The organism is Prevotella aff. ruminicola Tc2-24 (assembly GCF_900110895.1).
Classification (GTDB): Bacteria; Bacteroidota; Bacteroidia; order Bacteroidales; family Bacteroidaceae; genus Prevotella.
This window is the reverse complement of record NZ_FOIQ01000003.1, coordinates 1-115,343: the sequence shown is the minus strand read 5'-3', so window position 1 is coordinate 115,343 and position 115,343 is coordinate 1. Positions and strand designations below refer to the sequence as shown.

The 115,343-nt window shown below is 49.6% G+C and carries 102 protein-coding genes, 1 rRNA gene and 1 pseudogene (1 of these 104 running past the window's edge); 59 read left to right on the top strand and 45 right to left on the bottom strand.

Annotation, left to right across the window (positions count from 1 at the left end; translation table 11 throughout):
- Positions 1-849 carry the 5' portion of a glycoside hydrolase family 5 protein gene (locus BMY63_RS06765; RefSeq protein ID WP_091915577.1) on the bottom strand. The gene continues 291 nt to the left of window position 1, outside the view, so 849 of the gene's 1,140 nt are visible here — the first part of the coding sequence; its start codon is at positions 847-849; its stop codon lies off the left edge, out of view.
- Positions 850-1,072: 223 nt separating this feature from the next.
- Between BMY63_RS06765 and BMY63_RS06760 the strand changes: the two genes are divergently transcribed.
- The 8 genes from BMY63_RS06760 (at position 1,073) to BMY63_RS06725 (ending at position 13,951) form a co-directional block, all read left to right on the top strand.
- Positions 1,073-2,509 carry a CCA tRNA nucleotidyltransferase gene (locus tag BMY63_RS06760; RefSeq protein ID WP_091901407.1) on the top strand — a complete coding sequence of 479 codons (1,437 nt, stop codon included), beginning with the start codon at positions 1,073-1,075 and terminating at the stop codon, positions 2,507-2,509.
- 14 nt (positions 2,510-2,523) lie between these two features.
- Positions 2,524-4,767, top strand: coding sequence for an alpha-N-acetylglucosaminidase (locus tag BMY63_RS06755; protein ID WP_091915575.1), 2,244 nt, complete (start codon positions 2,524-2,526; stop codon positions 4,765-4,767).
- Positions 4,768-4,814: 47 nt separating this feature from the next.
- Complete coding sequence (locus BMY63_RS06750) at positions 4,815-5,915, top strand: acyltransferase family protein (protein ID WP_091901412.1); 1,101 nt, start codon at positions 4,815-4,817, stop codon at positions 5,913-5,915.
- A 147-nt stretch (positions 5,916-6,062) separates the two neighbouring features.
- Positions 6,063-7,238, top strand: coding sequence for an efflux RND transporter periplasmic adaptor subunit (locus BMY63_RS06745; protein WP_091901414.1), 1,176 nt, complete (start codon positions 6,063-6,065; stop codon positions 7,236-7,238).
- A gap of 58 nt (positions 7,239-7,296) precedes the next feature.
- Positions 7,297-10,551 carry an efflux RND transporter permease subunit gene (locus BMY63_RS06740; RefSeq protein WP_091901416.1) on the top strand — a complete coding sequence of 1,085 codons (3,255 nt, stop codon included), beginning with the start codon at positions 7,297-7,299 and terminating at the stop codon, positions 10,549-10,551.
- A gap of 1 nt (position 10,552) precedes the next feature.
- Complete coding sequence (locus tag BMY63_RS06735) at positions 10,553-11,932, top strand: efflux transporter outer membrane subunit (protein ID WP_091915863.1); 1,380 nt, start codon at positions 10,553-10,555, stop codon at positions 11,930-11,932.
- A gap of 23 nt (positions 11,933-11,955) precedes the next feature.
- Entirely contained in the window at positions 11,956-12,735 is a 780-nt protein-coding gene (gene lpxA / locus BMY63_RS06730; RefSeq protein ID WP_091915573.1) for an acyl-ACP--UDP-N-acetylglucosamine O-acyltransferase, read from the top strand.
- 181 nt (positions 12,736-12,916) lie between these two features.
- Positions 12,917-13,951 carry a hypothetical protein gene (locus BMY63_RS06725; protein WP_143065743.1) on the top strand — a complete coding sequence of 345 codons (1,035 nt, stop codon included), beginning with the start codon at positions 12,917-12,919 and terminating at the stop codon, positions 13,949-13,951.
- 24 nt (positions 13,952-13,975) lie between these two features.
- Here the strand turns inward: BMY63_RS06725 and BMY63_RS06720 are convergent, their stop codons facing one another.
- Complete coding sequence (locus tag BMY63_RS06720; RefSeq protein ID WP_091915569.1) at positions 13,976-14,761, bottom strand: radical SAM protein; 786 nt, start codon at positions 14,759-14,761, stop codon at positions 13,976-13,978.
- Positions 14,762-14,922: 161 nt separating this feature from the next.
- Between BMY63_RS06720 and BMY63_RS06715 the strand changes: the two genes are divergently transcribed.
- The 6 genes from BMY63_RS06715 to folK are packed head-to-tail and all read left to right on the top strand — an operon-like array spanning position 14,923 to position 19,217.
- Positions 14,923-15,801: a cell division protein FtsX gene (locus BMY63_RS06715; RefSeq protein WP_091915567.1), complete on the top strand. Its 879-nt coding sequence runs from the start codon at positions 14,923-14,925 to the stop codon at positions 15,799-15,801.
- A gap of 15 nt (positions 15,802-15,816) precedes the next feature.
- Positions 15,817-16,044: a DUF3098 domain-containing protein gene (locus BMY63_RS06710; protein WP_177178408.1), complete on the top strand. Its 228-nt coding sequence runs from the start codon at positions 15,817-15,819 to the stop codon at positions 16,042-16,044.
- Positions 16,045-16,061: 17 nt separating this feature from the next.
- Positions 16,062-16,919, top strand: a complete 858-nt coding sequence (locus BMY63_RS06705) for an undecaprenyl-diphosphate phosphatase (protein ID WP_091915564.1) — start codon at positions 16,062-16,064, stop codon at positions 16,917-16,919.
- Positions 16,919-17,632: a tRNA pseudouridine(55) synthase TruB gene (gene truB / locus BMY63_RS06700; protein WP_091915562.1), complete on the top strand. Its 714-nt coding sequence runs from the start codon at positions 16,919-16,921 to the stop codon at positions 17,630-17,632. Before BMY63_RS06705 ends, truB begins: the two co-directional genes overlap by 1 nt.
- Before the next feature lie 15 nt (positions 17,633-17,647).
- Positions 17,648-18,766 (top strand): tRNA preQ1(34) S-adenosylmethionine ribosyltransferase-isomerase QueA, encoded by a 1,119-nt coding sequence (gene queA / locus BMY63_RS06695; protein WP_091915560.1) that lies wholly within the window; start codon positions 17,648-17,650, stop codon positions 18,764-18,766.
- Positions 18,767-18,791: 25 nt separating this feature from the next.
- Positions 18,792-19,217, top strand: coding sequence for a 2-amino-4-hydroxy-6-hydroxymethyldihydropteridine diphosphokinase (gene folK / locus BMY63_RS06690; protein ID WP_091915861.1), 426 nt, complete (start codon positions 18,792-18,794; stop codon positions 19,215-19,217).
- An 84-nt stretch (positions 19,218-19,301) separates the two neighbouring features.
- On the opposite strand, the gene rpsO is transcribed toward folK, so the two are convergent.
- Positions 19,302-19,571 (bottom strand): 30S ribosomal protein S15, encoded by a 270-nt coding sequence (gene rpsO / locus BMY63_RS06685; protein ID WP_091901434.1) that lies wholly within the window; start codon positions 19,569-19,571, stop codon positions 19,302-19,304.
- A 257-nt stretch (positions 19,572-19,828) separates the two neighbouring features.
- On the opposite strand from rpsO, the gene typA reads away from it, so the two are divergent.
- Complete coding sequence (gene typA, locus BMY63_RS06680; protein ID WP_091901436.1) at positions 19,829-21,637, top strand: translational GTPase TypA; 1,809 nt, start codon at positions 19,829-19,831, stop codon at positions 21,635-21,637.
- A gap of 614 nt (positions 21,638-22,251) precedes the next feature.
- On the opposite strand, the gene BMY63_RS06675 is transcribed toward typA, so the two are convergent.
- From BMY63_RS06675 to BMY63_RS06665, 3 genes are read right to left on the bottom strand one after another with little or no spacing between them, the layout of a single operon-like run.
- Positions 22,252-22,746: an S-ribosylhomocysteine lyase gene (locus BMY63_RS06675; protein WP_091901438.1), complete on the bottom strand. Its 495-nt coding sequence runs from the start codon at positions 22,744-22,746 to the stop codon at positions 22,252-22,254.
- Between the two features lie 13 nt (positions 22,747-22,759).
- Positions 22,760-23,410, bottom strand: coding sequence for a 5'-methylthioadenosine/S-adenosylhomocysteine nucleosidase (gene mtnN / locus BMY63_RS06670; RefSeq protein WP_091901440.1), 651 nt, complete (start codon positions 23,408-23,410; stop codon positions 22,760-22,762).
- A 2-nt stretch (positions 23,411-23,412) separates the two neighbouring features.
- Positions 23,413-24,219 carry a TrmH family RNA methyltransferase gene (locus tag BMY63_RS06665; protein WP_091915558.1) on the bottom strand — a complete coding sequence of 269 codons (807 nt, stop codon included), beginning with the start codon at positions 24,217-24,219 and terminating at the stop codon, positions 23,413-23,415.
- A 93-nt stretch (positions 24,220-24,312) separates the two neighbouring features.
- Between BMY63_RS06665 and BMY63_RS06660 the strand changes: the two genes are divergently transcribed.
- The 8 genes from BMY63_RS06660 (at position 24,313) to BMY63_RS06625 (ending at position 37,004) form a co-directional block, all read left to right on the top strand.
- Positions 24,313-26,802, top strand: a complete 2,490-nt coding sequence (locus tag BMY63_RS06660; RefSeq protein WP_091915556.1) for a YfhO family protein — start codon at positions 24,313-24,315, stop codon at positions 26,800-26,802.
- 12 nt (positions 26,803-26,814) lie between these two features.
- Entirely contained in the window at positions 26,815-27,636 is an 822-nt protein-coding gene (locus tag BMY63_RS06655) for a GSCFA domain-containing protein (RefSeq protein ID WP_091915554.1), read from the top strand.
- Positions 27,637-27,664: 28 nt separating this feature from the next.
- Positions 27,665-30,187, top strand: coding sequence for a bifunctional UDP-N-acetylmuramoyl-tripeptide:D-alanyl-D-alanine ligase/alanine racemase (locus BMY63_RS06650; protein ID WP_091915552.1), 2,523 nt, complete (start codon positions 27,665-27,667; stop codon positions 30,185-30,187).
- Between the two features lie 114 nt (positions 30,188-30,301).
- The gene (locus BMY63_RS06645) at positions 30,302-31,720 is read left to right on the top strand and encodes a PTS galactitol transporter subunit IIC (RefSeq protein WP_091915550.1); all 1,419 of its coding nucleotides are present in this window, start codon (positions 30,302-30,304) and stop codon (positions 31,718-31,720) included.
- A 31-nt stretch (positions 31,721-31,751) separates the two neighbouring features.
- Entirely contained in the window at positions 31,752-32,726 is a 975-nt protein-coding gene (gene kduI, locus BMY63_RS06640; RefSeq protein ID WP_091915859.1) for a 5-dehydro-4-deoxy-D-glucuronate isomerase, read from the top strand.
- Positions 32,727-32,756: 30 nt separating this feature from the next.
- Complete coding sequence (locus BMY63_RS06635) at positions 32,757-34,172, top strand: MFS transporter (protein ID WP_091915548.1); 1,416 nt, start codon at positions 32,757-32,759, stop codon at positions 34,170-34,172.
- A 247-nt stretch (positions 34,173-34,419) separates the two neighbouring features.
- The gene (locus tag BMY63_RS06630; protein WP_091915546.1) at positions 34,420-35,337 is read left to right on the top strand and encodes a leucine-rich repeat domain-containing protein; all 918 of its coding nucleotides are present in this window, start codon (positions 34,420-34,422) and stop codon (positions 35,335-35,337) included.
- An 11-nt stretch (positions 35,338-35,348) separates the two neighbouring features.
- On the top strand, positions 35,349-37,004 hold the full coding sequence (locus BMY63_RS06625; protein ID WP_091915544.1) for a hypothetical protein: 1,656 nt from the start codon (positions 35,349-35,351) through the stop codon (positions 37,002-37,004).
- Positions 37,005-37,044: 40 nt separating this feature from the next.
- Here BMY63_RS06625 and BMY63_RS06620 read toward each other — a convergent pair whose 3' ends face one another.
- The gene (locus tag BMY63_RS06620) at positions 37,045-37,785 is read right to left on the bottom strand and encodes a nitroreductase family protein (RefSeq protein ID WP_091915542.1); all 741 of its coding nucleotides are present in this window, start codon (positions 37,783-37,785) and stop codon (positions 37,045-37,047) included.
- Between the two features lie 349 nt (positions 37,786-38,134).
- On the opposite strand from BMY63_RS06620, the pseudogene BMY63_RS06615 reads away from it, so the two are divergent.
- From BMY63_RS06615 to BMY63_RS06590, 6 genes and pseudogenes are all read left to right on the top strand, one after another.
- A pseudogene (locus BMY63_RS06615) lies at positions 38,135-38,575 on the top strand (adenosylcobalamin-dependent ribonucleoside-diphosphate reductase); the annotation flags it as partial.
- 67 nt (positions 38,576-38,642) lie between these two features.
- On the top strand, positions 38,643-39,026 hold the full coding sequence (gene folB / locus BMY63_RS06610; protein WP_091901625.1) for a dihydroneopterin aldolase: 384 nt from the start codon (positions 38,643-38,645) through the stop codon (positions 39,024-39,026).
- A 50-nt stretch (positions 39,027-39,076) separates the two neighbouring features.
- Complete coding sequence (locus BMY63_RS06605) at positions 39,077-40,375, top strand: N-acetylmuramoyl-L-alanine amidase family protein (protein ID WP_091915540.1); 1,299 nt, start codon at positions 39,077-39,079, stop codon at positions 40,373-40,375.
- Positions 40,376-40,382: 7 nt separating this feature from the next.
- The gene (locus BMY63_RS06600; protein ID WP_091915538.1) at positions 40,383-41,282 is read left to right on the top strand and encodes an MlaD family protein; all 900 of its coding nucleotides are present in this window, start codon (positions 40,383-40,385) and stop codon (positions 41,280-41,282) included.
- A gap of 355 nt (positions 41,283-41,637) precedes the next feature.
- Positions 41,638-43,041 (top strand): chromosomal replication initiator protein DnaA, encoded by a 1,404-nt coding sequence (dnaA, locus tag BMY63_RS06595; RefSeq protein WP_091915536.1) that lies wholly within the window; start codon positions 41,638-41,640, stop codon positions 43,039-43,041.
- A gap of 55 nt (positions 43,042-43,096) precedes the next feature.
- On the top strand, positions 43,097-43,660 hold the full coding sequence (locus BMY63_RS06590) for a YiiX/YebB-like N1pC/P60 family cysteine hydrolase (RefSeq protein ID WP_255397534.1): 564 nt from the start codon (positions 43,097-43,099) through the stop codon (positions 43,658-43,660).
- Here the strand turns inward: BMY63_RS06590 and BMY63_RS06585 are convergent.
- From BMY63_RS06585 to BMY63_RS06570, 4 genes are all read right to left on the bottom strand, one after another.
- Positions 43,657-45,726, bottom strand: a complete 2,070-nt coding sequence (locus tag BMY63_RS06585; RefSeq protein ID WP_091901472.1) for a TonB-dependent receptor plug domain-containing protein — start codon at positions 45,724-45,726, stop codon at positions 43,657-43,659. The genes BMY63_RS06590 and BMY63_RS06585 overlap by 4 nt on opposite strands.
- Before the next feature lie 112 nt (positions 45,727-45,838).
- Entirely contained in the window at positions 45,839-47,185 is a 1,347-nt protein-coding gene (gene hemG, locus BMY63_RS06580) for a protoporphyrinogen oxidase (RefSeq protein ID WP_091901474.1), read from the bottom strand.
- A 13-nt stretch (positions 47,186-47,198) separates the two neighbouring features.
- Positions 47,199-48,563 carry an oxygen-independent coproporphyrinogen III oxidase gene (gene hemN / locus BMY63_RS06575; protein ID WP_091901476.1) on the bottom strand — a complete coding sequence of 455 codons (1,365 nt, stop codon included), beginning with the start codon at positions 48,561-48,563 and terminating at the stop codon, positions 47,199-47,201.
- An 82-nt stretch (positions 48,564-48,645) separates the two neighbouring features.
- A complete protein-coding gene (locus BMY63_RS06570; protein WP_176771108.1) occupies positions 48,646-49,350 on the bottom strand; it encodes a SprT-like domain-containing protein in 705 nt (234 codons plus the stop codon).
- Positions 49,351-49,416: 66 nt separating this feature from the next.
- Between BMY63_RS06570 and BMY63_RS06565 the strand changes: the two genes are divergently transcribed.
- Both BMY63_RS06565 and ccsA read left to right on the top strand, forming a co-directional pair.
- Positions 49,417-50,349, top strand: coding sequence for a cytochrome c biogenesis ResB family protein (locus BMY63_RS06565; protein ID WP_256218962.1), 933 nt, complete (start codon positions 49,417-49,419; stop codon positions 50,347-50,349).
- Between the two features lie 15 nt (positions 50,350-50,364).
- Positions 50,365-51,150 carry a cytochrome c biogenesis protein CcsA gene (gene ccsA, locus BMY63_RS06560; protein WP_091915530.1) on the top strand — a complete coding sequence of 262 codons (786 nt, stop codon included), beginning with the start codon at positions 50,365-50,367 and terminating at the stop codon, positions 51,148-51,150.
- Positions 51,151-51,158: 8 nt separating this feature from the next.
- On the opposite strand, the gene BMY63_RS06555 is transcribed toward ccsA, so the two are convergent.
- The gene (locus BMY63_RS06555) at positions 51,159-53,291 is read right to left on the bottom strand and encodes an outer membrane beta-barrel protein (protein ID WP_091915528.1); all 2,133 of its coding nucleotides are present in this window, start codon (positions 53,289-53,291) and stop codon (positions 51,159-51,161) included.
- Positions 53,292-53,532: 241 nt separating this feature from the next.
- On the opposite strand from BMY63_RS06555, the gene BMY63_RS06550 reads away from it, so the two are divergent.
- Entirely contained in the window at positions 53,533-53,916 is a 384-nt protein-coding gene (locus tag BMY63_RS06550; RefSeq protein ID WP_091901487.1) for a LytTR family DNA-binding domain-containing protein, read from the top strand.
- The gene (locus BMY63_RS06545) at positions 53,913-54,419 is read left to right on the top strand and encodes a TonB family protein (RefSeq protein ID WP_091915526.1); all 507 of its coding nucleotides are present in this window, start codon (positions 53,913-53,915) and stop codon (positions 54,417-54,419) included. The genes BMY63_RS06550 and BMY63_RS06545 overlap by 4 nt, the downstream gene beginning before the upstream one ends.
- A 63-nt stretch (positions 54,420-54,482) precedes the next feature.
- Here the strand turns inward: BMY63_RS06545 and BMY63_RS06540 are convergent, their stop codons facing one another.
- Genes BMY63_RS06540 through BMY63_RS06530 form a run of 3 tightly spaced genes read right to left on the bottom strand, consistent with a single transcriptional unit; the run spans position 54,483 to position 57,053 of the window.
- Positions 54,483-54,980, bottom strand: coding sequence for a dihydrofolate reductase (locus tag BMY63_RS06540; protein WP_091915524.1), 498 nt, complete (start codon positions 54,978-54,980; stop codon positions 54,483-54,485).
- Between the two features lie 23 nt (positions 54,981-55,003).
- Positions 55,004-55,825 (bottom strand): thymidylate synthase, encoded by an 822-nt coding sequence (locus BMY63_RS06535; protein ID WP_091915522.1) that lies wholly within the window; start codon positions 55,823-55,825, stop codon positions 55,004-55,006.
- Positions 55,826-55,844: 19 nt separating this feature from the next.
- Positions 55,845-57,053: a methyltransferase RsmF C-terminal domain-like protein gene (locus tag BMY63_RS06530; protein WP_091915520.1), complete on the bottom strand. Its 1,209-nt coding sequence runs from the start codon at positions 57,051-57,053 to the stop codon at positions 55,845-55,847.
- Between the two features lie 109 nt (positions 57,054-57,162).
- On the opposite strand from BMY63_RS06530, the gene BMY63_RS06525 reads away from it, so the two are divergent.
- From BMY63_RS06525 to BMY63_RS06510, 4 genes are read left to right on the top strand one after another with little or no spacing between them, the layout of a single operon-like run.
- Positions 57,163-57,849 carry a DUF6249 domain-containing protein gene (locus tag BMY63_RS06525; RefSeq protein WP_091915518.1) on the top strand — a complete coding sequence of 229 codons (687 nt, stop codon included), beginning with the start codon at positions 57,163-57,165 and terminating at the stop codon, positions 57,847-57,849.
- Entirely contained in the window at positions 57,824-58,018 is a 195-nt protein-coding gene (locus tag BMY63_RS06520; protein WP_091901502.1) for a PspC domain-containing protein, read from the top strand. Before BMY63_RS06525 ends, BMY63_RS06520 begins: the two co-directional genes overlap by 26 nt.
- A gap of 13 nt (positions 58,019-58,031) precedes the next feature.
- Complete coding sequence (locus BMY63_RS06515; RefSeq protein WP_091901504.1) at positions 58,032-58,571, top strand: RNA polymerase sigma factor; 540 nt, start codon at positions 58,032-58,034, stop codon at positions 58,569-58,571.
- Positions 58,561-58,944 (top strand): DUF5056 domain-containing protein, encoded by a 384-nt coding sequence (locus BMY63_RS06510; protein WP_177178400.1) that lies wholly within the window; start codon positions 58,561-58,563, stop codon positions 58,942-58,944. Before BMY63_RS06515 ends, BMY63_RS06510 begins: the two co-directional genes overlap by 11 nt.
- Here BMY63_RS06510 and porE read toward each other — a convergent pair.
- Complete coding sequence (gene porE / locus BMY63_RS06505) at positions 58,856-60,928, bottom strand: PorE family type IX secretion system protein (protein WP_091915515.1); 2,073 nt, start codon at positions 60,926-60,928, stop codon at positions 58,856-58,858. The two genes, BMY63_RS06510 and porE, sit on opposite strands and share 89 nt — an antisense overlap.
- Before the next feature lie 29 nt (positions 60,929-60,957).
- A complete protein-coding gene (locus tag BMY63_RS06500; protein WP_091901510.1) occupies positions 60,958-63,030 on the bottom strand; it encodes a DNA topoisomerase 3 in 2,073 nt (690 codons plus the stop codon).
- Positions 63,031-63,187: 157 nt separating this feature from the next.
- Here BMY63_RS06500 and BMY63_RS06495 point away from each other — a divergent pair, with 157 nt between their 5' ends.
- Positions 63,188-63,988, top strand: a complete 801-nt coding sequence (locus BMY63_RS06495) for a CPBP family intramembrane glutamic endopeptidase (RefSeq protein WP_091915514.1) — start codon at positions 63,188-63,190, stop codon at positions 63,986-63,988.
- A gap of 23 nt (positions 63,989-64,011) precedes the next feature.
- Entirely contained in the window at positions 64,012-65,061 is a 1,050-nt protein-coding gene (locus BMY63_RS06490) for a serine hydrolase domain-containing protein (protein ID WP_091915512.1), read from the top strand.
- Between the two features lie 20 nt (positions 65,062-65,081).
- Here BMY63_RS06490 and BMY63_RS06485 read toward each other — a convergent pair whose 3' ends face one another.
- Genes BMY63_RS06485 through BMY63_RS06475 form a run of 3 tightly spaced genes read right to left on the bottom strand, consistent with a single transcriptional unit; the run spans position 65,082 to position 68,301 of the window.
- Positions 65,082-66,110: an SDR family oxidoreductase gene (locus BMY63_RS06485; protein ID WP_091901516.1), complete on the bottom strand. Its 1,029-nt coding sequence runs from the start codon at positions 66,108-66,110 to the stop codon at positions 65,082-65,084.
- Positions 66,107-67,291, bottom strand: a complete 1,185-nt coding sequence (locus BMY63_RS06480) for an iron-containing alcohol dehydrogenase (protein WP_091901518.1) — start codon at positions 67,289-67,291, stop codon at positions 66,107-66,109. Before BMY63_RS06480 ends, BMY63_RS06485 begins: the two co-directional genes overlap by 4 nt.
- Positions 67,292-67,302: 11 nt before the next feature.
- Positions 67,303-68,301, bottom strand: coding sequence for a Gfo/Idh/MocA family protein (locus BMY63_RS06475; protein WP_091901520.1), 999 nt, complete (start codon positions 68,299-68,301; stop codon positions 67,303-67,305).
- 189 nt (positions 68,302-68,490) lie between these two features.
- Here BMY63_RS06475 and BMY63_RS06470 point away from each other — a divergent pair, with 189 nt between their 5' ends.
- The 3 genes from BMY63_RS06470 to BMY63_RS06460 all read left to right on the top strand — a co-directional run bounded on the left by BMY63_RS06470 (position 68,491) and on the right by BMY63_RS06460 (position 71,737).
- Positions 68,491-69,561 (top strand): hypothetical protein, encoded by a 1,071-nt coding sequence (locus tag BMY63_RS06470; protein WP_091915510.1) that lies wholly within the window; start codon positions 68,491-68,493, stop codon positions 69,559-69,561.
- 109 nt (positions 69,562-69,670) lie between these two features.
- On the top strand, positions 69,671-71,191 hold the full coding sequence (locus BMY63_RS06465; protein ID WP_091901522.1) for a sodium:solute symporter family transporter: 1,521 nt from the start codon (positions 69,671-69,673) through the stop codon (positions 71,189-71,191).
- 9 nt (positions 71,192-71,200) lie between these two features.
- A complete protein-coding gene (locus tag BMY63_RS06460; protein WP_091901524.1) occupies positions 71,201-71,737 on the top strand; it encodes a TlpA family protein disulfide reductase in 537 nt (178 codons plus the stop codon).
- Between the two features lie 72 nt (positions 71,738-71,809).
- On the opposite strand, the gene BMY63_RS06455 is transcribed toward BMY63_RS06460, so the two are convergent.
- The 3 genes from BMY63_RS06455 to BMY63_RS06445 all read right to left on the bottom strand — a co-directional run bounded on the left by BMY63_RS06455 (position 71,810) and on the right by BMY63_RS06445 (position 74,864).
- Entirely contained in the window at positions 71,810-72,955 is a 1,146-nt protein-coding gene (locus BMY63_RS06455) for a cytochrome d ubiquinol oxidase subunit II (RefSeq protein ID WP_091901526.1), read from the bottom strand.
- A gap of 18 nt (positions 72,956-72,973) precedes the next feature.
- Positions 72,974-74,575 (bottom strand): cytochrome ubiquinol oxidase subunit I, encoded by a 1,602-nt coding sequence (locus BMY63_RS06450; RefSeq protein ID WP_091901629.1) that lies wholly within the window; start codon positions 74,573-74,575, stop codon positions 72,974-72,976.
- A gap of 67 nt (positions 74,576-74,642) precedes the next feature.
- Positions 74,643-74,864, bottom strand: coding sequence for a DUF4492 domain-containing protein (locus BMY63_RS06445; protein WP_091901527.1), 222 nt, complete (start codon positions 74,862-74,864; stop codon positions 74,643-74,645).
- 200 nt (positions 74,865-75,064) lie between these two features.
- Between BMY63_RS06445 and BMY63_RS06440 the strand changes: the two genes are divergently transcribed.
- From BMY63_RS06440 to BMY63_RS06420, 5 genes are read left to right on the top strand one after another with little or no spacing between them, the layout of a single operon-like run.
- The gene (locus BMY63_RS06440) at positions 75,065-75,937 is read left to right on the top strand and encodes a hypothetical protein (protein WP_091901529.1); all 873 of its coding nucleotides are present in this window, start codon (positions 75,065-75,067) and stop codon (positions 75,935-75,937) included.
- 4 nt (positions 75,938-75,941) lie between these two features.
- Entirely contained in the window at positions 75,942-77,465 is a 1,524-nt protein-coding gene (locus BMY63_RS06435; protein WP_091901532.1) for a TolC family protein, read from the top strand.
- Positions 77,466-77,518: 53 nt separating this feature from the next.
- Positions 77,519-78,505, top strand: coding sequence for an HlyD family secretion protein (locus BMY63_RS06430; protein ID WP_091901534.1), 987 nt, complete (start codon positions 77,519-77,521; stop codon positions 78,503-78,505).
- Positions 78,506-79,675, top strand: coding sequence for an ABC transporter permease (locus BMY63_RS06425; protein ID WP_091901536.1), 1,170 nt, complete (start codon positions 78,506-78,508; stop codon positions 79,673-79,675).
- Complete coding sequence (locus BMY63_RS06420; RefSeq protein ID WP_091901538.1) at positions 79,659-80,936, top strand: ABC transporter permease; 1,278 nt, start codon at positions 79,659-79,661, stop codon at positions 80,934-80,936. Before BMY63_RS06425 ends, BMY63_RS06420 begins: the two co-directional genes overlap by 17 nt.
- Positions 80,937-80,951: 15 nt before the next feature.
- On the opposite strand, the gene BMY63_RS06415 is transcribed toward BMY63_RS06420, so the two are convergent.
- The 18 genes from BMY63_RS06415 to trmB form a co-directional block, all read right to left on the bottom strand.
- Positions 80,952-82,388 carry an exopolysaccharide biosynthesis polyprenyl glycosylphosphotransferase gene (locus BMY63_RS06415; protein WP_091901540.1) on the bottom strand — a complete coding sequence of 479 codons (1,437 nt, stop codon included), beginning with the start codon at positions 82,386-82,388 and terminating at the stop codon, positions 80,952-80,954.
- Entirely contained in the window at positions 82,385-83,131 is a 747-nt protein-coding gene (locus BMY63_RS06410) for a WecB/TagA/CpsF family glycosyltransferase (protein WP_091901542.1), read from the bottom strand. Before BMY63_RS06410 ends, BMY63_RS06415 begins: the two co-directional genes overlap by 4 nt.
- Positions 83,132-83,150: 19 nt before the next feature.
- Positions 83,151-84,257, bottom strand: a complete 1,107-nt coding sequence (locus BMY63_RS06405) for a glycosyltransferase family 4 protein (RefSeq protein WP_255397538.1) — start codon at positions 84,255-84,257, stop codon at positions 83,151-83,153.
- Positions 84,254-85,384, bottom strand: a complete 1,131-nt coding sequence (locus BMY63_RS06400) for a glycosyltransferase (RefSeq protein WP_091901544.1) — start codon at positions 85,382-85,384, stop codon at positions 84,254-84,256. Before BMY63_RS06400 ends, BMY63_RS06405 begins: the two co-directional genes overlap by 4 nt.
- A 30-nt stretch (positions 85,385-85,414) precedes the next feature.
- Positions 85,415-86,368: a glycosyltransferase family 8 protein gene (locus BMY63_RS06395; RefSeq protein ID WP_091901546.1), complete on the bottom strand. Its 954-nt coding sequence runs from the start codon at positions 86,366-86,368 to the stop codon at positions 85,415-85,417.
- Between the two features lie 95 nt (positions 86,369-86,463).
- A complete protein-coding gene (locus tag BMY63_RS06390; RefSeq protein ID WP_256218961.1) occupies positions 86,464-87,339 on the bottom strand; it encodes a GT-D fold domain-containing protein in 876 nt (291 codons plus the stop codon).
- Positions 87,329-88,615, bottom strand: a complete 1,287-nt coding sequence (locus BMY63_RS06385; RefSeq protein WP_091915508.1) for a hypothetical protein — start codon at positions 88,613-88,615, stop codon at positions 87,329-87,331. The genes BMY63_RS06390 and BMY63_RS06385 overlap by 11 nt, the downstream gene beginning before the upstream one ends.
- A 26-nt stretch (positions 88,616-88,641) precedes the next feature.
- Positions 88,642-89,601 carry a WaaS/CpsH family glycosyltransferase gene (locus tag BMY63_RS06380; RefSeq protein WP_091915506.1) on the bottom strand — a complete coding sequence of 320 codons (960 nt, stop codon included), beginning with the start codon at positions 89,599-89,601 and terminating at the stop codon, positions 88,642-88,644.
- Positions 89,598-90,569 carry a glycosyltransferase family 2 protein gene (locus BMY63_RS06375; protein ID WP_218141886.1) on the bottom strand — a complete coding sequence of 324 codons (972 nt, stop codon included), beginning with the start codon at positions 90,567-90,569 and terminating at the stop codon, positions 89,598-89,600. The genes BMY63_RS06380 and BMY63_RS06375 overlap by 4 nt, the downstream gene beginning before the upstream one ends.
- A gap of 4 nt (positions 90,570-90,573) precedes the next feature.
- Positions 90,574-91,431: a glycosyltransferase domain-containing protein gene (locus BMY63_RS06370; RefSeq protein ID WP_091915502.1), complete on the bottom strand. Its 858-nt coding sequence runs from the start codon at positions 91,429-91,431 to the stop codon at positions 90,574-90,576.
- 30 nt (positions 91,432-91,461) lie between these two features.
- Positions 91,462-92,460 carry a stealth family protein gene (locus tag BMY63_RS06365; protein ID WP_177178399.1) on the bottom strand — a complete coding sequence of 333 codons (999 nt, stop codon included), beginning with the start codon at positions 92,458-92,460 and terminating at the stop codon, positions 91,462-91,464.
- A 92-nt stretch (positions 92,461-92,552) separates the two neighbouring features.
- A complete protein-coding gene (locus BMY63_RS06360) occupies positions 92,553-93,728 on the bottom strand; it encodes a glycosyltransferase (protein ID WP_091915498.1) in 1,176 nt (391 codons plus the stop codon).
- The gene (locus BMY63_RS06355; RefSeq protein ID WP_177178398.1) at positions 93,715-94,632 is read right to left on the bottom strand and encodes a glycosyltransferase family 2 protein; all 918 of its coding nucleotides are present in this window, start codon (positions 94,630-94,632) and stop codon (positions 93,715-93,717) included. Before BMY63_RS06355 ends, BMY63_RS06360 begins: the two co-directional genes overlap by 14 nt.
- A 54-nt stretch (positions 94,633-94,686) precedes the next feature.
- On the bottom strand, positions 94,687-95,703 hold the full coding sequence (locus BMY63_RS06350; protein WP_091915494.1) for a glycosyltransferase: 1,017 nt from the start codon (positions 95,701-95,703) through the stop codon (positions 94,687-94,689).
- A gap of 1 nt (position 95,704) precedes the next feature.
- Positions 95,705-97,261: a lipopolysaccharide biosynthesis protein gene (locus BMY63_RS06345; protein WP_091915492.1), complete on the bottom strand. Its 1,557-nt coding sequence runs from the start codon at positions 97,259-97,261 to the stop codon at positions 95,705-95,707.
- A 119-nt stretch (positions 97,262-97,380) separates the two neighbouring features.
- A complete protein-coding gene (locus tag BMY63_RS06340) occupies positions 97,381-98,529 on the bottom strand; it encodes an Mrp/NBP35 family ATP-binding protein (protein ID WP_091915490.1) in 1,149 nt (382 codons plus the stop codon).
- Between the two features lie 18 nt (positions 98,530-98,547).
- Positions 98,548-100,212, bottom strand: coding sequence for a leucine-rich repeat domain-containing protein (locus BMY63_RS06335; protein WP_091915488.1), 1,665 nt, complete (start codon positions 100,210-100,212; stop codon positions 98,548-98,550).
- Positions 100,213-100,224: 12 nt separating this feature from the next.
- The gene (gene trmB / locus BMY63_RS06330) at positions 100,225-100,995 is read right to left on the bottom strand and encodes a tRNA (guanosine(46)-N7)-methyltransferase TrmB (protein ID WP_091901568.1); all 771 of its coding nucleotides are present in this window, start codon (positions 100,993-100,995) and stop codon (positions 100,225-100,227) included.
- 142 nt (positions 100,996-101,137) lie between these two features.
- Here trmB and BMY63_RS06325 point away from each other — a divergent pair, with 142 nt between their 5' ends.
- A complete protein-coding gene (locus BMY63_RS06325) occupies positions 101,138-101,671 on the top strand; it encodes a DUF805 domain-containing protein (RefSeq protein WP_091915486.1) in 534 nt (177 codons plus the stop codon).
- 108 nt (positions 101,672-101,779) lie between these two features.
- Here the strand turns inward: BMY63_RS06325 and BMY63_RS06320 are convergent, their stop codons facing one another.
- The 4 genes from BMY63_RS06320 to BMY63_RS06305 all read right to left on the bottom strand — a co-directional run bounded on the left by BMY63_RS06320 (position 101,780) and on the right by BMY63_RS06305 (position 105,811).
- Positions 101,780-102,796: a branched-chain amino acid aminotransferase gene (locus BMY63_RS06320; protein WP_091901572.1), complete on the bottom strand. Its 1,017-nt coding sequence runs from the start codon at positions 102,794-102,796 to the stop codon at positions 101,780-101,782.
- Positions 102,797-102,906: 110 nt separating this feature from the next.
- A complete protein-coding gene (xseB, locus tag BMY63_RS06315) occupies positions 102,907-103,101 on the bottom strand; it encodes an exodeoxyribonuclease VII small subunit (RefSeq protein ID WP_091901574.1) in 195 nt (64 codons plus the stop codon).
- Positions 103,098-104,444 carry an exodeoxyribonuclease VII large subunit gene (gene xseA / locus BMY63_RS06310; RefSeq protein WP_091915485.1) on the bottom strand — a complete coding sequence of 449 codons (1,347 nt, stop codon included), beginning with the start codon at positions 104,442-104,444 and terminating at the stop codon, positions 103,098-103,100. The genes xseB and xseA overlap by 4 nt, the downstream gene beginning before the upstream one ends.
- Complete coding sequence (locus BMY63_RS06305) at positions 104,441-105,811, bottom strand: S8 family peptidase (protein ID WP_091915483.1); 1,371 nt, start codon at positions 105,809-105,811, stop codon at positions 104,441-104,443. Before BMY63_RS06305 ends, xseA begins: the two co-directional genes overlap by 4 nt.
- 211 nt (positions 105,812-106,022) lie before the next feature.
- On the opposite strand from BMY63_RS06305, the gene BMY63_RS06300 reads away from it, so the two are divergent.
- The 11 genes from BMY63_RS06300 to BMY63_RS06250 form a co-directional block, all read left to right on the top strand.
- On the top strand, positions 106,023-107,405 hold the full coding sequence (locus BMY63_RS06300; RefSeq protein ID WP_091915481.1) for an MATE family efflux transporter: 1,383 nt from the start codon (positions 106,023-106,025) through the stop codon (positions 107,403-107,405).
- On the top strand, positions 107,386-108,003 hold the full coding sequence (locus BMY63_RS06295; protein WP_091901583.1) for a cytidylate kinase-like family protein: 618 nt from the start codon (positions 107,386-107,388) through the stop codon (positions 108,001-108,003). Before BMY63_RS06300 ends, BMY63_RS06295 begins: the two co-directional genes overlap by 20 nt.
- Before the next feature lie 24 nt (positions 108,004-108,027).
- On the top strand, positions 108,028-108,522 hold the full coding sequence (locus BMY63_RS06290) for a metallophosphoesterase family protein (protein WP_091915479.1): 495 nt from the start codon (positions 108,028-108,030) through the stop codon (positions 108,520-108,522).
- 22 nt (positions 108,523-108,544) lie between these two features.
- Positions 108,545-109,678, top strand: coding sequence for a dTDP-glucose 4,6-dehydratase (locus BMY63_RS06285; RefSeq protein ID WP_091915477.1), 1,134 nt, complete (start codon positions 108,545-108,547; stop codon positions 109,676-109,678).
- A gap of 68 nt (positions 109,679-109,746) precedes the next feature.
- The gene (locus BMY63_RS06280; RefSeq protein ID WP_091915475.1) at positions 109,747-110,046 is read left to right on the top strand and encodes a sigma factor-like helix-turn-helix DNA-binding protein; all 300 of its coding nucleotides are present in this window, start codon (positions 109,747-109,749) and stop codon (positions 110,044-110,046) included.
- On the top strand, positions 110,043-111,248 hold the full coding sequence (gene purT, locus BMY63_RS06275) for a formate-dependent phosphoribosylglycinamide formyltransferase (RefSeq protein WP_091915473.1): 1,206 nt from the start codon (positions 110,043-110,045) through the stop codon (positions 111,246-111,248). Before BMY63_RS06280 ends, purT begins: the two co-directional genes overlap by 4 nt.
- Positions 111,229-111,642, top strand: coding sequence for a sugar 3,4-ketoisomerase (locus tag BMY63_RS06270; RefSeq protein ID WP_177178396.1), 414 nt, complete (start codon positions 111,229-111,231; stop codon positions 111,640-111,642). Before purT ends, BMY63_RS06270 begins: the two co-directional genes overlap by 20 nt.
- Complete coding sequence (locus BMY63_RS06265) at positions 111,630-112,568, top strand: GNAT family N-acetyltransferase (protein WP_091915469.1); 939 nt, start codon at positions 111,630-111,632, stop codon at positions 112,566-112,568. Before BMY63_RS06270 ends, BMY63_RS06265 begins: the two co-directional genes overlap by 13 nt.
- Positions 112,565-113,665 (top strand): DegT/DnrJ/EryC1/StrS family aminotransferase, encoded by a 1,101-nt coding sequence (locus BMY63_RS06260; protein WP_091915857.1) that lies wholly within the window; start codon positions 112,565-112,567, stop codon positions 113,663-113,665. The genes BMY63_RS06265 and BMY63_RS06260 overlap by 4 nt, the downstream gene beginning before the upstream one ends.
- Before the next feature lie 396 nt (positions 113,666-114,061).
- Positions 114,062-114,781, top strand: a complete 720-nt coding sequence (locus BMY63_RS06255; protein ID WP_091915855.1) for a Bax inhibitor-1/YccA family protein — start codon at positions 114,062-114,064, stop codon at positions 114,779-114,781.
- A gap of 388 nt (positions 114,782-115,169) precedes the next feature.
- Positions 115,170-115,343, top strand: a 16S ribosomal RNA gene (locus tag BMY63_RS06250); the annotation flags it as partial.

Here is a 115,343-nt window from a genome sequence, read left to right as displayed (position 1 = left end):
CTCCGTGTATTGCTTTAATTCGGGCTTGAGGGCATCGGGGGCAGACTCATAGTCCTCTTTCGATACCAACACACCGGGGTAGTTCACTTTGCCGGTGTACTTGCCTACTGGGTGCCACCAGGCGCCATAGTGGGTTAGAATCATCGGATTGTAGTAGTGGAAAGAGAGGATAATGTTCTTGTCTCCCTGGGGTACTTTCAGGTATTTCATCGTCTCGTGACCCTGCCAGCGGTTGGAGCCGATGACTAGTGTGCGCTGAGGCTCTACCTTGCGGAGGGCCTTGTGCACCTTGGCTACCAACTGGTTCCATTGCTCATGCTCGTCGGCCACAGGCTCGTTCATGAACTCATAGGCTACCCAGTCGCAGCTGCGGTCTTTCAGAAAGTCGGAAAGCTGATACCAAAGATTGATGAGGTCCTGCTGGGATTTCTCTGAGGTAAAGAGAGTGTTGGCTGCCTGAGCGCCTTCGTTTACGGCGTTGAAGTAGTGCGAACGAATGATGTGCAGGTCGACGATGGCGCGGAGATTGTGTTTTCGTGCCTGGTCAAGGGCCTTGGACAGCAGTTCCCAGGCCTCAGGCAACTTGTTGCCCTGCTCGTCCCAGAACTGTACCTCGTCGATGGGGATACGTACGAAATCGAACCCCAGTGCCTCAAGGCGCTCGAAGTCGTCCTCTTGGATATGGAGCCTACGGGCCTCGCCGCGCTGTTCCGACTGTGAGAGCCAGTGGCTCACATTCGTACCACGCTTGATGCGGAAGTTATTGACCTTGTCTGTCTGAGCGAAACCAGACAGTGATACAAACAGTGCTGCAATGATGGCAGCTGTCATGAAAATGTTTTTCTTCATTTCTGTTATTTAATAGTTTTAGTGGTGTGATGGATAATCTGCCTGCAAAAATACAACAAATCATTCGTATTACCAAGAAATCCTGATAAATTGTTGATGGGTAGGGGTGAGTTGCGTCGGGATGAGGGATGGTTTATTCTTTGATATAACAAAGAAAAAGACGGGAAAAGGCGGAAATGTGGGGATTTTGTTGTATCTTTGCACTCTCAAAGACGAATAAGCGATGAAATTATATTCCGACGAAGAACTGGCGGAGATATTAGATCAGGAGATATTCCATCAGATTAGTGAGGCAGCAGACCGATTGGGTCTGGAGTGCTATGTGGTGGGTGGTTATGTCCGTGATATTTTCCTGGAACGACCCTCAAACGATATCGACGTGGTGGTCGTGGGCAGTGGTATCTCCGTGGCCGAGGAGTTGAAGAAGATGGTGGGACGGAAGGCGCACCTCTCTGTGTTCCGAAACTTCGGAACGGCTCAGGTGAAGTTCCGTCAGAAAGGCAAGGAGTACGAGGTGGAGTTCGTAGGTGCCCGTAAGGAGAGCTATCGTCATGACTCGCGGAAGCCCATCGTTGAGGATGGAACCCTGGAGGATGACCAGAACCGTCGCGACTTCACCATCAATGCCATGGCCATCTGCCTGAATAAAGAACGTTTCGGTGAGTTGGTCGATCCGTTCAACGGTCTGGCCGACCTCGAGGATGGCATCATCGCTACGCCACTCGAACCGGATGTTACCTTCTCGGACGATCCGTTGAGGATGATGCGGTGCATCCGCTTTGCCACCCAACTGAACTTCCAGATCGAGGAGGAGACTTTCGTGGCATTGGAACGGATGGCAGAACGAATTAAGATTGTCAGTGGTGAGCGTATCAAGGATGAGCTTAACAAAATCATGCTGTCGTCTTTCCCTTCGAAGGGTTTCGTCGACCTGCAACGCTGTGGACTGCTGAACATCATCCTGCCTGAACTCGCTGCTCTTGATATCGTGGAACAGAAGAACGGCAGGGCGCATAAGAATAATTTCTATCACACGCTGGAGGTACTGGATAACGTGGCCTCTAAGTCTGACAATCTGTGGTTGCGCTGGGCGGCTTTGATGCACGACATCGGCAAGACGAAGTCGAAACGCTGGGATCCTGCCATCGGTTGGACCTTCCACAATCATAACACAATCGGAGCGAAGATGGTTCCGCTGATCTTCCGTCGCCTGATGTTGCCGATGGATATGAAGATGAAGTATGTACAGAAGCTCGTCGACCTGCACATGCGTCCTATAGCCATTGCCGACGATGAGGTGACCGACTCTGCCGTCCGACGCCTGATGAACGATGCCGGCGAGGATATTGACGACTTGATGACACTCTGCGAGGCGGATATCACTTCGAAGAACGAGGTGCGCAAGAAGATGTTTCGCGAGAACTTCCGTATGGTGCGCGAAAAGTTGGCCGACTTGAAGGAGAAAGACTATGTTCGACTGCTGCAGCCTGTCATCGATGGCAACGAGATTATGGAGATCTTCCATCTCAAGCCGAGTCGCGAGGTGGGCGTTCTGAAGCAATACTTGAAGGATGCCGTCCTTGACAACCGTGTGGAGAACGAGCGTGAGCCGTTGATGCAGTTGCTGATGGACAAGGCGAAGAAGATGAAACTGATATAGCGAAGAACTGATATATGAGAAAACTGCTAACCATTGTGGCCATCCTGCTGTCGATGCAGGTGTGGTCCAATCCTGTGGATGACCTGCTGGAGCGTATCGATAAGGGCGCCTCGGCTAAGTTTAAGATTGAACGGGTCAAGAGTCAGAAAGACTTTTTCGAGCTGGATCAGCAGGGTCGACGGGTCGTGGTGCGTGGTAACACGTGGGTGAACATTGCATCGGGCGTTAACTGGTACCTGAAATACTATGCAAGCATCCATCTTTCATGGAACCAGATGCAGGCAAAACTGCCTGTCGTATTGCCGGCAGTGAAACAGAGAGAGCGCCATGAAACGGACTTGTCGCAACGTTATGCCTTCAACTACTGCACCTTTTCTTATTCGATGGCCTTCTGGGACTGGAAACGATGGGAGCAGGAGATCGACTGGCTAGCTCTCCATGGCGTTAATCTGCCGCTGGCCATCGTCGGTGAGGAGTGTGTATGGCGTCATATGCTGTTGAGGCTCGGATATACGGAGCAGGAGGTGGGGGCGTTCATCGCGGGTCCTGCCTTCCTGGCATGGTGGGAGATGAACAACCTCGAAGGATGGGGTGGTCCGCTGCCGCTTTCGTGGTATACCCGTCAGGAGCAGCTCCAGAAGCAGATATTGACTCGTATGAAACAGCTCGATATGCATCCTGTACTGCCGGGCTATTGTGGGATGGTACCTCATGATGCCAAGGAGAAGTTGGGACTGAACGTAGCTGATGCCGGACTATGGAATGGCTTCCAGCGACCAGCCAATCTGCTTCCCACTGATCCGCGCTTTGCAGAGATTGCCAAGATATATTATGAGGAACTGACACGACTGTTCGGGAAGGCCGACTATTACTCCATGGATCCCTTCCATGAGAGTAGCGACGATGCCTCCATCAACTATGCCAAGGCGGGTGAGGCGATGATGACGGCCATGAAACGTGTAAACCCCAAGGCGGTGTGGGTGATACAGGGATGGACGGAGAACCCGCGCCCAGCGATGGTCGATGGTATGAAGGCTGGCGACCTGCTGGTGCTCGACCTCTTCTCGGAGTGTCGGCCGATGTTTGGCATTCCCAGCATTTGGAGGCGCGAGCAGGGATACAAACAGCATCACTGGCTCTTTTGTATGCTCGAGAACTTCGGGGCGAATGTCGGTCTGCATGGACGTATGGATCAGCTCCTTGACAACTTCTATTCTACGGAACATACTCAAAGTTCAAAGTTCAAAGTCCAAAGCCCAAAGGGTATAGGTTTCACTATGGAGGGCTCGGAGAACAACCCCGTGATGTTTGAACTGATGAGTGAACTGCCCTGGCGACCAGAGAAGTTCGCGAAGGAGACATGGGTGAAGAATTACGTGAAGGCACGCTATGGGGTAGACGATCCCGTCATCGAACAGGCATGGATGATTCTTGCAAAGAGTATCTATAACTGTCCTGCGGGTAACAACCAACAGGGTCCTCACGAGAGTATCTTCTGCGGTCGTCCGTCGCTCAATAACTTCCAGGCTTCCTCATGGTCGAAGATGAAGAATTATTACGATCCTTCTGATACTCGTGAGGCGGCACGACTCATGAACAGCGTGGCGGAGAAGTATCGTGGAAACAATAATTTCGAATACGATCTGGTTGATATTACGCGTCAGGCACTGGCCGATCAGGCTCGTTTGCAATATCAACATACCATAGCCGACTATAAGGCCTTTGCACGTCAGGGGTTTGACAAGGATGCGCAGCGCTTTCTCAAGATGTTGCTGATGCAGGATAAGCTCTTGGGTACACGCTCGGAGTTCCGTCTGGGCCACTGGACCGAGGCGGCTCGTCGCTGTGGCACGACGTCCGAAGAGAAAGAGCTCTATGAGTGGAATGCTCGCGTGCAGATCACGACGTGGGGAAATCGTTACTGTGCTGATACGGGTGGCTTGCGCGACTATGCCCATAAGGAGTGGCAGGGACTGTTGAAGGATTTCTACTATGTCCGGTGGAAGACCTATTTCGATGCGCTGATGGCTCAGATGCAGGCGCAGACGGCTCCTCAGCCAGAACTGTTGGGTGGTGGTCCTCATGCCAACAAGACGGCCGCGGAACTCTTCCAGATGGCGCTGCCACAGGAGGTGAGGCTCGATTACTATGCGATGGAGGAGCCGTGGACCCTCCAGCATAATCCCTATTCCGCTGTAGCGGAAGGCTCGCCTGTCGATATCGCCCGCGAAGTCATGCAGCTGCTCCTCCCGCAATAGTCACTGATTTCTTCTTTCTCAGGTATTCATCATTATTCATTCTCAAAATGGCAGTACAAAGTCAGCGTTTATTAAGTCTTGATATATTACGCGGTTTGACCGTAGCAGGAATGATCTTGGTCAACAATGGCTGGGACGAGTCGTTCGAGATGCTTCAGCACTCGAAGTGGAATGGTCTGACGCCTTGTGATCTGGTGTTCCCCTTCTTCCTGTTCATCATGGGTGTATCGTGCTATCTCTCCCTGTCGAAGTCGGCCTTTCAGCCCTCGGCTCCTGTGGTACGACGTATTGTGAAACGTACGGTGCTGCTTTTTGCCATCGGTCTTTTCATCAACTGGTTCGATCATGCTGTTGAAGGCGATCTTCTGTGTTTCGGTCATCTGCGTGTCTGGGCCGTTATGCAGCGTATAGCCCTTTGCTATGGCATCGTATCGTTGTTCGCCCTTTTCGGGAATCATCGTCATATCCTCTCTGTCGCCGCCCTCCTGTTGGTCGTCTACTCGCTGATCCTTATCCTGGGCAACGGCTATGCCTACGATGCCGACGTCAATATTCTGGCGCAGGCCGACCTGAAGGTGTTCGGCTATCAACATATCTATCATAAGAGCCCGGTCGATCCGGAAGGTCTTCTGGGTACGATATCGGCCGTGGCACATGTCTTGATCGGCTTCTATTGTGGCCGACTTATCAAGACTCGTGAGACGGTCGCCCAGAAGGTTATCGCTCTCTTTGTGGTTGGAACCGTCTTGGTGATAGGTGGTTACCTGCTGTCGTATGGTCTTCCGCTGAACAAACGGATATGGAGTCCCAGCTATGTGATGGTGACCTGTGGTCTGGCTGCTCTGCTTCAGGCTCTATTGATGAATATTATTGACATGAATGATGATGGAAAACGACCTGTAATTCCTTCCTCATGGCTCATGCCTTTTCATGTTTTTGGTGTGAATGCACTGGCCCTTTATATATCGGCAGAGCTGTTGGCCATTGTCCTGAAACAGATAGGCTTATTGGGAATGGTTTATGGGGCTATTCATGCCATCATCCCTCCCTTGAAGTGGGCTTCGCTGACTTACGCGGTCTGTTTCGTTCTGTTGAACTTCTTGCTTGGCTATGTGCTGTATCGGAAGAAGATTTATATAAAACTATAACAGCCAATAAACTTTGTTAAAATTCTAGTACGGAGATATATCTAAAGATATATTTTTCGTATCTTTGCAACTCGAAAACTGAAAGCATATATTTTAGTTTTCGTTATTTGAACCGTTTTGGAAAAGATAAACTAGTTTAAAATAAGTATGAAAAAGAACAAATTCTGTTTGTTTGCAGCCGTAGCACTGCTGGCTTCTTCGTGTGGTGGTGGCGGTCGTGCAAGCTTTGGCGACAATGAGTATCCTGTGGTGACTGTCGGAACGTCGAACACGACGATGCAGTCTACTTACCCTGCAACCATCAAGGGAGTGCAGGATGTGGAGATCCATCCGAAGGTACAGGGCTTTATTACTCAGATTCATGTGAAGGAAGGTCAGACGGTCAGTGCTGGTCAGATTCTGTTTGTACTCGACAATGTGACCTATCAGGCTCAGGTGCGTCAGGCCCAGGCTGCGGTGAATACGGCTCAGGCTTCATGTAATACGGCTAAGTTGAGCTATGAGAACTCCAAGAACTTGTATGAGAATAAGGTCATCGGTGATTTTGAACTCCAGTCGGCAACCAACCAATACGAAAGTGCGAAGGCCGGTCTGGCACAGGCTCAGGCAGCCCTTGCCTCTGCCAAGGAAATGCTGAGCTATTGTTATGTAAAGAGTCCTGCAGCAGGTGTCGTCGGTATGCTTCCCTTCAAGGTGGGTACCTTGGTGAGTGCAGCTAACACGTTGACCACCGTCTCAAATATTAGTTCCATGGAGGTCTACTTCTCCATGAACGAGAAGGATGTGTTGGCGATGGGTAAATCGGAAGGCGGTCTGAATGGTGCCGTACAGGCTATGCCTGAGGTACAGCTTCAGTTGGCCGACGGGACCATCTATGGACATACAGGTAAGGTAACCAAAATGAGTGGCGTGATCGATCCAGGAACGGGTACGATCCAGATGATTGCCGTGTTCACCAACCCCGAGAGACTGCTGAAGAGTGGTGCCTCTGGTTCTATCGTTATCCCGCGCTTGAACAACGACGCTATCGTCATCCCGCAGAGTTGTGTCTCCGAGGTACAGAACAAGAAGTTCGTCTACACCCTTGGCAAGGACAACAAGGTGAAGTACACCGAGATTATGGTCGATCCGCAGAACGATGGTAATAACTACATCGTCATCGACGGTTTGAAGACTGGCGATAAGTATGTCTCCAACGGTATCACGAAGTTGACCGATGGTATGGAGATTGTGCCCATCACGCCGGAGCGTTATCAGCAGAAGATCGACGAGCAGGCTAAGGCTATGTCTGCCGGTGATATTGTTTCTGCCATGAAAAAATAACAAAAGGTATCGGGGCGTCTCTTGACTCCCGACTCCTTGACCCCAAAAACAAGCAAGTATGACTTTTACAACATTTATAAAACGCCCAGTGCTGTCGACGGTGATTTCTATTGTCATTGTCTTGCTGGGATTCATCGGCTTGGCCACCTTGCCTATTGAGCAGTATCCGGACATCGCACCGCCTACCGTTGTGGTTATGACCAGCTATCCTGGTGCCGATGCAGAGACGGTGAAGAACTCCGTTATCGTACCGCTCGAAGAGAGCATCAATGGTGTGGAGGGTATGGACTATCTGAGTTCGACGGCCTCCTCGGGCTCGGCCAGCATCCAGGTGCTGTTCCGTCAGGGCATGAATGCCGATATGTGTGCCGTGAACGTACAGAACCGTGTACAGCAGGCTTTGGCACTGCTGCCGGCCGAAGTGACACGTATCGGTGTGACCGTGATGAAGCGTCAGACCTCACAGGTGATGATGTTCACGCTGACCTCAGAGGATGGACGCTATGATGATGAGTTTCTCACGAACTACAATAATATCAACATCATTCCAGCCATCAAGCGTATCCAGGGCGTGGGCGACGTTCAGTCGCCTGGATTGAAGAGCTACTCGATGCGTATCTGGCTGAAGCCTGATGTGATGAAACAGTACGGCCTGATGCCAAGCGATATCAGTAACGTATTGGCTGAGCAGAATGTCGAGGCAGCTCCTGGTACCTTTGGTGAGCGCTCTGATGTGGCCTATGAGTACGCTATGCGATACACGGGTCGTCTGAAGACCGCCGAGGAGTTTGGCAATATCGTTATCCAGAGCAATGCAGATGGTACCACCTTGAAGCTGAAGGACGTGGCTAAGATCGAGTTGGGCGGTCAGATGTATTCCGTCTCGATGAAGAACAACAACCAACCCTCGGTGATGGGTATGGTGCAGCAGATTGCTGGTTCTAATGCCAACGAGATTGCCAAGCAGGTGAAGGCCGAGCTCGAGGAGCAGGCAAAACTCTTTCCACCGGGCATGACCTATAAGATCAACTACGATGTGACAGAGTTCCTATATGCTTCTATCGAAGAGGTGGTGTTCACCTTGTTCATGACATTGATCCTGGTGTTCATCGTGGTGTACATCTTCCTGCAGGACTTCCGTTCGACGCTGATTCCGTTGATTGCTGTACCAGTATCGTTGATCGGTACGTTCTTTTTCCTCAGTGTGATGGGTTTCTCCATCAACCTGCTCACGTTGTCGGCCTTGTTGTTGGCCATCGCCATTGTGGTCGATGATGCCATCGTGGTAGTCGAGGCGGTGCATGCCAAGCTCGACCAGGGCTACAAGTCATCGCTCACCGCCTCTATCGATGCCATGAACGAGATCTCGGGCGCCATTATCTCCATCACACTGGTGATGGCCTCGGTGTTCATTCCGGTATCGTTCATCGGTGGCACGTCTGGAACGTTCTATCGTGAGTTCGGTGTTACCATGGCTGTGTCCATCTTCATCTCGGCTTTGAATGCCTTGACGCTGTCGCCGGCACTCTGTGCGATCTTCCTGAAACCTCACGATGCCGAGGGACGCGAGCGTAAGATGTCACGCATCGACCGCTTCCATCAGTCGTTCAATACGGCCTTCGATACCACATTGGGTAAGTATAAGAATATCGTGGAGAAACTGGTGCGCAAGCCCGTGGTCATCATCGTCTCGGTGATTGTTGGTATTGCTGTACTTGCTACAACGATGTTCACCGCTAAGTCTGGCCTTGTACCTTCCGAGGATACGGGTACGCTCTTCTGTACTATCACGATGCCTCCTGCTACGTCGGTGGCTCGTACGCGTCAGGTGATCGACGAGGTGGATAGGATCCTCGCTGCCGATCCAGCCATCCAGAGCCGTGAGCAGATCCAGGGTTATAACTTCATCGCTGGTTCCGGTTCCGACCAGGCTACGTTCATCATCAAGCTGAAGCCGTTCAAGGAGCGTCAGAAGAGTTTGTGGTGGAAGATATCGGGTCTGTGGCAAGGTGACGGTATTTACCGTTTCTTCCTCGATCCGTCGGACGCCACGGGTGTCATCGCCCAGATCTTCATTAAGACGGCTCATATCAAGGATGCCTCTATCCTGGCCTTCCAACCGCCTATGATTCCTGGTTTCTCTGCCAACAGTGGTGTGTCGATCGTGATGCAGGACCGTACCGGTGGTAGCCTGAACAAGTTCTATGGTGTAGTGAAGGACTTCATTGCGGAACTGAACAAACGTCCGGAGTTCCAGATGGCTCAGACCTCTTATAACCCCAACTATCCGCAATACATGATCCATATCGATGTGGCAAAGTGTAAGCAGAGCGGTATCTCTCCGCAGACGATCCTCTCTACCTTGCAGGGTTACTATGGTGGACTGTATGCCTCTAACTTCAATGCTTACGGAAAGCTCTTCCGTGTGATGGTGCAGGCATCGCCCGAGACCCGCATGACACCGGAGTCGCTTAATAATATATATGTACGCACGCCATCGGGTATGGCACCCGTTCAGGAATTCTGTAACCTGGAGCGTGTCTATGGTCCGTCGAACATCAACCGTTTCAACCTGTTCACGAGTATCAATGTGACGGCGACGGTGGCCGACGGCTATTCTACGGGTGAGGCTATCAAGGCGGCTGAGGAGATTGCTGCCGAGATGCTGCCGGCAGGTTACTCATACGACTATCAGGGTCTGACACGTGAGGAGGCCAAGGCTTCCAATACCACCGGCCTGATCTTCGTGCTCTGCTTCATCTTCATCTACCTCATCCTCTCGGCCCAGTACGAGTCGTACATCCTGCCGTTGGCAGTGGTGCTCTCTGTGCCGTTCGGACTGGCGGGCTGTTATCTGTTCACCATGATCTTCGGACATGCCAACGATATCTATATGCAGATCTCGCTGATCATGCTGATCGGACTGTTGGCCAAGAACGCCATCCTGATCGTACAGTTCGCTCTTGAGCGTCGTCAGACGGGTATGGCTATCTCATGGTCGGCAGTGCTTGGTGCTGCCGCTCGTCTGCGCCCGATTCTGATGACCTCGTTGGCTATGATCATCGGTCTGCTGCCGATGATGTTCGCTTCGGGTGTTGGTAAGAATGGTAACCAGACGCTGGGTGCGGCAGCCGTGGGTGGTATGCTCATTGGTACGTTGCTCCAGATCTTCGTGGTACCTACGCTCTTCGTGATCTTCCAGTCATTGCAGGAGAAGATCTCGCCGATGAAATTCGAGGACGAGGAGAATCCTGAGGTGGCTGCCGAGTTGGCACAGTATGCGCATTCAAAACCCGTTGATTATGAAAAGTAATATGAAGAAACTGATGATATACATGTCCGCAGCCCTGCTGCTGTCGAGCTGCGGACTCTATAATAAGTACGAGCGCCCTGATGTGGATGTGACGGGTATCGTCCGTGATCCCGTCTCTCTGACGGATACGCTCGCAGTGACCGACACGACGTCTTTCGGTAACATGCCGTGGCGTAGTGTCTTCACCGACCCGCAGCTGCAGACACTCATCGAGACGGGCTTGCAGAACAATCCCGACCTGCTGAATGCTGCGCTGAACGTGCAGATGGTCAACGAGGCGCTGAAGATTGCCAAGCTGGCCTTCCTGCCCTCGCTGGCGCTCTCTCCGCAGGGAACGCTGACCTCGTTCGACGGTGCTGCCGCCACGAAGTCATACACGCTGCCTGTCAGTGCCAGTTGGAATGTCGATCTCTTCGGCAACCTGCTCAGCGTGAAGCGTTCTGCACAGATGCAGCTCGTGGCCACGAAGGACTACCAGACGGTGGTGAAGTGCAACCTTATTTCCGGCATCGCCAACCTCTATTACACGCTGCTGATGCTCGACCGTCAGGTGGAGATCGTCAGTGATATGGAGCGGTTGACCAAGGAGACCTGGGAGAAGATGCAGGTGATGAAGGACAGTCGTATCGGCTATCGTTCTACGGCTGTGCAGAGTGCCGAGGCCGCCTATTACAGTGTGCAGTCGCAGAAGGTCGACCTGTTGCGTCAGGTCCGTGAGATGGAGAACTCTCTCTCCCTGCTGCTCGGTCAGTCGGGACAGACCATCAGCCGTGGCCGTTTCGACGGTCAGACACTGCCCACCGATCTCTCGACGGGTGTCGCTCTTCGCATGCTTAACAACCGTGCCGATGTCCATGCCAAGGAGATGGCGCTGGCCCAGTGCTTCTATGATGTGGAGACGGCCCGTAGCCGTTTCTATCCGAACATCACGGTCACGGGTACGGCGGCTTTCACCAACCAGAACGGTTTGGTGAACCCTGGCAAGTGGCTTCTCTCTGCTGTCGGTAGTCTTGTGCAGCCCATCTTCCAGCACGGTCAGATCGTTGCTGGTCTGAAGGTGGCCAAGGCCCAGTACGAGCAGGCCTTCAACAACTGGCAGAGCGCCATTCTGAAGGCCGGCAACGAGGTGTCTAACGCTCTCGTCAGCTACAACTCCTATGCCGAAAAGGCTACCCTTGACGGTAAGCGTGTCGCCGTACTGAAGCAGAATGTCGAGGACACCAAGCGGTTGATGGAGTCGGCCAGCAACACCACCTATCTCGAGGTCATCTCTGCCCAGAGCAACCTGCTTAATGCCGAGATCTCCGAGGTACAGGATCAGTTCTACAAGATGCAGTCTGTGGTGAACCTGTATCAGGCCTTAGGTGGCGGTGTTAAATAAACTACAACTTAATTGTATTATATATGGCAAGTGAAATTTCCCCTAAAGCCGAGATAAGCCCAAAGGCGAAGATCGGTGAAAACTGTAAGATATTCCCCTTCGTGTATATCGAGGACGATGTGGAGATTGGTGACAACTGTATCATCTTCCCCTTTGTCTCCATCTGCGACGGCTCGCGTATCGGCAATAACAATAAGATCCATCAGGGTAGTGTGATCGCTGCCTTGCCACAGGATTTCAATTTCCGTGGTGCCAAGTCGTATGTGAGGATTGGCGATAACAACGTTATCCGCGAGAACGTGGTGATCAACCGCGGCACTCAGCAGGATGGTGTGACGGTCATCGGCAACGGCAATTTCTTATTGGAGGGTACGCATATCAGTCACGACACCGTGGTGGGCAATCACTGTGTGTTCGGCTATGGTGTGAAGATTGCTGGCGACTGTGAGATCGGCGATGGTGTGATTTTCTCCAGTAGTGCGATCCAGAATGCCAATACCCGTGTCGGTCGTCTGTCACTGATCCAGGCTGGTTGTACGTTCTCACACGATGTACCTCCGTTCCTGGTGGCGGGTGGTAAACCGCTGAAATATGGTGGTCCCAACACCACGATGATGAACGAGGCCGGCATCGACCCGAAGGTGCAGAAGCATATCGCCAATGCGTACCGTCTGCTGTTCCATGGTAAGACCAGCACGTTCGATGTGATCAACCAGATCAGGGAGCAGGTGCCCGACAGTCCCGAGATACGTGATATCATCCGTTTCCTCGAGAGCACCCAGCGAGGCATTATGTGCAAATAACAATCGAATCCCTGCCAATGGGCAGGGATTTGTTTGTTCTACCATATAGACGTGGAGGAGCCTGAGAAGATGACATACGGCTTCTACGGGGGCAACGTACAAAATCGTAGAGAATAAGATTCTCTGGAAAGGTCTGTATGTGGCGCATGAATCATTAATGAAACATCAAAATTTATATGATATGAAAAAACTTATCCTTTCATTGTTGTTTGGAGCTTTGGCGCTTCCGTCTGTTGCTCAGTTGATGACGGCACAGCAGGAAAACAAAGATACCACCATCAACGTCGTTGCCTTTTTCTGCAAGAACGACACCTTGACCTATCAATACCAAGACCTTAGAGCCAAGGTTAAGGACAATGACACGATTGTGGAGCGCCAGATGCTAAGTACATTTCAATTGATTGTGAGAGACTCTACAGCAACCAGTTACGAGATAGAGTGCATACCATTGGAGACGAAAGTCGATTTCGGTAAGGATACCCTGATGACACATATCATGCAGTCGCTTGTGGAGGCAACTGGAGACATCAATACGATTATCACCACAGACGAATACGGAAGAATAGAGCACATCAAGAACTGGAAGGAAATCAAGGAATTCTCACGAAAAATGATTAAGTCGTTCTTAGACTCACTGTACAGTTGCCGGCCTCAATTGAATGAAGCCTTACCACGGGCACGGTTCGAGTCGCAGATGACCCTTCAATTCGCTGATGAGAAGGCATATATTGAGAACAGCGCGGATCTTAAGTTGCTTTTCTCTCTGCATGGTAACTCATTCGCAATAGGCAAGACCGAAAGCGACGATACAGATGCCCACGGATGGCCAGAGCAAACAACCGTTGTCTGTGGCTATGATAAAAGCAGCGAGGAGTATGGTTTTGAGGATGATTATTTCATAAGCGGACGGACTGTTACGACCATTCCTAAAGAAGACCTCAAAGAGACCATAGGCAACTATATCAATTTGACATTGAGTGATGAGTATGCTGGGAAAGTCAATGATGAAATAAAAAAGCAGGAACTTGAGGATGCCACAGTGACTGATGTAGAGCAATACAGCTACTTTTACAATGGTTGGCCCAGCGAGATGGAACACTTGAAGCAAATAGAGATCATGGGGACAAAGATCATTGACTATAAGAACGCAATATGGACTTCCCGTGTCTGGGGCATCTATGACAATCAGACCGAAAGCAGCCCTACTGACATCTGATAAAGTGTAATTTGAAGAGAAGTCTTAATAGGAAGCCGTGCAGGGGATGCCGGCAGCGATGACCCTGTCGCGAATGGCGTCGAGTTGCTCGTGTGTCGCTTTGAGCAGACCCTGTGCAGGCGTCTCCCGGTCGATGGTGTAGATCATCACCTGTTGTGGTCTGATCGCTTTCACCGCCTCAAGCCACGGGCCTACGTACTCCTCACCGGTATTATCCACTGACTCCTGACTCCCGATTTCTGTCTCCCCCCTCATAAACATCGTCTGGATAATCAGATGTCCGTCGAAGGCCTTCATCTGTTCGATGATCTGATGTACGTCGTATGCACCGTTTGGACGGTCCACCTTCTGGATGTAGGTCGGGTCGATGGTGTCGAGCTTCAAGATATTATTGTCTACCCGCATCAGCGCCTCGTGAACCTGTGGACGATGGATGAAGGTTGAGTTGCTCAGTACCGACACCTTGGCCTCGGGACAGTACTGGTCGCGCAACCGGATCGTGTCGTCGATGATCTCTGCGAACTGCGGATGACAGGTCGGCTCTCCGTTGCCAGCGAATGTCAGCACGTCGGGCAACTGTCCGTCGGCAGCCATCTTCCGGAGCGTCTCTTCCAGATGCTTGGCTACCTCCTCGCGCTTGGGGAAGGGAAGGGTAGGACGGTGGTCTTTATTGAAACCACACTCACAGTAGATGCAGTCGAACGAACATACTTTCCCGTCGGCTGGCAACAGGTTGATGCCCAGTGATATGCCCAGTCGGCGACTGTGTACGGGACCGAAGATGGGCGAGGGGTAGATGATGGTACTCATAACAGGATGCAAAAGTACAAAAAAGGCCACAGATAACACAGATTTTCAAGAAGTTTTTTCCATCAATCCGTGTTAATCTATGAAATCTGTGGCAAAAAAATTTGCGCGTTCGCTTAAAATGTTGTAACTTTGCAAACTCAATTACGTACGTAAAGTAGTTCATGAAGAGACGTAGGAAGTATGCCGGCAATCATCGTGGCGTACAGTTGGTGACACTGTGTATCAGCACGGCGATGGTCTTGGTGCTGTTAGGTCTGGTTGTTTTTTCCGTACAGACCTCGCGTAATCTATCGCAGTGGGTGAAGGAGAACCTGACGGTGACGGTGATGCTAAGCGACGATGCGACGCAGGCCGATGCGAAAGTGCTGTGTAAGAATCTCCGTCAGCGTCCCTACTCCAAGAGTGTTGAGTTTGTCACCCGTGAGCAGGCCTTGAAGGAACAGACGGCGGCGATGGGTTCCGACCCTTCCGAGTTTCTGGGTGTCAATCCTTTCCCTGCTACCCTCGAACTGCAGATGTGGTCCGACTATGCGAACCGTGACTCCCTGAAGTGGATTGCCGCCGAGTTGCGGAAGAATGCGAAGGTGACCGATGTGGCTTATCAGGTCGATCTGGTTGACAGTGTGAACCGTAATCTGGGAAAGGTGAACGTCCTGCTGTTGGTACTGGCTCTGTTGCTGACCTTTGTCTCGTTCTCCCTGATCAATAACACGGTGCGCCTGAGTGTCTACTCGCGTCGCTTCACCATCCACACGATGAAGTTGGTCGGTGCCTCGTGGAATTTCATCCGTCGTCCTTTCATGCGACAAGGACTGATGGTGGGCATCGTTGCCGCCCTGATCGCCAATGTCGTATTGGGCGCTTGTGCCTATGCGCTCTATTGCTATGAGCCCAATGTGATGACCATCATCACATGGCGTGAGCTGCTGATCACCGCGCTGGCGGTCTTCCTGTTCGGCATCATCATCACCGAGGCCTGTTCGTATATCTCGGTGAACAAGTTCCTGCGGATGTCGGCCGGTGAGCTGTATAAGATTTAATGAATAGAGGATATCATTATGGATAAGAAGAATTTTGCGTTTGATAAAGTGAATTTCATCCTGCTGGCAGTCAGCATGGTTGTGGTCATCGTCGGTTTTCTGTTGATGATAGGACCGAACACCTCTGCCGAGGCTTTCGAGCCCGACATCTTCAGTGTGCGTCGCACGAAGGTAGCGCCGGTGATATGCCTGATCGGCTTTATCTCCATGATCTATGCTGTCGTAAGAAAACCGAGGGATTAAGATAATATATTTGAAGAATGGATTGGATTCAGACGGTTATTATAGCAATCGTTGAGGGCCTGACGGAGTTCCTGCCGGTGTCGTCGACAGGACATATGATTATTGCACAGAACCTGTTAGGCGTGCCTCAAGGCGATCCCTTCGTACACGCCTTCACCTTTATTATACAGTTTGGTGCCATCCTGTCGGTGGTATGCCTGTATTGGAAACGCTTCTTCCAGTTCGATAATACACCGGCTCCCGAGGGTAGCTCTCTGTTCCAGCGTCTCAAGCACAAGTATTATTTCTACTGGTTGCTCATCGTGGGTGTGCTGCCCGCCGTGGTGATCGGTCTGCTGGCCAAGAAGTCGGGTCTGCTCGACTGGCTGCTCGACAGTGTCGAGGTGGTAGCTGTGATGTTGGTGGCAGGAGGTGTGTTTATGCTCTTCTGCGATAAACTGTTCAACAAGGGGAACGAGGAGAACAAGGTTGATGAGCGCCGTGCTTTCAAGATCGGTCTCTACCAGTGTATCTCCGTCATCCCCGGTGTGTCGCGCTCGATGGCCACCATCGTGGGTGGAATGACCCAGGGTCTCACCCGTCGGCGCGCTGCCAAATTCTCGTTCTTCCTGGCTGTGCCGACGATGGCGGGTGCTACTCTGCTCGACGTGCTCGACCTGATGAAGGAGGAGACGTCCTGGGCCACCAGTCATAATATCGCCATGCTGCTTCTGGGCTGTGCCATCGCCTTCGTCGTGGCCCTGTTGGCCATGAAGTGGTTTGTCAACTATCTCACCAAGTACGGCTTCAAGGCCTTTGGTTGGTATCGCATCGTGGTGGGCACCATCATCATCATCTTGTTGCTCACAGGGCATTCACTCGCAATGGTTGACTAATGAATTTTCAGGAAGGAGCATACATATATATCAACAAGCCATATCGGATGTCGAGTTTCGGGGCGTTGGCGCATATCCGTTATCTCGTCTCCAAGCGGCTGAGAGTTAAAAGAGTCAAGATGGGGCATGCGGGGACCCTCGATCCCCTGGCCACAGGGGTGCTGATCCTCTGCACGGGCAAGGCCACGAAGCAGATAGAGGCACTGCAGCTCCATTCCAAGGAATATACGGCGACGCTCCAGCTGGGAGCTACCACGCCCAGTTTTGACCGTGAGCATACGGTCGACTACACTTATCCGACGAAGCATATCACCCGTGAACTGATCCTGCAGACACTGCCTCAGTTCGTTGGTGACATCATGCAGGTACCACCGGCCTATTCCGCTTGTATGGTCGACGGTCATCGCGCCTATAAGATGGCGCGTCGGGGTGAGGAGGTAACCTTAGCGGCCAAGCCGGTTCATATCGACGAGATCGAGCTGACCGACTTCGATCCGGCGACGATGCAGATGTCGATTCGTGTGGCCTGTGGCAAGGGCACCTATATCCGGTCGCTGGCACGCGACATCGGTTACGCACTGAACAGTGGCGCTTTCCTGACGGCGCTCTGTCGGACACGGTTGGGCGATGTGCGTATCGAGGACTGTCTGACGTTCGACGAGTTCCCTGCGTGGCTCGACAAGGTGATGAAGGAGGAAGAAACAATCAAGTAATTATATCAGAGACATATGAAGTTATCGCAGTTTAAGTTTAAACTCCCCGAGGAGCAGATCGCGTTGGAACCGTCATACCATCGTGATGAGTGCCGACTGATGGTTGTGCATCGTAAGAGTGGGGAGATCGAGATGACCAAGAAGGATGAGAACGGTGAGGATCTGAAAGACGAGGAAGGCAATCCCGTCTACCTTGATTTCCGCAATATCCTGGATTACTTCGACGAGGATGACACCTTCATCTTCAACGACACACAGGTGTTCCCCGCCCGTCTCTATGGAACGAAGGAGAAGACCGATGCCAAGATCGAGGTGTTCCTTCTCCGTGAGCTGAATGCCGACCTGCGCCTGTGGGATGTGCTGGTAGAGCCGGCCCGTAAGATCCGTATCGGTAACAAACTCTTCTTCGAGGAGGATGGACCGATGGTGGCCGAAGTTATCGACAATACGACTAGCCGTGGTCGTACGCTCCGCTTCCTGTACGACTGTCCGCACGATGAGTTTAAGCGTGAGCTGTTCGCTCTGGGTGCTGCCCCGCTACCTCGTTATATCATCGACAGACGTCCTGCCCATGAAGAGGATATGGATATGTTCCAGACTATCTATGCGAAGAACGAGGGTGCAGTGACGGCCCCTGCCACCGGTCTTCATTTCAGTCGTGAGCTGATGAAGCGCATGGAGATCCGTGGCATCAACTTCGCTTATATCACCCTGCACTGCGGTCTTGGCAACTTCGACCCCATCGAGGTCGAGGACCTCACGAAGCACAAGATGTCATCTGAGCAGATGTTCATCCCTAAGGAGGCTTGTGACATCGTGAATAAGACCAAACTGTCGGGTCACCGTGTCTGTGCGGTAGGTGTCAGTACGGCCCGTGCCACAGAGACGGCCGTCGGCACTGATGGCATGCTGAAGGAATACGAGGGCTGGACCAATAAGTTCATTTTCCCTCCCTATGAGTTCGGTATGGCGAATGCCCTGGTGGCCAACTTCTATCACCCCGAGTCGACGATGATGATGACACAGTGTTCGTTTGGTGGCTATGAGCTCGTGTACGAGGCTTATAAGAAGGCCGTCAAGAACGGCTATCGGTTCGGTTGCTACGGCGATGCGATGCTGATTGTGGATGATTGATGAGTCAGAAGTCGGGAGACGGGAGATGGAACATCAGGTGTATTTGGGTTTAGGTTCCAACCTCGGCGATCGTGAGGAGAATATACGAAAGGCAATCGCCCTGATTGCCGAACGAGTAGGCGAGGTTACCCGCCAGTCGTCGTTGATCGAGACCGAGCCGTGGGGCTATGAGTCGGCCAACAAGTTCCTCAACGGTGTCATCCTTGTGGAGACCGCCCTTACGCCCCGTCAGGTGCTTAAGGCTACGCAGAAGATCGAGCGTGAGTTGGGCAAGAGGCGCCGCCACGCCACGACGCGTGTCCAGTCTTCCATCTACCACGATCGTCCCATTGACATTGATATCCTGCTCTACGACGATCTGACCGTTGACGAGCCTGATCTGAAAATCCCCCATCCGCAGATGCAGCAGCGTGCGTTCGTGATGAAGCCCCTTGAGGAGATCAGCGACTGAACCACCCGGAAACGGTTCTTGACGACAAGACATAAAAAAAGGCCCGCAGCGATGCGAGCCTTACTTTTTGTTCTTGCTATTTGCTTACTTACGAAGACCGAGGGCCTTGATGATAGCACGATAACGATTGATGTCGTTCGTGTAGAGGTACTTCAGCAGCTTACGACGCTTACCAACGAGCATGGTCAGCGAACGAGCTGTGTTGTAGTCCTTGTGGTTCTTCTTCAGGTGCTCCGTCAGGTGAGAGATACGGTAAGAGAAGAGGGCGATCTGTGCCTCTGCAGAACCGGTATCTGTGGCGCTCTTGCCATACTGACCGAAGATCTCCTGCTTTTTAGCTTTGTCTAAGTACATAATAATTGTGATTAAATGATCTTTGCATAAACATCTTTCCGACGCGCTTCCTCCCTAATCACCAGGCGGTATACGTCGTGGGATGCTTCGGATTTTCCGAAATGCGGCTGCAAAGGTACAACTAATTCTGCAATCTGCCAAATTTTTCGGCCACAGATTTCATATCCGCATGCGTGTTCATGGAAAATTCTTCCGGAAAATCTGTGTTATCTGTGTCTTTTTTTGTACCTTTGCAGCCGAAAAATCAACGATTAGGTATGCAGGATATCAGAAACATTGCAATTATCGCACATGTTGACCACGGTAAGACAACGCTTGTGGACAAGATGATGCTGGCTGGAAATCTCTTCCGTGAGGGACAGAATCTCAGCAGTCAAGTACTCGATGCTAACGACTTGGAGAGAGAGCGTGGCATCACCATTTTATCAAAGAACGTATCAATCACCTGGAAGGGTGTGAAAATCAATATCATCGACACTCCGGGTCACTCCGACTTCGGTGGTGAGGTGGAGCGTGTGTTGAACATGGCCGACGGCTGTCTGCTGCTCGTCGACGCCTTCGAGGGCCCGATGCCCCAGACGCGCTTCGTGCTGCAGAAAGCCCTGCAGATCGGTCTGAAGCCGATCGTGGTGGTCAACAAGGTCGACAAGCCTAACTGTCGCCCTGAGGAGGTCTATGAGATGGTGTTCGACCTGATGTTCTCATTGAACGCCACCGAAGAGCAGTTGGACTTCCCCGTGGTCTATGGCTCCGCAAAGAACGGTTGGATGGGTGAGGACTGGAAGAATCCTACCGACAATATTACCTATCTGCTCGATAAGATTGTCGAGGTAATCCCTGCCCCGCAGCAGATTGAGGGAACACCTCAGATGCTCATCACGTCGCTCGACTATTCCAGTTACCAGGGCCGTATCGCCGTGGGTCGTGTACACCGCGGTCAGTTGAAGGACGGCATGCAGGTTACCATCAGTCACCGCGACGGTTCGCTGGAGAAGACCAGGATCAAGGAACTCCATATTTTCGAGGGAATGAGTCATGTGCGCACCGAGAGTGTCGACTGTGGCGATATCTGTGCTGTGATCGGTCTCGACCGTTTCGAGATCGGCGACACCATCTGCGACTTGGAGAACCCCGAGCCGCTGCCGCCGATTGCCATCGACGAGCCTACGATGTCGATGCTCTTCACGATCAATGACTCCCCGTTCTTCGGCAAGGAAGGTAAGTTTGTCACCTCACGTCATATCAATGACCGTCTGGAGAAAGAGCTGGAGAAGAACCTCGCCCTGCGTGTGGAGCCCTTCGAGGACTCTACCGACAAGTGGATTGTCTCAGGCCGTGGTGTGCTCCACCTCTCCGTGCTCGTCGAGACCATGCGTCGCGAGGGCTACGAGCTGCAGGTCGGTCAGCCCCAGGTTATCTATAAGGAGATCGACGGCGTGAAGCACGAGCCGGTGGAAGAGTTGACCATCAACGTGCCCGAGGAGTTCTCGTCGAAGATGATCGACATGGTCACCCGTCGTAAGGGTGAGATGACCTCGATGGAGAGTCAGGGCGAGCGCGTGAATATCGAGTTCGATATCCCCTCGCGCGGTATCATCGGTCTGCGTACCAATGTGCTTACCGCCTCACAGGGCGAGGCCATCATGGCCCACCGTTTCAAGGAGTATCAGCCCTATAAGGGCGAGATCGAGCGTCGTGTGAATGGTTCGATGATCTCCATGGATACCGGTAATGCCTTTGCCTACGCCATCGATAAACTGCAGGACCGTGGTAAGTTCTTCATCGATCCCGGTGAGGATGTGTATGCCGGTCAGGTGGTCGGCGAGCATGTCCATGACAACGACCTTGTGGTGAATGTCTGCAAGGCCAAGCAGTTGACGAACGTCCGTGCCTCTGGTACCGACGATAAGGCCCGTATCATCCCGAAGACCGTCATGAGCCTGGAGGAGTGCCTTGAGTACATCAAGGAAGACGAGCTGGTGGAAGTCACACCGAAGTCTATGCGTATGCGCAAGGTCATCCTCGACCACGACCAACGTAAAAAGGCTGCGATTAAGCGAGGATAGAGTTGAACTTGTTCAAACTCTATCGAGCGTGAGCAGGCTCGAGTGGATACTCAGGGCTGCGATTAAGCGAGGATAGAGTTGAACTTGTGTATTCTAAAATATACTGATAATCAGTTGTTTATGATGTATGCATGCAGTGCATGCACTGCATGCATACACCTAATTTTCGATTTTATTTTGTATCTTTGTTCCCTGACTTATATTGATAGCTCATGGAACAAGTACATCACATACATTTTCGCTCCCCTCCTGTGTGACGGATGACGGATGACAGATGGTTTCTGTAAAACCCTCACGCGTGTACGCAGGAACTTTCGGCGCCGCAAAAGTTCCTGCGTACACGCGAGAAAACTCTAAAAACATCCGTCATATCCGTCATCCGTCACAAATATATCCCCCCAACTATGGGTGAAAGAGATAATCCCTTTCGGTGAAAGAGACGTCATCTACGACTGATGGAGATAATCCCTATAGGGGTATAGGCCCTATCTCCATGACTCGTAAACCCTATCTGAACAACTCATAGGAGGCATCTCTTTAAGCCAAAGATCCCCCCCCCTGAAAGACCTAATATTGCGATGACAACGAAGAAGCTCGTTGTTAATAGCCTCGTGTTATGCGTCGGCGAAGACCTTGCCGTCGTCGAGGGTGATCTGGAGTTTGGTGTACTCGCAGTGGAAATCGTTCTGCAGACGGTCGAGGTAACGGGCGCTCTCCCACTTGCACATGGGGAGGTCGTGGAGCAGATAGTTGCCGCAGGCCTCTGGACGGGTGGCAGGCACCTCTGTCTGTGTGAGAATCCATTGGAGGCACGCGATGGTCAGACGACGCATGTCCTCGACGGTATATGAGCCTGTCATGATGATATACATGCCCGTGAGACAGCCCATAGGACCGACATACACTACATCATCCTTGGCCTCGCTGTTGCGGAACCATGTGGCCATCAGGTGCTCCAGACTGTGCATGGCGGCAGGCGCCACGGCCGGCTCCTGGTTGGGCTCGGTAATGCGCAGGTCGAAGGTGGTGAACCCCTTGTCCTCGCGTGATACGTAGATACCTGGCTTCAGGTGGGTGTGGTCGATGGTGAAACTCTGTATAACTTCCATAATGCTTTCTGGGTTAGAGACTTTCAATAAATGTCTTGGTGACGTGGAACGAGTTTTCGGCGATGGTGTTCCAGAAGTCATGATACATCGAGGCGTCGGTATCGCGCAGGGGGATGTCGCTGATGACACGGAACGAGATGAACGGCACCTTGTTGAGATAGCAGGCCTGGGCGATGGCGGCACTCTCCATGTCGACGGCCTTAGCCTCGGGGAAATGGCCGATGATCTCGCGCATCTTGTCCTTGGAGTCGACAAACCAGTCGCCGGTGACGATGAGGCCGGGGTGGACGTGGATGGGGGCGGTGGAGAGGCTCAGGGAGCGGGCAATCTCGAGTAAGTGGGGATCGGCGTCGAAGCGGGCAGGGAGACCCTGCACCTGACCGTAGACGGTAGAGTCGTCGATGGCCGTTCCGCAATATACATCATGATAGGCCAGTTGGGTGCTCACCACCACATCCTGTACGTTGATATCGTCGCCGTTGCCTCCTGCACAGCCTGAGGAGATGATGACATCGGGCTTATACTGACGAATCATCTCGATGGCTTGAATGGCGGCGTTCACCTTGCCGATGCCGCTCTTCTGGAGGATGACTTTGTCTTCGGGGAATAATGGACGGAGCTGCTGCAACTCCTTGTCCATCGCTACTATCATTCCTATTTTCATTTCTATTTTTTTTTGTGGCGCTGGCGGACGGCCTCGTACATGAGGATGGCAGCGGAGACGCTGACATTCAACGAGTCGAGACGACCAAGCATGGGGATGCGGATATGGGCATCGGCAGCCTCGCGCCATTGGTCGGTAAGGCCTGTCGACTCCGTACCCATGACGATGGCTGTGGCCTGACGCATGTCGTAGTCGTAATATTCGTAGGAGTCCTGCAACTGGGCCGTGAGGATGCTCACCTGATGCTCCTTGAGGAAAGCGATGCACGCCTGTGAGGTGCATACGGCCACAGGTACACTGAACACACCACCGATGCTGGCTCGGATGAGGTTGGGGTTATAGACGTCGGTCAGGGGATCGCACACGATGACGGCGTCCACACCGGCGGCCTCGGCCGTGCGTAGGATGGCACCGAGATTGCCGGGCTTCTCTACACGCTCCAGCACGACCAGGAGTGGGGCGCTGTTCCTTGAGAAGAGGGAATCCAGAATAGAGAGGTCGTGCTGCTTGCACTTGACGACGGCGATGATGCCTTCCGTGGAACCGCGATAGGCCATCTTCTCATAGACCTGTGGTGAGACTACATAGGTTTTATGCCTTCCGTCTCCCGTCTCCAGTTTTCCGTCTCCCGTCTCCGATCTTCTAAATACCTCGACCACCTCGTAGCCGCAGGCGATGCAGTGCCCGATCTCGCGCTGCCCCTCGACCACGAAGAGTCCCTCCTCACGACGCAGTGAGGATTTCTGTTGCAAGGCTACCAGGTGCTTCACCTTGGCGTTCTGCAGACTGGTGATGATGAGATCTTCCATAATTTACTGCAAAGGTACAAAATAATTCTAATTCTTAATTCTAATTCTTAATTAATTCGTAACTTTGCACACAGAATTAAAAACTTGCAAGATATGACTTTATTGAAGAAATGCCTGCCCGACGTGCTGGTAGTGCTGTTATTCGCCGTTCTGGCTTTCGCTTACTTCTTCCCTGCCGACATCGAGGGACGTATCCTCTATCGTCATGATGCCTCTGCTGGGCGCGGCGCCGGACAGGAGGGCATCGAATACCTGCAGAAGACAGGTGAGCGCAGTCGTTGGACCAATGCCCTCTTCGGGGGTATGCCGACCTACCAGACTGCGCCTTCATATGGCTCTACCGACCTGTTGACGAAGGTGGTTAATGCCTATCACCTGTGGCTGCCAGAGAACGTGTGGTATGTGTTCGTGTACCTGTTGGGATTCTATATCCTGTTGCGGGCCTTCGACTTCCGACAGCATCTGGCGGCGCTCGGATCGATCATCTGGGCGTTCTCGACCTATTTCCTGATTATCATCGCCGCCGGACATATCTGGAAGGTCTGGGCACTGGCCTATCTGCCGCCGATGATTGCCGGTGTGGTACTGGCCTATCGGGGACGATACCTGTGGGGACTGCTGGTCACGGCTGTCTTCACGGCCTTTGAGATCAACGCGAACCATGTGCAGATGACCTATTATTATCTGTTTATCATCTTGTTCATGGTCATCGCCTGGCTGATAGAGGCCATCCGCGAGCATCAGCTGGCACGCTTCATGAAGGCAACGGCGGTATGTGTCGCCGGAGCAGCCATCGGTCTGTGCATCAACCTGTCAAACCTCTATCACACCTGGCAGTACAGTCAGGAGACGATGCGTGGCAAGAGTGAACTGGTGAAGGAGAACAGTGCCAACCAGACCAGCAGCGGTCTGGAGCGCGACTATATCACTCAGTGGAGCTATGGCATCGACGAGACATGGACCTTGCTGATTCCGAACACGAAGGGTGGTGCCTCGATGCCGTTGAGCATGAACGAGACGGCCATGGAACATGCCGACAATAACTTCACAACGATCTATCAGCAGATAGGACAGTACTGGGGTGAACAGCCGGGCACCTCGGGTCCGGTCTATGTGGGTGCCTTCGTGATGATGCTCTTCATCCTGGGACTGTTTATCGTGAAGGGACCCGTGAAGTGGGCATTGCTGGCTGCAACCATCTTGTCGATCCTGCTCTCATGGGGTAAGAACTTCATGGGACTGACAGACTTCTTCCTCGACTATGTACCGATGTACGCTAAGTTCCGTACGGTGGCCTCGATTCTGGTAATCGCTGAGTTCACGATACCATTGCTGGCCATGTTGGCTCTGAGGGAGCTGATGAGGATTTGGGAGAGTCGTGAGACTGGGGCTGTCAACAAGTACTTGTTGATCTCCTTCGGTCTGACGGCAGGTATCGCCCTGCTGTTCGCTGTGATGCCATCGGTGTTCTTCAGCAGCTTCATCTCCTCGGCGGAGATGCATGCCCTGCAGGGACTGCCTGCAGAGTATTTCCAACCGTTGGTGAGCAACCTGACGGAGATGCGACAGGCAGTATTCACGGCCGACTGCTGGCGTACGTTCTGGATCATCGTCATCGGAACGGGTATCCTGCTGCTTTACAAGTATGGTAAACTGAAGGCCAACTATATGGTAGGAGCTATCCTGGTGCTGTGCCTGATTGACCTGTGGCAGGTGAACAAGCGTTATCTGAACGACGAGATGTTCGTACCGGCATCGGAGCGCGAGGCACCCCAGCAGAAGACACAGACGGATGAGCTGATACTGCGTGATCAGAGTCTTGACTATCGTGTGCTGAATCTCGCCTCGAACACGTTCAACGAGAATGAGACCAGCTACTATCATAAGAGCATCGGTGGTTATCATGCCGCCAAACTGCGTCGTTATCAGGAACTGATAGAGGCGTATATCGCACCGGAGATGCAGTCGCTTACGAAGGCGGTGGCAGAGGCCGGTGGTGACATGACACAGGTGAACGGTGACAGTATCTGTCCTGTGCTGAACATGCTGAACACGAAATACTTTATCTTCCCCTTGGAGGGCGGTCAGACCGTACCCATACAGAACCCATATGTGTATGGCAATGCCTGGTTCGTTGACGAGATACAGTATGTGGAGAATGCCAATGACGAGATAGCGGCGCTCGGTAAACTCGCGCTGCGTCATCAGGCGGTGGCCGATGTGAAGTTCAAGACGCAGTTGGGTGAGGCCACCGAACAGGATACGACCAGCATCGTGACGATTACTGGCTACGAGCCCAATCGTCTGACTTACGACGTGAACTCAGACAAGGGTGGGGTGCTCGTGTTCTCGGAGATCTATTATCCGGGTTGGACGGCTACCGTCGATGGGAAGCCGGTGGAGCTGGGACGTGTGGACTATGTGTTGCGTGCCTTGCAGATCCAACCGGGTAAGCATCAGGTAGAACTCTCGTTCTTCCCGAAATCGGTGGATATGACCGAGACGGTGGCCTATACGGCCTTCGGCGTCCTGCTGCTGGTGCTCGTGGGAATCGTTCTGATAGAATACCGCCGTCGTTCGTAATCGTATATCATCATGGAGTTTAGGACGATCGTGGATATCGAGGATCCTGGATTCAGGATCGGACCATGTGAGGAACTTCTTTTCGTAGGCTCGTGCTTTGCCGATAGTATCGGTCGTCGCTTCCAGGAAGAGAAGTTCCGGGTGACAGTCAACCCCGACGGGGTCATGTATAATCCTGCCAGCATCCTGCACACCATTGAACGACTGGTGGAGCGGCGCGTGGGATGCCCTGCTGTCGCGTTCCTGACACTGGGAACGAATCATGTGTACCGTCTGAAGGAGACGGGCGAGATCGTGGATAACTGTCAGAAACGACCGCAGGCGCTCTTCTCTGAGGAACAGTTGACGGTCGATGCGTGTGTGGACTATCTGACACGTGCCGTGGATCTGCTGCATGACTGGAATCCCCGGATGCGGATTGTGCTCACCGTCAGTCCTATCCGTTATCGGAAGTACGGCTATCATGGCTCTCAACTCTCGAAGGCCACGTTGCTGTTGGCGGCAGAGAGACTGTCGGTCGCCAACGGTCAGCAGTCGGTCGTCAACTACTTCCCTGCTTATGAGATTGTGATGGACGAGTTGCGCGACTACCGTTTCTATAAGGAGGATATGCTTCATCCATCGGACCAGACGGTGACGTATATCTGGCAACGGCTCTCGGAGACCTACCTGAGTACGGAGGCGAAGATGTTCCTGAAGGAGTGGGCGCCGCTGAAGGCCGTCCTGGCACACAGACCGTTCCATCCCGACTCGGAGGATTATCGGGCGTTGATGGATAAAACTATGTTAAAAGTAGCGGCGTTGCAGAAAAAATACCCTAATTTTGCACTCTAATAGAATTGATAACTGAAACATTGAAGAGATGAAATATTCGATTGAGAAGGTTGCGACGCTGATTGGAGCGCGCCGCTATGGTCAGAGTGAAGGCCAGATCAGTTGGCTGCTGACAGACAGTCGTTCCCTCTGTTTTCCTGAAGAGACATTATTCTTTGCCCTGCGTACACAGCGTAATGACGGGCATCGCTATATCGACGATCTGTACCGACGGGGAGTCCGTCAGTATGTGGTGGAGAAGGTGCCGGAGCACCATGAGTCGTTATATCCCGATGCGAATTTTCTGAGGGTGCCCAATACACTGGCGGCCCTGCAGCGACTGGCAGAGCGCCATCGTGATGAGTTCCTGTCGGGTGTCAACGGCGGAGCCGAACGGAAGGTGCCGATTGTCGGCATCACGGGCTCAAACGGTAAGACGATGGTTAAGGAGTGGCTCTACCAACTGCTGCTGCCCTCACAGAAGATCGTGCGTTCGCCTCGTAGCTATAACTCACAGATCGGTGTGCCGCTCTCGGTATGGCTGCTCAACGAGCAGACGGAGGTGGGCATCTTCGAGGCAGGCATCAGTCAGCCGGGTGAGATGTCGGCCCTGCGCGATATCATCCAACCGACCATCGGTGTGCTGACCTCGTTGGGGACCGCCCACCAGGAGAACTTCCGTTCGATGGAGGAGAAGTGCATGGAGAAGTTGGAGCTCATGCATGACACCGAGGCGATGGTCTATTGCTCCGACAACGATATCGTGAGCCGGTGTATCCGACGGATGCAGTATAAGGGTGAGAAGATCGCTTGGTCGCGGTATGACGAAAAAGTAGCCTTCTTTATCAAGGAGATAGCGACGAAGGAGAGCGACACACGCATCACCTATGTCTATCAGGAGGAAGAGAATTCCTATACCATCCCCTTTATCGACGAGGCTTCTATCGAGAACGCCATCACCTGTGCAGCCGTGGCCCTGCGCCTCGGACTGACACCAGGACAGCTGGCCGACCGTATGCCTCTGTTGGAGCCGGTGGCCATGCGTCTGGAGGTGAAGGAGGGGCAGCGTGGATGTGTGCTCATCAACGACTCCTATAACAGTGACGTGAACTCATTGGACATCGCCCTCGACTTCATGCAGCGTCGCTGTCAGCAGCCGATGGCGGACGGTCGCCATCCAAAGTGCAAGACGTTGATATTGAGTGATATCTATCAGTCGGGTACCAGTGCGGAGGCTCTGTATACTCAGGTGAGCGAACTGGCTGTTAAGCGTGGTGTGGAACGGTTTATCGGTATCGGTCCCGAGCTGACGGCTCAGGCTGACAGGATCCAGGTGGCCGAGAAGGCATTCTTCACCGATGTGCGCCATTTCCTCTCCAGTGATATCTTCGCCGGTCTGCACGATGAGATCATCCTCTTGAAGGGTGCACGGTCGTTTGGCTTCGACCAGATTACCGAGCAACTGGAGCAGAAGGTTCATGAGACCATCCTGGAGGTGAACCTCAACGCGATGGTGGAGAACCTGAACCATTTCCGTTCTTTCCTGAAGCCGGAGACGAAGATGGTCTGCATGATCAAGGCCGATGGCTACGGAGCTGGTGCCGTGGAGATCGCGAAGACCCTGCAGGAGCATCGGGTGGACTATCTGGCTGTGGCAGTGGCCGACGAGGGCGTCACGCTGCGTAAGGCTGGTATCACGGCTAACATCATGATCATGAACCCGGAGATGACCGCCTTCAAGACGATGTTTGACTACGATCTGGAGCCGGAGGTCTACTCGTTCCGTCTGATGGATGCCCTCATCAAAGCAGCACGTAAGGAGGGTATCACAGGTTGGCCTGTGCACGTGAAGTTTGATACGGGCATGCATCGACTGGGCTTTGATCCCGTGAACGATATCGATGAGCTGATCGAACGGTTGAAGCACCAGAATGCCATCATCCCTCGGTCGGTGTTCAGTCATTTCGTGGGCTCCGACAGCGACGGCTTCGACGATTTCTCTGCCAAGCAGTTCGCCCTCTTCGATGAGGGTAGTAAGAAGCTGCAGGCGGCCTTCGGACATAAGATACTCCGGCATATGGATAACTCGGCCGGTATCGAGCATTTCCCTGAGCGGCAGATGGATATGTGTCGGCTTGGTATCGGACTCTATGGCGTGGACCCGCGGGATAATCATATCCTACATACGGTGTCGACACTGAAGACTACCATCCTCCAATTGCGTCATGTGCCTGCCGGGGAGACGGTAGGGTATAGTCGGAAAGGGAAGATCGAGCGCGACAGTGTGATCGCTGCCATACCTATCGGCTATGCCGACGGTCTGAACCGTCATCTCGGCAACCGTCGCTGTTACTGTCTGGTGAACGGTCAGAAGGCCGAGTATGTAGGTAATATCTGTATGGACGTGGCCATGATCGATGTGACGGACATCCCCTGTGCGGAAGGTGACCAGGTGGAGATCTTTGGAGAACATCTGCCTGTCACGGTACTCTCGGACACATTGGACACCATCCCCTATGAAGTGCTCACAGGTGTCTCCAACCGCGTGAAACGTATCTACTTCCAGGATTAAGTATGGTGATCCTCATGATAAGATAAAAAAGATAGCGAAATGTTCAACATTCCGCTATCTTTTTTGTACCTTTGCCGCAAATTACGCTAAAAACAAACAAGCTATATAAAACAAATGGAACAAGTATTCAGTTACGTGATCAGTCTGGGTGCATCGGTGATGATGCCGATCCTGTTTACGATCATTGGTCTCTGCATCGGCATGAGATTCGGTAAGGCACTCAAGAGCGGCCTCTATGTGGGTGTCGGTTTTGTGGGTCTTGGTATCGTGACAGCCCTGCTGACGAATAACTTCGACAGTCCGTTGAAGGAAATCTCTAATCTCTATGGTCTGCAGCTGAAGGTCTTCGATATGGGTTGGCCAGCTGCCGCCGCGGTAGCCTATGGTACCGCCGTCGGTGCACTGATCATCCCGATCTGTCTGGGTGTGAACCTGCTGATGCTGTTGACCAAGTGTACACGCACGATCAATATCGACCTGTGGAACTACTGGCATTTTGCCTTTATCGGGGCGGTGGCTTACTTCGTGATGGGACAGTCGCTGTTATGGGGCTATTTCGCGGCCATCGTCTGTTATATCATCACACTGGTCATGGCCGATCTCACCGCAGAGCGCTTCCAGAAATACTACGACCTGCAGGGTATCTCCATACCACAGCCTTTCTGTCAGAGTTTCACGCTCTTTGCCATAGGTGTCAACTGGCTTCTTGAACGTATCCCCGGCTTAGCCAAATCGGATGTCGATGCCGAGGGACTCAAGAAGCGGTTCGGTGTATTGGGAGAGCCGCTCGTGCTGGGTGTCGTCGTGGGTGTACTCATCGGTTGGGCTGCCCAGCTCGACATCAAGAAAGTACTGTTTCTGGGTGTGACGATGGGTGCTGTTATGGAACTGATCCCCCGTATCACCTCGTTGTTTATCGACGGTCTGAAGCCTATCGCAGAGAAAACACAGGAGGTAGCCAAAAAACGCTTTGGCGGTATGAAAGTGCATATCGGTATGTCGCCGGCACTTGTGATCGGTCATCCCACAACACTGGTCTGTTCGGTCATCCTGATTCCGGTCATCCTGGCTATCGCTGTGTTCCTGCCGGGTAATCAGTTCCTACCGCTGGCCTCGTTGGCCGGTATGTTCTACCTTTTCCCGCTGATTTTGCCTTACACGAGGGGAAACGTGGTGAAGAGTCTAATCGTCGGTCTTGTGGCACTTGTTGTGGGATTGTATTTCGTTACGGACATGGCCTCGGCCTTTACGTTGGCTGCCGATGAGGTCTATAAGACCGACCCCACGGCCTCGGCCGCCAAGATTCCCGACGGCTTCGAGGGTGGTGCCCTCGATTTCGCCTCTTCACTCTTCGGCTATGTCATCTATGCCTGTGTGAAGTACATGCGGTGGATCGGTATGGGTGTGCTTACTCTGGTCACCGTCGCATTGATGTTGTGGAACCGTCGACGTATCATCTGTGACGAGAAGACTGTGGAGGAATCATATAAACACGGAGATACAAAGGAAAAAGACACCGAATCACCGTGTTGAGAAAGTAAACACTTAAAAACAAAATATGGAAATGAAGAAGACAATACTGATGATGTCCTTTGTGATGGGCGCACTGGGAGCGATGGCTCAGCAGAGTGTGAAGTTCCAGGCTGCCTGTCATCCGGCTGATGTGAAGCATTACGACACGCAGACCCTGCGTGACCGTTTCGTCATGGAGAAGGTGATGGAGGCTGACAAGGTGAACCTGACCTACTCGCATTACGATCGTTTTATTTTTGGTGGTGCCATGCCTGTGACGAAAACCCTGAAACTGGAGAACTTCCTCGAACTGGGACTCGATGTCGATCCCACCATCAAGGAGAAGTATTTCCTGTACAACCGTGAGCTCGGTGTCGTGAACTGTGGCGAGGGCGACGGTGTGGTCATCGTCGACGGTAAGGAGTATGCCCTTTCTCCGAAAGAGGCACTGTATATCGGACGTGGTCATATCGCCAAGGATAAGGATGTGAACAAGGAGGTGCTCTTCCGCTCAAAGGATGCCAAGAAGCCTGCAAAGTTCTACCTGAACTCGGCTACTGCCCATCAGCACTACAAGACCCAGTGGATCACCCTCGACGGACGGAAGGGTTCGCTCAAAGCGGCCGTCTGGGGTCCGGTAGGAACGACGGAGGAGGCCAACAACCGTACGGTCTATAAGCTCATCGTCAACGATGTGCTGGAGGAGGGACCCTGTCAGCTACAGCTCGGATTGACGCAGCTCAACCCCGGTGCTGTGTGGAACACGATGCCGCCTCATACCCACGGACGTCGTATCGAGGCCTACTACTATTTCAACCTGCCAGAGGGACAGACCATCGCCCATATGATGGGCGAGCCTCAGGAGAGCCGTGTGGTATGGCTGCACAACGAACAGGCTATCATGTCGCCCGAGTGGAGTATCCATGCCGCTGCAGGTACCTATTACTATACGTTCATCTGGGGAATGGCAGGCGAGAACCTGTATTACAACGATAAGGATAATATCCCTGTCGACCAACTGAGATAATCAACACAACCTTAACCATAAATATTTAAGATGATACCTATACAAACTACCAAGATGTCCAATTTCCGTTGGGTCATCTGTGCGTTGCTGTTCCTGGCGACCACCATTAACTATCTCGACCGTCAGGTCTTGTCGCTCACATGGAAGGACTTCATTGCACCGGAGTTCCATTGGACCGATACGCATTACGGTCTTATCACGGCGGTGTTCTCCGTGTTCTATGCCGTTGCCAACCTCTTCGCTGGTAAGTTCATCGACTGGATGGGAACCAAGAAAGGTTATCTGATTGCCATCTTCGTATGGTCTGTCGGTGCTGTGTTACATGCCTTCTGTGGCTGGGGTGCCATCGGACTGGCCGGTGGTAGTATGACGGCTCTGACCACCATCTCTGTCTGGTTGTTCCTGGCTTGTCGACTGATTCTGGCTGTTGGTGAGGCCGGAAACTTCCCCGCTGCCATCAAGGTGACAGCCGAGTATTTCCCGAAGAAAGACCGTGCCTTCTCGACCTCAATCTTCAATAGTGGCGCCTCTGTCGGAGCACTGGTCGCACCTGCTACTATTCCTCTGCTGGCTCGTGCCTGGGGTTGGGAGATGGCTTTCATCGTCATCGGTGTGCTGGGATTTTTCTGGATGGGACTGTGGATGTGGCTCTATGAGCGTCCTCATCAGAGTCGTTTCGTCAATCAGGCCGAAGTGAATTATATCGAGCAGGACCGGGATATCGCCGAGGTGCAGAACAAACAGGAGGTCAAAGAAGAGAAGACCATTCCGTTCATGCAGTGCTTCAAGTACAAGCAGACTTGGTCGTTCATCGTAGGTAAGCTGATGACTGATGGCGTGTGGTGGTTCTTTCTGTTCTGGGCGCCTGCCTATTTCAGTGACCAGTACGGTTACACCTCCGACTCTACGATGGGTATCCTGCTGATCTTCACCCTTTATGCCATTGTAACCTTTGTCTCGATAGGTGGTGGCTATCTGCCTACCTATTTCGTCGAGAAAAAGGGGATGAACCCCTATCTGGGACGTATGCGTGCGATGCTCATCTTCGCCTGTCTGCCGTTGCTGGGCCTGTTCGCCCAACCTCTCGGTGCCTATAGTCCTTGGTGGCCTGCCATCCTGATCGGTCTGCTTGGTGCCGGTCATCAGGCTTGGAGTGCCAACCTCTATTCGACAATTGGAGATATGTTCCCCAAGTCGACAATCGGCACGATCGTAGGTGTGGGAACGATGGCCGGTGGCTTAGGATCGTTTGCCATCAACCTGGGTTCCGGTCGTTTCTTCGACTGGGCAGCAGCCCAGGGCGCAGCATACTCATTCTTCGGCTTCGAGGGTAAACCTGCCGCCTATATGGTGGTGTTCTGTATCTGTGCTGTGGCTTATCTCATCGGTTGGATCATCATCAAGATGCTTGTGCCGAAATACAAGCCCATCGTCGTAGAAGACTAATCCTCTCTTCATATCAATCTCCCGACCTTCCGTCGGGAGATTTTTTTTTGAATATCTAATTGCTTTTGGGGCTCTTCCCGTCTTTTGCTATTATCTTGACGTAAGTCAAGAATTCATAAATTCTTCATGTTCTTTTATTTTTTAAGATAGAAGTCTTGTAAACAAATTTGTATTTTCGTATCGTGGATAATAAAAACGCAAGCTTTTACAGAGCTGTATTTACTCATTTTAATATTATTTTTAGACTATGAAAAGGTTTTCATATGTACGAAACGGAAGGTGCCGTATTTCTTTATCAATTCTTCTGTGTTCTATTGGCTTGTTCGTAGGAGTCGGTTGTAGTTCTGATTCTACAGTATCAGAAGGGGATCTGACGCCTCATTTGAATAAGTCAGATAGTCTGGCATTGGTTAAGATCTATCAGGAGATAGGACCGTGGCATCAGGACTGGGATTTGCATGACATCACGACATGGAACGGTGTGACAACTGGTCTTGAAGAAGAATCAAACGAGATTCGCGTCATCGGCTTAGAGGTGTACGCCGGACAATGTCATGGAATACTTCCTAAAGAAATTTGTCAGCTTACGGAATTAAGACGGCTGGTGATATCCGGAGGAATCATGCAGGGTAATATTCCAAATGATATAGGTAAACTGAAGAACCTTATCATTCTTGTTATTGCTGACAACAACGTGACAGGTGTGATTCCCGAGAGTATCGGGGAATTAACTTCTCTTAGGATGCTGCAACTGTCTAATAACCTGTTGTCGGGAACTGTCCCTGAGAGTATTGGCAACTTGAAAAACTTGGAATATTTGTATATTAATGATACATATATTAGTGGAGATGTGCCCAAAGGTATTGCAAATATGAAAAAACTTAAACGAGCTGTTCTGACGGATAACAAATTCTCCGGCACTTTTCCAATCGAGATATTAAAGAATAATATCTTAATAGAGTGTAACAATAATAACATCACAGAACTGCCTCTTGAGGTATGGAATGACAGTTCGGATTGTGTACCACCGTTATTGCAAGGCAACAGGCTCTCTGGTGAGATTCCCGAACATATAAAACACACAAAGAAGTGGGAAGAATATGGTGACATATGTACACGTTGCCAACAAAAAGGATATGGATATTCGAATGTTATATACGATTAACTAGATAATCAATGAAAAGACTAAATTTAATCATTCTTGCGTTAATATTAGTATTTATTTCTTGTAATGATGAAGAGGCGAATGTGGGCATAGAGTCCACAGATCTTCTGCGTGTTATGACCAGAGGCTCTCAAGGAAAGTGGGACGAATGCACGTATTGCAAACTTCCTTCGGGTGCAAAGGTGTTTTTACCATGGGCAAGCCTGGCAGAAACAGCAATACCTGAAGACATTAGATATGACGTGAAGGAGTCTGATGGTTGGAGGCTGCTATTTAGTAATCTGAAAATTGTTGGTTGCGACCATGTTGTAAACAAGGTTGATGATGCTTGTTTCATATTGTTATACAATAAATTGTCTGGAGTCTTGAAAGGCTTCTGCTATGTACCTGAGGTCCAATTGAATAACAGTGCTTATTGGCAATTGACCATTCCTCAATCAAATACGAAGCTATTCAATTTTATTCCATATTTTGCATCTCCGAACAATTCATCATCTTCTCAGAAAGTTGTTATTTCAAACGTATCAAGTAACCTGCTTCATGGCTTTGATAAAGGTTGGAATTGCTTTATGTTGGAATTGGCCTATGACGAGAATAGTCTCAAAGAGACAATGAACATTCTTGCTTATGCAATGAATGAAGTGACCTACAAATTTAAAGGTGCATACAAATCTACCTCGGGAGGCACGATTGTGACTTCTTCGCGCGACCAACTTCTTTCTGGTATAGTTTCTGGTTTTGTTAATGCTGTAGGCGATTCGGCCAAAAACTGGGTTGCTCGTAATACTGTAACAGGAAATGGTAGTACAGATGGAGGAAAGCCTATAAAATCAAAGGCATTAGGTGCTATTTTACAGTTAATGACAGGAGATGCTGGACCAGCTTTGTTAAAGGCAGGCATCAATTCGATTTTTGGTTCTGTTCTTGGAAGAGAGACGAAAAGCGTTCAGACATTACAGTTCACAACGAATGGTAGCGTAGAAATTACAGGTAAAAGTGTCTTTCCTGCGACTGGCTATATTCCACCTATTTCCGGAATTCCTCTTAATGGCATAGGTGAGAGACTTGGGGTTTGGAATTTGGCAGAGGCCCCCAAATATACGATAAACAAAACCCCTGAGTTGGTTAATTTCCGAGATAATGCATCGGGTAGGGAGTTCTGGTATAAAGTGACGGGCACTCCTTCCATGCGGGTAGTAACAAATCCGACAGCAGGCATAGAAGTGAAAAGTCATTTCTCATTGGCGAAATACGACAAATATGATGGAAAATATCCTAATTTCTGGACGAGAAATACAGCATTAAATGATACATGGCTGGTGAATGTCGCGTCCGCAGGATATACGCAGACATTGCTCTATTCAGACTCGTTAGCGAAGATATGGGATATGCCACAAACGTATATTATATCATCATATAATAATTATCCGAACAGAACAACGGTAAGAGATGTTCCGGCCTACGACTTCTATCATGGTAATTTCGAGATCAGACAGAATATTACATTTAAGGTTGTTGCAGAAATGTTCATGAACGGTAGAGCGGCTTATTCATGCAAAACATTTATACCTGTCAACGAAGTGAAAAATGACGGGAGTGCCCGTCCTTATAATTGGACATATAAAGATCTCAGATCTGCAGGTTATATGAATAGATATAACTATTGATCCATCGGAGCAGGCATCTGTAAGACTGATCAGGGGTTTCTCAATCGAGGAACCCCTGATGTTTTAATGCTTGGATGAGACCCTCAGACATGGCCTCGTTGTCTTTCTTCGTGTAGCGGATATCAGTGAAGATCTGTGCGAGCGTCTCTTTCTGGTTGATCTCACAGAAACGGTGATTCTCGGGCAGTTGCTCCTTATCGTGATAATAGGTGTCGATAGCTTGTGGGGTATAGGGCTGATAGGTCTCGTCGTGTGTGAAGGCCGCCACAGACAGACGGTCGGAGAGGGGCGGCTCTTCGGCTGGCCATCCCACCGTGAGCGTGGCCACCGGCATCACAAGTTGTGGTAGTTGCAGGGTGTCGATAATCATCTGCGGCATATAGACCGTCGTACCGAGATAACAGTAGCCTAGTCCCTCCTCGTCCATGAGGTTGCAGAGTGTCTGTGTGAACAGCAAAGCGTCGGTGGCGGCATTGATGAACGACAGGAAATTATCGTAACCGGGCACCGCCTTACGCTGACGCGCCCACTCACTGGTGCGGTTGAAGTCGGCACAGATGGTCAGTACGATAGGTGCTTCTGTCACCATCGGCTGGTTGAAGTGGGCTGGTGCTAACTTCGCCTTCATCTCCTCAGAACGGGTGACGACAACGCTATAAAGCTGGAGGTTACCCATGGTCTGGGTTCTGGCAGCCTCGGACAATAGGCGTTCGAGTAATGCTTCCGGGACCATCTCTTCGGAATACTTCCGGATTGTTCTTCGTGTCAGAATATTCTTCATAAGTGGATTATTTTTCTGCGAAGTTACGAAATGTTTTCCAGAACGGGAAACTTTCGTGGTTTTTTTTACCGAAAGTTTTCCGAAATAGAAAACTTATGCGTATCTTTGCCACCAGAATAACAATCAAAAACCAAAAGCAAATCATATGCAAACAGAGACAAGAAACGAGATGCTACAGCGCGTGGCCCACGAATTGGTGGCAGCCAGTAGCAAGTCGGAAGGCGTGGTGACGGAAGAACAGGTGGTCTCGCTTGTGGAGCGCGGACTTCGTGCGTTGCAGGCTGATGAAGCTGACAAGTTGTTGACCCTGGCCAATCAGGCCGTTGTCTTCTCAGTGCAGAACCGTCGTCCTGATGTGACGGAGGTCAGACCTCAGACCCTTGAGTGCGATGTGGTACGTTTTCAGAACAACAAGGATAAGTGGGTAGCCTTCATCGGTCTGCTTGACGGTTATCCCTATGAGATATTTACTGGTCTGCAGGACGATGAAGAAGGCATCGTGCTGCCCAAGACGGTAACAAAGGGTAAGATTCTCAAACAGATCAATCCCGATGGTACCAAGCGTTACGACTTCCAGTTTGAGAACAAACGAGGTTATAAGACCACCGTCGAAGGACTATCGGAGAAGTTCAACCCGGAATACTGGAATTATGCCAAGCTGATTTCTGGTGTGTTGCGCTATCGTATGCCGCTCGAGCATGTTATCCGTCTGGTGGGCTCCCTCTCGTTGAAGGATGAGAGTATCAATACTTGGAAGATCGGTGTGGAGCGCGCCTTGAAGAAGTATCTCCCTGGCGTGCATGATGAGAACGAGGCGGACCTGTTGTCTGCCGACCCAATAGAACTGTAGGATGAGTATGCTGTTAGAGTCTGGTTTTATCTACCTGAAGGAGGTGCGCTTCCATGCCTTCCATGGTGTACTGCCTCAGGAGCGAAAGGTCGGAGCAGAGTTCATCGTCGACCTGCGAGTGGGGTATCCGTTGGCCGAGGCCATGTCTAGTGATAAGGTGGATGACACCCTGAACTATGCCACGTTGTATGCCCTTTTGGAACGGGAGATGCGTCAGCCATCTAACCTTCTGGAGCATGTGGCCGGACGTATCGCCCATGCTGTGCAGACTGCCATCCCGGAGGTGCTTTCTATCGACCTGAAATTGACGAAATGCAACCCTCCGATGGGGGCCGATTGTGCAGGTGCTGGCGTAGAAATACATTTAATAAATGATAAAACTCGACAGTGATTGTCAGTTTTTTGGCGGATAATGCGTAATTTTGCACCAGCAATAGATGTATGTGTAAGAAGATTGTATTATTTCTGGTAACACTTTTATGTTATGCAGTATCCGCCGATGCTGCAGACAAAACTTTCACACTGGTTATTGATGCTGGACATGGAGGAAAAGATGCAGGTGCGGTCGGCGCTTTTTCGAAGGAAAAGAACCTGACACTGAAGTATGCCCTCGCATTTGGAAGAATGGTCGAGCAGAACTGTCCTGACGTGAAGGTGGTCTATACACGCAAGACAGACTATTTCGTGGAGTTGTATCGTCGGGCAGAGATTGCCAACCGAAACAAAGCCGACCTTTTTATCTCGATACATATCAATGCTCTACCGAACGGAAGGATCGCACGCGGTTTCCAGACATATACGTTGGGCAGGAGCAGGAGTACAGGAAAGACGAATGGCGTGCTGCAGAATCTGGAGGTCGCTAAGCGCGAGAACTCTGTAATCCTGTTAGAGAAGGATTATAAGCAGACCTATCAGGGCTATGATCCGAACTCACCGGAGAGTAATATCATGTTCGAGTTCATCCAGGATAAGAATATGGAGAACAGTGTCGAACTGGCGAAGTATATGCAGCGCTATGTCTGTCAGGCCACGGGTCGGCAGGATATGGGTGCTCAGCAGGATAACTTGGCCGTGCTACGTCTCTCGTCGATGCCCGGTTGTCTGATTGAACTGGGTTTTATCTCGACGCGCGACGAGGAAGAGTTCCTGAACTCGAAGGAGGCCGAGGGTATGTATGCCCGTGGTATCTATAATGCCTTTCTGGCCTATCGTAAGAAGCATGGCGGCAGCGTGACGATACCGTTCCAGCCTGTGCCAGTACAGGAGGAGATGTCTATCCCTCAGATTGTACCCCGAAAGTCAGAGGCGTCAGCACCATCTGTTACGCCAGCGACGCAAACGGCACCCGTGGTTCAGGAGGTAAAGGCGATAGAGCGTGTTCCCGACAGCGTCAGTTTGAAGCCTGTGAAGGAATCGCGACAGACGGTAGAGACGCAGTCGACGACGAGCGTGCAGTCATCCGAGACTGCCGATATACCCATCTTTAAGGTACAGATTCTGGTAAGTTCTGCCAAGATCAAGGCCAACGATGCCCGTATGAAGGGGCTGACAGGTGTCGACTGTTATCAGGAGGGTGGCCTGTATAAGTATACAGTGGGATCCTCGCAGAACTATCAGGAGATATTACGCCTTCGTAAGGAGGTACATGAGAAGTTCCCTGAGGCGTTTGTTGTTGCCTTCAGGAACGGAAAGAGAGTGAATGTAAATGATGCAGTAAGAGCGTATAACAGTAAAAAGTAAGAAGATCATGAAGAGGTTAAGTAAAGAGATGCAGATTGCCTTGGTGGCAGTTGTGGGCATTATTGTACTGTTTTTCGGTCTTCAGTTCCTGAAGGGACTGACCGTCTTTTCAACCGATAACAAGTACTATGTGAAATTCAAGGATATCAGTGGACTTTCCGCTTCTAGTCCCATCTACGCCAACGGTTATCGTGTGGGTGTGGTGCAGGATATCATCTTCGACTATGAGAATAATCGCGATATCGTTGCCGTGATAGGCATTGACAAGCAGATGCGTCTGCCCAAGGGAAGCACAGCAGAGATTGCCAGTGACCTATTGGGTAATATCAAACTCGAACTGGTACTAGCTTCTGATGCCGCTAGCCTAGCTCCTGGCGACACCATCAGCGGGGGCCCCCGCATCGGTGCCATGAACAAGGCTGCAGGTATGATCCCTCAGGTAGAAGCTATGTTGCCTAAGCTCGACTCGATTCTTGCCAGTGTCAACGCCTTGTTGGCCGATCCTGCCCTTGGAAACTCCCTGCATCATATTGACCAACTGACTGGTAACCTCACTACAACGTCGCACGAGTTGAATCGTCTGACGGCCAGTCTTAACCAACAGATGCCACAGATGCTGAAGAATGCCGATGGCATGCTGGCCAATGCCAATGATCTGACACGTAACCTGAACGACCTCGATCTAGCCTCGACGATGACACATGTGAACAATACTCTGCAGAATGTGGAGCAGATGACGGCTAAGTTGAACAGCAACGAAGGTACTGTCGGACTGTTGATGCGTGATCAGGGATTATACTATGGTCTGAACTCGACCATGATGCATCTCGACTCACTGATGATCGATTTGCGGCAGCATCCAAAACGTTATGTTCACTTCTCTCTTTTCGGAAAAAAGGATAAGTAATTTAAAAAACGTCTAAATAAAGAAGACGAGTGGACTTTTTCCATTGTGTCATGTGAAATCCCCTCTTTCTTCTTAGTTTTCAGACAAGAAGAGCGTTCTGTTTTTTCTTCCGTATTCTTGGGTTGCATTTCGTAGAAGTCTGAAAATAAAGGGGTTTGGCATTTGCAAGTGCCCGTTTTGATATCTCAAGTCGTGAAACATGCTAACATTCACTTTTCTAAATAGTTACGGCTTTTTGTATACACATTGGATTAAAATCGCTATTTGGAGAATTAAAAAAAAAATGCGACCTTTGCAATCGCAATTATAAATCAACAAGCCTTCGTCTTGTGACCTAATTTGAAACAATCGCCAAATGAGCAATAGTCATCAGACGCTTTGGGACGACTGCCTTCATCTGATTAGGGCAAACGTTACCGAGCAGCAATTTAAAACGTGGTTTGCACCCATCGTCTTCGAGTCTTACTCGGAGACAGAGCATACGCTGTTGGTGCAGGTTCCAAGTCCGTACGTCTACGAGTACTTGGAGCAGTACTACGTTGGACTATTAAGTAAGGTGCTCGCGCGAGTGTTTGGTACCAACGTAAAGTTGAGCTATCGTATCGTCACTGTGAAGGCTCCGCATGATGTGACCACGGATGTTGAGAGCGACGGTCCATCGGAGATCCAAGAGCCACAGGGCTCGAACAAAGCTCCTACGACACTCGATAGTGCCCGTCCCCAGCAGTTGAATCCTCAGCTCGACCCGAAAAAGACCTTTCAGTCGTATATTGAGGGTGATAGTAATAAGTTGCCTCGTACGGTGGGTCTGTCTATTGCGGAGCATCCGGGCAAGACGACGTTCAACCCGTTCTTTATCTATGGCCCGTCAGGTTGTGGTAAGACTCACCTGATCAACGCCATTGGCGTACGTTGTAAGGAGACCTATCCTCAGAAACGAGTGCTCTATGTCTCTGCACGTCTGTTCCAAGTGCAGTTCACTGACTCTGTGCGCCAGAACACCACCAACGACTTCATCAACTTCTATCAGTCAATTGATGTACTGATTGTCGATGATATTCAGGAGTGGATGACTTCACCGAAGACGCTTGATACCTTCTTCCATATCTTTAACCATCTGTTCCGCAATGGCAAGCAGATCATTCTGGCTAGCGACCGTCCCCCTGTCGACCTGCAGGGAATGAAGGACCGTCTGCTCACACGTTTTGCCTGTGGACTGATTGCTGAGTTGGAGAAGCCCAACGTGCAGTTGTGTATTGATATCCTCAATGCCAAGTGTCGTCGTGACGGTCTGAAGATTCCCGCAGAGGTCATCCAGTTCATCGCCGAGACTGCCAATGGTAGCGTACGCGATCTGGAGGGTGTGGTCAACTCGTTGATGGCCTATTCCATCGTCTATAATACAGGCATTGACATGCGTCTGGCTGAGCGCGTCATCAAGCGTGCTGTGAAGATCGACAATCATCCGCTCACTGTCGATGATATCCTTGAGAAAGTGTGTCATCATTACGGCGTCAGTCAGCAGCATGTGTTCAGTAAATGTCGCAAACGCGACTATGTGCAGGTGCGTCAGGTTTCGATGTATCTGGCACAGAAGTATACGAAGATGCCGGCCTCGCGTATCGGTCAGTTGATTGGTAATCGCGACCATTCGACGGTAATCCATAGCTGTAATGCGATTGAACAGCGCCTCTCTTTTGATAAGGCTTTTCATGAGGAAATCCGCAGTATTGAGAATTCGTTGAAGCTGAAGAAATAATCTTTCGATGCGTTTCCTTTTTTCTTGTTGTCTTTTATGCCTTTCCTGGGCCTTTATGAGTGCGCAGGATAGAGTATCGTTGTTACATGAGGGAGATCTGCTGTTCTGTTTGTCGGCAGAGGAAAACCAGATTACAAAGGTGACTGAGGGTATTGACGGTAGTCGCATCGATCATGTTGGTATCGTCCATTTTCAGCGTGATACGCTCTATGTACTTGAGGCAGTCCATCAGGGGGTCGTGTTGACACCCATCGACAGTTTCCTGCTCAGACGTGACTCCTTGGTGCTTGTGGCCCGACTGAATGATACTCATGGTGTGGAGCAGTCTGTCAGACGGGCCTTGCACTATGTGGGTTATCCTTATGATTTCCTTTTCATGCCTGATGACTCGGCATTCTATTGTAGTGAACTGGTACAGAAGTGCTATCTCGATGCTGACGGGCACGAGATCTTTCCCGCGATACCGATGTCGTTTCATGATAAGACGGGCATAGTCACCCCTTTTTGGAAGGATTACTATGCCCGTCGCGGTTTAGAGGTTCCGGAAGGAGAGCCAGGCAGTAACCCTGGCGATCTCTCTCGCAGTCGGCATCTCTCTATTCTGTTCCGTTTCTTTTAGATTGCCAGATGGATGCTGGCGCCTGCCATAAGCCATATTCCAGGTTGTGGGATATGCCCGAAGTCCACATACGTCTTGTTGAATAGGTTGTTCACTTCCATATAGAGACGGTATGCTTCGGTATTCCATTCCAGACGAGCGTCGACAAGACTGTACGTTTTGTAGGCTCGCACATGTCCCTCTGTGTCGGTATATGTTCCTGTACGGTCCTGAAGACGATAGTTCAGTCCCAGTTCCAGTTGTCTCCAGAGAGACATCTGCAGGTTACCTACCAGTTTGTGGCGCAGGTATTCCAGTGCATACTGACTTTGTATATCGTCGCTCTCCTCTTTGTTCTGGTTGATGTAGCAATAGGCAACATTCAGTTTTTTCAGACCATGCTGTGAGGGGAGAATCTCCTGAAGATCCAGACTCAGTGAAGTCTCAATGCCCGTAGCATCTACCCTTGTGAAGTTCATCGACTCCCAAGGTGCCTCGGGATCGTTGGTGCGGCGTATCCAGTCTATCAAGTTCTTGCAACGGTTATGATAGATACTCATCTTACCATCCAGCCCTCGTGAACTGTATTTGATGCCGCCTTCGATAGCAGCCAACTCCTCAGGTTTCAGATGTTTGTCGGCCTGGTGACCGCCGACAGAATAGTAGAGTTCTGTTACGCTGGGCATGCGTAGTGATGTGTTGTACGAGGCATAGATCTTCCAGTTGTTACCAAGGCGGTAGCTGGCATCAATGCCTGGATAGACGCGCATGTTCATCTCGTTCCATGAGTTCTTTACACTGATTATGCCGGCAGACAGGGTAAACTGTTTCAGGAGGATGTTATGCTCCAATACGAAACTGATGTTCGTTCGGTTCAGGCCATGTGTGTAGTCGCGGTCTGTGCCGTGGATGTGTCGAGGGGTTGCCAACGGTTCTCCCAGATTGCCGCTCACCAAATCTTCGTTGCGCAGTTCTGCTCCGACGGCCGTACGCCCCAGTAGCCAGTCGAAATGACCGTTCAGGTTTACGCCATACACATCCGTCCGGTGGTAGTTGAAAGGATAGATGTCTGGCGCATCACGGAACAGTTCGAAACGGTCCATCGTTCGGTTCCAGTAGATGGCCGGTTTCAGATGTACCCTTCCCTGCCTGTTCTCTGCCGTCACGGCGGTATATGTCTTTAGCGTGTGCTCATACTGGTCGTCCCATTTTGCACCGTAGAAGGTGTTCGAGCCGAATCCTCTGCTGCTCAGTCCGGCATGCCAGTCCACGGCAAACAGTTTGTCAGCATAGTGTCCTTGGTAGAAAGCCTTGCTTCCGCTGTAGTCGGCATTCAGTCCACCAGCCTTGTTCCTGCTGTAACCGTCGCTGCGGGTGTAGCTGCCCGAGATGCTGTGATTGGTCGTCCCAGCGAGTGCTACACGTCCGCCGATGCTAGCATAGCCGTAGGAGCCGCCTTTCATATGGGCGTCGACACCCCCTTCCTTGACCCGCTTCGTCACGATGTTCACGGCACCTACCAGAGACGAGGTGCCATACACACGACCGGCAGGTCCTTCGAGCACCTCTATGCGCTCAATATCGCTGATGTCTACCGGGAAGTCAAAGGCATTATGCCCCGTCTGTGGGTCGCAGATGTTGATGCCGTTGAGTAAGATGGTGATCTGCTCGTTGTTGCCACCTCTGATCGAGATGTCTGTCTGTGCTCCAATAGGACCGCGCTGACGGACATCCACGCCTACGGCGTACTTCAGCAGATCGTTAATACTTTGTACTGGCGCCTGCGCAATGTCGGTATGCTCCAGTACAGTGACCATTCTCGCAGCCTGACTTCTTGTCAGGGGCGCCCTCGAGCCGGTCACGCTGACCTCCTCGAGCATCATGGCTCTTGCTGTTGTCATGGCGGTAGAGTCGCTCACCACAGGATCTGTGCTGACACTCTCTGCTGAGGCGTAGGTCAGTGTGGCTACGGAGAGCACGCTACATACTACCTCACGTCCCAGGCAACAGAAGAGCGAGTAGCCCTTGTTTCCAAAATGACGGAACACAAGTGCCTGGCGCTTCATGTTGAATGTTGGTTTGTACATGTTTTGAAAAATATTTATTGTCTTGCTTGATTGCAAAACGGCTGCGAAGGTACGAAAAAACGGGCGAAAAGCCAAACAAATCGCCCGTTTTTATTTTTTTAAGTCTGTGATTCTATCGTAAAGCTTCGGCCACCATCGCCCCTTGGTGGATACGGTTGGCCATGCCGATGCCGTCGCGCATGTTTCCTGCCAGTATCAGTCCTGGGTATCTGGTCTGTAGCTCTTCTATCCGTCTGAACCTTTCGCCGCTGTCGCTCCAGTATTGGGGAATGGCCCGTTCGTGGCGGAAGATACGGATGAGGTCGGGCTGCATGTCTGCCGGATATTTCAACATGGAGTGGAAAAGATCCAGTACTGTCTCACGGATTTCATCGTCGCTCTTCTGCATATCATCAGCATGACGGGTACCACCGATAAAATAGGAATAGAGTGCTCCCCCCTCAGGGGCACGCCCCTCGAAGCACTCGGATGGGAAGAGGATGCCCAGTACCGGCTTCTGCTCCTTGCTTGGCACAAGACCACCGAAGGCAGGAAAGACGTGGTTTTGGGTATCCCGTATGCCTACGCATACCTGAATCACAGGCGCGTAGTACAGACGACTGATTGGCTGCATCTGTTCTTCGGGAATGAAAGGAAGCAACGCAGGGAGGGCGTAGGCGCCGACCGTGGTGACCACCTGTCGACATCTGATCTCTTCCATGCCGTTGAAGGTGACACGCCATGTGCCATCGTCAGTGGGATTGACCTTGACATCTTGTGCACTCGTGATGATGTCGAGTCCTTTGGCTATCGCTTCAACCATCTGTGTGAGGCCACCTGCGGCAGAGAACACTTTCTTTGTAGCCAAACGGTCGCGATCTGTCTTTGGCTCCTTGGCCTTGGCAATGGCTCCGCGGATAAAACTGCCATAGTTGGCTTCCAGGTTATAGAGCTTTGGCATGGCATAGCGGGTGGTAAGTCGCATCGGGTCGCCAGCATAGACTCCGGAGATGAACGGGTCGATGGCATATTCATAGAACGACTTCCCCAGACGGCGTTGTGCCAAGGCTCCTACTGATTCGTCGGGGTTGTCACCCTGTTTGCGCCAAGGTTCACCGAGAATGCGTATCTTGTCCGATAGACGGAAAAGGGGTGTGGTCACAGCCTCCACTGGTCCTGAAGGTAGGGCATGGAAACGGTTACCCTTCCATATCAGGCGTCGTTTCGACGACTCTCGGGCAATCTCCAGTTGACAGTCGCCCAGGTCGTCGAATAGTTCTCTTACCTCGGGGAAGGAAACCACTCCCGTGTTGGGGCCGCTCTCAAAGACAAACCCCTTCTCGCTATATGTGCGTATCTGTCCGCCTATGCGATTCTCTTTCTCTATGACGAGCACATCCCGTCCCTGTTTCCTCAGGTGGTATGCTGTCGTGAGACCTGTTAGTCCGGCACCGATAACGACAATATCTCTGTTTTGCATTTTCTTTCGTTGTTTATATGGGGTTGGAAAAACTCTTGTCTGTATGTTGCATCAACGGGTCGAGGGCGGCAGCCACACAGCGCACGAAGGGACGCCCTTCACTGTTGACGACGATGTTGTCGCCGTCGAGCGTGAGCAGACCGTCGTCGGCCATCTCCTTCAGGAGAGCCTCATCGTAGTGACAGGCCTCTCGTAACTGTGTAACGGGCGTACCAGTCCTCTGTGCCACGTTATTCCAGTCGATAGCGTAGTTGCACATCAGGGTCTCAATCACCTCGCGCACCAATTTCTGTTGTGTCGATAGTCGATAGCCCCGTTGGGTGTAAAGTTCCCCTTTACGGATGTTTTCGATATATTCTTTGATGTCGCGTCCGTTCTGTGCATAGGCATCGTCTAATTGACTAATGCCCGTCACGCCGAAAGCATAGACTTGAGCCGTGGTGCGTCGGGTGCAATAGCCTTGGAAGTTACGATGCAGTTGTCCTGTCCGCAAGGCGACGGCTAGCTCATCTTCCGGTAATACAAAGTGATCCAGTCCGATACGTTCGTAACCATTGGCTGTCAGAATCTCCGAGGCTGTGTCGTACATATGATTCTTCTCCTCAGTTGCAGGCAGTCCTACACGGTCGAGTATCTGCTGACGCGGGAAGAGCTTAGGCATGTGGGCGTAGGAGAAGGTCACCAGTCGGTCAGGGCGCAGCAAAGATGCCTGTTCGATGGTTTGGCGGAACGTATCGAGCGTCTGTAAAGGCAGACCGTAGATGAAGTCTAGGTTTACGGTAGCCCCCGAAGTCCGTAGTATCTTTAGGATATCAACAACCGGCAGTAATGAAGGACGACGGTTCACAGCCTTCAAAACCTCTTCTCGTAGATCTTGAATACCGATGCTATAGCGAGTAAAACCGCATGTGGTGAGTTGTTGCCAGTCGTCGACAGTCAGGTAGCCGGGATGGCACTCAATGGCTATCTCGGGCTTCTCTATTGTCGGAGCGATGGAGAGCAAATGCTCGTTCAGTTCCCGTATCATCGGAATGGGAATTGATGTAGGGCTACCTCCGCCATAGTGTATCTGTGCGATCTTTCTGTGGCAGTCGATATGACGAGTCACGAGGTCTATTTCTCTATGTAATGCTTCAACATAGGCCTTGACTGTCTCAGGCTTCCCTGCCGGATAGGAATTGCATCCGCAGTAGTGGCAGAGGTGTCTGCAGAATGGGATATGGAGATAGAACGATATATGGTTCTGTGGCGCATGGTCCGATGCCTCTACGGCCTCCAGATAGTCTTTTCCGTCGAAGGCACCGAAGTAGTTGGCTGGCGGATAACTGGTGTACCGAGGGGCAGGACGGTTGTATTTCTTGATAATATCAGGATGCATGACGTTTCTTTGTCTTATAAAGCGTTTGTGCTTTTTTGCGACTGCAAAGGTATTGCTATTCTTTCTAGTGCGCAATCCTCATTTATGTGGATTTTGTGTATTCACTAACTCTCGTTTTCGCCACCATGACCTTACCGGATTGTCTTATTAGTGGCTTGGCATCCTTCAGATGTTCCTTCAGCGTCTTTTCCTCGATACGATAGATCTTAGGAGTCAGTGCCCGAGGGAAACGATTGAAGAACGGGTCGTAGGAGAGGAACCAAACTGTTGCCATCACCTTTGGAAAGTGGGGCATCAGATCCCAAAGACTGAATAGTCGGCTCTTGGCGGCGATAGTGATACCCTGCTCGCCAGTATCGAAAGTCGACACACATATCAGGTGTGTACGCCGTTGGGTGTCTTGTTCTTGTTCTGCTTTCGTTTTCCGGTGTGAGATGTTGATATGCCGACCATAGCGTTTATTAATGTCTGCCATCATCTGCCTGAACAGTCGTCCGTGTGTTGAGGTGTCCTTCTGCTGCCGTGAGGCAATGGCGAGGTGTATCATCTCGTGCAACAGCGTATCTATCACCTCCTCTTCCGGTAGGTCGATCCTCACGCTGATACGGAGTACGAAGCCATAGTTCTCCCAGCCTCGTAGCAGTCTCCGCCTTCGCTTGAAGCCCAGTTGTCCGAGGTATGTACGTGCCCGACTCATCTGTATAGCTACCTCTGGCAGTTCCCCGTCGAAGCACAGGTTGTTCAGTTCTTCGTATTTCCGCTCAATATACTCTTTCGTGGGTCTCATATCGTCTACAAAGATACACATATATTTTGGAATTCTGATCAAATCTTTGTATCTTTGCAGACAAGAATGAAATTAAGTATGTGGAAAAAACCTTGGACAATGAAGGAGGGCTTCCTCATTGGAGGCGGTCTGGTTGTCATCGGACTGATGGTGCAGTTGTGCTTTGGGGCAGTGCCATGGTCAGCAATCGCATGGCCTTTGAACGGACTACTGTTCGGTGCATTGCTCGCACTGACGGTCATTGCCTTCCTGATGCGGAAACGGATATATGTTATACGCTTTCTGGCGTCGTATATGGCAGCGATACCCGTACTGGTGTATGCTGTGGTGTTGACGATTGTCATGGGATTGACACGGCAGCAGTCGGGCTTAGACATGAATAGCGAAGGCACGTGGCTGAACGATATGCTGGCATTCTGGCCTTTTGTGCTGATATATGTGCTGATGGCGGTTATACTGGCATTGGTGATACTCCGTCGACTTGCGCATTTGAGTAGTTGGCGCCGCGATATACCATTTGTGATGAACCACTTGGGATTGTTCCTCGCCATGACGACGGCCACGTTAGGGAATGCGGATATGCAACGTTTGAAGATGGTGGCGGCAGTTGGCATACCAGAATGGCGGGCCCTGGCTGTCAATGGGACCATACAACGACTACCGATGACCATCGAACTGAAACGGTTTATCATGGAGACCTACGATGACGGATCGGCCAAACGCTATGCCTCGGAGGTGCTGATTAGAAAAGCATCAGGAGAGACCGTTGAGACGACGATAGACGTGAACAGGCCCGTGGAGATAGAGGGGTGGAAGATCTACCAATATGGTTACGACACAGAAATGGGTGCCCAGAGTCATATCTCAATTCTCGAACTGGTGAGCGACCCTTGGTTGCCCTTCGTTTATGTGGGCATCTATATGATGCTAGGCGGTGCCGTGTGTCTGTTTGTCTTTGGTGGTAGAAGAGGGAAGACGAATGGTGAGGTGATAAATTAGAAAGGAGGCCATGCAATGGATTGGAGCTATTTTATATATTTTGCGGTAGTTGCAGTGCTGCTATGGGGCGTGGGTGCCTGGGCAGCGTGGAAGAACAAAAGTGCAGCGGCCTATGGAGCAACGCTTGCCGGACTGCTGGTTTTCTTTTGTTTCATTGTATCGATGTGGGTATCACTAGAGCGTCCGCCACTGCGTACGATGGGTGAGACACGCCTCTGGTATTCGTTCTTTCTGCCCTTGGTGGGGTGCATCGTCTACAGCCGTTGGAAGTATAAATGGATTCTGTCGTTCTCGACAGTTCTCGCCATGGTGTTCATCTGTGTGAACCTCTTCAAACCCGAGATACACTCGAAGACTCTGATGCCTGCGCTGCAGAGTCCGTGGTTTGCACCTCATGTTATCGTGTATATGTTCGCCTATGCCGTGCTGGGTGCTGCCACAGTGATGGCTCTCTATATGCTCTTTATCAAACGGTTGACTGTCACGGAGCAAGAGTACGAGATTACTGACAATCTGGTGTATGTAGGACTGGCCTTCATGACCTTTGGTATGCTCTTCGGAGCTCTATGGGCGAAGGAGGCGTGGGGGCACTATTGGTCGTGGGATCCCAAGGAAACATGGGCTGCCATTACTTGGTTCTCGTACCTTATATATATACACTACCGCCGACTGCCCAAGCACAACGCACGATTGGCGCTCTGGGTGCTACTGCTCTCGTTCGTGCTTCTGCAGATGTGCTGGTGGGGTATTAACTACCTGCCCGCTGCCCAAGGGACCTCAGTACACACCTACGGAGCGTAGTCTGTGTCTTATAAACCGAATCGTGAGGTGTCAACAGAGGTTTTCTTGTGACCTTTGTAACCGTTGAAGGTGTAGCGGACAGTGAGCGCGAATGACTGCATGTCGACATCGTTGCAGAATGCATATCTCATCTTGCCGACGTCGCACCTGGTCTTCATTCGATAGGTGCCGAAGAGGTCTTCGCCCTTCAAAGAGAGCGAAAGACCTTCGACGGGGGGCGTCCAGGTGATACCTGCCGAGGCGGCGTACATTGCTAGTACATCGTAGTAGCCTTGGATGGCAGGGCACTGATACCACCCAGATAGCTCAAGATTGAACTTTTTATTAAAGAGAGAGAGATGATTGTTAACCCTGAATATCGAGGTGACCTTGCTTTTTGAGAATGAGATGGCGTCGTCGATATGTCCGCTTTGGTGCATGTCGAAGGCCATGACCGTGAATTGTGTCTGGAAGGTCTTGGTCCAGTCGACAGGAGTGACAGCCATGAGTCCGTAGCGATAGTCACGATTAAGGTTGAAATACTTGTAGACGGCATGTAGTTCACTATCACTGAGAACCATCGACTGGGTGAAATGGTCGGGACTGGTCTCGGCAAACATACCGAAGATATATTTTGATTTGATAATATAGTTCAGGTTACAGCTATATTTCACGTAGGGTTTTAGTGAGGTGTTACCATCGCTCACGCAGTAGGCGTTGATGTAGGTACGATTGGCTGCCGTGGTCCAGTAGGAGGGATAGTACTTCTCACTGTTGACGGTTAGTTGGACGACATGTCGAGATCGTGGACGGTAGACGAGGGTGAGAGAGGGATAGAGGTGCCATTGCTCCCATAGGGTGCACTCTGAGGTGCCGTCCTTGTTATATGACGAGTGGAAGTACTCGCCTTCGAGTGAGAGGTTCAGGAAACCTTTCTTACCCAGCGGTTGACGGTAGCCCAGATAGGCCGAACCCGACTGCTCTTTCTGCTCGAATTGGGAAGACCCGTCTGTGAAATCCCTGGTAAGATAGATGTCCTTGTCGTTTGTAGTGGTAGAGATGTCGCCTCTGAAGCCGAAGTTGATGTGACCTCCCAGACAACGGATCTGATGGTCGAGGTAGACACCACACTTAGTAACATGTTGTCTGTAACAGCCGTCGAGACTGCTTTCGTACGATTCGGAGAGAGTCTGACGCTCCTTCTCGTTGTAGAACGTGGCATTGATACCCACTTCCAACTCATTGCTGTTAAAGGATACTTTCAGGTTGTGTAGCCACGAAGGACTCTTGGTATGAGTGCCGCTCGGGTAGGGTGCTCCATCGAACAAGGTCAGGGCCGTTGAACTGACCTTAGGATGCTCCTCCTGTAACACATAGGAGAGGGAGAGTGATGATTTCTCGTTCAGTGTGATATCGCCATCGGCATACATATTGTTATCGAATGATCTGATTCTTCGTCTGTCTGCCTGATGCACATCATATGTATGTCCTTTCAGAAGGTGACTGGCATCAAGTTCCATCTTTCTGATCAGATTGTCGTAGGAACCGGTGTAACCCATGTTGGCTGACCATCTCGCCGACGAGAGACTCAGGTTAATGCCGCTGTTCGCACTTGTATAAGTCGCTTGATCGAGTCCTCCATAGATATCACCTTTCATTTCAAGGGTGTGGGAACGAGCCTTGGTGAGTACGATATTCACAGAAGCCCCTCTGACCCCAAAGCGACGTGGCGTATTGTAATACACATCAATGTTAGCTACCCTTTCTGGTGGAAGTGAGGAGAGGTAGTTTCGAAGTTGTTCCTCGGACATGCCACTTTTCTTGCCGTTGATGAGAATGCAGAATGATGTGGCACCAATGATGGCATATTGGTTGCCTGTCCTTTGCAGGGTCGGTATCTCATCGAGCATGTCGAGCGCGTTCCTGACGGGACGATTCTTGATCAATAGACGACCGCTGTATCGCAAGGCACCATTCTCGTTAACTCGCATAGGCAGTCGTCCCATGACAGTGACTCCCTTCAACTCATGAGCCGATCTGTCGAGAGTCACAGTACTGACAGAGTCGTTAGCAACTTCTGTATCGTTCACCCTCTTTTCCGGAGCCTGGGCAAACGACGCAGTGGAAATACCAATAATCAATAATAGGTGTAATCGTTTCATGGGGACAAAGATAAGTAGGAAATCATGAAATGACGAAAAAATAGTAACGCGTTTCACAATGTCCCTCAGTCAGTTCATAAAATGACGGAAAACGCGGGAAAGGGGGTTGCCAGACGATCGGATGTCGTACCAAACTGATGATTTGTGAAGTGAAATACATATTTCGTGAAATAGAGGAATGATTATAGGCCGATTATTTGGAGAAAATATGTATATTTGCAGCATCATATGAGAAAAGAGCATGGATTTCAAATATTTGATACTGTCGAACAGCAATGTTCTTGTGAGAGTCGCCGTTCCTGATGTCGCGTACATATCTTCGGATGGTAGCTATTCTACGATGGTATTGACTGATGGGCGCAAGCATGTCTTCTCTTTCAACTTGTCGACTTTCGAGAAGTTGCTGGAGAGTCAGCTCGGGCTGGAATCGCAGATCTTTATTCGTCTGGGGAAGAGCTTGATCATCAATAGTAATTACATCTATTGTATAAACATTCCATCACAGGAACTGATTCTTTCGAGCGATAAGATGGCGGAGGGGTTCACACTCAACGCATCGCGCGATGCTCTTAAGTCGTTAAAATCAATGATTGAGGAAAACGTTAAAAGCAGAAGGTTACTATGAAGAATTATGAGAATGACGTCTATGTGATTGGCGGAAAGAAACGTGTGGCGTGGCTTAGGTATGCCATCATAGTTTTGTGTATCGCTGTAGGTGTCATCCTTATAGGATGGTTCACACGAGATAGTCAGGAGAAGAGCGGTCAGGTTACACAGGAGTTGAAGGCTATCGAGGTGCTGCCTGAGAATGTCATGTCGCCCAAATTCGATGGGCAGTATGACTTTAGTGAGTTCCTAAAATGGGTATCGTCCAACCTCGAGTATCCTCAAGGTTTAGAGACGATGGATGCCGAGGTGAAAGTGTCTTTTGTTGTCACCAAGGAAGGGCATCTCGCTGACATTATGATTGTGTCGGAATCGGCGCAGAAAGAGTTTGGCCAACAAGTGGTTAAGCTCCTGAAGAAATGCCCAAAGTGGGATCCTGCCCGCATGGCCGATGGTACACCAGCGAGTATCAGCTATACGTTACCGGTGAAATTCAGAGCACAGAACGCAGTGAACGAGTAATCGCTTATACGATACCCGACAGGATGAGGTGATTGATGGCGGCTGTATTGACGATGGTTCCGATCATTTCCTGATGTAGTCGACAAATGCGTAGCGATGAGCATGTCGCTCGTCGGTCTCGTGATTCTCGCGCCATGTTTCCTTCCAGTCATCCTTATATGAAGGGAAGAAAGTATCGGCCTCTGCCGGGGTGTCGTCGACTTCTGTTAGACAAAGACGATCGGCTATGGGCATGGCCTGACGATAAACGCTGGCACCGCCGATGATGTAGATATCCTCATCGGCTGCGCAGTGTTTGAGAGCTTCCTCGAGCGATGCGAAAGTCTCGCAGCCAGGAGGATTGGGAAATTCCCCCGAGCGATATTGACGGCTGAGGACGATGTTACGACGATTGGGGAGGGCGCCTTTGGGGAGCGAGAGATACGTGTTACGTCCCATGATGATGGTGTGCCCTGTGGTGAGCGACTTAAAACGCTTCATGTCGTTGGGCAACCAATAGATCAACTTGTTCTTAAATCCGATGGCTCGATTACGAGCCACATTTGCTATAATGGAAATCATAACTATTCACGATAAATTTTGGGCTATACAGAAACGTCTGCCTTAATATGTGGGTGAGGATCGTAACCAATGAGTTCGAAATCCTCGTATTGGAAATCAAAAAGTGACTTCACGTCAGGATTGATCTTCATCGTAGGCAATTGTCGCGGCTCACGAGTGAGTTGGAGGCGGGCCTGTTCGATATGGTTCAGGTAGAGATGGGTGTCGCCTGTGGTGTGGATGAAGTCGCCCACCTGATAACCTGTCACCTGTGCCATCATCTGTAACAGAAGGGCGTACGAGGCAATGTTAAACGGTACACCGAGGAACGTGTCGGCTGAACGCTGATAGAGTTGGAGCGACAGACGACGTGTGTTCCTTCCTTCGGAGTCGGTGATGGGACTGGTATAGAACTGGAAGATGGTGTGACAGGGCGGCAGGGCCATCTTGTTAACCTCGGCCACGTTCCAGGCAGAGACAATCATACGACGAGAGTCGGGGTTGTTCCTCAATTGATCCAATACATATTGTATTTGGTCGATGGTACCACCATTATAGTCGGGCCATGAGCGCCATTGGTGTCCATATACAGGTCCGAGTTCGCCGTTCTCGTCGGCCCATTCGTTCCAGATGCGTACGCCATGCTCCTGCAGATACTTTACATTAGTATCGCCTTTGAGGAACCATAGCAGTTCGTAGATGATACTTTTCAGATGTAGTTTCTTCGTGGTGAGTAAGGGGAACCCATCGCTGAGATTGTAACGGCTCTGAGTGCCAAAAATGCTGATGGTACCAGTGCCAGTACGGTCACCTTTCTCTGTACCTTCAGTGAGGATGCGGTTAAGAATGTCGAGATATTGCTTCATTTATATTGAACATTGAAGATTAAGATCGTAGAATGTCTGGTGGGGTTGAGGGTAGATGAGTGGTCTTGATGCGCCATGGTTTCGGATAGAGATTGTTGGCGCGATTACCAATATTCTTCATAGGTCCGAGAGGGATGCCTTTGTAGGTCGTGGTGATGAGGCCACGTGGAGTGTCTGGGGGAAGCACGAGCGCTTCGCCGCGGAGGTATTGAAGTGCCTCGCCATAGGAAAGTTCCACTTGTGGGAAATGGCCCTGAGGCATGTCGGGCGTGAGAACCTTCAGTTTAGAGTGGATAGTGGATAGTGGATGGTTATGATTACTTTTATAGGCTGTTTTCTTGTGCAGGGCACAGATGAACAGTCCTTCACCGCGGGTGATGCCAGGGATGAAACGGTAGACAGGTTCGTCGAAACCATCGAGCAATGAGCCCGTGATATGCCATTCCGGTTGGATGGTGACAGGAAGAATCTCTGCGTCCAACTCTTCCTGCATCCAGCGCACGTTCTCCTCGTTTTCTTTTGTGTTAAAAGTACAGGTACTATAGATGAGAAGTCCGCCTGGTCGCAGACAGGTCCATGCGTCGGAGACAATCTCACGTTGCAGATGCCAGCATTTCTCGACGTTCTGCACACTCCACTCGCTGATGGTTGTGGGGTCTTTTCGGAACATACCCTCACCTGAGCATGGCACATCGCAGAGGATGACATCGAAGAGGGTCTTGGCTTTCCGGAAGTCATGCGGATAGTTGTTGGTGACGATACAATCCGTCCATCCCCATTTTGTGATGTTCTCCAGAAGAATCTGGGCACGCGTGGCCATGGGCTCGTTGCTGACAAGCATACTGCCTTCAGGAAGGACACTACGAGCTGCTGTCGATTTTCCTCCTGGAGCTGCACAGAGGTCGAGCATCGTTACTGGACTCTTGACGAACTGTCGAAGGATATGAGTGACAAACATCGACGAGGCCTCCTGTACATAATAGCAGCCTGCATGGAGAAGAGGATCGAAGGTAAACTGCGGACGCCCTGCGAGGTAGAACCCCTCTGGGCACCAAGGCACACATTCGTATGGAGGGTTGGGACATGAAAGCTCAGATGAGCACTTCTTTGGGTTGAGACGGATGCTCGTGGGAGCCTCCTCGTCGAAAGCCTCCATGAAACGGTTGAAGCGCTCATCGCCCATCACCAATCTTGTCTGACGCAAAAAATCCTCTGGTAATTTTGTCATTTGCTTGCAAAATTAAAAAAATTATGCGAACTTTGCGCATAAAAGTGCAACTTATTATCTTCTTGCAACGTCAAATAGGTGTAAATGTCATAAAAGGGAAAGAAAAGATATGAAAAAGTATTTGATCGCAATCGCCATGGTGCTCACGCTTAGCATGAATGCTAATGCAGCAGCACAGAAGCACCGCCATACTCCGCGTACGGAGCAGGTGGACTCAACTAAGAAAGATCAGCCCGCCATCGAGGCCTACTCTGACACGGCAAACGCCAAGAGTGCTGAGGATGCTGAGGATGATAAGTACATCACGCACCGCCACGTCTACGCTGATGACGATTTCCCTGGAAGTTACTTCTCTGGGATGGGACGTGATGAGATCTTTGGCATGGGCTTCGTCGTGCTGATAGTCCTGTTAACTTGCGTGGTTGCCCCGATAGGTATTATCATCGCAATCTTCTACTTCGTGAACAAAAACCGTCGTGAGAGATACAGATTAGCTCAGATGGCCATGCAGAACGGGCAGCCCATTCCCGACGATATCCTAAAGAAAGAAAAGGACGATTGGGACAGCAATACATATCAGGCTGGACTGAGGCAGATGTTTACGGGTGTCGGACTCGCCATCTTCCTGGGGATTATCATGGGTAAGCTTGGTTTTGGTATCGGAGCCTTGGTGTTCTTCATCGGACTGGGTAAATGGATTGTGGCCCGTCAGGATAAGAAAGGTGACCCACGAAATAGTCAGTTTTATAACAATTTAAATACGCGCGACAATGAACAAAAGACTGATGCGCTCTAATGACAGAGTGATAGCAGGTGTTTGCGGTGGCATCGCTGAGTACTTGGACTTCGATCCGGTAATGGTACGAGTTGCATACGCGTTTCTCACACTCTTTACAGCTTTCTGTGGAGTCATCTTCTACATCGTGCTGTGGATTGTGATGCCTGAGAGAAGTTTGGTTAGTTGATAATAATAGATTGATGGCAGAACTCAGTGACATCTCTCTTGTAACGCAGGTGGCGGTATTCCATAACAAGCGGGCCTTTGATCAGCTTGTGAGGAAGTATCAGTCACCTGTGCGTCGGTTCTTTTTGAACCAGACGTTGGGAGACGAACAACTGAGCGACGACCTGGCGCAGGAGACCTTCATTAAGGCCTATGTGAACATTACGAAGTTCCGTGGCATGGCAAGTTTCTCCACATGGCTCTTCCGAATTGCATATAATGTGCATTATGACTATGTGAGATCTTTGCGTCAGACAGACGATATAGATACTTCAAGAGCTGTAAAAAACTCATCCGTCTCGAGCGATGAAAACCTGAAGATGGATCTGTATAAGGCGTTATCGTTGCTGAAGCCTGATGAACGAACCTGTATCACTCTTCAACTGATTGACGGTCATCAGATCGACAAGATTGCGGAGATAACAGGTATTCCAGAGAATACGGTGAAATCGCATCTGAGACGAGGAAAAGAAAAAATGGTGAATTATTTAAAGCAGAATGGGTATGACAGATAAAGAGAAGATCATGTTAGAGGATTTCTTCAAGCAGGCTGCTCAGCAGCAGATTGAGGATCGTGGCTTCACGGAGCGGGTAATGCAGAACCTGCCGGAACGTAGGGTGGAGCAGGTACGCAGACTTTCTAGGCTGTGGACGATATTCTGTGGTGTTGTGGGTGTCGCAATGTTCTTCTTGCTGGGAGGTTGGCAGGTCGTACAGGGGTGGTTCTTGGCTGCTGTGCGTATGACAATCGGATGGTTTGAGATATTCATGGTAACAGCTCCGACGACAGAGATATCCATTAATCCTTGGGTGGTTCTGTTGGTGTTGGTTTTCGTAATATTTTTCCTTCCTTATCAAACAGCCCGTAGGTTGTCCTCAGCACTATAAACTCTGTACGCCGGTTTAACTGGTGACATAATTCCTGCCGTTCCTCAGAGAGTGTGGCGATTAAAGACTCTGTCAGCACGTCGCCCTCTTTGAGGAACGGATATTTTTCTGCAGTCTTCCGTTTGATTTGCTTAGGCTTACCCTCTCCATAACCTTTGGGGGTGAGCCGATCGGCTGCAATGCCATGTTCAATCAGGTAAGCGACAACACTCTCTGCTCGTCGTTGGGAAAGTCGTTCGTTATAGACCTCGGAACCTCGGCAATCTGTATGGGCAGAAAGCTCGATGGTGATATTGGGGTTCTCGTTTAGAAGACGAACCAACTCGTCGAGGGCTGTCGCAGACTCAGGACGTAATGTCGCCTTATCGAAATCGTAGAAGATATTCTCTATCAGCACAGGGGCGGAGATGTTGGCCAAGGGGAATTGTAATACGTACTCTTTAGACGCTTTGGCGGGTTCGACGTACAACTGCTCCTGATGGTTTAGGAATCCCTTACAGGTGGCGAGCAGCACATAGTCTGTGCCAGCTTTCACCTCTTGTGTGAACGATCCGTCACCACGGACGTTGAGTTTGAGGTTCGTGCCGTCATTGCCTACCATATAGACCTGTGCGGCTGGCAACTCGTAACCATCCTGTTCGTAGACCCAGCCCTTCACCGTCTGTATAATCTCAGGATCGTAGAAGCTGTAGATATGATCGTAGCCGCGTGTGTCGCCACGATTGGAACAGAAGAATCCTTGGTTCAGGCGTCCTTCGAAGGTCATGCCGAAATCATCGCCTTGGGAATTCAGAGGAAATCCAGGATGGCTTAGTTGATTGTTATCAGTAAGTAATTGGAGGTCCTGATTTGTGATAAAAAATATATCGAGACCGCCAAGACCAGGATGACCATTACTTGAAAAATACAGGTCTCCATTGGGACGGAATGTAGGGAACATCTCGTCGCCAGGGGTGTTAATGACATCCCCGAGATTTTCCACACTGCCCACCTCTCTGTCACTAACCAGTCGACAGCGCCAGATGTCAAGCCCCCCCATGCCGCCAGGCATATCGCTGACGAAGTAGAGCCACTTGCCATCTGGCGAGACCGCAGGGTGGGCGAAGCTCGATAAGGTATCTTTCGAGATTAGAAGTTCTATGGGCTTGCTCCATGCCGCGTCGTTCCGGTTGGATACCATGATGGTTGCATACCGAGGGGCGTTGGGGTCCGTCTTGCATTGCGTTAGGTACATCGTCTTGCCATCGGGTGACAGACAACAAGCGCCCTCGTCAAACGTGGAGTTCAATTCGGAGTCGATGCTTTGTGGTTTTCCCCATCTGCCCTTGTCGTCTTTCTGAGAGCGGAAAATATCTGGCGCTTTCGTTCCTGTGATGCCACTGTGGTCATCACCTTTCGCCTGATTACGCGTGGATGTGAAAAAGAGTTGGTCGTAATCATCGCCTCCGAGTACAGGCGAATAGTCGGCACGGCGGGAGTTGAACACATCCATCCGTTTCACGGTGTAGGTGGAGCCCTCCTTTCGCCAGACAGGCGCTGATTGTGCCGATGATAGTCCGTTCTTGGCCAGGACGAACGCATCATCCATATGACCCGCCGTTTTTGATTTCAGACTGTCGATTGCAGTTAGGAAGTGTTTCTCGGCCTCTTTGTAGTTACCGTTTCTCATATATAACTGTCCGAGGTAGAGGTGGGTCAGGGAGTCTGCCTGTTTGTAGCGTACCACATTGTTATAGGCCGTGATGGCTTTGTTGGTGAAGTTGATGCGCCTGTAGCACTCAGCCATCTTCTTTGCTCGCTGACCACGTAGGGCGCGCTTTTTCGCTGGTGTCTGAGTATATGCCTTCCGATACTGTTCTGCAGCATCATAATACTCACCGATGGCAAAGAATTTATCACCGTTTCTCATAGCCAGATCTGCTCCGCAACTGCTAAACAGTACGGAGAGATAGGAGATGTATAGTAGGATGATTTTTTTTCGCATACCTTACATAAAACGCAAAAACGGGCGCTTTATTGTTTGAAAGGTACGCGGTAGGTGCATCCTTCTTGCCAGCGTGAGCAACCATAGGCGGTTTTGCCCTTGATGATATGGCCTTTGCCACAGAGTGGACAAAGTGCTCCTACCTCTACGGCTTCCTCAGAAGAAAGGGCGGAGGTGGTGGCGGTGGACTTAGGAGAGTTTTTAGGGGAGGCTGGTGATTTGATTTTCTTAAGCTCCGCGTCGGAGAGGACAGTAATACGGCGGTTGGAGGTGTCTTTCATCACCTGACTGACAATCTCTGACACTTGTTGCTTTAGTTCTTCAATAAACTGCTGGGCGTCGTATGTCTTATGTTCGATATCGCGTAGCTTTTTTTCCCAGATACCTGTGAGTTCGCAACTCTTCAGGAGTTCTTCACGGATAAGGTCAATGAGTTCGATGCCTGTTGGGGTGGCGATAAGACGTTTTCGATCACGTTTGATGTAACGGCGCTTGAAGAGCGTCTCAATAATAGAGGCACGCGAGGAAGGACGACCGATACCGTTTTCCTTCATGGCTGCACGTAACGTCTCGTCCTCTACGAACTTGCCGGCTGTCTCCATCGCACGCAGCAGGGACGCTTCATTATAATACGCAGGTGGCGTAGTCCATTTCTCCGTGAGGGTGGGCTGATGTTCGCCAGACTCGCCTTTGACGAAGGTGGGAAGCGTCTCTCCCGATTTTTCCGAAGTAGAGGATGAACTGTCGCTCTCAGAATCAGTGGCGTTTTCTCCTCCCTCAGGGGAAGAGGAGAGGGTCACCCTCCAACCTGGATCAAGAATTTCCTTGCCAGTGACTTTAAACTCTATATCCTCGTCTCCATGGACTACACCTAGGACGGTGGTCGTGGAGAACTTACAGTCGGGAAGAAATACGGCGATGAACCGACGTGCCACGAGATCGAACACCTTCTGTTCGGCATCGCTGAGCCCCTGTGGGATGACTCCTGTAGGGATGATAGCATGGTGGTCTGTTACCTTCGAGGTGTCGAAAACACGCTTACTTTTCTTCAGTTGTTTGCCACCAATAGTCTTGATGTACTCCGCATAGGGCGCTATACCAGCAAATTTTACCTGATACAACCCATTGAGCGTTTGGGGACACTTAGGATAGATGTCGTCGGAGAGGTACTGCGTATCCACACGCGGATAAGTGGTGTATTTCTTCTCGTAGAGACTCTGGATGGTGTTAAGCGTCATTTCGGCCGAATAGCCGAACTTACGATTACAGTCAACCTGCAGTGAGGTAAGGTCGTAGAGTTGTGGCGGCTGTTCCTTGCCAGCTTTCTTCTCCACCTTCGTGACGGTAAAGGGCTTACCCTCGATGGTTGTGAAGGCCTTTTCACCTTCCTCTTTCGAGGTGAACTTTCCTTTCGTCGCCGTGAAGGTTGTGTCACGATAGACGGTAGCCAACACCCAATAGGGCTCAGGCTTGAAGTTCTCTATCTCCTTCTGACGGTTCACAATCAGGGCTAGGGTTGGAGTCTGTACGCGGCCTATCGAGAGAACCTGACGGTCTCGTCCATATTTTAGCGTGTAGAGTCGTGTGGCGTTCATGCCAAGAAGCCAGTCGCCAATGGCGCGTGAGAGTCCTGCAAGGTAAAGCGGCTGGTAGTCGGCCTGATCTTTTAGGTTGGCGAAACCTTCACGGATAGCCTCATCGGTCATCGATGATATCCATAATCGTTTCACAGGACAAGTGGCTTTCGCTTTCTGCATCACCCAGCGCTGGATGAGTTCTCCCTCCTGACCGGCGTCGCCACAGTTGACGATGCCGTCGGCCTCCTGCATCAGTCGTTCGATGATGTTAAACTGTTTCTCGATGCCTTTATCGTTGATCAGCTTGATGCCAAAACGCTGTGGAATCATCGGCAACTGTGTCAATGCCCATGACTTCCATGCCGGTGTGTAATCGCCAGGCTCCTTCAGCGTGCATAGGTGTCCGAATGTCCAGGTCACCTGATAGCCATTGCCCTCCATATAGCCGTCGTGTGAGCTGTTGGCTCCCAGGATGCGTGCAATATCACGAGCAACGCTTGGCTTCTCTGCAATACATACTATCATTTGTTTCGTATTTGTTTTGGGATAAAAGATTCCTCTTATCAGAGCGCAAAGTTACTATTTTTTTTCTATATTCTGCTTTTTGTATGAGAATTGTTTGGCAGTTTATAGGGAAAGTCGTAACTTTGTAACTGATATTAACCATCAAACCTAAAACGTCATGAACCAGAAACGAATATCACGTGTGTTGAAAGCTGTCATCGTTATCATGGCTTTCGTTGCGTTCTTTCTTTTTTCCCATATAGCCTTTATCGAGACCGCAAAAGGCGACATCTATACTGTGTTCGGATTCCTAGCTAATTTTGTGACGCCCGACGGCAGCATCTGGAATAAGATTGTGAAGTACATGCTATGTGCTGTCATCCCTATCTTCACGATTCTGATTGTCTGTTGGGGCAGGAACGTTTGGGAGTGCTGGGGGGTACGAGACGGGTTCCTCAAAGGATGGTGTGTTGGGTTAATCTGTGTCTTACCGATGTTGGCATGCAATAGTCTTTCAGGCTGTTCGGAGTTTTCTTGGGAGTACCTATTGTTAGGTGCTATCCTGCCAGGATTGTTCGAAGAACTGCTGTTTCGTGGCTTCCTCTTTGGACTATTGTTCCGATTCTGTCGATGGGGCTTTGTCTGGGCTGCCTTATCTACGGCCGTTGTCTTTACTATCGGTCATTTCTATCAGGCTAACGACCTGTTGTCGGGACTACAGGTCTTTGCCGTTACAGCTTTGGGAAGTCTTTTTTTCAGTTGGCTGTATGCGGAGTGGGGGACCCTATGGGTATCCATCGCCTTCCATATCCTGATGAACGCCATCTGGCAGCAGATACCTGTCGATGGAGTGACTTCCTCTATTGGCAATGTCGCTACAAATATCGGTCGTGTTGCCACAATCATTCTTGCCATCGTTCTTACCTTTCTTTATAAGAAGAAACAAGGCAAGAATCTGTTTGATTATAAGATAATCTGACAAATAATAATAACGAAAAAAATATGAAGAAGCTATTTCTTGCATGCAGTCTGCTGATGGTATTGACAATCTGCCAAGCTCAGTCTCAGCGTGATGAGCGTGTTGACCTGCCGCGTGCAGAGACACCTGAAAAGGTTACGACGGCGATGGATGCGTTCTTTAGTGCCGCTGCCAAGGCCAAACTGGATGTCCATAGTGTGATGATTGTTAAGGATGGTGCTGTAATCTACAGTCATTGGCAGAGCAAGGGTGCTCCTAACGTTCCCCATGTTCTCCACTCCGTTAGCAAGACGTTTACCGCTACTGCTGTCGGCCTTGCCATCGCAGAGGGTAGGTTGAACCTCACAGACAAGGTCGTAAGTTTCTTTCCCGACAAACTCCCGAATGAGGTCAGTGACAACCTGATGGCCATGACTATTCGTGACCTGTTGACGATGACGTGTGGGCACGATGACGAGCCTAATCAGAGTAAACGAGAAGAATGGGTAAAAACTTTCCTGGCCCATCCTGTGAAACATACGCCTGGTACATTCTACTTATATAACAGTTTGGGAACTTATATGCTTTCTGCTATCGTACAGAAAGTGACGGGTGAGAAGGTGTTAGACTATCTGACTACCCGTCTCTTTGAGCCCCTTCATATCGACAAACCAAGGTGGGATGAGAGTCCACAGGGTATCAGTGCCGGTGGTTGGGGTCTTTATCTGAAGACAGAGGATCTGGCCAAGATGGGACAGCTCTTGTTGCAGAATGGTAAATGGAAAGGAAAGCAGATCATCCCCGCCGAATGGGTCTATGAGATGTCTAAGAAACAAGTTGAGAGTATCAACCCTGGCACCCGATTGGAGCAAGCCGAGGAGCGAGGTATGACAAAGGAAACCAGCGATTGGATGCAAGGCTACGGTTATCAGATGTGGCGCTGTCGACCTGGCTGTTTCCGTGCAGACGGAGCCCGTGGTCAGTATATCATCGTCGTTCCAGATAAGAATGCCGTCATTGCCATTACCTCTGATGTTGAGGATTTACAGGGAGAGTTGAATCTCGTATGGGAAAAGATTCTTCCTGCTATCTGACAGCAGGAAGAATCCATTGGTTATTGTTTATTTATCAGACTATGCCTTGCTACTTCCTGAGCGGTGATGACACGGTCACACCATTGGTCGAAGTCCGGGTCTTCAATCTGTAGTTCTGGATGGGCGAGGATATAGGATACACAGCGGCGTACCCCTTCGTCGAAACGGGTCGTGGCTTGGAAGCCAGGGACGGCTCTTTTCACTTTCGCACAATCGAAAACAACGGCCACAGCTTTGTCGCCTATGAGGTTGCCTATGTAATCCCATTCTTTAGGTGAGACGGCGGCAAGGAAATCTGAGGCCACATAATAGGGCTTGAACTCCACCCCAAGTGCATTGGCGACACATTGGTAGACTTGGTTCCATGTCAGGGACTCATCACTCGTAATCTGAAAAGCTTCACCGATAGCCTTTGGGTTACCTAATAGTCCGATGAAACCGCGGGCAAAGTCCTCATTCCATGTTAGTGTCCACAACGAAGAACCATCACCGTTTACGATGACGGGCTTCCCCTCCATCATGCGCTTCAGTACCTGCCAGCTACCCTTCGGTCCATGTACACTTACTGGCACAGCACGCTCGCAATAGGTGTGGCTAGGTCGGACGATAGTAACAGGGAAGGCTTCTTCACGATAGACCTTCATGAGGAGTTCTTCACATGCAATCTTGTTGCGTGAATATTCCCAATAGGGATTGGCAAGGGTGGTACCCTCTGTGATGATATGACTAGTGGCGGGTTTGTTGTAGGCCGAGGCCGAACTGATGAAAACATACTGACGGGTACGACCACGGAAGAGTCGGATGTCGCGTTCTACCTGTGAGGGTAAGAAGCCGATAAACTCACAAACGGCATCAAACTGTTCGTCGCCCAACAGTCGTAATACCTCGTCTGTATTGTCGATATCGACAATCACCTGTCTCACGTTAGCTGGCACTTCGTCTTTGCGCGTACCACGGTTAAGAAGCCATAGGTTATGACCTGCTGCCGCAAGCTGACGGGTGATGGCACTGCTGATGGTGCCAGTCCCACCTATTATTAGTATTTTCATCCTTTTGCCATTTGATAGATAGCTTCCATGTCTTCTGCCTTGAGAACCTTTAGGCAGCCGCAAGTGTGCGTATTGCCACGGCTACACTTACGAACCATCTCTTTAATCTCTCCGTCAGTGATCTCTCTACCGATGAGTTCTTTGATGTTGATAGGCATACCGATGGCATGGTAGAAACGCTCCATGGCCTCGATACCCTTCAGAGCTGTTGTCTCAGGATCGGTGAAATCGTTGGGAACGTCCATCACGTTTACAGCGAAGCGTACGAAACGACTCAGGTTCTCGTACATTACGTAGCGTGCCCAACTTGGCCATACTGCAGCCAGTCCAGCTCCGTGTGTCACGTCGAACATACCACTGAGCTCGTGCTCTAACTGGTGCGTGGCCCAGTCGTCGCTGACGCCGCAGCCTGTCAGTCCATTATGCATCAGGCTACCGCCCCACATAATCTGAGCCCGATAGCGATAGTTCTCGGGATTCTTCAGTACAGCAAAGATGGCGTTTTTCATACTGCGCAACGCAGCCTCAGCGAGATCGGTGGTTAGGTCCATGTCGTCGTCCTTGGTGAAGTATCGTTCCATCGTGTGCATCATCATGTCAGTAACGCCGGCAGCTGTCTGATAGGGAGGTAGGGTGAAGGTGCGCTCAGGGTTCATGATGGCGAACTTAGGGCGCGACAGATTGTTACTGTAACCGAGTTTTACATCGCCATCCTCATTGGTGATTACGCTCGACTCGCTCATCTCACTGCCGGCAGCAGGGATGGTGAGCACGGCCGCCACGGGTAGCATCGTCGTGGGTGTGGCCTTCCCCAGATAAATATCCCATACATTACCCTCGAAGCCGACGCCATAGGCGATGCATTTGGATGAGTCGATTACACTACCGCCACCGACGGCGAGAATAAAGTCGACACTTTCTTTTCTACACAGTTCGATACCCTGTTGTGCGAGTGATAGTCTGGGGTTTGGTACGACTCCTCCTAGCATGACATAGTCGATACCCTCCTCCTGGAGCAGATTACAAATCTTATCCAGAAGTCCAGAACGTTTGGCGCTCTGTCCACCATAATGAACCAGCACTTTTGAGCCTCCGTATTTTTTCACCAGATGCGCTACTTGTTCTTCCGACTGTTTGCCGAACACCACTTCCGTTGGTGCATAGTAATTGAAATCTCTCATATCGTATTTATTTAATTGTATTTGTTATCCATGGGATAGCATACACCCCATTTTTGGCGCAGACTATCCATGAGTTGCATGATGAAAAGGGTTTCTGCGTGCGGCATTTCACGTGGCTCAAGTCGTCCATCGATAAGCGCTTGCCTGCAAGCAGCGAACTGATATTCGTAGCCGGTAATCTGTTGAGGCACATGGATGTCTTCTACAAACTCACGGTCGTGGGTGTTGACCGTGATTTTCTGTGGATTATTGATATTGTCAATAATCAGGTTGCCGTCGGTACCTGCTATCACACCGATATTATCACCAACGCAGGCTGCGCTTGACTGCAGATTGCATAGCATACCGTCAGCCAGGACCATACTGATAGCGTTAGTCAGATCCATGCCGGTTTTGCTCTTCACACACAGACTCTCCACCTTCACGATGTCGGCAGGAAAAAACATCCTGACGAAGTTCAGGGCATAGACACCCAGATCGAGGAGAGCACCTCCACAGAGGTCTGGTCGCATGATACGGGGTTTGTCGCCCATCGAATAGCCTAGTGTGGCTGTCAATAGCCGTGGCATGCCGATTCGTCCGCTATCAATGAGGTTGCGTACGATGCCAACGGCTGGCTGGTAGCGTGTCCAAATGGCTTCAGCGAGAAAGATTCTTCGCTCGTGGGCTAGGTTGACGATTTCTTGAGCCTGTCCGTAGTTGGCCATGAAGGCTTTTTCCACCAAACAGGGTTTATCAGCCATCAGGGCGTCTCTGGTCACCTCATAGTGGTGCGAGTGGGGAGTACCTACATACACGAGGTCAACGTCCGGATCGGCATACAAATCAGCGTATGATCCATATGCTTTCTCAGTACCCCATTCATGTGCAAAAGAGTCTGCCTTCTCCTGTGATCGTGAAGCCACAGCATAGGCCTCGCAATCGTCCATCCCGTTAAGTGTGATGGCCGCTTTCTCTGCAATCCAGCCCGTGCCGACAATGCCGACACGTAGCTTCTTTCTCTCTTTCATATATCTGTTAGGATTAGTTTCTTATTTTTGGACGTGCGAGAGATGAAAAGGTTTAAAAAGAAATATGTGTCTGAGAGATAAATTTATACCGATTGTTTTGTCTGTTTGCAATAAATATATTAATTTTGCCGACGCAAGAACCGAAATTTTATTGAAAACAATGACAAAATGAAACGAAAGACTTGCAAAATGAGAACACTGGCAGTGATGCTGGCAGTGTTCAGTAGTGTTTCTGCCATGGGACAAGGGCAGAACAGTGGTGACATTGACTGGACGAAAGATTTTACCAGTCGTATTACGCTCAATGGCTATGCTCAGGGAGGTTGGTCGTACCAGAATCCTAACGGAAAGGCCACCAATGCCTATAACCTTAAAAGAACGCTACTATGGGCAAAGGCACGTATCACTGATCGTTGGTCGTTTATGTTCATGCACGACTTCTCTAGTGTGGTACAGGAGTTTTACACCGACTACAGAGTAACAAATAATCAGTCGCTGACCATCCGTCTTGGTCAGTTCAAGCATTCCTACTCAATGGAGAATCCGATGTCGCCTACCCAACTGGAACTTATCGACGTCTATTCGCAGGCAGTGCTTTATTTGGCCGGTGAGGGACCCGACCCCTTGAATGGCGTGAACTACGGTCGTGATATGGGACTTGAGGTCTTCGGTGATCTGGCCAAGGGTAAACTCCACTATGAGTTGGCATTGATGAGTGGTCAAGGTATCAACCGAAAAGATCGGAACAATCAGAAAGACTTTATCGCCAAGCTTGAGTTGCGCCCTGTTGATGGGCTGCGTTTCGTGGCTTCAGGCTATCTTGGCACGGGATGTGCTGTGGGTACAGCGGCTTGGAATCCTAGCATATCTGAGGGCGACAATTATAAGCGCAACCGTTATAGCGTGGGTACTGAGTACAAGACTCGTGCATATTCACCTGCAAAATACAAGGAGGCGCGTCCTGCTTGCATTCGTGCAGAATGGCTCGGTGGTAAGGACGGTAAGGTAGGTAGCATGGGTGGTTATGTAACGACCGCCATCCCCGTGGTTGACGCTCTTGATATAGTAGCCAGTGCCGAGACTTTCGACCGTAATACCGATGTCGATGGCTGGGATCAGACCAACCTCACGCTAGGTGTGCAGTACTGGTTCTATAAGAAGTGCCGTTTGCAGCTACAATACACCCGTTGTATGTGTGGTGAGAATATCAGTTCTAATGATTACAATTGGCTTCAGGCTCAGGTGCAGGTAGCCTTCTAATCCTCTTCCATTCGAGGATATCGAGATAAACAATATAGAAATAATTAATTTGGTGCCTACATGAAGCCCGTTAGGCACTCCTTCCCTCGGGGAAGGTCGGGAGAGATAAATGTTCATCAAAATAATATTAACCATCATTTTTTTGGCCGTGATGATAGGGGTGGGACTATACACCCGTAAACAGGCAAGTAGTGTAGAAGGTTTCGTGCTAGGCGGTCGTGCTGTCGGTCCTTGGCTGACGGCCTTTGCCTTTGGAACCTCATATTTTTCGGCAGTAGTCTTCGTTGGCTATGCCGGACAGTTTGGATGGAAATATGGTCTGTCGTCAGCCTGGATTGGTATCGGCAATGCCATCATCGGTTCCCTTCTGGCATGGATTATTTTAGGTCGTCGTACACGACTGATGACCCAGCATATCGAGTCGCGAACGATGCCCGATTTCTTTGGAACTCGATTTGATGATCAGGGCCTGCGTGTGGCAGCCTCCATCATCGCTTTTGTGTTCCTTATTCCCTACACAGCAGGTGTCTATAGTGGTATCTCTCGTCTTTTTGAGATGGGATTCGGCATCCCTTATGAGTACTGTGTCATCATCATGGCTATTCTCACGGCTGTATATGTGATTCTGGGCGGATACAAGGCCACGGCTATGAACGACTTCATTCAGGGTATTATCATGCTCTTTGGTATTGTGGCAGTCATTATCGCTGTGCTCAATGCTCAGGGAGGCTTGGTTACGGCTGTTGAAAAGTTAGCAGCCTTACCCTCCGATGCGGATCCGTCGGTGAATGGCGGCTTTGCGTCGTTTTTCGGTCCAGACCCGTTGGGGTTACTCGGTGTGGTTATTTTGACGTCGCTTGGTACCATGGGACTGCCTCAGATGGTGGGTAAGTTCTACTCTATCACCGACGAAAGCGCCATCAAACGTGGCACAGTCATCTCTACCGTTTTCGCTTTCATCGTTGCTGGTGGCTGTTATTTCCTTGGTGGCTTCGGACGCCTGTATGATCCTGTCATCGCTGCCAATGGAAAGATTGCCTTTGACTCAATCGTACCTGCTATGCTTGTTACTCTGCCCGATATCCTCATTGCCCTTGTGGTGCTCCTTGTGTTATCGGCCTCTATGTCGACACTGGCATCGCTGGTTCTCACCTCTAGTTCTACGATGACCCTTGACTTGATCTATCGTGACAAGAAAGCCGCTCCTGGTGAGGTGGAAGATGGTTCTATCGATGATATCGTGGCTGAGAAGATCGAGCGTCGTAAGGTGGTGGTCATGCGTGTGCTTATCATGTTCTTTATTGCCATCTCCTTGCTTATCGCCCTTAACCCGCCGACGTTCATTGCCCAGCTCATGGGTATCTCGTGGGGCGCTCTAGCAGGCGCGTTCCTAGCACCGTTCATGCTTGGCCTCTATTGCCGTCGTGTCACCACGGCTGCTGTCTGGGCCTGCTTTATATGGGGTGTTGGTCTTACGGTGGTGAATATGCTCGCAGGTAATCCTATCAATCCCATCAACTGTGGTGCCATTGCCATGGTGGGCGGCTTCCCGGTGGTGTGGATTGTCAGTCTATTCTCCAAAAAACTGCCAGAGAAGACTGTCGAGAGCATTTTTGAGTGCTATCTATAATCAACGAATATGAAAAAGAAAATCCTGACTTTATTGACCATCTGTCTGATATGTTTTCAGATGGTGTCTTGTTCAAATCGCTCGAAGAGTGCTGCGCCAGCAGTTACTGAGTCTTCACAGACGGAGGCCGTGGCCGATATCGCGCCCGATTTCTCTCTACCCGATCTTCAGGGTAACACACTGTCACTCTCGTCGCTCCGCGGCAAGTATGTGGTGCTCGATTTCTGGGGGTCCTGGTGTATTTGGTGTATTCGTGGTATTCCTCATATGAAGGAGGCCTATGCCAAACACAAAGATCGCATGGAGATCTTGGGTGTCGATTGTCAGGATACGGAGGATAAGTGGAAAGCAGCTGTCGAGCAATACGAGCTGCCTTGGCTGCAGGCGCGCTGTCCTGATGATAAATTGTCGGTGCTTGCTAAGCAGTATCAGATTGAGGGTTTCCCCACGAAGGCGGTTATTGATCCTGATGGACATCTGTTGAAGGTTGTCTCAGGCGAGGATCCTGCGTTTTACACCTATCTTGACGAACTTTTCGCCCAGTAAACAAAATAAAGAATCCCCATTATGGTGGGGATTCTTTATTTTTATTTTCCTATAAAAACTTGGCTTTCCTTTCTAATACGCGTGGTCGTCCTGGATTTCGTTCTTGTCGAGTTTCTTCTTGTCAATGGCACGCCAAGCGTAGACGATATATGCTAGTACGAAGGGCACAAGCAACGAGACGTAGAACATCGTCGTGAGCGTGAACTTACTGCTGCATGAGTTGGCGAGGGTGAGCGACGACTGTATGTCGGCTGTCGAGGGATAATAAGCTGTGCGATTCCACCCGGCACAGAGTAATAGGGTCAGTATCACGAGCACAGTTCCAACACCGGCAGGCCAGATGCCACTATTGTATCCCTTGGAGAGCACGGTCTTGCCAATGCCATAGAGCACGAACACAACCCCGATTATTAGAATAACGAGTAGATACCACATTGTGAGGAAGTTATTCAGGTACTTCATTGGCTCCAAGTATACGATACCCTCGGCATTGACGGCATATCCCTCTTTCAGCAGCAAATGGACGAAATAACCCACAAATAGTATCAGGAAGGGCACAGCGGAGCCTATCAGACGTACACTACCACGTGAACGAATATCCTCGTCGGCCACATTATTCATGACGTAGAGGATGCCTAACACACGTGTCAGAAATACTACAGCGAAGCCTAGTACAAGTACCCATGGATTGAGTAGGGCGTCGAGACCATGCGAGGTGTTTGCCCAGCGTGAGATAATAGGGGTAATGATACCTTCAGTGACAAGGTTGTCCTTCACGATAAGGAAGTTGCTGCCTTCAAAGAAGGTGGCAACGGCAGCCCCCAACAGTAATGGACCGACAATGCCGTTGAACGTGAGACAGAACTGGAAGATACGCGGGCCAAGGAAATTACCTAACTTATTTTGAAACTCGTAGCTTACGGCCTGGAGCACGAATGTAAAAAGAATGATCATCCACAGCCAGTAGGCACCCCCGAAGCTTGTGGAATAGAATAAGGGGAATGATGCGAAGAATGCTCCGCCGAAAGTGACAAGGGTGGTAAACGTGAACTCCCACTTACGACCAGTGGAGTTGTATACCAGGCGACGCCCCTCTTCCGTCCAACCGAGGGTGCGTGCCAAAGAGTTGGCTCCCTGGACAAAGAGTAAGAAGACAAGTAAGGCTCCGAGTAGTGAGACTATAAACCACCAATAATGTTGTAGAAATACATATGACATAATAACTCTTGTTTTGCTTTAATACTCAACGTTTCCTTGTTTGATCTGTTTCAGAAGAATGGTGATCTCGACAGCAAGTAGTGTGGTAAAGAGAATGAGGAACAGAAAGAATGTGATCATTACACTTGACGAACTCAAATCACTGACGGCCGCCCATGTGGGCAACATGTCTTGAATAGTCCATGGTTGACGACCGAACTCTGCCACAAGCCAACCGCTCTCAGAGGCAATATAACTCAACGGAATCATCGCAATGGCTGTGATATAATGCCACTTTGGCAGGGTTGTGATGTCCTTTTTGTACGATGCGAATAGGATAACGGCAAAGAATAAGATGAACAGACAACCAAGGCCTACCATGATGCGGAATGCCCAGAAATTCACAGGAATATATGGGACAATATCAGACTTGTCGCGAAGATGGCCGTAGCCGAAATACTGTATATTCTCGTTGAGTATGGATAGGTGGGTGTTCAGCGCAACCTCGTCTGCCTCGTCACTCTTAGCCTTACGGTAGGCGGCGAGGGCAGTGATGGCTTTCTTTCCACGTTCGATTTTCTCATCGACGGAAGGCTCCACCCGTCCGTCGGGGGTCGTGTAGCCGTCGAGAATGTCGTTGATGCCAGGGACGAATCCATGTGGATCGTTTGTCGCCATGAGAGAGAGGGCATAGGGTATTTCAACCTTCAAAGGTGTCTCTGTGGTCTTCTCATAGTCGGGCTGAATAAAAGGGTTTATCCATGCGACAGCCGTCAGTCCCTGATTTGTTCCACCGTTATAAAGTGCTTCCATTGCAGCCAGTTTCATGGGTTGTACCTCAGCTACGTCCATGCCTGATTTGTGACCTGTGACGGCGGTCAATATGGAAGCGACCAGACCCACCGTCGCACCAATGCGGATGCTCTTCAGAGCAAGTTGGGTCTCTCGTTTTTTCATCAGATACCAGCAACTGACACCTACGCAGAATACGGCACCAATGATCCAAGCAGAAATGACCGTATGACAGAACTTGTCGATGGCGAAGGGGGAGAGTGCAACCTCGAAGAACGATACCATCTCGTTACGCATGGTGTCGGGGTTGAATTCACAGCCCACAGGGTACTGCATCCACGCGTTGGCCACAAGGATCCACCATGCAGAGATCGTGGCGCCCAGACCTGTGAGCCATGTGGAGGTCAGGTGGAAGCCTGGTGATACCTTTTTCCATCCGAAATACATGACGGCCACAAAGGTCGATTCCATGAAAAAGGCAACGATGCCTTCTACTGCCAATGGGGCACCGAAGATGTCGCCCACAAACCACGAGTAGTTACTCCAGTTGGTACCGAACTCGAATTCAAGGATGATGCCTGTGGCTACTCCCATGGCGAAGTTCACACCAAAGAGACGCTGCCAGAATTTCGCGGCATTCTGCCAGAAGTCAGCGACAGACCTGTCTGTCGTCTTTCCTTTGTCAAAGGCCCGCTTTGCACGGTAATAGTTTGTCTCGACGATACCCATGATAACCGCTAAACCGAGAGTGAGAGGCACGAAGAGCCAGTGGTAGATGGCTGTTAGGGCGAACTGCGCTCTCGACCAGTCGATCATCCCTGCATCGATGTTTAAGAATAGGTTGCTCATCATATGATTATTTTAGAGGTATGACATCGCTTTGGATGTTCCATTCGTCTTGCTTTAGTGACCAACATTAAAAATGTCCTCGTTCCACGAGTTCGTTCGCCACATAGCTAGCCTTGTCGCCGTCGGCATGCTGCTTGAGAAAGTCGGGCAAGAAGAAAAGTCTGAGAATGAAGAAGATGATAAACAGCTTGATGAGGATGATGGCCCATAGGGTCTTGCCAAGGCTCATTGAACGAAATCCTTCGTCATAGAGGTCGTATATCCTATACAGAAAGCTGTTATGATTCATAGACGTCAGTGCTATTTGTTGCAAATATACATCTTTTATCCATATATTCCAAGCAAAAAGAGGAGAAAACTGTAAAAATTGGTCGAAAAGTCGGTAAATATCTTAAAATTAAACATGGTTAAACTATTGAAGGTCAGTTTTCTTTGTTTTTCTCCACGAAAAACTATAATTTTGCACCGTGATAAAATAAACGAAAAGATATGAATAAGAAGATACTGATTCCTCTGATTATTGTGATACTGCTCTTATTGGGCGGTGTTGTTTACCTCTTTACAGACCTCAAAGAGCAGAAACAGGTGAATGCAGATATGCAAGAGTTGGCTGCTCTTGACAAACAGGAGATGGAGAATGAATATGAACGCTTCGCCTTGCAGTACAGTGAGATGAAGATGCAGATTAATAACGACTCGATCATCGCCCAACTGACACAGGAGCAGATGAGAACCCAGCAATTGCTGGAGGAGTTGAAACAGGTGAAGGCCACCGACGCGCGTGAGATAACACGTTTGAAGAAGGAGTTGGCCACCGTGCGTGCCGTATTGCGCGACTATGTGATGCAGATCGACTCTCTGAACCGCTTAAACCAAAACCTGAGGGCAGAGAATAGTCGTGTGCATGCCGAACTTCAACAGCGTAATACGGAGATTGCTGGTCTGAGCAGTGAGAAAGCTTCCCTGTCGGAAAAGGTCGCCATCGCTGCACAACTTGATGCTACGAATATTCAGCTTCAGTTGTTGAACAAGCGCGGAAAGACTACCCAGAAATTGAAAGACTGTAGGCAGATGCGTGTAAGTTTTGCCATCACTAGGAATGTGACGGCCGCTAATGGCAACCGTACGGTCTATGTGCTGATACAGAACCCTGGAGGTAATGCCTTGACAGGTGGTGGCGCATTCGCCTATGAGAACCGCACTTTGGAGAGCTCTGCGAAGAAGGTTATCGAGTATACTGGTGAGGAGACGCCTGTTACCGTGTATTGGAATGTGTCGCAGATGTTGGAGGCTGGCGACTATCGCGTGAGCATCTTCGTCGACGGCAGTATGATTGGTTCGCGTACATTTACCTTTAAATAAGAACATGGACAAGAGAATTGCTATCAGCTTTTGGCTTTTAGCCTTTGGCTTCCTACCGGCTGGTGCGCAGCGTATTCTCTCGCTCGACAGTTGTAGGCAGATGGCGTTGCATAACAATAAGCAACTTGGAATCTCGCGACTGAAGCAGGACGTGGCGGCCAATATTAGGAAGTCGGCACGTACGAAGTACCTGCCGCATGTGAGCGCCATTGGCACTTATCAGTACACCAGTGAGGAAATCTCACTGCTGAGCGATGTTCAGAAGCATACCCTGCCGTATCTGGGAACGGGAGTGATGACAGGCATGCAGCCTCAGTTACAGGGTTTGGAGGGCTCGTTCTCACAGTTGGGTAACGCTCTCGTTCAACTGGGAATCCCTGTGCAGAATGTCCAGCAGATGATGGGCGGCATGCAGTCGAACATGAATGACATGATGACAGGTCTGGAGGGGACTCTCAACAGCGAGGGAAAGAAGATTGTCGATGCCTTGCGGACAGATACCCGTAATGTGTTCGCTGGCTCTGTACTGCTCACCCAACCAGTGTTTATGGGTGGAAGTATTATCGCTCTGAACAAGATCGCCGATTTGGGTGAGGACATGGCAGAAAATTCCATGGCAGCGCACCGACAAGCTACGCTCTATAAGATAGACCAGACTTATTGGCAGGTGGTGTCATTGTACCATAAGAAAAAACTCGCAGAAGGCTATCTTGATCTTGTTAGGAAACTCGACTCCGATGTTCATAAGATGATTGACGAAGGCATTGCCACGAAGAGTGACGGCTTGAGTGTTGATGTGAAGGTGAATGAGGCCGAGATGGCACTGACACGTGTCAATGACGGACTGGTTCTCTCTCGGATGTTGCTTTGTCAGCTCTGTGGACTACCACTTGACGAGCAGGTGGTTCTCGCTGACGAGCAGACAGATCAGATTGCCGTGGTTGAGTTGGCACCGAAACTTGATATTGAACAAGCTGTTGAGCATCGTCCTGAGCTGAAGATGTTACAGAACACTGTTGATATCACCAAGCAGGCAACAAACGTTCTCAAGGCAGGAAATCTACCACAGGTGATGCTCATGGGTGGCTATGCAGTGAGCAACCCGAATCTGGTGAATGGTTTCGAGAAGAAGTTTGCCGGTTTCTGGAATGTGGGTGTGATGGTGCGTGTGCCACTTTGGAACTGGGGCGATGTGATGTATAAGGTACGCGCTTCAAAGGGGGCAACCTCTATCGCCAGTCTGGAACTGGCTGAGGCCCGTGAGATGATTGAGCTGCAGGTGAACCAGACAACTTTCAAAGTTGGTGAAGCCAATAAGAAACTGGCTATGGCACAGGCAAATATCCTGCGTGCCGATGAGAACTTGCGTACAGCCAACCTCGGCTTTCGTGAGGGCGTGATAACACCGACCACGGTGATGGAGGCACAGACGGCTTGGTTACAGGCGCAGTCTCAGAAGATCGACGCAGAGATTGACGTCCGACTCAGTCAGGTTGATCTTCAAAAGGCGTTGGGAACGTTAGAATAATGATAATATTTAATAGCTAATAGTAAAAAGCTAACAGCCAAAAGCATCATAAAATGTCAGCAAAGAGTCAACATAAGAACATTTTACTTGCCATTATCGGATTTGTGGCAGTTGTAATTATTGTAGCCATCATCGGAGTTCTGGTCATCGACCGTGATCCTGATGTGATACAAGGACAGGTGGAAGTGACCGAGTATCGCGTATCGAGTAAAGTACCAGGACGTATCCTCGAGTTGCGAGTAAAAGAAGGCGACTACGTGAAAGTGGGCGACACGCTGGCCATTCTCGACGCACCAGAGGTGCGTGCTAAGATGGAACAAGCGCAGAGTGCAGAGAATGCCGCCGCTGCCATGGAACTGAAGGCGCAGAACGGTGCCCGTAAAGAACAGATCCAAGGTGCGTTTTCCGTACTTCAGCAGGCGAAGGCCGGACTGGAGATTGCGGAGAAGTCATACCACCGAGTACAACGTCTGTATGATGAGGGCGTGATGAGTGCGCAGAAGCGCGATGAGGCCTATGCCAACTATAAGGCAATGGAGGCACAGGTGAAGGCGGCACAAAGTCAGTATGATATGGCTGTCAATGGTGCTCGTCGTGAGGATAAGTTGGCTGCTGCCGCTCAGGTGGGGCGTGCAAGAGGTGCTGTCAACGAGGTAAACTCATATATCCATGAAACAGTGCAAGTGGCTCAGATCGAGGGCGAGGTCAGCGATGTATATCCAAAGGTTGGAGAACTCGTTGGTACGGGTTCACCGATTATGTCTATCTCTGTCATGCAGGATATGTGGGGAACGTTCAATGTCCGTGAGGACCAGTTGAACGGCTTGCAAATGGGTACAGAGTTTACTGCTTTTGTTCCTGCTTTCAACAAAGATATTAAAATGAAGGTATACTACCTGAAGGATCAGGGTTCATATGCTGTATGGAAGGCTACGAAGGCCAATGGTCAGTATGACTTGAAAACCTTTGAGGTGAAGGCTCGTCCAGTGGATAGGTTGGATGGCCTGCGTCCTGGCATGTCTTTGATTGTCAAGAATTAAATGAAATTCCTCACCCAGATATGGCAGATATCGAAGCGTGAATGTAGGATTCTGTATAAGAATCGCATTTACGGCTTCTGTATGGTGGTTTTCCCCCTGTTGGCCATGGTGTTTTTCACTTCGCTGATGGATGAGGGATTGCCAGAGAACATGCCTGTGGGTGTGGTCGATCTTGATAATACAACAACCTCGCGCGGATTGATTCGTCGTCTCGATGCTTTCCAGAGTTCGGAGGTGGTGGCCCACTATCCCTCGGTGGCAGAGGCGCGTCGTGCCATTCAGCGCAACGAGATATATGCATTCCTATATATCCCCAAGGGTACGACAGACAAGTTATTGGCTAGTCGTCAACCCAAGATCTCCTATTATTATAATATGGCCTCGGTGATGTCGGGGTCATTGCTGATGAGAGATTTGAAAACCATTTCCACCCTTGGCTCGGCGGCTGTAGGACAGGCCACGATGCGTGCGAAGGGCTATACGGCAGGTCAGATACAGGCGTTCTTGCAACCTATTCGGATTGATTTGCATCAGATAGCCAATCCTTGGACCAACTATAATGCCTATCTCTCGACGGTACTTGTGCCTGGTGTGATGATGCTTTTTATGTTTCTGATATCCGCCTATTCGTTGGGTATGGAACTGAAGTTCGGACGGGGGAAGGAGTGGTTGGCGATGGCCGATAAGAATATTGTGGTGGCCATCATGGGAAAATACCTGCCTCAGGCACTGGTGTTTCTCACATTGATTTTTGGCTATGAATTCTATATGCTCCATATCATGGGCTTTCCCTATCAGGGACATACGGCCGACATCATCTTGCTTTGTGTGTTGGAGGTGTTCTCCAGTATCGGTTTCGGCGTTTTCGCCTTTGGCCTGATGCCTTCGCTCCGTATGTCGATGAGTGTCTGCTCGCTATGGGCCGTGCTGAGCTTCTCGTTAGCGGGATCAGCCTTCCCTGTGATGGGTATGGATGCTGCCATCCAGGCTTTGACGTGGTTGTTCCCGTTGCGCCATTACTATATGATCTATCAGATTACGGTATTTAACGGTTTCCCGTTGATTGATGCCTGGTTCCATCTGGCGGCCTTGGTGGCCTTCACTATCCTGCCTTGGCTGGTTATCTCGAAAATTAAGAATGCAATGCTGACCTATGTCTATATTCCATAAACTACACGGACTGATCCAGGATGCCTGTTACATCTGGTATGAGGAGATGAAGCAGGTGTTTCGCGATGAGGGAGTACTCATCTTCTTTATCATCGTACCGTTGGCCTATCCGTTGCTATATTCATGGATATATAATAATGAGGTGGTGCGTGAGGTGCCTGTGGTGGTCGTCGACCAGTCGCATAGTCATCTGAGTCGTCAGTTTATCCGTGAGTGTGATGCCTCACCTGATGTGAAGGTGGCCTATTATGCAGAGGATTTGGACGAAGCGAAAACATTGGTGAGTCGTCAGGTGGTGAAGGGTGTCTACCTCATCCCCTCCGATTTTTCTACGCATATCAACCGCATGGAACAAGCTGTGGTGGGTGTATACTGTGACATGTCTCTGATGTTGACTTACAAGGCCATCTACCAGACAGCCGTTGCTGTCACGCAGTCGATGGGGGCGGAGATACAGACGAAGTTAGCAGGTAACTATACTGTTCGTGAGGATCAGATTACCACCAAGCCTTTAGCTTTCGAGGATGTGCCGATCTTCAATCCGGCTGGTGGATATGGTAACTTTATCATCCCGGCCGTGCTGATGCTGATACTCCAGCAGACACTCGTACTGGGTATTGGACTCTCCGCAGGTACCGCTCGTGAGCGTAATCGTTATGCCGACCTCGTACCTATCCACAAGTGCTATTCCAGCGTGGGGCGAATTGTGGGCGGTAAGGCATTGTGCTACCTGATGGTTTATATGGTCATGGCAGCTTATCTCACGATGGTTGTGCCACGGCTGTTCTCCTTCTTAACGCTCATACACTGGCAGGATCTGTTGCAACTGATGATACCCTATCTGCTGGCCTGTGTGTTCTTTGGTATGACTGTATCCTGTCTGGTTCGCTATCGTGAGAACGTGATGTTGCTCATGGTTTTTGTGTCTCTGCCGTTGCTGTTCCTGACAGGTGTCTCATGGCCACAGAGTAATATCTCGGGCTTCTGGCAAGGTGTCTCATGGCTGTTCCCTAGCACCTTTGGTGTGCGAGCCTTTGTTCGTATGAACACCATGGGGGGAACGCTGAGTGATGTGCTTCTGGAAGTCCGTTATTTGTGGATCCATGCTTTCGTTTATCTGATTGCTGCCTGTCTGGTATATGGTCATCAGCTTCGTGAGTCGCATCGCCATGCCAAAGAGCGTTTGGACTATCTCCGTAAGAAAAGAGAAGTTCGCCTGCTATTAAAGCAAGCGAACCTCAACCATTCCGATTCAAAATAGATTTGATATAGTATCCTAATAGGCATTCTTATCGTGTTTGAAAAGCGCCAGGAAAGTCCGTCGTATGATGCGTAGGTCGAGCCAGATGTTCCAGTGCTCGATATACCAGATATCGCGCCTGACACGTTCCTCCATCTGCCAGAGTTCTTTCGTCTCACCACGAAAACCCGTAACCTGTGACCACCCTGTTATCCCAGGCTTCACAATATGTCTTACAGGATATTTGTCTATGAGCTGTGTGTACATCTCCGTATGACTGAGCATGTGTGGTCTTGGTCCCACGATACTCATATCTCCTTTGAGTACGTTCCACAACTGTGGCAGTTCGTCGATGCTTGTCTTCCGCAGGAAATTGCCGAATGGGAACTTGCGCGCGTCATTTTCCGTCGCCTGACGGCTGTCAGCCTCTTTGTTTATGTGCATCGAACGGAATTTGTAGATCATGAACGGCTTTCCGTCTAGTCCTGTTCGCAACTGTCGGAAGAATAGAGGGCCAGGACTCTGTCGTTTGATGATCAGGGCGATGAAAGGCATGAATAGTCCTACCAATGCTAACATGAGTGCTGACGCCACGATGTCGAAAAGTCGTTTGACGATTCTGTTCTGAGGATACTGTAGCAGACTCTTGTGTGTGGTGTACACCTCGACGTCGGAGAAACTCTCTCGTTGCAGATGCAGTTGCAGTGATTCGGCCGAGATGGGGATATAGTAGAACTTTATCATGTGCTGGTCACAGAACAGCGACAGTCGTTGTATGAAGTCCGTCTCTTTTATAGGCAGACAGACGTACAGGTCGTCGCCCATCTTCAGTTGATCTGACTGTTCGAGATGATCTATCAGGAATTGAGTGGTTCCCAACCATTCCAGTTTGGGGTGTTGCTTATAATTCTCGTCAGCACTTTCGCTATTGTCTTTGATCTTCTTGTCTGCATAATAACCTATAATTTTGTAGCCAGTTGTAGGGTCATTTATGAGCAGATGGTATACGGACAGCATACCAGGGTCAGAGCCAACGAAGGTGATGGTGCGTGAGTTACCACCTCGTTGACGATACCATTTGATAGCGGTTCTTTCCGTGAGTCTCAGTATGAGGATAAGGATGAAGCAGACTGTTCCTTGTTCCAGAAGAACCCATCCGACAGGTATCCGCAAATCTACCCATTTCATCAGCAGATAAGCAAGGACAGCCTGTGTCATTGTCAAGAATACGGTACGCTGGAGCACTTCTCCACCCGATACGACCCGTTTATGGATGATGGTGTGGTTATGCCATTGACTCACTGCCATCGCGATGTTGCAGATCAGGATGAAGAGCCTGATCTGTTCCAAACGCCATCCGCCAACTCTGGGATGCCAGGCGAGGAATGCAGCCAGTACAGCATTCAATACTACAAAGTCGCCTGCGATGACGGAGCACTTGATCAATGTGTTTGTCTGATTGTTTTTTCTCATGATAATCTCTCCCTAATGATATTTCCGAGAAAACGAATATTGCCGATGAGGTATCTCCGCCACATCCGTCTGGGTTCTTTTACCAGTCTGTACAACCACTCCAGGGCGTGATCCTGCATCCACTTCGGAGCTCGCTTCATGGTACCAGCATAGAAGTCGAACACGGCACCGATCGTTCCCACATGGCAGTGGATATTCAGTTCTGCCCAATGCTCATACGCCCATTTCTCCTGCTTAGGTGCTGTCATGCCAATCCATAGGAGATCTGGGTCAGCCTCGTTGATAGCGTTGACGATGGCTGCATTATCCTCGTCGGAAAATACCTGTTTATAGGGTGGCGAGTAGGTCACTACTTCTAGGTTCGGATAGTTGATAGCCGCCTTCTGCCGGATGCTGTTCAGCACCTTCTCTGATGAGCCCATGAACATCACCTTGTTTCTCTCACTTTCGGCATCTCCTTGAGCACTGTTTCTCTCGAGCCTGTCCATCTCGAAGGCAAACAGATCCCATCCGGCTATCCGTTCTTTAGGCTGTGACTTCGCTTTCAACCAGCGGCAGGCCTTCACGATCGATGCGCCATCTGGTATCAGGTAGTCGCCTTTCGTGAGGGCCTCAGCAAAGAGACTGTCCTTCTGTGCCACATTGAATGAGTGCGCATTGATGGTGTTGATGAGCAGCTTTCCTTCAGGAATGGTCTGAAGCTCAGCTCTTGATTCTAATAGGTTAATGTCAGATAAACGCATGTTATACCTGTATAATAGTTTATAGATTAAAGAAGATCTCAGTAAGTTTGCTCTCGAAGGCCTCAAGCGTGAAAAGAGCCTTGTATCGACGGTAGCCCTCTTGTCCCATCATGATACGAAGCGACTGATTGTTGAGCAAACGCTCTAGATACTTCGCCAGATCCACGGGGTCGTTCTTCTCACAGATGAGGCCGTTTCCACCGTCTTTCACGATGTCGGCGATACCGCCCTCATCCGTCGTGACGATTGGCAGGCTGTGCTGCATGGCCTCAAGAAGTACCAGAGGGAAGCATTCGTTTTGGTAGAAGGTAGGGAATACAAACAGATCTGCGTCCTGCAGGAAAGCCTCCTTGTCAGTTCCGTATCGTTGCCCTTGATAGCTCACCTGTCCCTGCAGTCCCCTTTGACGGATCTCCTCCTCAAGGTGGACTGCGCCAATCTCTGCCGTCTCACCTCCCACGATGTCACAGACGAACAGACAACCCTTATCCTTGATAATCTTCAGGGCATCGAGCAATACCAGTACACCCTTTTCAATGAGCAGATTACTGAGAAACAGGATACGAGGTGCATTGTTGGGAATACCCCTTACCTCACGCAGCCCATGATTCTGAGCGATACCGTTGGCACAGATATACACATTCTCCCTCTTGACATACTTCTGGATGTCAGGGTAGAGCCTCTCCGAGAGCAGGATTATTTTCAGATCCTTGAAGAATCGTCGATACAATCGATGGTCGAGCCATCTGTCTTGGCGGGCAGACACCCCTTTGTTATGATAGTGTACCACAACTTGGCAGCCCATCCGCTTGAGCATCATCACAATCACATAGTCCTTGTAGAACGCTCCGCCCTTCGCATTGGCCGTCACGTATACCAGATCAGGGTGCAGGGTCTTCACTGTCTGCCGTATCTTACGGAGCAGTCGACAGAAGACGAGCATTTTCTTCATGCCCACCTTTCCTATATCCTCCAGACTGGTAGCAGTGGCCAGGTTGATATAACGACACTCGTACTGTGAGTTGATCAGCTCCGAGTCGTGGATATATTTCCCTACCATCGCAGCCCCATGTACTGGTGGTGGCATATGAAGGATGAACAGTATCTTTTTCAGGCCTGTCGTCATAATCCCATGATCTTTTCTAACTGTTTAATCTGATGGCTCAGGGAATACCTCTCCATATAGAATTTTGCCAAGTCAGTCTTTTCCTGTTCGCTAGGCGGATTCTGGAGTGTTGTCAGTATTTGCTTGGCTAGGTTTTCTGGCGAATGAGGGTCAAAAGTCGGTATCTTGTTACATGAAACCTCTTTTAGTACCTCGATATTTGATATCAGAACAGGTGTCTTGTTGACTGCAGCCTCGATGGGTGTCCACCCGAAGCCCTCCTGAAGCGATGGCGATACAAACAGGTCGGCATGCGAGTAAAGATAGCGCATCTCGCCTTCCGTCCGGAAGCTGTGGTCGAAGACAATTCTGTCACTCAACCCAAGTTCCTTAGAAAGTTTCTCGAGTTCCTTCCGTTCCTTTTCGCACTTATGATCTCCCTTGAGATAAAGAATGTGAGGAATATCGTTCTTGATCAGGCTGAAGGCATGGATGAGTAACTCTGCGTTCTTGGTTTGATGGAAACGGTTCACATCCAGAATATACTGTTTGTCGATAATATCCTCTATCGGCAGCTCTTGGTCAGTGAAGTCAAATGGTATACTGTTGTACACAATCTCCGACTCCTTACCGTCACGCCGTAGCAGTTCATCGTGCGTTGCCTTTGAGATAGATATCAGATGAGGGAATTTCTTGGTTAGCATGCTGCGATATCTGTGCCAGATAAAATAAGAAAGCATTCCTCTTTCCTTTTTGACATTGTCGTAAAGAATGAGGTCGTGTACGATTGCATAGTGTCTATAGGGCGGCGAGAAGTAGAAGAAACCAAACAGGTGTATGGGTAGAAGAACGGTAGATATATTCCGTATTTTCAATTCTTGTTTCAACTGACGTGGCAGGACGCCGAGCAGGCGATAGTATGGTCGCCATGAAGTAAACATCTTGTCGCGGTCCAGTACAATCTTCTCATACTTCTGGCCAACGAATTGGTCAAGGGTGTCCTCCATCTCTTGCCATAGGAGAACATGTATACGGCAATGGCCATATTTCTGGAAGCCTTGTATCAAGCGGGCAGCATAGATAACAAGTGATCCTGAGGCTACAAACGCTTTCTCTATGTAGGAGCAGTCGATAAGCAGATTCGTCATCTCTTTCAAAGCAAAAAAATGATTTGCGTGTTATACAACGGGTTTGACATCTATATAATAACTATTCAATGGCGGTAAGACCTTGATCCGTCGTAGGTAGTCAGTTATGTAATTCTTGGTCTTGAGTATTAATGACCTGTTATCCACTCTGTGATTCTTCCACTTCGTCAAATCCTGATAATAATAAAAAGTGCTATTGAATGGATGAGGAAAGCGAATATATGATTCCCAGGGCTTGAAGTTAGCAGCGAAATGTACGATAACAGGATCCTTTCTGGCGTCTATAATCTCCTGTTGGTCTTTTCTCTTCTCCAAAGAGAACTGTTTATACAAATATCCGCTGACCAGATTGTACTTGATAGGTAGTGATACTTTCTGATTCCAGAACACACCATTCAAGATATCCTGATCATGGAAGGTCAACACGTCATGGTGGCTCTCCATGAAATCTGTCAGCTGCTGGGAGATGTTATGCTCCCGCCAGTATCCCAGATTGATCAATAGCACTCCTGCATTAAAGTATCCTTTATCCGATGGATACCCTAATCGGGCGTCATAATGAATGTCCGTATGAAGGGAGTCGTTTACCGCTGCAACTGCATAACCTGTAAGGTCCGTATTCCATAGTGATAAGAGTGAGTGCCTGACAATCATGTCACCATCCAGATAGAGTATCTTATCAATGTCCTTTGGAAGTATGTCTGTCAAGAACAGACGATAATAGGTCGCATAAGTTAATCCATGCCTGTTGCCTGTGGAAGGCAGTTTGTCGTTCTTCTTTTTGACTGTGTAGAACATTATGTTCACGTGTCTCTCAAAGACTTTTATATTGTCTGTCAGATCATCTTTGTCTTTCTGCGTAACGCTGTCGTCTGTCACAACGTGGAAAGTGATATCCATTTCCTGGTTATTGGCGCATACAGAATACATCATCACACCAGATGGCATGACGAATCCATGATCAAAGCATATTACGATATCCATTTCTTATTATAATCTGTCGTTAATATATACCTATCGCTCATTTACCTCGGAGCAAAGTCGGACTTTCCTCGGAGCAAAGTCCTAGTTTGGTAAGATTACCAATAACATCCGTTTTCTACATGTTCTGCACCTTGCGGAATATCCTCAGCGTGGGGCGATACCCAATGCTCGTTATAGAGGCCCCAGTCGTTCCATCTTTTCCCCTTGATGCCGAAATAGATCTGCAGCACGCCACCTAGATGGATGGCCTGCTTACCCATGCGCTTGACATGAGCTGCCAAAGGGAATCCATAAGCACCACAGCCTATCAGCGCAATATCAAAGTCTGCTTTTTCTATTTCGCGCTTCATATAGTCGAGTGCCTCAAACCATGTTTTATAGCCAGCTTGATGACCTGCGATGGTTTGCACAGCTTTGATTGTTGTTAGAGATGAGAATTTGGGAATGGAATCAGTCCGAGCGAACAACTTGGTCCTGTTTTCCCTGTATTGCTGTTCTATCGTTGAAGCAAAAGGATGGATGACCAACACCTTTTTCCCCTTAAGATACTTAGTCCAGAAGGCTTTATCCTCTGGATGGATGTTGGTGTCTGCGAAAGAAGCTTTATAGGCGTTCTGAAGTTCTTTTTTCAGGAAAATCTCCTCAGGGCGCCATGAGAACAGCACGTCCACCTGCCTCATGTCTGTCGTCATCAGACTGGCGAACTGTCGCAGGCTTTCCTTGGAGACAGGGAAGAAACCTGCGTTTCTGTGCATGCAAGTATAGACGTATCTTTTTAGGAAGGGAGCTAATAAAGGATACTTAGCATATAGCACAGCTTTAATCTCCACAGCGCCAAACCTGGCTGCCATGAAGGGTTTGCCCGACTCGATGCTCCTTCCGATATAATCCCAACTCTCCTGTCCCCTGGTCTTGGGTAGCATTAGGTTCCTGATACGAAAGATGGTAGCTCTGAGTGCATTATTCTTCATGTGACTTTGCTGAGTGTTCGCTTTTTAGTGACATGATAGCGAAGAAACGGATGAGGCAATATACTATAAACTCAGTGGTTTCAAGCCACAGATGAGAGATTAACGAAAAAACCATGAAAATGTCTAATGAGAGAAGGAAATAGTATTCCACTTTATGCCTTTTATACCTCCTTAGTTGTTTTATGAGCTTGATATATATGATGGCGAAGATAACAATGAAAAAGACACCAAGTTCTGCCCATATTGAAACGAAACTGGAAAAGGGTTTGTTGCGTGTCCCGTCTGTATGGGCCGCCTGACTGACAAATGTTCTGTTCCATAGAGGATAAATGTATTTCTTGTAATATATAGGTTGGATATCGCCAAGTGTTTTGTTGACAAAATTCTGGTTATCCCCACTAAGCAACAATGCGCTTCTACTGTTGTATCCTCCTGGGCCTGTTCCTATCATAAATATCTGATTATCATCTTTCAGTAGTGAGATGAATTCATGGAACATGGTGATCTTTCTAACATCGACATTATCCATTGCCAGAACTATATTCTCTCTTTCGTATTCTAGATGCGGTGATCTTGAGAATTCATAGACACCAATCAATAATAAACAAAGGATTAAAAGAGATTTCCGTTTTCCTAAACGACAGAGAAGCACCACAAAAGTGAGGAATAAACAGATGATCCCCAGTCCATAGCCACATCCAATAATAGATAGAACAATCATGCTAAGGATAAGCCATTCTTTTCTTGATAGACGACCATACAACAACTTTATGGCAAACCACAAGAAAATAAAGGTGTTGATCATTGCCAAACCATGAACATACTCGTAATGTTTGCCATATGCCCATCCATAATCATCAACCCCTCCGTGGCGTAGTTTGTATAGACATCCAAGGATGTCGATCACTAATAGGAAATATAGAAAGGGTTTTGCAAGTTTATTGTATAATTCCTTTTTGTCGATGTAGCATGATGGCTCGTAAAAAAGAAACAGTATCATAGGTAGAAAGATGACACACGAAAGGATGACTCCCCCTAATGATGTTGTTTCTGTTGCCAGACCAAACAATGAAGATAAGATGAATATTGTAATCAGAATGGCGATGCTTTGCTTGTATCTCAGATGGGAAGGGAAACGAGAAATAAGAACGAATAATGCAAGTGGCAATAGGAATACGGTTATAGCACGAGCTGGGCTGAGCAATAAAAGAAGAGAAAGAAGAACCTCTGTTCTCTTAATTCTTTGAGACTGTATGACAACGCAATGATTCTCCATGTTGTAAATATGCAAAACCTACTTTTTTACAACTGTCTGATACGATTCAGCAGATGAATCGGAGATAATTCTCTTTGGTAATTGTAATCCACATCGAGACGCTCTCTGATAAAATCAAGATCGATATCGTCTGGCTTTTCAAAAACTTTAATGTATTTGGGGTTATAATATGGAGAGTTTACGACACCCTTCCAGTTGGTATAAAGTTTCTTGTTATACATAACTGCCTCCCAGAATCGTAATGTGCAGGAATGAGCATCGCCCTTCAGTACCTCTAAGATGCAATTAGCCTCAAGTTCCTTCCGCAGCATCTTATTTCTTTTCATGAACTTATCCGCATATATAATTGTAGACGGATTCAGACGGTCTGATTTCCTTACATGACAAAGATACAAATAGCTGTTGATATTGTTAGCTGCAAATTTCCGATATAAACCATTTACCATGCCTGCTCTGTCTTTTGCTTCTGCGATAAAAGAAATGTCATACTTGCATTTTACAGCAGGAATATCATCTGACTTTGACATATACACAGGCGCATAGGTCAGGCCATATGTTGGTACGTCGTATATGTTGTCATAGCTCAGGATAAGATCAAAGATCCGTTTTGCCTCTTCTATTTTGAATTCTTTGTTTCTTTGAGTGTTACTCATGACGGTGTCGCGCATCAGCAGTATCAGCTTCGCCTGAGGAAACATCTCCTTGATAAGCCGCAGCAAGGTGTTAGTATACCAACTGGTGACCATAGCGATTGTCTGTGTATCTGAGTCTATGTGCTGGCGCAAGAACGTCTTCCAGATGAGTTTTTCAAGGGCCTTCGTCCTGTTCTTGAGTTTACCAAACAGTAAGTGGCAATACTGGCTGCTGATCAGTTTGCTTTTGTGCATGCGATCCCTGTATATGACTATGCAATCCTGCTGATTTTCCAGATCTTTCATCAGGATATGGCCTTGATCGTAATTATGATCCAGGAAAACGTGTTTCATATCTTTTTACCTTTTAAAGTGTAATACAGGTCGAACAGCAATGGAGACAACCTGAATAGTAACCATTGTGCCGTCTGTTTCTTTGAGAATCTTTTGGGAACATGAAAACCGCATCGGAGAGTGCGATACAAGAATGTATAGTTCGCATCAGAGAAATCTCTCTTTTTCCTGATAAGATACCACAGGGCGAAATGCTTAATCCGATAATCTAGGATCTCAGAATGATATCCCCATGTCCCAAGGTCACGATATCGTTGTGAGTTCAATCTTGCTCTGTCATTCAGTACTTTGGGTGATACGAAGGTCGTGATGCTATCAGGACGGACACAGTAGTAATACAAGGCATGGTCAAGGAAATATGTACATGACGATTTGCAGACCAGTTTGTATGTTGTCCCAGTATCTTCATATACGAATCCTTCAGGGTAGGAGATATCGTCAAACAAACTCTTCCGATAGATCTTATTCCATGCGGCATTCCCTTCGTTCTCAAGTATGATGTCAAGGGCTTCTTGAGTGGTCTTATACCCTTCTTTAAACCCTTTCAGGACTTTTGTCTCTTCTTTCTCCGGATTGAGTCCTCGTACCTTGATATGATTGAATATCACTAAATCTGCCTGATAGCGTTCTGCACACTCATACGCATCTCTGCAAAAGTCATCGTGTACCCAGTCATCGCTATCTACAAACATGAGGTAATCGCCAGAGGCATTTCTGATGCCAAGATTTCTTGCTGCGGAGAGACCTTCGTTCTCGGCATGATGAAACACCTTAAACCGTTTATCTATCGCCGCATACCTCTCACAGATATCACCACATCTGTCTGGAGAAGCATCATCGACTAAGATGAACTCTACGCCAGACAGGCTTTGTCGGCACAGACTGTCAAGGCAGCGCTTAAGATATGGCTCAACCTTATAAACAGGGACAATCACTGTGACTGATATGTTCATGTCGTCATGTCCCATATTCTCATTGCCTGTCATGCGAGTGTACTCTGTTGAATCTGTGGTTGTTGCGCAGATTGTGGCCTATGATATGGATATTCTTCTTGTCATATCCCAGTTTCCAGATGAGATAAGGCAGACTTAGCTGGTCTCTTGTTGAATACTTCTGGTACTCAACCCACCATTCCTCCATCAGACGACGAGTTGGCTCATCATGATGGTTTCTGATGAGGATGGAGTTCTCATACAAACCATAATGGCGTGGAAACCCTTCTTTCTTATATGTCGCAATCTGTCGCTTGGCCGTTGCCTTATCTGCTTTCCTAAGATGGAGCACACGGACGAGCTCATCGTAAATACAATCTCTAGAGCGATGATAGTGAATCCCCAAAGCCTGATCGCCCATCTCTTCAATCAGTGGCAGCAGGGAATCAGCAATCTCGATATTGCCGTCAATATATATCGTATAATCATAGCCTGACAGAAACTTAAAAGGCAGCATCTTGATTTCTCGATTTAATTGAGTGGGGGAGAGTTCCTTATATTCCTTGAATTGAGTGATATCAACCTTTTTCCATTTAGAATGACTCGGACATTCCCCATCTGTAAACGCATAATAGTCAATACCTGTATCTAGGAAAAGCGGCTCTGCTAAACTTTCATAATGCCCTGTGATACATGTGTATACTGCGATCTTCAGTTTTGTAGTGTCTAAACGAGACGAAGGGACTTCTATATCAAGATTTCCATCTGTAGAATAGTGCGTGATCCCATATAGATACTCCTTTAGATAGCGCAGGAAATCACTAATCTGACCTCTTTTTATATAGCCAATACTCGTCCGAATGAACTTTTTTCCAAGGAGGTATGTAATTATTCTCATCTGTGAACTCTGCCTTTGTTTGAAGTATCGTCAATTCTCAAAACTTGATTTTTTCGGAAGAATCTTTTCAAAGGCTGAACGAATTCTGTTCTTTGCTTCTTCGAAATCTGTAATCTCATCACTGTCGTTGATACAGATAATCTTCTTTTTCTGCTGTAGGATGCTGGTCGTGACCTCTGAGATATTGCTATCGTTTATCAGATAGTATTGACCACTTTTCTGCACAGGATAAGGTGAAAAGGTGTTGGAGGCCAGCTGCCAGTATCTGAGGATCCACGGGGCGACATTGCCATAGTTCCGAAACTTGTTCTTACTCGTCCGTGTCAGGTCTTCCTCGCAATTTGTCCACACCTCCTCGAAGGTTCGTTTCAGATAGCTATATGGCAGGTGTGGGTTGACGAATCCAACGAACTCATCCTTTCGGATAATCGTGCAAAGTAGGTTTAACAGTGACTGACGCAGATAGGTAGCGTTAAACCACTTGAACGGGCTGTTTTTCACTACCTCCCATTTATTGAAGTGCTCGTTGATGAGCGTCTTGGCCAGTAATACTGATGCTCCGTACATCCCACTGTGGATGTTCACAGTCATGCCCCCCAAATCACAGGGAAGTCCATCCTTAAAGAATCTTTCTGGTGTTACGTGGTCAATCAGGAACATGTCGTCGTTGAAATAGACGAAATGGTCAGATAGTTCTTCTATCTTATATAACCAATACTCTAACGTTGAACTACTGAATGTTGGAAGATACTCGGCTGGTATAAAGTCGGCGTGCTTGACAATCCTCAGTTTCGGATGTGCGGTGTTCAACCATTCGGGCAGGTGCCCGCAGGTGACGAAGAAGATGTGATTCACCCATGGGGCGAACGTCTCCACACCACGGAACCAGTATCTGAGTGTCTCCCAATCTCTGAATCTGGAGTCGTCGATTTTCTTATGCTCTAATGCGGCATAGTGGTCGCGCTCTTTCCTCCATACAGGGTCGTTTCCATCGACCCAGGTGATCACAAAGTCTATGTTTTTGTTCATACTCTCCATTTCGTGATATAACGTGTTTCCACATATAGCATAGCTAGAAGACAAAGTACATCTCTTCAGCAATGCTCAAGGTTTCGTGAGCCTTATTCTCTTGGCTCATCATATAATCTGCTGATATCTACTACTTGCTGGTTGGGACTCACCTGTACCATCTCTGCTTTTAATGCTTGCTCTATCCCTTCCGCGATAGCTTCAGGTGTGAAGTCTGTTATATATCCATTTGTTCTTCCACTCATCTGTTCAACGCCGCAGAAGTCAGTACATACGATTGGGTTGCCAAAGCATAAGGCTTCACCGAGTGTGATACAGAAGCTCTCATAAAGGGATGGTTGGACATAGATATCGCAATCTTTCATAAAACGATAAGGATTCTCCTGCTCACCAAGAAAAACAAGATGATTTGTTACTTTCTCTTGTTGGGCTAGCTTCATGCATTGCCTATAATACTTATTACCGACTTCTCCACCGATGATATACCATTTCACATCATGGTGTTTGTCTAATAGTATCCTCAAAACACGTATGGCTAATAATATTCCTTTTTGTGGTTGGAGGCGCCCAACTGTTAGCAATCGACGGCCTTGATAGGCATCGCAGAAAGTGCTGCCCGCATTCGCTTTTTCCAAGATTTCTCCAACAGGTATGACATTACGGATTACGAGCGTCTTCTGCTTCATCTGCGGGAAAGCTTCGTCAAAACGGATCTTGGCTTCTTCTGATACGGCAACGGCATGGTCGATGTTCTGATGCAATCTCTCCACGATCTTATATTTAAAGCGCTCTCGGGGCATAGAAAGATCTTCATGGATCCAGATGCATTTCTTCTTGGCTTGAATCCTGTGACACAGATACCAGACAAACTCACTTGGAATACTCCTAAAGGCAATGGCGAGGTCATAACACTCGTCGAGCCTCGGTGCATGACGGTACTTGTTTCGGCAAAACCAGTAGTTGTCATGAGTGATTTTGCCGTATGCCCATGATAGAAGGAACAGAAAAGCATCAAACCAACGGAATGATCTTAGCATGGAGCGAACTGTCTCAATGTTCGACAATGCTGGTAATGTGTGTATCTGTATGTCTTGTGGGATATACTTCATTAAAGCGCCTTGTCCCTCAAAGAGGCCAAGATGTACCTCATAGCGGTCAAAAGGGAACACACTCAGGAGATTCACGAATGCTTTGCCTGTTCCTCCAATTCCCGCTATTGACATCAGGAAGAAGACACTTCTCTTCTCGTGTGACTTACTTTTTCCCATATCGGTATTTTATCATCAGGTATGCCAATGGACGGCAATAGTAATATAGCCAGATGGTCTTATTGTATTTCGTAAGCGTGTGCATCTTTGAATGATGCTTTCTTTTGAATTCTTTAAGATCCCCCATGATACGGGGGTAGTCGGGATCATTTTCTAATAATGCCCATCCGTTAAGCATCTCTCTAAGGGCATGGGCTATCTGCATGTCTGCATACTCTGGGTATTCTGACTGCAGGAATTCTATGGGCTGTTTGTAGGCCGCAATCAGGTCTTTGATGGTCTTTGCGTTGAATCGTTTCGACGTGATGCTGTTCTCACGTGTCACGTAATGGTATAAGATCGCTTTTGTGGCATATATCTTATCTGCTTTGTGGACCAGTTGATATGTCACACAGATATCCTCATAGGTTCTTCCTACAGGAAATCTCACTCCATCGAAAAGTTCTCTTACGAATAATTTGTTCCAGGCAAAATTGCGGATAACACTCTTTTTACATATTAGTTGTTTGATGACTGCTGCTTCCTCTATCTCTGAGGAGGAATTGACTGATACGAGGGTGGTTTCACCAGTAGGAAGCAGCCAACAGAAGCCGAAGCATACGATGTCGGCATGTTGTTCTTCTGCAATCGTGAGAACGGTCTCGCAAGCTTCAGGCTCTATCCAGTCGTCGCTGTCGACAAACTGGATATAGTCGCCTTTCGCGATGTCAAGTCCTGCATTCCTGGCGGCAGACAGCCCTCCGTTCTTTTGATGAATAACCCTTATTCGTGAGTCTTTGCCTGCATACTCATCACAGATGGCTCCACATCGGTCAGGACTTCCGTCATCGATAAGTATGATTTCAAGATTCTTGTATGTCTGGTTGATGATTGAGTCAATACACTTCTCTAGTGTATAGCTCAACTTGATAGATAGGAACGATAATTGATATTAGGGGGGCTATCATATTATGTTGTGTTATTCGTTTTTCACGATCTTTCCATAGATGATCCGCAAATTGATGAGAACGTGCGGCGCATGATGGTATAGAAACGTATTTAGCTTCTGTTTGATTCCATCGTCGAAAGAAAGGGAGGGGGCCGCCTCCCTTAGGATATCAACGACCTCATATCGTTCTGGCATTGTTTTAAGTTTGGTTGTCATCCATAGGTTATAGCAAAACGAGGCGTATATGTCGTTTTTCAGCTTTCGTTCTAGTTCGGGTTTGAGATTCAGTTTGGTCAACTCCCAAGTCTTGGCAATGGCAATTGATATTTCTTTCCCTTTTTTAACATCGTGGGAGGAGGAGGCAGCAAAGGGGCGATGCTGCCTGTAGATGTTTAATAGCCATGATACTCTCAGACATTTCCTCGCTTTTAGATAGCACTCATGGGTGAAAGGTACGTCCTGACAACGAATACCAGGGAAAAATGTCAGATGATGCCTCAGAAGGAAATCTCTCCTGAACAGGGTTCGCCACACATAGCACTCGTGTGGGTTCAAATCCTGAAGGAACAGCTCTTCGCCAGTCTTCTCTATGGACGTCCCGTCTTTCTGCACAATCGAGTCAAACGGGTACTGATCCATCTCCTTGTTGTCAATCCTCAGGAAGTCTGCTACCACTATATCGGCTTTCGATGAGAGTGCTTTCTCAAGAAGGAACGGCAGACTGTTGGTTACCAGCATGTCGTCGGAGTCGGGCATGAGAATGTACTCTCCTCTGGCCCTGACTATGCCGTTGTTGCGGGCGACAGACAGTCCTTGATTCGTTTGGTTGATAACAGTGATGTTAGAATGCTGGTCGATGATGTCGGTAATCATTTCCATGCTCTGATCCTTTGTACCGTCGTTGACGATGATCAGTTCGAAGTCTTTGTCTTTTAGTCCTTGACGGAATACGCTCTCTATGCAAGGACGTATGTATCTCTCGACTTGATAGACAGGAATGATGATGCTCAGTGGTACATCATTCTCTTTTTGTGAAATAGTAGGCATATCATGATTGTTTTAGGATTTTTGTTTTGATATGGTTAGTGACTTTCTTACGCTCATTTTTCTGAAGCCCAAGGTAATAGATTGAAAAAACGGTCAGCAACAGGATGAAGGCCAGATGGCAGAGATGCCATAGCCTCGAATCGGTCTGTATCTGAGAGGTAAGAATCATGCAAAGGATGATAGGGATGCTGGCGATGAGGGGCGGGAGATAGCTCTCACGGCAGAAACGCAGCACAGGGAAATGGAGGATGCGATGCATCAGATAGATCTGCGAGATGCGCCAGAAAATATCGGCAATCAGGAAGACTATCAATAATGAATAGGCTGGATAGCCAGCTTTAAGGATGATGAAGCCGACAGGGATGCATGCTAGTGTCACGATGCTATATGTCATCTTGAACTTGCTGATCTTGCCGGAGGCGTTAGCTACATGGGTGAGCCCGCCATCGGTGACGGAGACAAAGACCATCAGCAGGATGATCTGGCAGAACACCAAGGCACCTTCGGGCACCTTGATCAGCCATAGGTGAAGGATGAAGTCTAACTCTGCCCACAAGGGGAAAAAGGCTAGCATCATCATGAGGATACAGTACTTGCAAATACGATTGGTGAGATAGTATACTCGTTCCATGTCGCCGCCACTGTAACTCTGAGTCATCTGGGGCGCTGCCGCATTCTGGATATTTCTCGCAAAAGGTGAGATGTTGCGCTCAATAGTCTTGCCAACGGCAAAGGCTCCGTTCACCACGGTGCCGAAGAAGAAATTGATCAGAAGCATACTTCCCTGATTCCTACCCATATAGGCGATGGAGGTCAAAAGATTGTAATAGCTGAAGATGAGTATCTCTTTATAGATGCCCCATTCCTTGATGAAACGCCATCTGACAATATCAGGCCATCGACGATAACAGTAATAGTGGTAGATGACAAATGATGCCAGGGTGGTAAGTCCCTCGATGATGGCAAAGGCTCCGATGCGATTGCCGTCGTAGGTGAGTAGCCAATACAGGAGGATGAGCTGCACTGCCTTTACCGAGATGGCTACTACGGCCGTAAAGAGAAACTTCTCAGCTGCATTGAAAAGACTGGAGAAGGGTACGTTGAAGATGCCTAGGCAACAGACTATTGTTGCCACTTGAAAGGCGAACATTGCTGTCCCCTCCTTGCCTGCTTCCGCATTCAGGTAATGATGGATATAGTAGATACCGCCTACTTCCAACAGGAGGAACAGGAAGACCGCCATCGCGATATGCAACACATGGCATACATTGAAGACACGGTTGAGGTCGCCGTCTGGCTTGCCCCTCTCCACGTTGATATAACGAACGGTTGTGCCTCCTAGTGAACTGGAGATAACCGTGAAGAGAGCAACGATACCGCCAACCACGCTGTACAGACCGAAGTCGGATACACCCAAGGCTTCAAGGGCCAGTCGTGAGGTGTACAGTCCTAGAAGCACCCTGATCGCCAACTGTCCATAGACCACCAACGTGTTCTTGGCAATCCGCTTGTTGCCACTCTGGTAATTGCTTTCTAGTCTGTTCTCAGATGAGTTCATGCAAAATCTTAGGGTCACCCTGTCCTCTGAAAGGGCGTGTAAATAGTCCAGATGTGCAGCCGGTCTCTCTTTGATGACCATTTTCCTGATGCATCAAGGAGAGACCTGAGGCTGTCGTGTTATTTGACTCCGACAATCTTTGTCTTGGGCTGTTCTTTATTACGACGATTGACGACGGTGACAACGGCCTGTGCGAGGTTAATGAAGGCCTGGCCTGTCATGGTGTCGACTTTCAAGGCAGCGGGCTCACCAGCATCGCCGCTCTCACAGATACTCTGTACGATGGGGATCTGGGCCAACAGGGGTACACCCATCTCTTGTGCCAGATTCTTGCAACCTTCTTTTCCGAAGATGTAATAGCGGTTCTCGGGCAATTCTGCAGGAGTGAACCATGCCATGTTCTCGATGAGGCCGAGGATAGGGACGTTGACCTTCTCGTTGCGATACATGTCTATGCCTTTACGGGCATCGGCCAGGGCAACGGCCTGCGGTGTCGACACAATGACGGCACCAGTGATTGAAAGGGTCTGCAATAGTGTCAGATGGATATCTGAGGTGCCAGGAGGGGTGTCGAGGATGAAATAGTCGAGTTCGCCCCAATCGGCATCAGCGATGAGCTGCTTTAATGCACTCGTGGCCATACCACCGCGCCAGAGTGTGGCAGTGGTCGGGGAAACGAAGAAGCCGATGGAGAGTAGCTTAACACCGTATTTCTCAATTGGGCAGATGAGGTCGCGGCCGTCGACATGGACGGCATAAGGGCGTTCATCTTCGACATGGAACATCTTGGGCATCGAAGGACCGAATATGTCTGTGTCTAAGAGGCCAACTTTGTAGCCGAGACGTGCCAAGGCAATGGCGAGGTTGGCTGAGACGGTGCTCTTGCCGACACCGCCCTTACCACTGCTTACGGCGATGATGTTTTTCACACCTGGCAATAGCTTCTCTATTTCTGGGCGGGGTGCTGACTTAAACTCGGTGGCGATCTCTACATCGACGTCGGTCGCCGGTTCTTGGTTGTCAGTTGCATGCTGCCGACAGTGGTATTTGATGGCAGCCTCTGCTGCCTTGACGGTCGACTTCAGAAAGGGATCGGTATCACGTGGGAATACCAGTACCACCTTCACCTTCCACGGATCTCCTTCTTGTGAGGGCGCTGCTACGGATGGGGTATCAGCCACCATGTCACTATCTACAAGATTCTTTTTCGTGCCGGCATACGTCACTGTTGCCAGCGCATCCATAATTAGTTTGGGATATAACGTCATTCTTTATTTTTTGTGTGTTTATTTCTCTTTGAAACCTGTAATCTTTTGCCAGTTCTTGTTGGCTACGTATATGGGCAGACTCCCCTTGGGTATCAGATAGGTGGGCGAGGTGCCTTTAAAGGTGCTGTTGGTAATGGTTGGCGGTGCCGGGGTGTTGAGGATAACCTCGCGCAAGGAGGCACATTTCGCAAAGGCCGATCCGCCGATCTTCTTCAGTGCTGTTGATAGCTCGGCCGTGGTGAGCATGATACATCCCGCAAAGGCGGAACTGCCGATCGTGGTGACTGCCACGGGCACCTTGATACTGGTCAGCGAAGCACAATTCTCAAAGGCATTGTCACCAATCGACAGAAGGGCGACAGGCAGAGTGATACCGCTCAAAGCAGAACAGTCTTGGAAAGCCTTGTTGCCGATCTTCTTGACAGAGGTCGGCAGATTGATCACACGTAAATTCTGGCACTTCCTGAACAGATCGCTCTCCACCTCTGTGATAAAACCGTTAACTGCGACGCTGTCAAGACTGGTACAATTCTCGAAAGCGCTCGAACCGATACTTTTTACCATGTTTGGTATGCTGACCTCTCTCAGGGAGGCGCAATTCTCGAAAGCATGGTCGCCAATCTTCGTAAGGGCGGTGGGAAGTGTGATCTGCGACAGACTTTTACAGTCGTCGAAAGCACGACTGCCGATGATTTTTACATTGGCAGGGATGGTGATGTCACTTAAGGTCGAACAGCCACGAAAAGCGCTGGCGCCAATCTCGTTAAGGTGGCCCTGCAGGATGACAGTAGCCAGTGAACTGCAGTTCTTAAAGGCACTGCTACCTAACTTGGATATCTTGTCGAAGGTGGCAGATCCTAAAGCCTTGCAGCCCTCGAAGGCACTGCTGCCCACATTGTTGACGGAGGCCATCTCGATGGTCGACAGACTTGTACAGTCTTCAAAGGCGGAACTGCCAATCTCATTGACAGACTTAGGAAGGGTGATACCTGTCAGATTCTTACAGTCGCGGAAGGCATTGCTGCCAACAGACTTCAAACGATCAGGCAGGGTGACGGCAGTCAGATTCTCACAACCGCGGAAGAGATCTGTCCCTAATTCCTTTACATCTTCTGGTATCACAATGGCTGTGAGTGCCTTGCAACCCTCAAAGACCCCGTTGCCTAGTGTCTTCAGATTGGCGGGCAGGCTGATTGATGAGAGTTTCTCACAATCCTCAAAGGCTTCGTTCTCAATGGTCGTTACCGTTTCTGGGATAGGAATAGCTGTCAGACTCACACATTTCTCAAAACAGTTCTTGCCGATAACGGTTGTCGTGTTTGGTATGAGCACTTTGGTGAGCATCTTGGCTCCAGAGAAGAGACCACCGGGTAACTCGTCGTTCTTGGTTTTGATACCCTCCTTACCTCCCATGATTCTTGCCTCAGAGAGGTCGATGGCCGTGACGAGGCACTCACCAGGATTTTTCTTGTTGGTCTTGGTGCGGTTCACAATCTGTTGAAGCAACTTGATGTCGGCACCATTAAGTGGTCCGCTGATCTTCAATTCTGCGATCTTAAAGCGCTGAGCCTCTTCAATCTTGGTGGATAACTTGCCGACACTGTCGACGGACACCTCAAGTGATTTCTGTGCCATGGCTAGCAGAGGGAGTGCTGCCACGAGGATGGTCATCAGTCTTTTCATAATAGCTGTCTTTTATTTCGCTTTGTCGAGTGAACTTCTTTTGGAACGGTGGTATGAACGATAGTCGTCAAGCTCGATCTCAACATCGGGCTCTTCGAGTTCTCCGGTTCTGAGCAGATGCCATTTCATATACTTGATGTTCAGACCACGCGCGATCCACATCGACTCATAGTAGGTCTGAATAGAGAGAATCTTCTTCGTCGCATCGTCTATGCGCTCATCATGGTACAGGTCTTCCGTGCGGAAGACAACGGGCAACTGATTCTTCTCCACCATATATGTCGTGTAGGTGAAGAGAAAGTTGGAGTCGGTCTTGAGATGCACGATGCCGCCGTCAGTCAGAAACTTGCGGTAACGATTCAGGAAATATGTAGAGGTAAGGCGCTTCCGTGGGTTCTTCATCTGCGGATCAGAGAAGGTGAGCCAGATCTCCTGTACCTCGTCTTCGGCAAAGAAACGCTCAATGATTTCAATATTCGTGCGTAGAAAAGCTACATTTTTCAGTCCTTCGTTCAATGCCTGTGTGGCACCAGTCCACATCCTGGCACCTTTGATGTCTACGCCGATGAAGTTCATGTCGGGATAGAGTTTGGCCAGCTCTACGGTATATTCTCCCTTACCGCATCCGAGCTCAAGTACGATAGGATTCTGGTTGTGAAAATAGTCGTCGCGCCACTTGCCTCTCATTTCAAACGGCACATTGTCAATAACTGAGTATGGATACTGGAATACGTTCTCGTAATTCTCCATATCCGCGAACTTTGCTAGTTTTCCTTTTCCCATATTCTTAGTCTGTTTCGCCAGGGTATGAATATACCCTCGCGACTTTGTCGCAAAGGTACGAAAAAACTTGGATATATTTGGGTAAAAGCAAAAAAAAGTTTATATTTGCAGAAAATAACAATACAACTATCAAAAAAAGGTTATGGCAAATTACAAGATTCTTCCTCAACTGGGGTTTGGTGAGGCTGTCAGACTGGCTTCCAGTCGTCTGTCGGTATTTAAGGGACGTAGTCGTCGTTCGGAGTTCTGGTGGTGGCTGTTGGTCGTCCTGGCATGTAACTTCATTCTTTCGACTTTCGTGACAGATCTATTGGTTGGCTGTCTGCTTTCTATTGTGGTGATGTTCGCTGCCCTGTCGGTAACTGTGCGCCGCCTGCATGATACGGGTAGAAGCGGTGCGTGGGTTTATATCAGTTATGCGCTGGGTGCGGCAGGACAGATTGTAACAGGCACGTCAAGTGTCATGAATGACTATATCGAAATAGCTATGTCCGGAAATGTGGATAAACTCATGGCTTTTTTCGAGGATAATGCGGGCTCTTTCTTTTTGATTGTTCTTTTGGGAATTGCTTGGCTGTTATCTTGTCTGGTCGTGTTCTTCATGGTCCTGATCGACGGAAAGCCCGAGCCGAACAAGTATGGTGACTCCCCGAAATATGTGTTAGTGGAATCGTAAAGGAAAGGGACATAAGAGAAAAAGAGAAGAGGCTCATTAGAGCCTCTTCTTCTGTTTAAATATTTCTCAATATTTCTGTGTTGATTGGTTTCGTGTAATATCGGTCCCTTAATCGATGACAACGGTTGTCCAACCGTGCTTGTCTTCGATCTCTCCGTATTGGATGCCGCGAAGCGTGTCGAACAACTTCTTCGATACAGGACCTGGTTTTTCTCCAAAGTCATATCGTTTGCCTGTCTCGAGATCGTCGATGTATGAGATCGGCGAGATAACGGCTGCAGTGCCACATGCACCAGCCTCCTCGAAGGTGTCGAGTTCCTCCTCAGGAATTGGACGGCGTTCTACCTTCATCCCCAGATCCTCAGCCACCTGCATCAGACTCTTGTTCGTGATAGAGGGCAGGATAGAGGTCGACTTCGGGGTGATATAGGTGTTGTTCTTGATACCAAAGAAGTTCGCAGCACCGCACTCGTCAATATATTTCTTCTCTTTTGCGTCGAGATAGAATTCGCAGGCGTAACCTTTTTCGTGTGCCAGGTTATTAGCGAAGAGCGAAGCGGCATAGTTTCCACCGACCTTATAGATACCTGTTCCGAGGGGAGCCGAACGGTCGTGATCCCTAACGATGACATAGGGGTTTGAGGCAAAGCCGCCCTTGAAATATGGACCCACAGGGGTTACAAAAATCAGGAAGCAGTATTCACTGGCTGGGTGTACGCCTACCTGTGCAGAGGTACCGATCAGTAATGGACGGATATACAGGGTGGCGCCACTCTCATAAGTGGGAATCCATTCCTGATTCAGGCGGACCACCTTCTTGACCATTTCGACAAATGTCTCTGTTGGCAACTCCGGCATCATGATACCACGACAGGTGCTCTGCAGACGGGCAGCGTTCTCCTCTACACGGAATACGCGTACTTTACCATCTTTGCAACGGTAGGCCTTCAGCCCTTCAAATGCCTCCTGTCCGTAGTGCAGACAGGTCGCTGCCATGTGCAGTTTCAGATACTCGTCGGAGCATACTTCAATCTCGCCCCATTTACCGTCGCGATAGTAGCAACGTACATTGTAGTCGGTCTTCATGTAACCGAAAGACAGGTTTGCCCAGTCCAGATTCTTCATTTCTTTAGTCCTTTAAAGTTTCAAATTAGGTGCAAAAGTACACAATTTACTGCACATCCGCAACTTTTTTGGTTAAAATCTTTTTAAATTGTTACTTTTTTCTTGTTGGATCAGTCTTTTTCCGATAGGATTTTCTTAATCTCCTCGTCGGTCTTGGTCAGTTTGTCCTTGCAGAGCTTAATGAGCTCTTGTGCGCGCTTGAGTTGTGCTGTCATCTGATCAATGTCCAACTCGTCATTCTCCATCCTGCGGACGATGTCCTGCAATTCGGCCATGGCCTCTTCATATTTGGTCTCTTTTTTCATTTGATGATAGATTTGATGGTTCCTTTTTCCAGTAGGGTCTCAATCTCGTCGCCCTGATGTAGTTGCTCCGAAGAACGTATCACCTTCCCCTGATGAAGGGTGATGCTATAGCCTCGTTTCAAGAGTAACCTCGGGTCGAGTCCTTTGGTCTTCTCCTCGATGAGTTGCAGACGATGACATTCAGAGAGCAGACGGCGTTCGATGAGCATTGGTAGGCGCTCCTCAAGTGCTGTTAGTCTGGAGCTAAGCGATGATGTTTTGTCACTGCAACAATGTGCGAGCCGACTGTATAGACTGTCGATGCGGGCCTCCTGATGGATCTTCACCGTGGAGAAGATGCGGGGGAGAGCGATGGCGATGGCCGACAGTTGATAGTTGGCTGTTGACAACTTCTGTTGTGCATAACGGGTCAGATGCTCCTGGGTGTCGTTAATGGTGTCTAGTATCTCTTTCAGATGTGAGATGAGCAGGGCAGCAGCAGCTGTAGGGGTCTTGACCCTGATATGACTGACCATGTCGACGACCGACTCGTCGCGGTCATGCCCGATACCGGTGATAATCGGCAGGGGGAAATTAGCTACGTTCTCTGCAAGCTCTAAGGCATCAAAGCCCGATAGGTCGCTGGTGGCACCGCCACCTCTGATGATAACCACACAGTCAAAGTCTACATGATTATAGATCTTCTCCAAGGCTGTGATAATACTCTGTGCTGTACCTTCACCCTGCATGATGGCGGGGAAGAGTTGTGTCTGGAACTGGAAGCCGTAGGGGTTGTCGGCCAACTGGTTGCAGAAGTCGCCATAGCCGGCAGCCGTCTCACTGGATATAACGGCGATATGCTGACAGAATAGGGGCAGTCGAAGCTCTTTCTGTAGGTCGAAGATACCGGCTTCCTTTAACTGCCGGATAATCTCTTGTCGCTTTCGTGCCATGTCACCCATCGTATAGGTAGGATCGATGTCAGTGACGATCCACGAGAAACCGTAGGCCTCGTGGAACTGCGGGTATACCCTGAGCAGCACTTTCATGCCGGCATGGAGTTGTTGTCCTGTGGTACGCTCGAAATATGGTCGTATGACCATCCATTTCGAGGCCCAGCATTTGGCAGAAGCCTTGGCGATAGGCCCAGATCTGGTCGGCGTGCCGAACAACCCCGAATTTTTGGCTGTCCCAAGGGAGTCGCCGTTTTCGTCGTATTGGATCAGTTCCATATAACAATGCCCTCTCGATTCTCGGCATTCCGACAGTTCGGCCTCTACCCAATATTCGTTGGGCATCTCACTCTCGATGACCTCCTTGACCAGTCGGTTGAGTTCGTATAGGGTTATAGGATTGTTCTTCATCTCTCTGTCATTTTTCCTACCATATATGCTCGCCAGAAATTCGGTATGCCGTAGCCACAGATATTGTCGGGCTTCTGGTGGTTACTGCTGTTCTCCCTGATAAGTTGGATAATCTCAAGGGCTGTCTTCTCGGGGAAAGCCTGCCACAGACAAGCCGCCAGTCCCGCTATGGTGGGCGTGGAGAATGACGTTCCCATGTCTCTGGCCACCGTTCCTCTTCCGGAGATCAGTGCTGCAGGACTCCCTAAAGCCATTACGTCTGGTTTGACACGACCGTCTTGTGTCGGACCGACACCGCTGAACGGTGCATTTTCCTTTTCTGTGTTCAAGGCTCCGACGGTCAGAATGTCATGGGCATCGGCAGGGAAGACGATCTTCTTCCAGGGGCCCATGCCTGAGTTGCCGGCCGAGTTGACGAGAATGATGCCTTTCTTGGCCAACATAGAGGCAGACCGACTGATGAGCGCTGTCTGCCCGTCCAGGTCGTGCTGGTGGTAATAGCCGGGATAGCCATCATACTCGTTGTAACCAAGACTAGAGCTGATGATGTCTACGCCGACAGAGTCGGCAAACTCTGCCGCCATGGCCCAGTAGTCTTCTTCGACAGGCTGTTCTGTCTGTTGATCCTCGCAGCGCAAGAGCCAGTAACGGGCGTCTGGAGCCGTACCGATGAGCACCTCGGGCTCGTTGACTGCCATGGCCGATAGAACCTTCGTGCCGTGATCGGTCTCTTGGAAGAAATGTGTGCTGTTGGGATAGACGAAATCCTTTGTTCCGATAATACCCGAATGCTGCAGGGCAGGAATCGCATTAACGTTCTGAAAACCGCCGTCAAGCACAGCGATGGTCATGCCTTTTCCTCTCAGACCGATGCTGTGCAGACGATGGCCTGCCAACATCTCTATCTGCTCACGCCCGTTGCCATAGCTCTCGCCTTTGATGCTGTCCCAAGTACAGAACGTCTCGCGCGCCGTAACCTTATGAATCTTCCTCAGGATAGAGTCGGGTGATGTCCATACCTTCTTGGCTTCGGCCACACAACTGAGTGTCGCAAGTTTATCCAGAAGGATCGTGTCATTGGAACGGACGAGAATCGTATTGTTCCATCGGCTAGTACCGATAATGGTCCATTCCGATGATCGTTTCGAATCGTTCTTGACCGTTTCGTCGGATGTCTTTTCAAAAAGCTTTAGATAGGTACTGCTCACGGGCAGGTCGGTCGAATCGACTGCCAGTCCTTGTCTGCGGCGGCGCTCTATCGCCTTGTGAGACAGCCATCTGCTGGGATGCTCAAGCGAATAGGGTGAACCTTGTTTGTCTTTGAGCGTATACCTGTAGATATAGAACTTTCCCCCAGGATATCTCATCTTAGGATTGTTTCTTGCGTTTGCTGTCGTGTGGCATAGAAGCGCAAGCAACAGGAAAACGATGGACTTTGACAGACGGCGGAAAAGCATAACGGATGCAAAGGTACTAATATTAATTAAGAAATAAAAATATGATAAGGAAAAATCGAGCGAAAAGCCTAAATTAATTTGGCTTTTCGCTTATTTATTCGTATCTTTGCAACCGTAATATATGGAGAAAGAAAAAAGTGTGACAGATAACAGGAAGGCAGCGCTTGAATTGGGGCAAAAACCCGTGGGCGCTTTGCTGTGGCAATATGCTCTGCCTGCCATTGTGGCCATGACGGCTTCAAGCCTCTATAACATCATTGACCGTGCCATGATTGGTCAGATTGTGGGACCGGAAGCCATCGCTGGTCTGGGCATCACGTTTCCTTTTATGAACCTGAGTGCGGCATTCGGTGCCGCTGTGGGCGTGGGCTCCTCGACATGTATCAGCGTCAAACTCGGACAGAGAGACTATAAGACGGCAGAAAACCTGTTGGGTAATACCGTGACTTTGAACCTGATCATCGGCTTCTTGTTTATGGTGGTCTGTCTTGTGTTCTTGAATCCGATCCTCCGGTTCTTTGGTGCTTCGGACGCAACACTGCCATATGCCCGTGAGTTCATGACGGTGATCTTGTTGGGTAACATGGTGACACATATGTATTTCGGTATGAACGCTGTGCTCCGTGCTGCTGGTAAGCCGCGTCACGCCATGTATGCCACGCTGTTCACCGTGGGCATGAATATCCTGTTGGTGGTGGCCTTCGTGTGGTGGTTCCGCTGGGGCATCCGTGGAGCGGCCTTGGCAACGGTCACTTCGCAGTCGATGGCTTTATGCTGGCAGATGTGGATCTTCTCGAACAGGAAAGAACTGCTTCATCTGAAGCGTGGCATCTATAAGTTGAAGAGGGATCTGGTGCGGAATATCATCAGTATCGGTGTGTCGCCGTTCTTGATGAATGCCACGGCATGTGTCATCGTGATTTTCATGAATAATCAGTTTGTGCGCTATGGCGGCGACATGGCTGTAGGCGCCTATTCGATAGCTAACTCGATGGTGATGGTGTTCTTCATGTTCGTCATCGGCATCACTCAGGGCATGCAACCTATCGTGGGTTATAACTACGGAGCCGAGAAATTCGACCGTATGTTTCGCTGCCTGTGGCTGGCCATCGCTTGTGCTACGACGATCTTGTTGGTAGGATGGGCGCTCTCGATGCTCTTCCCTCGACAGATCGCCCGTATCTTTACGGCCGATCCGACCCTGCTGGAGATGTCGGCACGAGGCATTAAACTTGATATGCTCGTGTTCTTTGTGGTGGGTTCTCAGGCTGTGATCACCAATTTCTTCCAGTGCATCGGGAAAGTTAAGGTGAGCATCTTTCTCTCGTTGTCACGCCAACTGATCCTGTTACTGCCGATGGCATATGTCTTCCCGATGTTCTGGGGACTGGATGGCGTGTGGTATGCAATGCCGGTGAGCGATTTCGGCTCGTTCTCGATGACGATACCGATGCTGATATGGTATATTAGAAAACTCAAAGCTTATGGGAAATATAATCATTAATGTGGGTCGACAACTCGGAAGTGGTGGTCATGATATCGGTAGAATGCTGGCTCTCGACTTCGGCGCAAAGTATTACGACCGTGAGCTGTTGAACCTGGCCGCAAAGGAGAGTGGATTCTCAGAGAAGTTCTTCGAGGAGAACGACGAACGGAAGGGATTCCTCAAAGGCCTGTTCAATGTGCAGACATCGCATTTCAGTGGAAGCAGTCTCTATAAGTCGAATTTCTCGCAGGAGAGTCTGTTCCAGTTTCAGAGCGATGCCATCAGGAAGGCTGCCGCTGAGAGCTCCTGCGTGTTTGTCGGGCGTTGTGCCGATTACGTGCTTCGCGATTTACCGAATGTGGTGAATATCTTTGTGACTGCCTCTATGGACTATCGCATCCGGCAGATTATGAACAAGCAGCATCTCGATGAGGAGGCTGCGCGGAACTATATCGAGAAACGTGAGAACCAGCGTGCGGAGTATTACAACTATTATACGGGCAAGAGATGGGGCTATGCGGCCAGCTATGATCTGTGTATCGACTCCAGCGTGTTAGGTATCGTGGAGACCGAGAAACTTATCGCGGAGTTTATCCGGAAACGCTTTAAGATATAATGTCGTTCAGCTAAGGGAAAAGGGATGAAGAGGATAGGAATCATAAGCGACACACATGCCTATTGGGACGATAAGTACGAATATTACTTCGATTCGTGTGATGAGATATGGCATGCCGGTGATATCGGTAGCGTTGAGGTGGCCGAACGACTGGCTGCTTTCCGTCCTTTCAGGGCGGTCTGCGGCAACTGCGACGGTGGCGACCTGCGTCTGATGTATCGTGAAGTGAACCGTTTCAAGTGCGAGGATGTGGATGTGCTCATCAAACATATCGGTGGCTATCCCGGTAATTATGATCCCAGCATACGCTCAACGCTCTTTGCCAATCCGCCGCAGTTGTTTATCACTGGTCACTCGCATATCCTGAGAGTGAAATACGACAAGACACTGGGACTGTTACATATTAATCCCGGAGCGGCAGGACAACAGGGATGGCAGAAGGACCGTACGCTTGTTCGTCTGACCATCGACGGAAAGACGTTCAAGGATCTGGAGGTCATCGCTTTAGGGGATCAATAAGAATATTATCAATAAGATAGATATGAGGACGATAGTTATTACAGGGGGTGCGGGCTTTATAGGAAGTCATGTGGTGCGTCTCTTCGTGAACAAATATCCGGATTATCGTATCATCAACCTCGATAAGTTGACTTATGCCGGTAATCTGGCCAATCTCAAGGATATCGAGGACAAGCCCAATTATGAGTTTGTGAAGATGGATATCTGCGACTTCGATGCTTTCTACAAGCTGATGCAGGATAAGAAGGTCGACGGCATCATTCATCTTGCCGCTGAGAGTCATGTGGACCGTAGTATCAAGGATCCCTTTACCTTCGCCAGGACAAACGTGATGGGAACGCTCTCACTACTGCAGGCGGCGAAACTCTATTGGGAGTCGCTGCCGGAGAAGTTCGAGGGCAAACGTTTCTACCATATCTCGACCGATGAGGTATATGGCGCTCTTGAACTGACTCATCCTGAGGGCATAGAACCGCCGTTCACCACAACCGCCTCCTCATCGGAGCACCATCTGGCGTACGGTGAGCAGTTCTTCCTGGAGACCACGAAATACAATCCGCACTCTCCGTATTCTGCCGCTAAGGCGTCGAGTGATCATTTCGTGCGTGCCTTCTACGACACCTATGGTGTGCCTGTGGTTGTGACCAACTGCTCGAACAACTACGGTCCGTATCAGTTCCCTGAGAAACTGATACCGCTCTTTATCAATAATATCCGCCACCGTAAGCCGCTGCCTGTCTATGGTAAGGGTGAGAACGTGCGCGACTGGCTCTATGTCGAGGATCATGCACGTGCCATCGATCTTATCTTCCATCAGGGAAAGACTGGCGAGACCTATAACATCGGTGGCTTCAACGAGTGGAAGAATATCGATATCATCAAGGTACTGATTAAGACCGTCGACCGTTTGTTGGGCCGCAAGGAGGACGAGGATATGGATCTGATCACCTTCGTCACTGACCGAGCCGGTCATGATCTGCGCTATGCCATCGACTCGACGAAACTCCAGAAAGAACTTGGTTGGGAGCCGAGCCTCCAGTTCGAGGAGGGTATAGAGAAGACCGTCCGTTGGTATCTCGACCATCAGGAGTGGCTCGACAATGTCACTTCCGGCGACTATCAGAAATACTACGACAGCATGTATGCCAACCGCTAGGTGAGGTGCGTTGCTGTCTCATAAATAAATAATATAAATGTGGTGCCGTTTCACGGCAAATCTGTCATATGGATGCATTAACCCGCTCCCTCCACTCATTCCTGGTGCACATAGGTCTGAACCCTATGAGCATCACCCCTCAGATGGAACACTATCTGGAGCATCTGCTCTATCTGCTCCCTCCTGAGGAAGAAGAAGCCGTAACCCATTATTATGGTCTCTTCGGCTCCGAGCGTAAGTCACTTCAGGAGATCGCCTCAGACTTGGGCCTCTCTCAGGAGGATACGATGGCTCGTCTCGACCAGTGTGTCCGCCGACTCGCTGTCACTCCCGAATGGCAAATGATTAAACAAATACAAAAGATATGAAGAAGATACTACTTTTAGGCTCTGGTGAACTCGGTAAGGAGTTCGTGATAGCCGCTATGCGTGCTGGTCAGTACGTGATAGCTTGTGACCGTTATGACAATGCACCGGCCATGCAGGTGGCCGACGAGCGTGAGGTGTTTTCAATGCTTGATGGCGATGCCCTCGAGGCGGTCGTCAACAAACACAAGCCCGACATCATCGTGCCTGAGATCGAGGCCATCCGTACGGAGCGCCTCTTTAAGTTCGAGGAGCAGGGCATCCAGGTCACTCCTTCTGCCCGTGCCGTGAACTTCACGATGAACCGTCGTGCCATCCGTGATCTGGCCTCTAAGGAACTCGGTCTGCGTACGGCCAAGTACTTCTATGCCAAGACCTTCGAGGAGTTCAAGGCGGCAGCCGACGAGATTGGCTTCCCCTGTGTGGTGAAACCTCTGATGTCGTCATCTGGCCATGGTCAGAGCTACGTGCATAATGATGGTGAGCTGGAGCAGGCTTTCAAGGATGCGATGGAAGGCTCTCGTGGTGATGTGAAGGAGGTGATCATCGAGGAGTTTATCGACTTCGATTCTGAGTTTACCTTGTTGACCGTCACCCAGAAGAACGGTTGGCCTACACTGTTCTGCCCGCCGATCGGTCATGTGCAGAAGGCTGGTGACTACCGTGAGTCATGGCAGCCATATAAGATCTCCGATGAGGCCTTGAAACAGGCGCAGAGCATGGCTGATAAGGTGACGAAGGCCTTGACAGGTGCCGGTATCTGGGGTGTGGAGTTCTTCCTGACGAAACAGGGCGAGGTGATCTTCTCCGAGCTCTCTCCCCGTCCGCATGACACCGGTATGGTCACGCTCGGACATACCACGAACCTCAGTGAGTTTGAACTGCACTTCCGTGCCGTGATGGGATTGCCTATCCCTGCCATCCATCTGGAGCATGCCGGTGCCAGTGCCGTGATCCTCTCGCCGAAGGAGGCCTCCACACCGGTCGACCGTTCGCTGCTCGACTATAACTTCGACGAGGCTCTGAAGGAAGACCGTACCCGTATCCGTATCTTCGGTAAGCCGGAGGCTCATAAGGGTCGTCGTATGGGTGTCGTTCTCTGCTATGGTGAGGTTGGCGACGATGTCAACGCTCTGCGTGATAAGGCTAAGCGTCTTGCCAAGACGGTCTTAGGCACCGATCCCTATGAGAAGTTTGGACATTAAGATTATCGATCTACCGAGGATAACGGACCCCCGCGGTAACCTCACGGTTGCCGAGGGGGCCGATATGGTGCCTTTCGACATCAAGCGTGCCTATTGGGTGTATGACGTGCCAGGCGGCGGTTGCCGTGGCGGTCATGCACATAAACGGTTACGTCAGTTCGTCATCGCCGTCAGCGGCTCTTTTCATGTGACACTCGACAATGGCTACGAGCGGAAGACGGTCTTACTGAACCATCCGTGGCAGGGCTTGCTGATCGACACGGATATCTGGCGTACGCTCGACGATTTCTCTTCGGGAGCCGTCTGTCTGGTGCTGGCCTCCGAGCACTATGAGGAGGATGATTATATCTACGATTATGATGAGTTCCTGAGGTACGTGGGATGTTCGAGATAAGACGGTATCATGACGGTTTGAGCGACGCGTGGAACGAGCTCGTCGCACGGTCGAAGAACGGCACGTTCCTCTTCGACCGTCGTTATATGGATTATCACAGTGACCGTTTCCATGACTGTTCGTTGATGATCTACGATGCCAAAGGTCTCTATGCCCTGCTACCTGCCAACCGACAGGACGATACGTTGTTCTCGCATCAAGGACTGACCTACGGTGGTCTGATTACCGATGAGCGAGCTTCGGCAGCCGGTATCTGTGAGCTGTTCTTGGAACTCAACGGTTGGCTGCGTTCGGAAGGGGTACGACGGGTGGTGTATAAGCCTGTGCCTTGGATCTATCACCGCCTTCCTTCCGAGGAGGATCTCTATGCGTTGTTTGTCATCTGCCATGCCCGACTGGTGGGGCGCGATCTTTCGTCGGCTCTGATCCCGAAGGCACCTGCCAGATGGAGTCACGGTCGCAGGTATGCTGTATCCGAGGCTCGGAAGAAGGGCGTGTGCGTGGCGCCGAGCGATGACTTCTCTGCTTTCTGGCCTCTGCTGACACGTAATCTGCAGACAAGGTATGGCGTGTCGCCGGTACATACTCTGGAAGAGATGCAGCGGCTTCATGCCCGCTTTCCTGAACGTATCCGACTGTACCTGGCTTCTGCTGAGGAGGAGGTCGTGGGCGGAACCATACTCTATTTGTGCGACCGTGTGGCGCATGCCCAGTATATCTCGGCCAATGAGAAGGGGAAACAGCTGCATGCGGTCGATGCTTTATATGAGCAGATATTGAGGCACGATTATGCCGATACGTCGTTCTTCGACTTCGGGAAGTCGACGGTGGGCAGCGGCTGTGACCTGAACGAGCAACTGGTATTCCAGAAGGAGGGCTTTGGTGCCAGGGCCGTCTGTTACGATACATACGAGTGGACACTATGATCAAGTATCTGGACCTGAAACGGATCAACGACCTGCACGATGCGGAGATACGACAGGCCGTCGGTAGGGTGCTCAACAGTGGCTGGTACCTGAAGGGGGAGGCCACGCAGCAGTTCGAGAGTCACTACGCATCGTTCATTGGCAGCCGCTATTGTGTCGGCTGTGGTAATGGACTCGATGCGCTGACTATGATCTTCCGCGCTTATATGGAGTTGGGTGTGATGACGGAAGGCGACGAGGTCATCGTGCCTGCAAACACGTATATCGCCAGTATCCTGGCCGTCACGGCTAACAGACTGAAACCGGTATTGGTGGAACCTGACATCAATACTCTTCAGATTGATGATGCCTTGATAGAGCGTGCCATCACAGAACGTACCCGTGCCGTCATGATCGTTCATCTCTATGGGCGCTGTGCCTATACGGAGCGGATAGGGGAGATCTGCACAGACCACGGACTGAAGCTCATCGAGGATAATGCTCAGGCGCATGGCTGTGTGACGTCTCATGGCTTCCGTCGTACGGGATCCTTGGGCGATGCCGCCGGCCATAGCTTCTATCCGGGAAAGAACCTTGGTGCCTTAGGTGATGCCGGGGCTGTGACGACCGACGACAAGGAGCTGGCACGTGTCGTGGCGATGCTGGGCAACTACGGCGCTTCTGGGAAATATATCTTCGACTGCAAGGGACGTAACTCCCGGATGGACGAGATCCAGGCAGCTGTGCTCGACGTGAAGCTGCGCTATCTCGAGGTGGAGAACGACCGCCGCAGGGAGGTGGCTGCTATATATTATAATAAGGTGAGCAACCCGCTGATACATATTCCCGTGTCCGACAGGGATTGTGTCTGGCACATCTTCCCTGTCTTCTGCGAACGTCGCGACGAACTGCAGCGGTATCTCCTGGAGAATGGTGTGGAGACGCAGATACATTATCCGATACCTCCGCACAAGCAGCATTGCTATCGTGAATGGGCTCAGCAGTCGTATCCCATCACGGAACTGATTCATGCCCAGGAACTCAGTCTGCCGTGTAATCAGACGCTTCAAGACGAGGATGTCAACTTGATTATCGGTCTTCTTAATCGTTTCTCATAGGACTTGATGGTCGTGCCGATAGGACCTTTATCTGTCAGGTGACATATCTTTAAAAGTAAAACAACTTGTTTTACCTTGTAAGGGATGCCTGATACGGGTGTAAAGGATGCCTTCTATGAAGGTAAAACAAGTTGTTTTACTTTTGCGATGATGCCTACTCTGGCAGTAAGAGTACGGTTGCACTTCTGGCAGCCTGCGCTCCCATCACCAAGACTTTTATGTTTCCAGTGTAGTTTAATAGATTGTTAGTGGGGACAAATATAGTGAAAAAGTTCCAAAAATACAAATAATAGGGTATTTTATGATTCTGTTTGATGTTTTATTAAAAGTAATTGCTTACCTTTGTGGCATCATATTTGCAGTAATGCTAATGTAAAAAACGAAAAAATGAGACCTATGAATTATAATGAATTGAATTTCGATGGCATGACTCGCGAGCAGGAGCTCTCGATGTCGGCTGCTTTTCCTGCCCTGATGCGGAAAGTGTATGTGTGGATGACGCTGGCGCTGGTGATTACTGGCGTAACGGCGTATGGTGTGGCAACAAGTCCTGGCTTGCTGACGGCGATAGCTACTAACAGTATCCTGTTCTGGGGACTGATTATCGCGGAGTTCGGACTTGTCGTGGCAATCAGTTCTGCCATCAACAGACTGTCGCTGACTACAGCCACGCTCCTTTTTGTCTTGTATTCCGTGATTAACGGTGCAACGCTGTCGTTCATCTTCGTGCTCTACACCATGTCGAGCATCGCTAGCGTGTTCTTCATCACAGCTGGTACCTTCGCGGTGATGGCGCTGATCGGATATACAACGAAGACTGATCTATCTTCGATGGGGAAGATTCTCTTCATGGCACTCATCGGACTGATTATTGCTACGATCGTGAACATTTTCCTGAAGAGCTCTCTCATGGAGACTGTCGTGAGCTATATCGGTGTTCTGATCTTCGTCGGACTGACGGCATACGATTCTCAGAAGATCAAACAGATGTTGATGATGGCTCCTGATGCCGGAGAGGCTGCACAGAAACTGGCACTGCTGGGCGCACTCTCTCTCTATCTCGACTTTGTGAATCTCTTCATCTATCTATTGAGGATTTTCGGGCGCCGCGAGTAATCAATCGTCGCTCGTACATAAGTAATATAATAGGAAGGGGACTGGAGCTTTCGGATGCTTCAGTCCCCTTCTTGATGAAGAATAAGTGTAAAAATGTCAATAAACACGAAAATCTTTCATCTTTCTGCAATTTTTCTTCTCCAAAATTTGGATGGTATCAAAATTTGTCGTACCTTTGCATCCGCTTTCGCCTAAAAATCCAGGCTGAGGCAAACAAGAAAGAGTTCTTTGAAAGATTTACATAGACAGAAGTAGTACAAGAAGCGAGAGCATTGTAGTGATGCTCTTGGGTAGAAGAAACGAACCGTTTATTCTTTTAAACAATTACTTGATACTGGATAGTCGTTCTGAGACAGATAACATTCCGTAAGGGATAAAGATATTTTTTACAGTGAAGAGTTTGATCCTGGCTCAGGATGAACGCTAGCTACAGGCTTAACACATGCAAGTCGAGGGGCAGCATTATCGAAGCTTGCTTTGATAGATGGCGACCGGCGCACGGGTGAGTAACGCGTATCCAACCTTCCCCTTAGTAGGGCATAGCCCGTAGAAATGCGGATTA

Excerpts from the sequence above, each read along its gene's own strand:
- BMY63_RS06590 (WP_255397534.1), top strand. The coding sequence starts at position 43,097 with ATGAGTGCGCAGGATAGAGTATCGTTGTTACATGAGGGAGATCTGCTG.
- BMY63_RS06385 (WP_091915508.1), bottom strand. The coding sequence starts at position 88,615 with ATGGAGAATCATTGCGTTGTCATACAGTCTCAAAGAATTAAGAGAACA.
- BMY63_RS06520 (WP_091901502.1), top strand. The coding sequence starts at position 57,824 with ATGAACAAAAGACTGATGCGCTCTAATGACAGAGTGATAGCAGGTGTT.
- BMY63_RS06655 (WP_091915554.1), top strand. The coding sequence starts at position 26,815 with ATGGAGTTTAGGACGATCGTGGATATCGAGGATCCTGGATTCAGGATC.
- BMY63_RS06665 (WP_091915558.1), bottom strand. The coding sequence starts at position 24,219 with ATGGAAGATCTCATCATCACCAGTCTGCAGAACGCCAAGGTGAAGCAC.
- BMY63_RS06280 (WP_091915475.1), top strand. The coding sequence starts at position 109,747 with ATGGATGCATTAACCCGCTCCCTCCACTCATTCCTGGTGCACATAGGT.
- BMY63_RS06530 (WP_091915520.1), bottom strand. The coding sequence starts at position 57,053 with ATGACAAAATTACCAGAGGATTTTTTGCGTCAGACAAGATTGGTGATG.
- BMY63_RS06335 (WP_091915488.1), bottom strand. The coding sequence starts at position 100,212 with ATGAAAAGACTGATGACCATCCTCGTGGCAGCACTCCCTCTGCTAGCC.
- BMY63_RS06565 (WP_256218962.1), top strand. The coding sequence starts at position 49,417 with ATGAAATTAAGTATGTGGAAAAAACCTTGGACAATGAAGGAGGGCTTC.
- BMY63_RS06455 (WP_091901526.1), bottom strand. The coding sequence starts at position 72,955 with ATGTCATATGTATTTCTACAACATTATTGGTGGTTTATAGTCTCACTA.
- BMY63_RS06360 (WP_091915498.1), bottom strand. The coding sequence starts at position 93,728 with ATGGGAAAAAGTAAGTCACACGAGAAGAGAAGTGTCTTCTTCCTGATG.
- BMY63_RS06660 (WP_091915556.1), top strand. The coding sequence starts at position 24,313 with ATGACTTTATTGAAGAAATGCCTGCCCGACGTGCTGGTAGTGCTGTTA.
- BMY63_RS06625 (WP_091915544.1), top strand. The coding sequence starts at position 35,349 with ATGAAAAGACTAAATTTAATCATTCTTGCGTTAATATTAGTATTTATT.
- BMY63_RS06545 (WP_091915526.1), top strand. The coding sequence starts at position 53,913 with ATGAAGAATTATGAGAATGACGTCTATGTGATTGGCGGAAAGAAACGT.
- BMY63_RS06740 (WP_091901416.1), top strand. The coding sequence starts at position 7,297 with ATGACTTTTACAACATTTATAAAACGCCCAGTGCTGTCGACGGTGATT.
- BMY63_RS06395 (WP_091901546.1), bottom strand. The coding sequence starts at position 86,368 with ATGGATATCGTAATATGCTTTGATCATGGATTCGTCATGCCATCTGGT.
- BMY63_RS06645 (WP_091915550.1), top strand. The coding sequence starts at position 30,302 with ATGGAACAAGTATTCAGTTACGTGATCAGTCTGGGTGCATCGGTGATG.
- BMY63_RS06490 (WP_091915512.1), top strand. The coding sequence starts at position 64,012 with ATGAAGAAGCTATTTCTTGCATGCAGTCTGCTGATGGTATTGACAATC.
- BMY63_RS06535 (WP_091915522.1), bottom strand. The coding sequence starts at position 55,825 with ATGAAGCAATATCTCGACATTCTTAACCGCATCCTCACTGAAGGTACA.
- BMY63_RS06305 (WP_091915483.1), bottom strand. The coding sequence starts at position 105,811 with ATGAGATATCCTGGGGGAAAGTTCTATATCTACAGGTATACGCTCAAA.
- xseB (WP_091901574.1), bottom strand. The coding sequence starts at position 103,101 with ATGAAAAAAGAGACCAAATATGAAGAGGCCATGGCCGAATTGCAGGAC.
- BMY63_RS06420 (WP_091901538.1), top strand. The coding sequence starts at position 79,659 with ATGTCTATATTCCATAAACTACACGGACTGATCCAGGATGCCTGTTAC.
- BMY63_RS06285 (WP_091915477.1), top strand. The coding sequence starts at position 108,545 with ATGAGGACGATAGTTATTACAGGGGGTGCGGGCTTTATAGGAAGTCAT.
- BMY63_RS06445 (WP_091901527.1), bottom strand. The coding sequence starts at position 74,864 with ATGAATCATAACAGCTTTCTGTATAGGATATACGACCTCTATGACGAA.
- BMY63_RS06300 (WP_091915481.1), top strand. The coding sequence starts at position 106,023 with ATGGAGAAAGAAAAAAGTGTGACAGATAACAGGAAGGCAGCGCTTGAA.
- ccsA (WP_091915530.1), top strand. The coding sequence starts at position 50,365 with ATGGATTGGAGCTATTTTATATATTTTGCGGTAGTTGCAGTGCTGCTA.
- BMY63_RS06485 (WP_091901516.1), bottom strand. The coding sequence starts at position 66,110 with ATGAAAATACTAATAATAGGTGGGACTGGCACCATCAGCAGTGCCATC.
- BMY63_RS06585 (WP_091901472.1), bottom strand. The coding sequence starts at position 45,726 with ATGTACAAACCAACATTCAACATGAAGCGCCAGGCACTTGTGTTCCGT.
- BMY63_RS06470 (WP_091915510.1), top strand. The coding sequence starts at position 68,491 with ATGAGAACACTGGCAGTGATGCTGGCAGTGTTCAGTAGTGTTTCTGCC.
- BMY63_RS06720 (WP_091915569.1), bottom strand. The coding sequence starts at position 14,761 with ATGAGTACCATCATCTACCCCTCGCCCATCTTCGGTCCCGTACACAGT.
- BMY63_RS06605 (WP_091915540.1), top strand. The coding sequence starts at position 39,077 with ATGTGTAAGAAGATTGTATTATTTCTGGTAACACTTTTATGTTATGCA.
- BMY63_RS06745 (WP_091901414.1), top strand. The coding sequence starts at position 6,063 with ATGAAAAAGAACAAATTCTGTTTGTTTGCAGCCGTAGCACTGCTGGCT.
- BMY63_RS06495 (WP_091915514.1), top strand. The coding sequence starts at position 63,188 with ATGAACCAGAAACGAATATCACGTGTGTTGAAAGCTGTCATCGTTATC.
- BMY63_RS06425 (WP_091901536.1), top strand. The coding sequence starts at position 78,506 with ATGAAATTCCTCACCCAGATATGGCAGATATCGAAGCGTGAATGTAGG.
- BMY63_RS06450 (WP_091901629.1), bottom strand. The coding sequence starts at position 74,575 with ATGAGCAACCTATTCTTAAACATCGATGCAGGGATGATCGACTGGTCG.
- BMY63_RS06715 (WP_091915567.1), top strand. The coding sequence starts at position 14,923 with ATGAAGAGACGTAGGAAGTATGCCGGCAATCATCGTGGCGTACAGTTG.
- trmB (WP_091901568.1), bottom strand. The coding sequence starts at position 100,995 with ATGGGAAAAGGAAAACTAGCAAAGTTCGCGGATATGGAGAATTACGAG.
- BMY63_RS06480 (WP_091901518.1), bottom strand. The coding sequence starts at position 67,291 with ATGAGAGATTTCAATTACTATGCACCAACGGAAGTGGTGTTCGGCAAA.
- BMY63_RS06650 (WP_091915552.1), top strand. The coding sequence starts at position 27,665 with ATGAAATATTCGATTGAGAAGGTTGCGACGCTGATTGGAGCGCGCCGC.
- BMY63_RS06260 (WP_091915857.1), top strand. The coding sequence starts at position 112,565 with ATGATCAAGTATCTGGACCTGAAACGGATCAACGACCTGCACGATGCG.
- BMY63_RS06705 (WP_091915564.1), top strand. The coding sequence starts at position 16,062 with ATGGATTGGATTCAGACGGTTATTATAGCAATCGTTGAGGGCCTGACG.
- BMY63_RS06295 (WP_091901583.1), top strand. The coding sequence starts at position 107,386 with ATGGGAAATATAATCATTAATGTGGGTCGACAACTCGGAAGTGGTGGT.
- BMY63_RS06430 (WP_091901534.1), top strand. The coding sequence starts at position 77,519 with ATGTCAGCAAAGAGTCAACATAAGAACATTTTACTTGCCATTATCGGA.
- BMY63_RS06675 (WP_091901438.1), bottom strand. The coding sequence starts at position 22,746 with ATGGAAGTTATACAGAGTTTCACCATCGACCACACCCACCTGAAGCCA.
- BMY63_RS06380 (WP_091915506.1), bottom strand. The coding sequence starts at position 89,601 with ATGAAACACGTTTTCCTGGATCATAATTACGATCAAGGCCATATCCTG.
- BMY63_RS06500 (WP_091901510.1), bottom strand. The coding sequence starts at position 63,030 with ATGATAGTATGTATTGCAGAGAAGCCAAGCGTTGCTCGTGATATTGCA.
- typA (WP_091901436.1), top strand. The coding sequence starts at position 19,829 with ATGCAGGATATCAGAAACATTGCAATTATCGCACATGTTGACCACGGT.
- truB (WP_091915562.1), top strand. The coding sequence starts at position 16,919 with ATGAATTTTCAGGAAGGAGCATACATATATATCAACAAGCCATATCGG.
- BMY63_RS06350 (WP_091915494.1), bottom strand. The coding sequence starts at position 95,703 with ATGCCTACTATTTCACAAAAAGAGAATGATGTACCACTGAGCATCATC.
- BMY63_RS06320 (WP_091901572.1), bottom strand. The coding sequence starts at position 102,796 with ATGAAGAATCTGGACTGGGCAAACCTGTCTTTCGGTTACATGAAGACC.
- kduI (WP_091915859.1), top strand. The coding sequence starts at position 31,752 with ATGAAGAAGACAATACTGATGATGTCCTTTGTGATGGGCGCACTGGGA.
- BMY63_RS06255 (WP_091915855.1), top strand. The coding sequence starts at position 114,062 with ATGAATTATAATGAATTGAATTTCGATGGCATGACTCGCGAGCAGGAG.
- BMY63_RS06555 (WP_091915528.1), bottom strand. The coding sequence starts at position 53,291 with ATGAAACGATTACACCTATTATTGATTATTGGTATTTCCACTGCGTCG.
- BMY63_RS06345 (WP_091915492.1), bottom strand. The coding sequence starts at position 97,261 with ATGAACTCATCTGAGAACAGACTAGAAAGCAATTACCAGAGTGGCAAC.
- BMY63_RS06460 (WP_091901524.1), top strand. The coding sequence starts at position 71,201 with ATGAAAAAGAAAATCCTGACTTTATTGACCATCTGTCTGATATGTTTT.
- BMY63_RS06600 (WP_091915538.1), top strand. The coding sequence starts at position 40,383 with ATGAAGAGGTTAAGTAAAGAGATGCAGATTGCCTTGGTGGCAGTTGTG.
- queA (WP_091915560.1), top strand. The coding sequence starts at position 17,648 with ATGAAGTTATCGCAGTTTAAGTTTAAACTCCCCGAGGAGCAGATCGCG.
- BMY63_RS06375 (WP_218141886.1), bottom strand. The coding sequence starts at position 90,569 with ATGGGACATGACGACATGAACATATCAGTCACAGTGATTGTCCCTGTT.
- porE (WP_091915515.1), bottom strand. The coding sequence starts at position 60,928 with ATGCGAAAAAAAATCATCCTACTATACATCTCCTATCTCTCCGTACTG.
- folK (WP_091915861.1), top strand. The coding sequence starts at position 18,792 with ATGGAACATCAGGTGTATTTGGGTTTAGGTTCCAACCTCGGCGATCGT.
- BMY63_RS06725 (WP_143065743.1), top strand. The coding sequence starts at position 12,917 with ATGAAAAAACTTATCCTTTCATTGTTGTTTGGAGCTTTGGCGCTTCCG.
- BMY63_RS06760 (WP_091901407.1), top strand. The coding sequence starts at position 1,073 with ATGAAATTATATTCCGACGAAGAACTGGCGGAGATATTAGATCAGGAG.
- lpxA (WP_091915573.1), top strand. The coding sequence starts at position 11,956 with ATGGCAAGTGAAATTTCCCCTAAAGCCGAGATAAGCCCAAAGGCGAAG.
- BMY63_RS06390 (WP_256218961.1), bottom strand. The coding sequence starts at position 87,339 with ATGAAGAATAATGCACTCAGAGCTACCATCTTTCGTATCAGGAACCTA.
- BMY63_RS06410 (WP_091901542.1), bottom strand. The coding sequence starts at position 83,131 with ATGCGTTTATCTGACATTAACCTATTAGAATCAAGAGCTGAGCTTCAG.
- BMY63_RS06290 (WP_091915479.1), top strand. The coding sequence starts at position 108,028 with ATGAAGAGGATAGGAATCATAAGCGACACACATGCCTATTGGGACGAT.
- BMY63_RS06400 (WP_091901544.1), bottom strand. The coding sequence starts at position 85,384 with ATGACGAATCTGCTTATCGACTGCTCCTACATAGAGAAAGCGTTTGTA.
- BMY63_RS06435 (WP_091901532.1), top strand. The coding sequence starts at position 75,942 with ATGGACAAGAGAATTGCTATCAGCTTTTGGCTTTTAGCCTTTGGCTTC.
- BMY63_RS06265 (WP_091915469.1), top strand. The coding sequence starts at position 111,630 with ATGTTCGAGATAAGACGGTATCATGACGGTTTGAGCGACGCGTGGAAC.
- BMY63_RS06570 (WP_176771108.1), bottom strand. The coding sequence starts at position 49,350 with ATGAGACCCACGAAAGAGTATATTGAGCGGAAATACGAAGAACTGAAC.
- folB (WP_091901625.1), top strand. The coding sequence starts at position 38,643 with ATGCTGTTAGAGTCTGGTTTTATCTACCTGAAGGAGGTGCGCTTCCAT.
- BMY63_RS06635 (WP_091915548.1), top strand. The coding sequence starts at position 32,757 with ATGATACCTATACAAACTACCAAGATGTCCAATTTCCGTTGGGTCATC.
- BMY63_RS06750 (WP_091901412.1), top strand. The coding sequence starts at position 4,815 with ATGGCAGTACAAAGTCAGCGTTTATTAAGTCTTGATATATTACGCGGT.
- hemG (WP_091901474.1), bottom strand. The coding sequence starts at position 47,185 with ATGCAAAACAGAGATATTGTCGTTATCGGTGCCGGACTAACAGGTCTC.
- BMY63_RS06755 (WP_091915575.1), top strand. The coding sequence starts at position 2,524 with ATGAGAAAACTGCTAACCATTGTGGCCATCCTGCTGTCGATGCAGGTG.
- BMY63_RS06405 (WP_255397538.1), bottom strand. The coding sequence starts at position 84,257 with ATGACGACAGGCCTGAAAAAGATACTGTTCATCCTTCATATGCCACCA.
- hemN (WP_091901476.1), bottom strand. The coding sequence starts at position 48,563 with ATGCATCCTGATATTATCAAGAAATACAACCGTCCTGCCCCTCGGTAC.
- BMY63_RS06475 (WP_091901520.1), bottom strand. The coding sequence starts at position 68,301 with ATGAAAGAGAGAAAGAAGCTACGTGTCGGCATTGTCGGCACGGGCTGG.
- BMY63_RS06325 (WP_091915486.1), top strand. The coding sequence starts at position 101,138 with ATGGCAAATTACAAGATTCTTCCTCAACTGGGGTTTGGTGAGGCTGTC.
- BMY63_RS06550 (WP_091901487.1), top strand. The coding sequence starts at position 53,533 with ATGGATTTCAAATATTTGATACTGTCGAACAGCAATGTTCTTGTGAGA.
- BMY63_RS06515 (WP_091901504.1), top strand. The coding sequence starts at position 58,032 with ATGGCAGAACTCAGTGACATCTCTCTTGTAACGCAGGTGGCGGTATTC.
- xseA (WP_091915485.1), bottom strand. The coding sequence starts at position 104,444 with ATGAAGAACAATCCTATAACCCTATACGAACTCAACCGACTGGTCAAG.
- mtnN (WP_091901440.1), bottom strand. The coding sequence starts at position 23,410 with ATGAAAATAGGAATGATAGTAGCGATGGACAAGGAGTTGCAGCAGCTC.
- BMY63_RS06540 (WP_091915524.1), bottom strand. The coding sequence starts at position 54,980 with ATGATTTCCATTATAGCAAATGTGGCTCGTAATCGAGCCATCGGATTT.
- dnaA (WP_091915536.1), top strand. The coding sequence starts at position 41,638 with ATGAGCAATAGTCATCAGACGCTTTGGGACGACTGCCTTCATCTGATT.
- BMY63_RS06340 (WP_091915490.1), bottom strand. The coding sequence starts at position 98,529 with ATGACGTTATATCCCAAACTAATTATGGATGCGCTGGCAACAGTGACG.
- BMY63_RS06510 (WP_177178400.1), top strand. The coding sequence starts at position 58,561 with ATGACAGATAAAGAGAAGATCATGTTAGAGGATTTCTTCAAGCAGGCT.
- BMY63_RS06440 (WP_091901529.1), top strand. The coding sequence starts at position 75,065 with ATGAATAAGAAGATACTGATTCCTCTGATTATTGTGATACTGCTCTTA.
- BMY63_RS06735 (WP_091915863.1), top strand. The coding sequence starts at position 10,553 with ATGAAGAAACTGATGATATACATGTCCGCAGCCCTGCTGCTGTCGAGC.
- BMY63_RS06620 (WP_091915542.1), bottom strand. The coding sequence starts at position 37,785 with ATGAAGAATATTCTGACACGAAGAACAATCCGGAAGTATTCCGAAGAG.
- rpsO (WP_091901434.1), bottom strand. The coding sequence starts at position 19,571 with ATGTACTTAGACAAAGCTAAAAAGCAGGAGATCTTCGGTCAGTATGGC.
- BMY63_RS06465 (WP_091901522.1), top strand. The coding sequence starts at position 69,671 with ATGTTCATCAAAATAATATTAACCATCATTTTTTTGGCCGTGATGATA.
- BMY63_RS06270 (WP_177178396.1), top strand. The coding sequence starts at position 111,229 with ATGAGAAGTTTGGACATTAAGATTATCGATCTACCGAGGATAACGGAC.
- BMY63_RS06630 (WP_091915546.1), top strand. The coding sequence starts at position 34,420 with ATGAAAAGGTTTTCATATGTACGAAACGGAAGGTGCCGTATTTCTTTA.
- BMY63_RS06370 (WP_091915502.1), bottom strand. The coding sequence starts at position 91,431 with ATGAGAATAATTACATACCTCCTTGGAAAAAAGTTCATTCGGACGAGT.
- BMY63_RS06415 (WP_091901540.1), bottom strand. The coding sequence starts at position 82,388 with ATGAGAAAAAACAATCAGACAAACACATTGATCAAGTGCTCCGTCATC.
- BMY63_RS06525 (WP_091915518.1), top strand. The coding sequence starts at position 57,163 with ATGAAAAAGTATTTGATCGCAATCGCCATGGTGCTCACGCTTAGCATG.
- purT (WP_091915473.1), top strand. The coding sequence starts at position 110,043 with ATGAAGAAGATACTACTTTTAGGCTCTGGTGAACTCGGTAAGGAGTTC.
- BMY63_RS06365 (WP_177178399.1), bottom strand. The coding sequence starts at position 92,460 with ATGAACAAAAACATAGACTTTGTGATCACCTGGGTCGATGGAAACGAC.